General features: G+C 40.9%; 129 protein-coding genes, 1 tRNA gene, 1 rRNA gene, 4 pseudogenes and 1 riboswitch (1 of these 136 running past the window's edge). Of the genes and pseudogenes, 97 read left to right on the top strand and 38 right to left on the bottom strand.

Features of this window, described 5'->3' with window-relative positions; all coding sequences use genetic code 11:
* From essC to ES896_RS00635, 5 genes are all read left to right on the top strand, one after another.
* Positions 1-1,861, top strand: partial view of a type VII secretion protein EssC gene (gene essC, locus ES896_RS00655; protein ID WP_135226220.1) — the 3' end only. Its footprint begins 2,615 nt before the window's first position; only the last 1,861 of its 4,476 coding nucleotides appear in the window; its start codon lies off the left edge, out of view; the stop codon is at positions 1,859-1,861.
* On the top strand, positions 1,858-4,755 hold the full coding sequence (gene esaA, locus ES896_RS00650; RefSeq protein WP_135226219.1) for a type VII secretion protein EsaA: 2,898 nt from the start codon (positions 1,858-1,860) through the stop codon (positions 4,753-4,755). Before essC ends, esaA begins: the two co-directional genes overlap by 4 nt.
* Positions 4,736-5,233, top strand: coding sequence for a type VII secretion protein EssA (essA, locus tag ES896_RS00645; protein ID WP_017367967.1), 498 nt, complete (start codon positions 4,736-4,738; stop codon positions 5,231-5,233). The genes esaA and essA overlap by 20 nt, the downstream gene beginning before the upstream one ends.
* Positions 5,234-5,330: 97 nt before the next feature.
* Positions 5,331-6,074, top strand: a complete 744-nt coding sequence (locus ES896_RS00640) for a (S)-benzoin forming benzil reductase (RefSeq protein ID WP_026050140.1) — start codon at positions 5,331-5,333, stop codon at positions 6,072-6,074.
* Positions 6,075-6,218: 144 nt separating this feature from the next.
* Entirely contained in the window at positions 6,219-6,752 is a 534-nt protein-coding gene (locus ES896_RS00635; RefSeq protein ID WP_007500462.1) for an HD domain-containing protein, read from the top strand.
* Here ES896_RS00635 and ES896_RS00630 read toward each other — a convergent pair.
* Positions 6,749-8,233 carry an esterase/lipase family protein gene (locus ES896_RS00630; RefSeq protein WP_017367965.1) on the bottom strand — a complete coding sequence of 495 codons (1,485 nt, stop codon included), beginning with the start codon at positions 8,231-8,233 and terminating at the stop codon, positions 6,749-6,751. The two genes, ES896_RS00635 and ES896_RS00630, sit on opposite strands and share 4 nt — an antisense overlap.
* Positions 8,234-8,413: 180 nt before the next feature.
* On the opposite strand from ES896_RS00630, the gene ES896_RS00625 reads away from it, so the two are divergent.
* The 9 genes from ES896_RS00625 to ES896_RS00585 all read left to right on the top strand — a co-directional run bounded on the left by ES896_RS00625 (position 8,414) and on the right by ES896_RS00585 (position 14,797).
* Positions 8,414-8,650 carry a YuzF family protein gene (locus ES896_RS00625; RefSeq protein ID WP_135226218.1) on the top strand — a complete coding sequence of 79 codons (237 nt, stop codon included), beginning with the start codon at positions 8,414-8,416 and terminating at the stop codon, positions 8,648-8,650.
* 184 nt (positions 8,651-8,834) lie between these two features.
* Complete coding sequence (locus ES896_RS00620) at positions 8,835-9,938, top strand: AI-2E family transporter (RefSeq protein WP_008345881.1); 1,104 nt, start codon at positions 8,835-8,837, stop codon at positions 9,936-9,938.
* Between the two features lie 68 nt (positions 9,939-10,006).
* Complete coding sequence (locus ES896_RS00615) at positions 10,007-10,228, top strand: spore germination protein (protein ID WP_008345880.1); 222 nt, start codon at positions 10,007-10,009, stop codon at positions 10,226-10,228.
* 101 nt (positions 10,229-10,329) lie between these two features.
* Entirely contained in the window at positions 10,330-10,551 is a 222-nt protein-coding gene (locus ES896_RS00610; RefSeq protein ID WP_008345878.1) for a spore germination protein, read from the top strand.
* 96 nt (positions 10,552-10,647) lie between these two features.
* Positions 10,648-10,896 (top strand): YueH family protein, encoded by a 249-nt coding sequence (locus tag ES896_RS00605; protein WP_008345876.1) that lies wholly within the window; start codon positions 10,648-10,650, stop codon positions 10,894-10,896.
* Positions 10,897-10,923: 27 nt separating this feature from the next.
* Entirely contained in the window at positions 10,924-11,331 is a 408-nt protein-coding gene (locus ES896_RS00600) for a YueI family protein (protein ID WP_007500468.1), read from the top strand.
* A gap of 60 nt (positions 11,332-11,391) precedes the next feature.
* Complete coding sequence (locus ES896_RS00595; protein WP_008345872.1) at positions 11,392-11,943, top strand: cysteine hydrolase family protein; 552 nt, start codon at positions 11,392-11,394, stop codon at positions 11,941-11,943.
* Between the two features lie 17 nt (positions 11,944-11,960).
* A complete protein-coding gene (locus tag ES896_RS00590; protein WP_017358937.1) occupies positions 11,961-13,430 on the top strand; it encodes a nicotinate phosphoribosyltransferase in 1,470 nt (489 codons plus the stop codon).
* A gap of 140 nt (positions 13,431-13,570) precedes the next feature.
* On the top strand, positions 13,571-14,797 hold the full coding sequence (locus ES896_RS00585; RefSeq protein ID WP_135226532.1) for an EAL and HDOD domain-containing protein: 1,227 nt from the start codon (positions 13,571-13,573) through the stop codon (positions 14,795-14,797).
* 36 nt (positions 14,798-14,833) lie between these two features.
* Here ES896_RS00585 and ES896_RS00580 read toward each other — a convergent pair whose 3' ends face one another.
* Positions 14,834-15,187 carry a YuzC family spore coat inner layer protein gene (locus tag ES896_RS00580; protein WP_019744042.1) on the bottom strand — a complete coding sequence of 118 codons (354 nt, stop codon included), beginning with the start codon at positions 15,185-15,187 and terminating at the stop codon, positions 14,834-14,836.
* Positions 15,188-15,692: 505 nt separating this feature from the next.
* Here ES896_RS00580 and degQ point away from each other — a divergent pair.
* The 6 genes from degQ to ES896_RS00550 all read left to right on the top strand — a co-directional run bounded on the left by degQ (position 15,693) and on the right by ES896_RS00550 (position 20,554).
* Entirely contained in the window at positions 15,693-15,833 is a 141-nt protein-coding gene (degQ, locus tag ES896_RS00575) for a degradation enzyme regulation protein DegQ (RefSeq protein ID WP_003213123.1), read from the top strand.
* A 151-nt stretch (positions 15,834-15,984) separates the two neighbouring features.
* Positions 15,985-16,899: a polyprenyl synthetase family protein gene (locus tag ES896_RS00570; RefSeq protein ID WP_065460972.1), complete on the top strand. Its 915-nt coding sequence runs from the start codon at positions 15,985-15,987 to the stop codon at positions 16,897-16,899.
* Positions 16,896-17,066 (top strand): competence pheromone ComX, encoded by a 171-nt coding sequence (gene comX / locus ES896_RS00565; RefSeq protein ID WP_074041927.1) that lies wholly within the window; start codon positions 16,896-16,898, stop codon positions 17,064-17,066. The genes ES896_RS00570 and comX overlap by 4 nt, the downstream gene beginning before the upstream one ends.
* 40 nt (positions 17,067-17,106) lie before the next feature.
* Positions 17,107-19,419, top strand: a complete 2,313-nt coding sequence (locus ES896_RS00560) for an ATP-binding protein (RefSeq protein ID WP_035701206.1) — start codon at positions 17,107-17,109, stop codon at positions 19,417-19,419.
* A gap of 80 nt (positions 19,420-19,499) precedes the next feature.
* Positions 19,500-20,141: a two-component system response regulator ComA gene (gene comA / locus ES896_RS00555; RefSeq protein ID WP_007500477.1), complete on the top strand. Its 642-nt coding sequence runs from the start codon at positions 19,500-19,502 to the stop codon at positions 20,139-20,141.
* Between the two features lie 23 nt (positions 20,142-20,164).
* Complete coding sequence (locus ES896_RS00550) at positions 20,165-20,554, top strand: hotdog fold thioesterase (protein WP_008345855.1); 390 nt, start codon at positions 20,165-20,167, stop codon at positions 20,552-20,554.
* 90 nt (positions 20,555-20,644) lie between these two features.
* Here ES896_RS00550 and mnhG read toward each other — a convergent pair whose 3' ends face one another.
* The 7 genes from mnhG to ES896_RS00515 are packed head-to-tail and all read right to left on the bottom strand — an operon-like array spanning position 20,645 to position 26,421.
* The gene (gene mnhG / locus ES896_RS00545) at positions 20,645-21,019 is read right to left on the bottom strand and encodes a monovalent cation/H(+) antiporter subunit G (protein WP_003213369.1); all 375 of its coding nucleotides are present in this window, start codon (positions 21,017-21,019) and stop codon (positions 20,645-20,647) included.
* Positions 21,003-21,284 (bottom strand): Na(+)/H(+) antiporter subunit F1, encoded by a 282-nt coding sequence (locus tag ES896_RS00540; RefSeq protein WP_008345849.1) that lies wholly within the window; start codon positions 21,282-21,284, stop codon positions 21,003-21,005. The genes mnhG and ES896_RS00540 overlap by 17 nt, the downstream gene beginning before the upstream one ends.
* Complete coding sequence (locus ES896_RS00535; RefSeq protein ID WP_008345848.1) at positions 21,284-21,763, bottom strand: Na+/H+ antiporter subunit E; 480 nt, start codon at positions 21,761-21,763, stop codon at positions 21,284-21,286. Before ES896_RS00535 ends, ES896_RS00540 begins: the two co-directional genes overlap by 1 nt.
* Before the next feature lie 6 nt (positions 21,764-21,769).
* Positions 21,770-23,248: a Na+/H+ antiporter subunit D gene (locus ES896_RS00530; RefSeq protein ID WP_135226217.1), complete on the bottom strand. Its 1,479-nt coding sequence runs from the start codon at positions 23,246-23,248 to the stop codon at positions 21,770-21,772.
* Complete coding sequence (locus ES896_RS00525) at positions 23,241-23,582, bottom strand: Na(+)/H(+) antiporter subunit C (protein WP_003213576.1); 342 nt, start codon at positions 23,580-23,582, stop codon at positions 23,241-23,243. Before ES896_RS00525 ends, ES896_RS00530 begins: the two co-directional genes overlap by 8 nt.
* A complete protein-coding gene (locus tag ES896_RS00520) occupies positions 23,582-24,013 on the bottom strand; it encodes a Na(+)/H(+) antiporter subunit B (RefSeq protein ID WP_008345843.1) in 432 nt (143 codons plus the stop codon). The genes ES896_RS00525 and ES896_RS00520 overlap by 1 nt, the downstream gene beginning before the upstream one ends.
* Entirely contained in the window at positions 24,010-26,421 is a 2,412-nt protein-coding gene (locus ES896_RS00515) for a Na+/H+ antiporter subunit A (protein ID WP_058336866.1), read from the bottom strand. The genes ES896_RS00520 and ES896_RS00515 overlap by 4 nt, the downstream gene beginning before the upstream one ends.
* Positions 26,422-26,640: 219 nt before the next feature.
* Between ES896_RS00515 and ES896_RS00510 the strand changes: the two genes are divergently transcribed.
* Positions 26,641-26,850 carry a hypothetical protein gene (locus ES896_RS00510; protein ID WP_035389253.1) on the top strand — a complete coding sequence of 70 codons (210 nt, stop codon included), beginning with the start codon at positions 26,641-26,643 and terminating at the stop codon, positions 26,848-26,850.
* Positions 26,851-26,921: 71 nt separating this feature from the next.
* On the opposite strand, the gene ES896_RS00505 is transcribed toward ES896_RS00510, so the two are convergent.
* From ES896_RS00505 to malK, 7 genes are all read right to left on the bottom strand, one after another.
* Positions 26,922-28,259, bottom strand: coding sequence for a 2-hydroxycarboxylate transporter family protein (locus ES896_RS00505; RefSeq protein ID WP_008345838.1), 1,338 nt, complete (start codon positions 28,257-28,259; stop codon positions 26,922-26,924).
* A 179-nt stretch (positions 28,260-28,438) separates the two neighbouring features.
* Positions 28,439-29,398 (bottom strand): ABC transporter permease, encoded by a 960-nt coding sequence (locus ES896_RS00500; protein ID WP_008345835.1) that lies wholly within the window; start codon positions 29,396-29,398, stop codon positions 28,439-28,441.
* Entirely contained in the window at positions 29,399-30,445 is a 1,047-nt protein-coding gene (locus ES896_RS00495; RefSeq protein WP_017367955.1) for an ABC transporter permease, read from the bottom strand.
* Positions 30,438-31,973, bottom strand: coding sequence for an ABC transporter ATP-binding protein (locus ES896_RS00490; protein WP_050826563.1), 1,536 nt, complete (start codon positions 31,971-31,973; stop codon positions 30,438-30,440). Before ES896_RS00490 ends, ES896_RS00495 begins: the two co-directional genes overlap by 8 nt.
* 159 nt (positions 31,974-32,132) lie before the next feature.
* Positions 32,133-33,215, bottom strand: a complete 1,083-nt coding sequence (locus tag ES896_RS00485; RefSeq protein ID WP_035389251.1) for a BMP family lipoprotein — start codon at positions 33,213-33,215, stop codon at positions 32,133-32,135.
* 395 nt (positions 33,216-33,610) lie between these two features.
* Positions 33,611-34,318 carry a response regulator gene (locus tag ES896_RS00480; protein WP_008345826.1) on the bottom strand — a complete coding sequence of 236 codons (708 nt, stop codon included), beginning with the start codon at positions 34,316-34,318 and terminating at the stop codon, positions 33,611-33,613.
* Positions 34,311-35,912, bottom strand: coding sequence for a malate sensor histidine kinase MalK (gene malK, locus ES896_RS00475; protein WP_017367953.1), 1,602 nt, complete (start codon positions 35,910-35,912; stop codon positions 34,311-34,313). Before malK ends, ES896_RS00480 begins: the two co-directional genes overlap by 8 nt.
* 185 nt (positions 35,913-36,097) lie before the next feature.
* On the opposite strand from malK, the gene ES896_RS00470 reads away from it, so the two are divergent.
* Entirely contained in the window at positions 36,098-36,655 is a 558-nt protein-coding gene (locus tag ES896_RS00470) for a YufK family protein (protein WP_017367952.1), read from the top strand.
* 43 nt (positions 36,656-36,698) lie between these two features.
* Here ES896_RS00470 and ES896_RS00465 read toward each other — a convergent pair whose 3' ends face one another.
* The 3 genes from ES896_RS00465 to ES896_RS00455 all read right to left on the bottom strand — a co-directional run bounded on the left by ES896_RS00465 (position 36,699) and on the right by ES896_RS00455 (position 40,316).
* Positions 36,699-37,109 (bottom strand): thiol-disulfide oxidoreductase DCC family protein, encoded by a 411-nt coding sequence (locus ES896_RS00465; protein WP_017358953.1) that lies wholly within the window; start codon positions 37,107-37,109, stop codon positions 36,699-36,701.
* Between the two features lie 18 nt (positions 37,110-37,127).
* Positions 37,128-39,029: a transglycosylase domain-containing protein gene (locus tag ES896_RS00460; protein WP_135226216.1), complete on the bottom strand. Its 1,902-nt coding sequence runs from the start codon at positions 39,027-39,029 to the stop codon at positions 37,128-37,130.
* 108 nt (positions 39,030-39,137) lie between these two features.
* Positions 39,138-40,316 (bottom strand): MFS transporter, encoded by a 1,179-nt coding sequence (locus tag ES896_RS00455; protein WP_241698631.1) that lies wholly within the window; start codon positions 40,314-40,316, stop codon positions 39,138-39,140.
* Positions 40,317-40,534: 218 nt separating this feature from the next.
* On the opposite strand from ES896_RS00455, the gene kapD reads away from it, so the two are divergent.
* On the top strand, positions 40,535-41,152 hold the full coding sequence (gene kapD / locus ES896_RS00450; protein WP_008345814.1) for a 3'-5' exonuclease KapD: 618 nt from the start codon (positions 40,535-40,537) through the stop codon (positions 41,150-41,152).
* On the opposite strand, the gene kapB is transcribed toward kapD, so the two are convergent.
* Positions 41,149-41,541 (bottom strand): kinase-associated lipoprotein KapB, encoded by a 393-nt coding sequence (kapB, locus tag ES896_RS00445; protein WP_017358956.1) that lies wholly within the window; start codon positions 41,539-41,541, stop codon positions 41,149-41,151. The two genes, kapD and kapB, sit on opposite strands and share 4 nt — an antisense overlap.
* Before the next feature lie 93 nt (positions 41,542-41,634).
* Here kapB and ES896_RS19980 point away from each other — a divergent pair, with 93 nt between their 5' ends.
* Positions 41,635-41,811: a hypothetical protein gene (locus ES896_RS19980; protein ID WP_008345810.1), complete on the top strand. Its 177-nt coding sequence runs from the start codon at positions 41,635-41,637 to the stop codon at positions 41,809-41,811.
* Here the strand turns inward: ES896_RS19980 and ES896_RS00440 are convergent, their stop codons facing one another.
* Together ES896_RS00440 and ES896_RS00435 are read right to left on the bottom strand one after the other, a co-directional pair.
* On the bottom strand, positions 41,812-43,104 hold the full coding sequence (locus tag ES896_RS00440) for a sensor histidine kinase (protein WP_017367947.1): 1,293 nt from the start codon (positions 43,102-43,104) through the stop codon (positions 41,812-41,814).
* A gap of 133 nt (positions 43,105-43,237) precedes the next feature.
* Positions 43,238-44,413, bottom strand: a complete 1,176-nt coding sequence (locus tag ES896_RS00435; RefSeq protein WP_135226215.1) for a MalY/PatB family protein — start codon at positions 44,411-44,413, stop codon at positions 43,238-43,240.
* Positions 44,414-44,496: 83 nt separating this feature from the next.
* Between ES896_RS00435 and ES896_RS00430 the strand changes: the two genes are divergently transcribed.
* Complete coding sequence (locus ES896_RS00430; RefSeq protein WP_019744047.1) at positions 44,497-44,757, top strand: YugE family protein; 261 nt, start codon at positions 44,497-44,499, stop codon at positions 44,755-44,757.
* Here ES896_RS00430 and ES896_RS00425 read toward each other — a convergent pair.
* Positions 44,754-45,578 (bottom strand): alpha/beta fold hydrolase, encoded by an 825-nt coding sequence (locus tag ES896_RS00425; protein ID WP_017367944.1) that lies wholly within the window; start codon positions 45,576-45,578, stop codon positions 44,754-44,756. The genes ES896_RS00430 and ES896_RS00425 overlap by 4 nt on opposite strands.
* Positions 45,579-45,756: 178 nt before the next feature.
* Between ES896_RS00425 and ES896_RS00420 the strand changes: the two genes are divergently transcribed.
* The 3 genes from ES896_RS00420 (at position 45,757) to yugI (ending at position 48,042) form a co-directional block, all read left to right on the top strand.
* A complete protein-coding gene (locus ES896_RS00420) occupies positions 45,757-46,257 on the top strand; it encodes an Lrp/AsnC family transcriptional regulator (protein ID WP_007500517.1) in 501 nt (166 codons plus the stop codon).
* Positions 46,258-47,451 carry an aminotransferase gene (locus ES896_RS00415; protein WP_017358961.1) on the top strand — a complete coding sequence of 398 codons (1,194 nt, stop codon included), beginning with the start codon at positions 46,258-46,260 and terminating at the stop codon, positions 47,449-47,451.
* A gap of 198 nt (positions 47,452-47,649) precedes the next feature.
* Positions 47,650-48,042 (top strand): S1 domain-containing post-transcriptional regulator GSP13, encoded by a 393-nt coding sequence (yugI, locus tag ES896_RS00410; protein ID WP_008345795.1) that lies wholly within the window; start codon positions 47,650-47,652, stop codon positions 48,040-48,042.
* A gap of 66 nt (positions 48,043-48,108) precedes the next feature.
* On the opposite strand, the gene ES896_RS00405 is transcribed toward yugI, so the two are convergent.
* Entirely contained in the window at positions 48,109-48,345 is a 237-nt protein-coding gene (locus ES896_RS00405) for a DUF378 domain-containing protein (RefSeq protein WP_008345792.1), read from the bottom strand.
* 144 nt (positions 48,346-48,489) lie between these two features.
* Between ES896_RS00405 and ES896_RS00400 the strand changes: the two genes are divergently transcribed.
* From ES896_RS00400 to ES896_RS00380, 5 genes are all read left to right on the top strand, one after another.
* Positions 48,490-49,653 (top strand): iron-containing alcohol dehydrogenase, encoded by a 1,164-nt coding sequence (locus ES896_RS00400; RefSeq protein ID WP_017358962.1) that lies wholly within the window; start codon positions 48,490-48,492, stop codon positions 49,651-49,653.
* A 119-nt stretch (positions 49,654-49,772) separates the two neighbouring features.
* On the top strand, positions 49,773-50,945 hold the full coding sequence (locus ES896_RS00395) for an iron-containing alcohol dehydrogenase (protein WP_058213663.1): 1,173 nt from the start codon (positions 49,773-49,775) through the stop codon (positions 50,943-50,945).
* 126 nt (positions 50,946-51,071) lie between these two features.
* Positions 51,072-52,427, top strand: coding sequence for a glucose-6-phosphate isomerase (locus tag ES896_RS00390; RefSeq protein WP_135226214.1), 1,356 nt, complete (start codon positions 51,072-51,074; stop codon positions 52,425-52,427).
* A 115-nt stretch (positions 52,428-52,542) separates the two neighbouring features.
* Positions 52,543-52,761 (top strand): spore germination protein, encoded by a 219-nt coding sequence (locus ES896_RS00385; RefSeq protein ID WP_008345782.1) that lies wholly within the window; start codon positions 52,543-52,545, stop codon positions 52,759-52,761.
* Positions 52,762-52,790: 29 nt separating this feature from the next.
* Positions 52,791-53,192, top strand: coding sequence for a YugN-like family protein (locus tag ES896_RS00380; protein WP_008345780.1), 402 nt, complete (start codon positions 52,791-52,793; stop codon positions 53,190-53,192).
* On the opposite strand, the gene ES896_RS00375 is transcribed toward ES896_RS00380, so the two are convergent.
* Positions 53,189-54,175, bottom strand: a complete 987-nt coding sequence (locus ES896_RS00375; protein ID WP_017358964.1) for a potassium channel family protein — start codon at positions 54,173-54,175, stop codon at positions 53,189-53,191. The genes ES896_RS00380 and ES896_RS00375 overlap by 4 nt on opposite strands.
* Before the next feature lie 126 nt (positions 54,176-54,301).
* Between ES896_RS00375 and ES896_RS00370 the strand changes: the two genes are divergently transcribed.
* The 6 genes from ES896_RS00370 to ES896_RS00345 all read left to right on the top strand — a co-directional run bounded on the left by ES896_RS00370 (position 54,302) and on the right by ES896_RS00345 (position 58,479).
* Positions 54,302-54,526 carry a YuzI family membrane protein gene (locus tag ES896_RS00370; protein WP_008345775.1) on the top strand — a complete coding sequence of 75 codons (225 nt, stop codon included), beginning with the start codon at positions 54,302-54,304 and terminating at the stop codon, positions 54,524-54,526.
* Positions 54,527-54,607: 81 nt separating this feature from the next.
* A complete protein-coding gene (locus ES896_RS00365) occupies positions 54,608-55,282 on the top strand; it encodes a zinc metallopeptidase (RefSeq protein WP_024719711.1) in 675 nt (224 codons plus the stop codon).
* 48 nt (positions 55,283-55,330) lie between these two features.
* A complete protein-coding gene (locus ES896_RS00360; RefSeq protein ID WP_007500537.1) occupies positions 55,331-56,623 on the top strand; it encodes a hemolysin family protein in 1,293 nt (430 codons plus the stop codon).
* Between the two features lie 135 nt (positions 56,624-56,758).
* Positions 56,759-57,160 carry a secondary thiamine-phosphate synthase enzyme YjbQ gene (locus ES896_RS00355; protein ID WP_007500538.1) on the top strand — a complete coding sequence of 134 codons (402 nt, stop codon included), beginning with the start codon at positions 56,759-56,761 and terminating at the stop codon, positions 57,158-57,160.
* A gap of 14 nt (positions 57,161-57,174) precedes the next feature.
* Positions 57,175-58,206: a nitronate monooxygenase gene (locus ES896_RS00350; protein ID WP_135226213.1), complete on the top strand. Its 1,032-nt coding sequence runs from the start codon at positions 57,175-57,177 to the stop codon at positions 58,204-58,206.
* Between the two features lie 24 nt (positions 58,207-58,230).
* Entirely contained in the window at positions 58,231-58,479 is a 249-nt protein-coding gene (locus ES896_RS00345; RefSeq protein WP_017358966.1) for a hypothetical protein, read from the top strand.
* Between the two features lie 21 nt (positions 58,480-58,500).
* On the opposite strand, the gene ES896_RS00340 is transcribed toward ES896_RS00345, so the two are convergent.
* Positions 58,501-59,241 carry a protein-glutamine gamma-glutamyltransferase gene (locus tag ES896_RS00340; protein WP_008345763.1) on the bottom strand — a complete coding sequence of 247 codons (741 nt, stop codon included), beginning with the start codon at positions 59,239-59,241 and terminating at the stop codon, positions 58,501-58,503.
* A gap of 156 nt (positions 59,242-59,397) precedes the next feature.
* Here ES896_RS00340 and ES896_RS20515 point away from each other — a divergent pair.
* The 9 genes and pseudogenes from ES896_RS20515 to ES896_RS00315 all read left to right on the top strand — a co-directional run.
* Positions 59,398-60,447, top strand: a pseudogene (locus tag ES896_RS20515) (cache domain-containing protein); the annotation flags it as partial.
* Positions 60,439-61,389 carry a methyl-accepting chemotaxis protein gene (locus ES896_RS20510; RefSeq protein ID WP_370529240.1) on the top strand — a complete coding sequence of 317 codons (951 nt, stop codon included), beginning with the start codon at positions 60,439-60,441 and terminating at the stop codon, positions 61,387-61,389. The pseudogene ES896_RS20515 and the gene ES896_RS20510, both read left to right, overlap by 9 nt.
* A 126-nt stretch (positions 61,390-61,515) precedes the next feature.
* A pseudogene (locus ES896_RS20505) lies at positions 61,516-62,559 on the top strand (HAMP domain-containing protein); the annotation flags it as partial.
* Positions 62,554-63,504, top strand: a complete 951-nt coding sequence (locus tag ES896_RS20500; protein ID WP_370529239.1) for a methyl-accepting chemotaxis protein — start codon at positions 62,554-62,556, stop codon at positions 63,502-63,504. The pseudogene ES896_RS20505 and the gene ES896_RS20500, both read left to right, overlap by 6 nt.
* Positions 63,505-63,680: 176 nt before the next feature.
* Positions 63,681-64,718, top strand: a pseudogene (locus ES896_RS20495) (HAMP domain-containing protein); the annotation flags it as partial.
* Positions 64,710-65,657 carry a methyl-accepting chemotaxis protein gene (locus ES896_RS20490; RefSeq protein WP_370539194.1) on the top strand — a complete coding sequence of 316 codons (948 nt, stop codon included), beginning with the start codon at positions 64,710-64,712 and terminating at the stop codon, positions 65,655-65,657. The pseudogene ES896_RS20495 and the gene ES896_RS20490, both read left to right, overlap by 9 nt.
* Before the next feature lie 369 nt (positions 65,658-66,026).
* Positions 66,027-67,070: pseudogene (locus tag ES896_RS20485) on the top strand (HAMP domain-containing protein); the annotation flags it as partial.
* Entirely contained in the window at positions 67,062-68,015 is a 954-nt protein-coding gene (locus ES896_RS20480) for a methyl-accepting chemotaxis protein (RefSeq protein WP_375803961.1), read from the top strand. The pseudogene ES896_RS20485 and the gene ES896_RS20480, both read left to right, overlap by 9 nt.
* Positions 68,016-68,105: 90 nt before the next feature.
* On the top strand, positions 68,106-68,630 hold the full coding sequence (locus ES896_RS00315; RefSeq protein WP_008344162.1) for a type 1 glutamine amidotransferase domain-containing protein: 525 nt from the start codon (positions 68,106-68,108) through the stop codon (positions 68,628-68,630).
* A 55-nt stretch (positions 68,631-68,685) separates the two neighbouring features.
* On the opposite strand, the gene ES896_RS00310 is transcribed toward ES896_RS00315, so the two are convergent.
* Positions 68,686-69,675, bottom strand: a complete 990-nt coding sequence (locus ES896_RS00310; RefSeq protein ID WP_041091811.1) for a Gfo/Idh/MocA family protein — start codon at positions 69,673-69,675, stop codon at positions 68,686-68,688.
* A 200-nt stretch (positions 69,676-69,875) separates the two neighbouring features.
* Here ES896_RS00310 and ES896_RS00305 point away from each other — a divergent pair, with 200 nt between their 5' ends.
* From ES896_RS00305 to ES896_RS00290, 4 genes are all read left to right on the top strand, one after another.
* Positions 69,876-70,283 (top strand): DoxX family protein, encoded by a 408-nt coding sequence (locus ES896_RS00305; protein ID WP_135226211.1) that lies wholly within the window; start codon positions 69,876-69,878, stop codon positions 70,281-70,283.
* 51 nt (positions 70,284-70,334) lie between these two features.
* Positions 70,335-71,477, top strand: coding sequence for an AI-2E family transporter (locus ES896_RS00300; RefSeq protein ID WP_007500555.1), 1,143 nt, complete (start codon positions 70,335-70,337; stop codon positions 71,475-71,477).
* A 127-nt stretch (positions 71,478-71,604) separates the two neighbouring features.
* A complete protein-coding gene (locus ES896_RS00295) occupies positions 71,605-72,438 on the top strand; it encodes an undecaprenyl-diphosphate phosphatase (RefSeq protein ID WP_024719699.1) in 834 nt (277 codons plus the stop codon).
* A gap of 171 nt (positions 72,439-72,609) precedes the next feature.
* Positions 72,610-73,083: a hypothetical protein gene (locus ES896_RS00290; RefSeq protein WP_008344156.1), complete on the top strand. Its 474-nt coding sequence runs from the start codon at positions 72,610-72,612 to the stop codon at positions 73,081-73,083.
* Between the two features lie 41 nt (positions 73,084-73,124).
* Here the strand turns inward: ES896_RS00290 and bioB are convergent, their stop codons facing one another.
* From bioB to ES896_RS00270, 3 genes are all read right to left on the bottom strand, one after another.
* A complete protein-coding gene (bioB, locus tag ES896_RS00285) occupies positions 73,125-74,120 on the bottom strand; it encodes a biotin synthase BioB (protein WP_135226210.1) in 996 nt (331 codons plus the stop codon).
* A 218-nt stretch (positions 74,121-74,338) separates the two neighbouring features.
* Positions 74,339-74,689, bottom strand: a complete 351-nt coding sequence (locus tag ES896_RS00275) for a hypothetical protein (protein WP_003213146.1) — start codon at positions 74,687-74,689, stop codon at positions 74,339-74,341.
* A gap of 242 nt (positions 74,690-74,931) precedes the next feature.
* Positions 74,932-75,309 (bottom strand): helix-turn-helix domain-containing protein, encoded by a 378-nt coding sequence (locus ES896_RS00270; protein ID WP_007500560.1) that lies wholly within the window; start codon positions 75,307-75,309, stop codon positions 74,932-74,934.
* Between the two features lie 159 nt (positions 75,310-75,468).
* Here ES896_RS00270 and ES896_RS00265 point away from each other — a divergent pair, with 159 nt between their 5' ends.
* The 18 genes from ES896_RS00265 (at position 75,469) to ES896_RS00185 (ending at position 86,737) form a co-directional block, all read left to right on the top strand.
* Positions 75,469-75,708, top strand: coding sequence for a helix-turn-helix transcriptional regulator (locus ES896_RS00265; RefSeq protein WP_017358976.1), 240 nt, complete (start codon positions 75,469-75,471; stop codon positions 75,706-75,708).
* A gap of 18 nt (positions 75,709-75,726) precedes the next feature.
* Positions 75,727-75,879 carry a hypothetical protein gene (locus tag ES896_RS19975; RefSeq protein ID WP_017358977.1) on the top strand — a complete coding sequence of 51 codons (153 nt, stop codon included), beginning with the start codon at positions 75,727-75,729 and terminating at the stop codon, positions 75,877-75,879.
* A complete protein-coding gene (locus ES896_RS00260) occupies positions 75,857-76,051 on the top strand; it encodes a hypothetical protein (RefSeq protein WP_226650593.1) in 195 nt (64 codons plus the stop codon). Before ES896_RS19975 ends, ES896_RS00260 begins: the two co-directional genes overlap by 23 nt.
* 102 nt (positions 76,052-76,153) lie before the next feature.
* Positions 76,154-76,558: a RusA family crossover junction endodeoxyribonuclease gene (locus ES896_RS00255; protein ID WP_017358980.1), complete on the top strand. Its 405-nt coding sequence runs from the start codon at positions 76,154-76,156 to the stop codon at positions 76,556-76,558.
* A 17-nt stretch (positions 76,559-76,575) separates the two neighbouring features.
* Positions 76,576-76,761, top strand: coding sequence for an XtrA/YqaO family protein (locus ES896_RS00250; protein WP_370648332.1), 186 nt, complete (start codon positions 76,576-76,578; stop codon positions 76,759-76,761).
* Between the two features lie 124 nt (positions 76,762-76,885).
* On the top strand, positions 76,886-77,404 hold the full coding sequence (locus ES896_RS00245; protein ID WP_017358981.1) for a sigma-70 family RNA polymerase sigma factor: 519 nt from the start codon (positions 76,886-76,888) through the stop codon (positions 77,402-77,404).
* A gap of 151 nt (positions 77,405-77,555) precedes the next feature.
* Positions 77,556-78,203, top strand: a complete 648-nt coding sequence (gene terS, locus ES896_RS00240) for a phage terminase small subunit (protein ID WP_008344125.1) — start codon at positions 77,556-77,558, stop codon at positions 78,201-78,203.
* Between the two features lie 8 nt (positions 78,204-78,211).
* On the top strand, positions 78,212-79,513 hold the full coding sequence (locus ES896_RS00235) for a PBSX family phage terminase large subunit (RefSeq protein ID WP_160758062.1): 1,302 nt from the start codon (positions 78,212-78,214) through the stop codon (positions 79,511-79,513).
* Positions 79,510-80,967, top strand: a complete 1,458-nt coding sequence (locus ES896_RS00230) for a phage portal protein (RefSeq protein WP_041507681.1) — start codon at positions 79,510-79,512, stop codon at positions 80,965-80,967. The genes ES896_RS00235 and ES896_RS00230 overlap by 4 nt, the downstream gene beginning before the upstream one ends.
* A gap of 34 nt (positions 80,968-81,001) precedes the next feature.
* A complete protein-coding gene (locus ES896_RS00225) occupies positions 81,002-82,093 on the top strand; it encodes an XkdF-like putative serine protease domain-containing protein (RefSeq protein ID WP_135226208.1) in 1,092 nt (363 codons plus the stop codon).
* A 22-nt stretch (positions 82,094-82,115) separates the two neighbouring features.
* Positions 82,116-83,039: a phage major capsid protein gene (locus ES896_RS00220; protein WP_035389210.1), complete on the top strand. Its 924-nt coding sequence runs from the start codon at positions 82,116-82,118 to the stop codon at positions 83,037-83,039.
* A 13-nt stretch (positions 83,040-83,052) separates the two neighbouring features.
* Positions 83,053-83,436, top strand: coding sequence for a protein YqbG (gene yqbG, locus ES896_RS00215; RefSeq protein WP_007500574.1), 384 nt, complete (start codon positions 83,053-83,055; stop codon positions 83,434-83,436).
* Positions 83,433-83,789 (top strand): YqbH/XkdH family protein, encoded by a 357-nt coding sequence (locus tag ES896_RS00210; RefSeq protein ID WP_017358987.1) that lies wholly within the window; start codon positions 83,433-83,435, stop codon positions 83,787-83,789. The genes yqbG and ES896_RS00210 overlap by 4 nt, the downstream gene beginning before the upstream one ends.
* A complete protein-coding gene (locus ES896_RS00205; RefSeq protein WP_017358988.1) occupies positions 83,786-84,283 on the top strand; it encodes an HK97 gp10 family phage protein in 498 nt (165 codons plus the stop codon). Before ES896_RS00210 ends, ES896_RS00205 begins: the two co-directional genes overlap by 4 nt.
* A gap of 4 nt (positions 84,284-84,287) precedes the next feature.
* Positions 84,288-84,743 (top strand): phage tail terminator family protein, encoded by a 456-nt coding sequence (locus tag ES896_RS00200; protein ID WP_017367937.1) that lies wholly within the window; start codon positions 84,288-84,290, stop codon positions 84,741-84,743.
* The gene (locus ES896_RS00195) at positions 84,730-84,942 is read left to right on the top strand and encodes a YqzN/YkzM domain-containing protein (protein WP_008344108.1); all 213 of its coding nucleotides are present in this window, start codon (positions 84,730-84,732) and stop codon (positions 84,940-84,942) included. The genes ES896_RS00200 and ES896_RS00195 overlap by 14 nt, the downstream gene beginning before the upstream one ends.
* Positions 84,943-84,945: 3 nt before the next feature.
* Entirely contained in the window at positions 84,946-86,292 is a 1,347-nt protein-coding gene (locus ES896_RS00190) for a phage tail sheath family protein (protein WP_017367936.1), read from the top strand.
* A gap of 1 nt (position 86,293) precedes the next feature.
* Complete coding sequence (locus tag ES896_RS00185; RefSeq protein ID WP_003213309.1) at positions 86,294-86,737, top strand: phage tail tube protein; 444 nt, start codon at positions 86,294-86,296, stop codon at positions 86,735-86,737.
* Positions 86,738-87,013: 276 nt separating this feature from the next.
* On the opposite strand, the gene ES896_RS20240 is transcribed toward ES896_RS00185, so the two are convergent.
* Positions 87,014-87,070, bottom strand: a complete 57-nt coding sequence (locus tag ES896_RS20240) for a putative holin-like toxin (protein WP_229200408.1) — start codon at positions 87,068-87,070, stop codon at positions 87,014-87,016.
* Between the two features lie 183 nt (positions 87,071-87,253).
* Here ES896_RS20240 and ES896_RS00175 point away from each other — a divergent pair, with 183 nt between their 5' ends.
* The 21 genes from ES896_RS00175 to ES896_RS00075 all read left to right on the top strand — a co-directional run bounded on the left by ES896_RS00175 (position 87,254) and on the right by ES896_RS00075 (position 103,622).
* Entirely contained in the window at positions 87,254-87,694 is a 441-nt protein-coding gene (locus ES896_RS00175) for a phage tail assembly chaperone (RefSeq protein WP_008344099.1), read from the top strand.
* A 41-nt stretch (positions 87,695-87,735) separates the two neighbouring features.
* Positions 87,736-87,873 carry a hypothetical protein gene (locus ES896_RS00170; protein ID WP_008344097.1) on the top strand — a complete coding sequence of 46 codons (138 nt, stop codon included), beginning with the start codon at positions 87,736-87,738 and terminating at the stop codon, positions 87,871-87,873.
* A gap of 1 nt (position 87,874) precedes the next feature.
* Positions 87,875-91,885 (top strand): transglycosylase SLT domain-containing protein, encoded by a 4,011-nt coding sequence (locus tag ES896_RS00165; protein ID WP_420481328.1) that lies wholly within the window; start codon positions 87,875-87,877, stop codon positions 91,883-91,885.
* Positions 91,878-92,546: a LysM peptidoglycan-binding domain-containing protein gene (locus ES896_RS00160; RefSeq protein WP_008344093.1), complete on the top strand. Its 669-nt coding sequence runs from the start codon at positions 91,878-91,880 to the stop codon at positions 92,544-92,546. Before ES896_RS00165 ends, ES896_RS00160 begins: the two co-directional genes overlap by 8 nt.
* Positions 92,547-92,557: 11 nt before the next feature.
* Entirely contained in the window at positions 92,558-93,568 is a 1,011-nt protein-coding gene (locus ES896_RS00155) for an XkdQ/YqbQ family protein (RefSeq protein WP_135226206.1), read from the top strand.
* Entirely contained in the window at positions 93,565-93,831 is a 267-nt protein-coding gene (locus ES896_RS00150) for a DUF2577 family protein (RefSeq protein WP_017358996.1), read from the top strand. The genes ES896_RS00155 and ES896_RS00150 overlap by 4 nt, the downstream gene beginning before the upstream one ends.
* 14 nt (positions 93,832-93,845) lie before the next feature.
* Entirely contained in the window at positions 93,846-94,268 is a 423-nt protein-coding gene (locus ES896_RS00145) for a DUF2634 domain-containing protein (RefSeq protein WP_008344087.1), read from the top strand.
* Entirely contained in the window at positions 94,261-95,307 is a 1,047-nt protein-coding gene (locus tag ES896_RS00140; protein ID WP_057079155.1) for a baseplate J/gp47 family protein, read from the top strand. Before ES896_RS00145 ends, ES896_RS00140 begins: the two co-directional genes overlap by 8 nt.
* The gene (locus ES896_RS00135) at positions 95,294-96,217 is read left to right on the top strand and encodes a YmfQ family protein (protein ID WP_135226205.1); all 924 of its coding nucleotides are present in this window, start codon (positions 95,294-95,296) and stop codon (positions 96,215-96,217) included. The genes ES896_RS00140 and ES896_RS00135 overlap by 14 nt, the downstream gene beginning before the upstream one ends.
* A gap of 11 nt (positions 96,218-96,228) precedes the next feature.
* Positions 96,229-96,612, top strand: coding sequence for a phage tail-collar fiber domain-containing protein (locus ES896_RS00130; protein ID WP_017359000.1), 384 nt, complete (start codon positions 96,229-96,231; stop codon positions 96,610-96,612).
* Between the two features lie 15 nt (positions 96,613-96,627).
* On the top strand, positions 96,628-97,500 hold the full coding sequence (locus ES896_RS00125; protein WP_135226204.1) for a hypothetical protein: 873 nt from the start codon (positions 96,628-96,630) through the stop codon (positions 97,498-97,500).
* A gap of 10 nt (positions 97,501-97,510) precedes the next feature.
* On the top strand, positions 97,511-97,840 hold the full coding sequence (locus ES896_RS00120; protein WP_047946741.1) for an XkdW family protein: 330 nt from the start codon (positions 97,511-97,513) through the stop codon (positions 97,838-97,840).
* The gene (locus ES896_RS00115) at positions 97,837-98,013 is read left to right on the top strand and encodes an XkdX family protein (protein ID WP_135226203.1); all 177 of its coding nucleotides are present in this window, start codon (positions 97,837-97,839) and stop codon (positions 98,011-98,013) included. The genes ES896_RS00120 and ES896_RS00115 overlap by 4 nt, the downstream gene beginning before the upstream one ends.
* A 209-nt stretch (positions 98,014-98,222) precedes the next feature.
* Positions 98,223-99,428 carry a hypothetical protein gene (locus ES896_RS00110; protein ID WP_057079160.1) on the top strand — a complete coding sequence of 402 codons (1,206 nt, stop codon included), beginning with the start codon at positions 98,223-98,225 and terminating at the stop codon, positions 99,426-99,428.
* A gap of 488 nt (positions 99,429-99,916) precedes the next feature.
* The gene (locus tag ES896_RS00105; protein ID WP_234922822.1) at positions 99,917-101,233 is read left to right on the top strand and encodes a hypothetical protein; all 1,317 of its coding nucleotides are present in this window, start codon (positions 99,917-99,919) and stop codon (positions 101,231-101,233) included.
* 13 nt (positions 101,234-101,246) lie between these two features.
* Positions 101,247-101,567 (top strand): heme oxygenase-like domain-containing protein, encoded by a 321-nt coding sequence (locus ES896_RS00100; protein ID WP_046526573.1) that lies wholly within the window; start codon positions 101,247-101,249, stop codon positions 101,565-101,567.
* Positions 101,567-101,707, top strand: coding sequence for an XkdX family protein (locus tag ES896_RS00095; RefSeq protein WP_017367923.1), 141 nt, complete (start codon positions 101,567-101,569; stop codon positions 101,705-101,707). The genes ES896_RS00100 and ES896_RS00095 overlap by 1 nt, the downstream gene beginning before the upstream one ends.
* A gap of 36 nt (positions 101,708-101,743) precedes the next feature.
* Positions 101,744-101,956, top strand: coding sequence for a BhlA/UviB family holin-like peptide (locus ES896_RS00090; RefSeq protein ID WP_017367922.1), 213 nt, complete (start codon positions 101,744-101,746; stop codon positions 101,954-101,956).
* 12 nt (positions 101,957-101,968) lie between these two features.
* A complete protein-coding gene (locus ES896_RS00085; protein ID WP_008361671.1) occupies positions 101,969-102,232 on the top strand; it encodes a phage holin in 264 nt (87 codons plus the stop codon).
* A 19-nt stretch (positions 102,233-102,251) separates the two neighbouring features.
* Positions 102,252-103,073: a peptidoglycan recognition protein family protein gene (locus ES896_RS00080; RefSeq protein WP_135226201.1), complete on the top strand. Its 822-nt coding sequence runs from the start codon at positions 102,252-102,254 to the stop codon at positions 103,071-103,073.
* Between the two features lie 102 nt (positions 103,074-103,175).
* Positions 103,176-103,622: a hypothetical protein gene (locus ES896_RS00075; RefSeq protein ID WP_017359003.1), complete on the top strand. Its 447-nt coding sequence runs from the start codon at positions 103,176-103,178 to the stop codon at positions 103,620-103,622.
* Between the two features lie 59 nt (positions 103,623-103,681).
* Here ES896_RS00075 and ES896_RS00070 read toward each other — a convergent pair.
* Together ES896_RS00070 and cudC are read right to left on the bottom strand one after the other, a co-directional pair.
* A tRNA-Ala gene (locus tag ES896_RS00070) sits at positions 103,682-103,754 on the bottom strand.
* 72 nt (positions 103,755-103,826) lie between these two features.
* Positions 103,827-104,384 carry a choline uptake/conversion transcriptional regulator CudC gene (gene cudC, locus ES896_RS00065; protein WP_060832585.1) on the bottom strand — a complete coding sequence of 186 codons (558 nt, stop codon included), beginning with the start codon at positions 104,382-104,384 and terminating at the stop codon, positions 103,827-103,829.
* Between the two features lie 206 nt (positions 104,385-104,590).
* On the opposite strand from cudC, the gene betB reads away from it, so the two are divergent.
* Both betB and ES896_RS00055 read left to right on the top strand, forming a co-directional pair.
* Complete coding sequence (gene betB, locus ES896_RS00060) at positions 104,591-106,060, top strand: betaine-aldehyde dehydrogenase (RefSeq protein ID WP_008344052.1); 1,470 nt, start codon at positions 104,591-104,593, stop codon at positions 106,058-106,060.
* 27 nt (positions 106,061-106,087) lie between these two features.
* Positions 106,088-107,296, top strand: a complete 1,209-nt coding sequence (locus tag ES896_RS00055; protein WP_008344050.1) for an iron-containing alcohol dehydrogenase — start codon at positions 106,088-106,090, stop codon at positions 107,294-107,296.
* 40 nt (positions 107,297-107,336) lie between these two features.
* On the opposite strand, the gene ES896_RS00050 is transcribed toward ES896_RS00055, so the two are convergent.
* Positions 107,337-107,816 (bottom strand): DinB family protein, encoded by a 480-nt coding sequence (locus ES896_RS00050; RefSeq protein WP_048002154.1) that lies wholly within the window; start codon positions 107,814-107,816, stop codon positions 107,337-107,339.
* A gap of 205 nt (positions 107,817-108,021) precedes the next feature.
* On the opposite strand from ES896_RS00050, the gene ES896_RS00045 reads away from it, so the two are divergent.
* Entirely contained in the window at positions 108,022-108,552 is a 531-nt protein-coding gene (locus ES896_RS00045) for an NfeD family membrane protein (RefSeq protein ID WP_056702380.1), read from the top strand.
* Between the two features lie 11 nt (positions 108,553-108,563).
* Positions 108,564-110,111: a flotillin family protein gene (locus ES896_RS00040; protein WP_007500611.1), complete on the top strand. Its 1,548-nt coding sequence runs from the start codon at positions 108,564-108,566 to the stop codon at positions 110,109-110,111.
* Between the two features lie 31 nt (positions 110,112-110,142).
* Here the strand turns inward: ES896_RS00040 and ftsW are convergent, their stop codons facing one another.
* Genes ftsW through ES896_RS00025 form a run of 3 tightly spaced genes read right to left on the bottom strand, consistent with a single transcriptional unit; the run spans position 110,143 to position 113,089 of the window.
* The gene (ftsW, locus tag ES896_RS00035) at positions 110,143-111,276 is read right to left on the bottom strand and encodes a putative lipid II flippase FtsW (RefSeq protein ID WP_481747305.1); all 1,134 of its coding nucleotides are present in this window, start codon (positions 111,274-111,276) and stop codon (positions 110,143-110,145) included.
* A 5-nt stretch (positions 111,277-111,281) separates the two neighbouring features.
* Positions 111,282-112,436 carry a rod shape-determining protein RodA gene (gene rodA, locus ES896_RS00030; RefSeq protein ID WP_008344041.1) on the bottom strand — a complete coding sequence of 385 codons (1,155 nt, stop codon included), beginning with the start codon at positions 112,434-112,436 and terminating at the stop codon, positions 111,282-111,284.
* A gap of 14 nt (positions 112,437-112,450) precedes the next feature.
* A complete protein-coding gene (locus ES896_RS00025; RefSeq protein WP_025207853.1) occupies positions 112,451-113,089 on the bottom strand; it encodes a DUF1232 domain-containing protein in 639 nt (212 codons plus the stop codon).
* A 169-nt stretch (positions 113,090-113,258) separates the two neighbouring features.
* Between ES896_RS00025 and ES896_RS00020 the strand changes: the two genes are divergently transcribed.
* A complete protein-coding gene (locus ES896_RS00020; protein WP_017367915.1) occupies positions 113,259-113,813 on the top strand; it encodes a GNAT family N-acetyltransferase in 555 nt (184 codons plus the stop codon).
* Between the two features lie 239 nt (positions 113,814-114,052).
* Here ES896_RS00020 and thiT read toward each other — a convergent pair whose 3' ends face one another.
* The gene (thiT, locus tag ES896_RS00010) at positions 114,053-114,628 is read right to left on the bottom strand and encodes an energy-coupled thiamine transporter ThiT (RefSeq protein WP_007500615.1); all 576 of its coding nucleotides are present in this window, start codon (positions 114,626-114,628) and stop codon (positions 114,053-114,055) included.
* A gap of 97 nt (positions 114,629-114,725) precedes the next feature.
* A riboswitch (TPP riboswitch) is annotated at positions 114,726-114,828 on the bottom strand.
* A 435-nt stretch (positions 114,829-115,263) separates the two neighbouring features.
* Between thiT and ES896_RS00005 the strand changes: the two genes are divergently transcribed.
* A 16S ribosomal RNA gene (locus tag ES896_RS00005) occupies positions 115,264-115,343 on the top strand; the annotation flags it as partial.

Here is a 115,343-nt window from a genome sequence, read left to right as displayed (position 1 = left end):
TTTACAAGTGGGGAACAATGAAATCTATGAATTATTCCAATCGGCTTGGAGTGGTGCACCGTATATGGAAGATGGCTACGGATCAGAAGATGACATCGCCATTGTAACGGACACTGGACTGATCCCATTATCAGGGGTAAGTACAGAGCCAGCTGTGAAAAAAGAGACAGTGACGGAAATTTCCGCTGTTGTGGATGAAATTGAACGTATGCAGCAGGAGCTTGGAATTGAAAAGCTTCCGAGTCCATGGCTTCCACCGCTTGAAGAGCGTATTCCAAAAACACGTTATGCATCAAGTGAAGAGCACGTCTTCCATTTCGCTCTTGTCGATGAGCCAGATCAGCAAAGCCAGCATCCACTTTCTTATCAAATGATGGAGGATGGAAATATTGGCATCTTCGGTTCATCCGGCTACGGCAAATCACTTGCTGCAACAACACTGCTCATGAGCTTCGCAGAAAGATATTCACCTGAAGAATGGCATGCATATATTTATGACTTCGGTAACGGCACCTTGCTACCGCTTGCCAAACTTCCGCATACGGCTGATTATTTCTTAATGGATCAAATGAGAAAGATTCAAAAGTCGATGAAGCGTCTTCGTGAAGAGGTTGAATATCGCAAGCGTTTATTTAGACAGCAGGAAATGAGTCATATCAAAATGTACAATGCGCTGAATGAGAAAAAGCTTCCATTCATATTTATCGTGATTGACAACTTTGACATTGTGAAAGACGAAATGCATGAACTCGAATCTGAATTTATTCAGTTAAGCCGTGATGGACAATCGTTAGGCATTTATTTCTTAATCACAGCGACTCGTGTCAACGCAGTCCGTCAATCGCTTATGAACAATTTGAAAACAAAGATTGTCCATTACTTAATGGATCAAGGAGAAGCATACTCCATTATTGGCAGACCGAAATTCAGCTTAGAGCCGATTCCAGGACGAGTCATTATCAACAAAGAAGAGCTTTACTTTGCCCAAATGTTCCTGCCAGTTGAAGGAGAGAACGATCTCGAATTGTTTGAGCATTTAAAACAAGAGATCCAGCTTCTAGATGCTCGCTTTGAATCAGCTGAAAAACCAAAACCTGTGCCGATGCTTCCTGATAAACTGACCATTTGGGAGCTAGAGAGTCGCTTAGAAGAACAAAAACAGCCGTATGACATTCCAGTCGGACTAGATGAGGAATCTGTTGCACCTGTTTACTTTGACTTGAAGAAGAATAAACACTGCCTCATTATCGGACAAACGCAGCGAGGGAAAACAAATGTGACCAAACTGATGCTTGATCAGCTATTAGTAGCAAAACCTGAGAAGCTGGCCGTCTTTGATTCGATTGATCGGGGGCTCTCTCATTATGCAAAAGAAGAGAACATTGATTACCTTGAAACAAAGGATGATATCACAGAATGGGCAGAGGAAATAGATCGTTTATTCAAGGTGCGTGAAGAGATGTACGTCGAAGCTGTGCGCCGGGGAGAGACTGATCAGTTGTCGTTCTCTCAAATTGTGCTTGTGATTGATGGCATTACGCGTTTTCAGCAGACAATCGACCCGCGTCTTCAAGATCAATTGGCTGATTTCATGAAGTCATATGCACACTTAGGCTTCAGCCTGATCGCATCAGGAAATCATACCGAATTCAGTAAAGGCTATGATGCACTCACAAACGAAATCAAACAGGTTCGTCATGCCATGTTACTGATGAAAAAATCAGAGCAAAACATCATACCGCTTCCGTATGCAAGACAAGAACCAGAGATTCAGCCAGGCTTCGGATATTTGGTTGAAAACGGGAAAGAGAAGAAAATCCAGGTTCCTTTATGTGCGGTAGAAAGGAAGAGTGTTCAATGACAGAGCAGCAAAAAAGCTCCATCAAAATCGTGTCGACCATGATACTGATTCTCGTCTTGCCGGTTCTATTTTTCCATCTCATTGGGGATGATCCGGCAAAACAGAAAAAGAATGCCACACGTAACATTGCCGTGGTCAATGAGGATATGGGGGCGAGCGAAAGTGAAAATACCGCTCGTTTCGGACAGGATGTGGTGGCAGCATTATCAGAACGTCCAGATTACACATGGACAGTCGTCAATCGAAGTGCGGCAGAAAATGGCCTGAAAAATAGAAAGTACGATGCAGTTCTCTATATTCCATCTGACTTCTCTAAAAATGTGCTGAGCTATGATAAGGATCATCCTGAGAAGGCATCTATCCAATTCTCGATCCAAGATCAGCTGAATGCAGTAAATAAAGAAAAAGTACAAAGAGAGCTAGAAAATGCTCAAAAGAAAATGAATGAACAAATGTCGACTTTATATTGGAGTTTTGTATCACAGGAAATCGGCAATGTCAGAGAAGAGTTTGAGCATATTGTTGGCAAAGAGGTCGAATTCCAAAACACGATGTACAACTTCTATAAGCCAAATTCAAACAAACTATCTGATGCCGTCCAGCAGCAGAAGAAACAAATAGAAGAACTAAAAAATGCGATGGCCGATTCACAAAAACAGTATAAAGACGGTTTAAGTACAACAGAAGAAGCGAAAAGCCAGCTGAAGGATTTCGTAAAAGTAGTCGATCAATATCAGCAGTATCAAGACAAACAAAAGGATCTCTTGATCAAAGCGCAATCGACAAGCAAAAAACAAATCCAGCAAGGACTCAAACAGCTTGCTGAGATTCAAAACCAAAATGCCCGCAGCTTTAGCGATCAAATGGGCGGACTCAAAACCGATATCAATGGGGTCCAAAGTCAGCTTAAAACAACGGACAGCGCAATTCAATCTGTTCAAAGGGCAAGAGAAGACGTAATTCCTAAGCAATCGTCGGGATTAACGGACCTTGTGAAGGCGTCTCAAGAAGAACTATTGAAGAATTATGAAGGTCAATACTTAGAGGCCTATAAAAGTAAGATCATCGCCTTGCAGAATAAGCTAGAAGCAAAAAGGCAAGAGCTAATCAACGCACCCGAGCAGCCAGCTGATCCTGATGATGACGGGCAATCAGATCAAGATAATGAGAACCCAGAAGAGATTGGCATTAACTTAGATGATGAAACAAATGAACTCTCGCAAATTTCATCAGAAATGAACGATCTAGCTGATCAATTAGAAGATCAGACTGCACCTCCTACTAATGAAGATGATAAAGAGGGTGAAAACGGTCAGGATGCTGTTCAGCCAGATAACAGCGGCACGAATCAATCAAAAGATGACCTAAAAGCACTGTCTAATCGTTTAGAAGAAGTGAAAAAGAAGATTCAAGAAAAAGCGGCCGCTCATAACGACCAATTGAAAGACAAAGTAAGTCAAATGAGTAAGGAGCTTGAAAGCCTCACGAAAAAAGTAGAGAAGCTTGAAAAGATGATTCTAAGGTTACAAGATCGATATAACGTCATTCCGAATGAAATCAAAAATCAGGAATCCTCTATTTTAAACAAAGTGCAAGAGCTGAAACGAGTAAACTCGCCGATTGGCAACACTGTGAATACGAAAATATTTGATCAAGAGTTTAAAACAAATTCAACAAGCACCAAAAAGTTAATGGAATACTCCAATCAACTGTCTCAGCTAGAGATGATGCTTGGGAACCTATATCAACCAACAAACAATTCATCTCTACTAGACACAAAAGGAGATGAAATCCAGTCCATCCTTTCCATCAAAAAAGAAGAAACGGAAAACTGGGATACACTCAAAAATCAAATGCTGACGTCAAATGATGATGTGTCTACCTTTATTGATGAGATGCAAAAATTCTCAGATGGCTACGCAGAATACATTTCGACTCAGCAGGCAAGCATGGAACAGGAGTTAAATGCCATTTCTGAAAGTGCGGACACAGTAGCTGAACAAATGGCTGATCAAGGAGATGCGGTGTATACGGCAGACCTTGCGGGCAGTTCGATTGTTGTGAGTGCACAGGATTCAATTGGTCAGGAAGTGCTTCGTCTTTCTGAAAATATGAGTTCGTTAACCGACCGCCAAAAAGGGGTGGCCGATTATACGAATAACATTGAAGAAAGTGTCACAACCGTTCAAGAAAAAGCAGATACCCTGAACGAAAACTGGAGTAAGAATGTCAATTCTACAAAGCTTGTTCAACAAGATTTAAAGGGTATTTTAGGCAACACTTTAGACGATCAAGGCAACAGCAACTATGTGTATAACCATTTAGCCAATCCGTTGAAAATTAGCGGCGATGTGCCAGAAGAAAAAACGCAGACTGTACCGCCAGTAGTCATTTTGGTTATTGTCATGATCAGCAGTTTGTTGATTGGCTTTTTTAGCTCGTATTATGCGTCAGCGCCAATGCTGGTCAAAGGTGCACTGTTTGGTATTTTAAATCTGCTAGTCGGGCTCATGATCAGCCTGTTTGGACTCAACATTTACAAACTAGCTGATGACCAAGCCATTCAATGGTCCATCTTTACGATTTTGCTGCTAGTGGCATGCTCTGCCTTTATTCGCACAGCTTTCCTTTTCGGTTCAATTGCCGGATGGATGGCAGCAACGGCGCTTATATTCTTCTTTGTTGCACCGTTAATTGATTTGGTCATGCCAAACTTCCATTTTACAAATCCAGTGACAGACGTGTATCTGTCTATCCAATATGGAAATGGAGACAACTTCGGTATGGGCATCACAGGGCTACTGATTTTAACGATATTGTTCATGGTCATTCCACTAGTGAAGAAGCTATGGAAAGACAAAACAGAGGAACGTGATGTCACTCATGAGGCTTAATCTATTCGTCAAAGGGATGGCACTTGGTGTCATATCCCTTTTTCTCCTCAGTCCTGCTGCTTTTGCTGCTACAGGTGAAGATACGGATACGAATGTCAAGCCGAATGAATATCAAGAAAAGAACCTCAATATTAATTCGAGTATATTGAGGGATCAAACGAAATACGAACAAAGCAAAACAACATCTAAAGTCAAAACGGACATTCACTTTGCTGACCCGCCTAAGACCTCTGGTGGTCAACTTTCGCCACAAATTTTTAGTGATCTGAAAGAAAATCCGCCTAAAACGCCAGCTCGTATGATGAAAGAGATGAATATCTCTTTCAGCGATTCGGCTGTATCAACGCCTTCTGGCGATGATCATGAAAAGCAGAGATCGGCGCTTCTGCCAATCATTTTTGGCATCTTGATCGCCTGTGGCATCATTGTCATGATCATTCTGATTCCAAAAGTGAATGTGAAGACGGAAAAGAAATAGCCTGCCTTTTGAAAAGGGCAGGCTTTTCTTTATGCAGATTGCTTGATGTGATACCGATTCACTATTTAAAATAGTGTTATCAAGGGAGGAGATTGTCATTCGAATTTCAATCGTCACAGGCGGATCAAAAGGATTTGGTTTAGCACTTGTCAAACAGCTACTTTCACGTGGGGATAACGTGTATACCGCTGCAAGAAGTGAGTCGCCACTATCCCACCCACACCTCACGCATTCACAGGTTGATCTCACTGATGAGGAATCGGCTGCAAAGTGGCTTCAGGGCATCTTGTCCTCGCAAACTCTCGCAGACGCTGATGACATCTTGCTTGTCAATAATGCAGGAATGGTGACTCCTATCAAACGTGCAGGGCAAGGCGGAGAGGATACGCTTCATCAGCATTATACGCTGAACCTTGTCATCCCTGTTTTGCTCAGCCATGTGTTTGTGAGGGAGACACAATCTCTTGATGGGAAGAAAACCATCGTGCATCTTTCTTCTGGGGCAGCTAAAAACCCGTACAAAGGATGGAGTGCCTATTGCAGTTCAAAAGCAGGGCTTGATATGTTTATGAGGACTTTACATGAGGAACAGCAGGACGAAGCATATCCTGTCACCACGTTTTCCTTTTCACCCGGTACGATTGATACGGATATGCAGGGAGAGATTCGGAAATCTTCCAAACAGGACTTTGAACAAATTGAGCGGTTTCAGCAATTACATGAAACAGGTACGCTAAAGAGCCCAGATGAAGTGGCCGGTATTTTACTAGACCTACTAGCAGATGACCCAGCTAGCGGTTGTGTATACGATGCCCGTGAGTATGAAAAAAAGCAGTCATAACGGCTGCTTTTTTCGTATTGTACAAGCAAAGACAGCTTATCGAGCATAAGCTAATTTTGAGACTCATCGGAAATATGACAGAACATTTGAGTTTCTTTTCAGAATATGTTAGGATGCTAAAAATATAGATAAGGAGGGGTTTCCATGAGAAAGGTTACATTAATGGATGTTTACACCCATCCAGTCGCTCAAAAATATTTAAATCGTTCAGGAAAAGCCCACGCCATTGCTTGTGCTTATCACGCATTCAAACTGGCGATGCAGGCGGGGATTAACCCGGATCTTGCTGTGAAAGCAGCACTCTTGCATGACATCGGCCACTATGAATGGTATACAGCAGGCGGAGAATGGGATTACGAGACATATAGACGAAATGATATTCATGCCATTAAAGGGGCAGAGCGGGCACATAAACTGCTCATACGGCTCGGCGAGGAACCAAAAGCAGCCAAAGAGATTGCCCTTGCGATTTTGCTTCACACAGATTCATATTTGCCAGAGGGCGACCTGCATAAGGACACACTCCAGCAAATTGTGAAGAAAGCAGATGAAATGGACGAAGAGCCTGGTGGACACCATCATTACAGACAAATAGATGAATCACTTGCGCTCAAAAAAATTGCTGATTTGGATGAGAAGGTGCAGCAGGCGCTTCAGCCCATGAAACGCTCTGTTTAATATGGAATATCTCCATGAATCGTTCCGTGCTGATCCACATACAATGTGCGGATCACAGTACGGTTAAATGCCGACGTCCCTGACGCAGTGAGACCTGTGTAATGAACCGTGACGGAATAAGCACCTTCTTTTTTCAATTGAACGGCAGATGAAGAGCTCGTTTTCAGTGGATGATCCAACTCGGCATCTTTAAAATAAGTGGTCTCTACAGTTTTGCTTAATCGTTTAATCAGCTTGCTCGAATGTGTCGATGCATCTCCTGATTTCGCTGCAGCGATTTTGATTTCTTCATTCAATGGTGAATCAAAGGATACAAGTAGCAAATAAGGATCCTTTTTTCCTGAATTTGATCGAATCGTCCATTTTCCTGGAACGGGTTTATTGATTTGCACATGGTGTGAATAGGCGCCTTCATATGGGAATGATGCTTCGGATGTCGTCAAATTGGTTAAGACATCTCCATTTGGCGCAACGATTTCCGGATTGGCTTCCTGTCTTTCATTTAACCACTGAATCGATAGGCCATTCGTTCCTTCCTCTACATAGAACGCTTCTGTTTTATCCTTTTCACTTTCTCCACCTTTCACATAAACGTTTGTATTTAGCTCCGAAGAGACTGGTTCTTGCTCTTGTTCGTCTTCACTTTCAGCGCTTGCGGTACTTGCACGCAGCTGTGCCTGAAATACGGGGAACATGCTTGTGCCGTTTTTGATCGAAAAGTGATCCCATTTTCCTGTTAAAATATTGTTTGCATATGCTAGCTTTGTGCTGCTGACCGTCACAGCGCCATCGTTTGCACCAAAGCTTTTTAAATACATGCCGCCTAAATAAAGCACTCCGCCAAAGGTTCCCCAATCTGAACCAGAATAGGTTACATACTTATGAGGGAACGTCTCCAGCTGGTCGGTTTCACTTCGAAAAGCTGCCATCATCCCGGTTTGCAGAGAATAGAGCGCGTCGCTCTTTTGTCCAAGGATTTGCGCAAGCCAGCTTCCGCCTTTGCTATAGGCTAAATCCGCAAGCGGCGTCCCATAGTGTGGAGAGCCAAGTGTGATGACTTTCTCTACATATGGATGAGCGTTGTAATACACGAGGGCAGCCTGCGTATCCACTCCGCCTTTACTATGACCGATTATGATCAGTTTTCTGCCGAAAAATTCATAGATTTCTTTTAACTTTTCTGCTAATAGTTTCCCATTCTTTTTCATGTCCTGATCTGGATACAAATCTATGAACGCGCTTTCGTATCCGTTCAGAACAGCTTGTTTTGCCATATCGTTTCGATCAGACCATGTGGAGGAAGAACTGTTTATGCCATGAACAAAAACAAGTGGGGGTTTTGACAGGTCTTTTTGTACCGGTTCTTCTCCTTTAAACCACTTCCCTGGTGTACCAGGTGCATCTCCAATTGTGCCTGCGTGCGCATAACTTGCAGAGGATAGTAAGAGCATGACAGCAACGATACAGATTAATTTTTTCAAGATCATTCACCTCTTCAAATAATTTAAGATGTTGGCAGCACCAATCTATTATACTTCTAAAAATTGTAAAAAAATATGAAATGTAAAAATACGGTAATAATGTTGTGGGTTTGCTGAGTGACACTCACATGGGTCATTGCATACGCTGTGGGTAAATACACAAGTAAAGGGGCAGGTAGCATGGCACAACAAGGAAGACCACAGCTTGTTTCATTAGTTGATCCATATGTTTATCAAACATTGCAGAAAGTAGTCGGTATGAGATTGATTGTTCAAACAGTGAAAGATACAGTACGTGGAAAGTTGAAGGAAGTGATGCCGGATCATATTGTGATTGAGGCGGGGGCAAAATCAGTGTTTTATGTGCGGATCCAGCAAATCGTGTCGGTGATGCCTGATCACAGTGAAAGAGTGTAACAAGCAGACGCACAGGTGTCTGCTTTTTTCAATGCTTACAGAATGTATATCTGGAAAAAGTGCATGATATACCAATTGTTCTTTTTTTTTCAAAAAATATGGTTCTAAAACAAGAAGCAGTTGACAGAAGGTGGGTTGAATAGTAGTTTTTTAATAAGGTCAATACGTAACAGGAGGAGCATCTTTGTTAAAATCTAAAGTTCATTTTTGGACATTCCAAATATTACTGGTTTTACTGATTGTGTATGTATCAACAAAAGTTTCATTTTTATTTCAGCCGATCATTTTATTTGCTTCAACGTTGTTTGTTCCTATTTTACTGGCAGGTATTCTCTTTTTCATCTTTAATCCGATTGTTCGATTTTTGTCGAAGAAGATACCTAGGACGCTCGCCATTCTGATTATTTATCTCCTATTCATCGGGCTTATCACGTTTGTTGTCAATGCTGCTGGACCTGTCATTGTCACGCAGGTGGGTGGACTTGTCAAAAGCTTCCCGGGGTATGTCACGGACATGCAGAAATTTATCAACGATTTCTCGCATTCTAAAACATTTACGTGGATGATGAACCAAGATTATGTGTCTGTTTCGAAGTTTGAACAGTCGATCGTTTCGACATTAAAAGATTTACCGGAAAATATTGCTTCCAGTATGTCGGCGGTGTTTGGCGTGATTGCGAATATTGCTCTCGCTGTCATTACCGTTCCATTCATTTTATTTTACATGCTAAAAGACGGGCATAAGTTTCCGGACAAGCTCGTTCAATTTTTGCCAATGCCTTACCGTAAGGAAGGATTGAAGATTTTTAAAGAATTAAACGATACGCTTGCTGCTTACATACAAGGGCAAATCGTTGTTTGTTTATTTGTCGGAGTTGCTTGTTTTATCGGATACTTATTAATTGGTGTGAAATATGCGCTCATTCTCGGCATCATTATTGCGGTGACAAATGTCATTCCATATCTTGGGCCATATCTTGGTGCGGCGCCAGCTGTGCTCATTGCTTTTCTTGATTCGCCTGGAAAAGCGGTTGTGACTGTTATTGTCATTCTTGTTGTTCAGCAGATCGATGGAAACGTCATTTCTCCATTGATCATTGGAAAACGTCTCAACACACATCCGTTAACAATTATCTTGCTATTAATTGGGGCAGGAAGTTTTGGCGGAATCCTTGGCATGATTTTTGCTGTTCCTGTCTATGCGCTGCTGAAAGCCATCACACTCAATATTGTCAGATTGGTTCAGCTGCGTCAGCGCTCTCGAAAAGAACAGCATTTAAACGTTTAGGGCAGATGCACAACTTTTCCCTTTTTGCATAACATAACTCACATAAGCGAATAGGGAGGAGAAGGAAGATGCCTGCGATTGTTGGACCCATCCATATTGAGTCTTTAGGCGGAAACGGCTCGGCTACTTTTGGTGACGTTCTCGCCATTGCCCCTTTGGCTGTAGATCACTCGACCGGTGGAGCGGGCGCTTTTAATTCAGGTGATTATATGTCCCTGACAAGCGATCCGAATGCCACCATGCTTTGGGACTTTACACTGTTTGGCCAGCCTCAATCATTTAATGCATAAAAGACAGCTGATCATAGGACATATCAGCTGTCTTTTTTATGTTGGATAGACACGTATTGTTCCGCTAGGCATATGATGAGGGTAGTAAAGGTGGTGGAAAGATGCCAGCAATTGTTGGACCCATTCATATTGACCGTGTCATAGGAAACGGTTCTGCACATTTCGGCGATGTGTTTGCCATTTCGCCAAAAAGTGTGGATCATTCCGCTGGTGGTTCAGGCACCTATAATGCAGGAGATTTTGTTCAATTTTTCAACAATCCGAACGTCACATTTGTTTGGGATTCAAACCTCATCAGCCAGCAAAAGAGCTTTAACGCATAGCGCCAGCTTTGAAAGGGTCTCCTTTTCAGAAGCTGTCTTTTTTTATGGTACAATGGATAGAAGAAGGAAGAAGAAAAAGGGGGGAAAACACATCAAATGAAAATAAGAAAAGCGCATCTGACAAGCGGGCAACCAACAACCTACAATGTATATTTACATGAAAATAAAAAAGAATATAAAACGCTTGTCGCTGTACCTGATATGGAATGGAGTATTTCTATCGCGTATGAAGACGAAAAAACGCAGCTTGAGCAAGCACTAGAACAATCTTTAAACAAAAGAGTAGAAATAGACGAAGCCCGTGAACTTGCACAAAAAATTGTGCACTGGGTCACAGAAATGTAAATTCAGAAACCAGGAGTGAACACAGCAATGAAAGAAGAATCCGTAGACTTTTATTTGCAGCAAGGGATATTTGGACATGCTGAAACAAAACCAGATGAACGAAGAATGTTTCTCGGCTCATTAAGAGAACGTGCTCTTCTCGCTCTGACAAAAGGGCAAGTATCGAGACATAAATCGTATCAAGAGGTAGAGCAAGTATTGAAGGCAAACCGAGAGGCCACTGTTCTTTTAAATGGTGAATTGTCATATGCTTCTTATTCTCCATATGTCAAAATGGCAAATGCCGCTGGTTGTTCTTTTAAAGTGGTCAACCATCACGAGTCACATTCACCTTTTGGGCTTGTGATAGAGGTGCCGCATGCGATCAATCAAGAGCATATCTATATAGAAGATGAGCTTTTTCAAAAAGCTTTTTCTCGTGAATCTGTTGAATAGGTTTCCCTAGTGAAATGAATAAGCTATAATGATTCAAAAGAGCATATGGGAGAGATGCGGATGGGCAAAGCATTGATTTGTATTGATTATACAGTTGATTTTGTTGCAGACGATGGAAAACTGACGTGCGGAAAGCCTGGACAGGCGATTGAGTCGAAGATCACAGAGATCACTTCTTCATTTATTGATGAAGGACACTTTGTTGTTTTTGCCGTCGATCATCATGAAGAGCAAGATCCATATCATCCAGAGACAAAGTTATTTCCGCCCCATAATATTCGCGGGACAGAAGGAATTGAACTTTACGGAAAACTAAGTTCACTATTTCACACGTCAACACATTTAAATCATGTCTATTATATGGAAAAAACAAGATACTCTGCTTTTGCAGGCACTCAATTAGAAATGAAACTGCGCGAGCGTGGCATCACTGAACTTCACCTAGCCGGAGTGTGTACCGATATTTGTGTACTTCATACAGCTGTTGATGCGTACAATAAAGGCTTTGAACTTGTGATTCATGAGAATGCCGTAGCGAGTTTTAATGAAGCGGGGCACGAGTGGGCACTTTCTCACTTTGAGCATACGCTTGGTGCGAAAGTGGTTAAGTAAGGGAAGGAGAATGGAAGTTGGAGCATCGGTTTATTGACGACAGTTTATCACTACATACAGATCTTTATCAAATTAACATGGCAGAAACGTATTGGAGAGACGGCATTCATGAGAAGAAGGCAGTCTTCGAACTCTTCTTTAGAAAGCTTCCATTTGACAACGGCTTCGCTGTATTTGCTGGTTTAGAGAAAGCGATTGAATATTTATCGGACTTCTCCTTCACCGAGAGCGACCTTGCATATTTAAAAGATGAACTCGGTTATAAAAGCGATTTCATTGAATACTTAAGCGGATTGTCTTTTACAGGGACACTTCATTCAATGAAAGAAGGAGAAATTGTCTTTGCGAATGAACCTATTATGCGCATCGAGGCAACACTTGTTGAAGCGCAGCTAATTGAAACGGCACTGCTCAACATCGTGAACTTCCAGACGCTAATTGCAACAAAGGCGGCTCGTATTAAAGGAATCATTGAAGATGAGACAGCATTAGAATTCGGAACAAGACGTGCGCATGAAATGGATGCAGCCATGTGGGGAGCAAGAGCAGCACTGATCGGCGGATTTCAGGCAACAAGTAATGTCCGTGCAGGGAAACGCTTCAATATTCCCGTATCAGGCACCCATGCCCATGCCCTTGTACAAGCATATCGCGACGAATATACTGCATTTAGAAAATATGCCGAAACACATACAGACTGTGTCTTTTTAGTGGATACATATGATACGGTCAGATCAGGCATTCCAAATGCGATTAAGGTAGCGAAAGAATTCGGAGACAAAATCAACTTTATTGGGGTCAGACTTGATAGCGGAGACCTTGCCTACTTGTCTAAAAAGGCGAGAACGATGCTGGATGAAGCTGGATTCCATGACGCAAAAGTCATTGCATCAAGCGATCTTGATGAACACACCATTATGAACTTAAAAGCACAAGGTGCAAAAATTGATGTATGGGGTGTTGGAACGAAACTGATTACCGCATTCGATCAGCCAGCTCTTGGTGCTGTATATAAGCTTGTATCGATTGAAGAAAACGGTCAGATGAATGACACGATCAAAATTTCTTCTAACCCAGAGAAAGTGACAACACCAGGCCGTAAACGAGTGTATCGCATTATCAATCAATTGAATCATCACTCTGAGGGAGACTACATTGCCCTTGAAGAAGAAGATGTTCAAAGTGAAGATAAGCTGAAAATGTTCCATCCAGTTCATACATTTATCAGCAAATTTGTGACAAATTTTGTGGCAAAGGACCTTCATGTCCCAATTTTTGAACAAGGGAAGCTGGTGTATGATAATCCAGATATCCAAACGATTCAAGCATATGTGCAGGACAGTCTCGGACTCTTCTGGGAGGAATACAAACGAATCAGCAAACCAGAAGAATACCCAGTCGATTTGAGTCAAAAATGCTGGGATAATAAGATGCAGTTTATCCATGATGTGAAAAATAAAATCAAAAAAGAGCTTTATGAAAGCTGATTACCCCGGGAAAGGAGATCATCAAGCCAGATGGTCTCTTTTTTTTCATGTTGGACGATTCAAAATGAACCTTATGGGCAATCATTTGGTATACTGAAGGCACATCTTGTTTGTCATTGCATAAAGGAGGAATGGAGCAGTTGAGGGTGTTTGTTGCAAGGCAGCCTATTTTTAACAGAAAAGAACAAGTCGTATCATACGAGCTGCTTTATAGAGATAGTGAAACCAATACATATAGCGCTGAAGATGGTGATCAAGCGACAACGGACCTCATTATCAATAGTTTTTTAAACATTGGCATCGAAACACTGACAGAAGGAAAACGATGCTACATCAATTTCACCGAAAGCTTGCTTTCGTCTGATCTGCTCACTTATTTTGATCCACATCAGCTTGTGATCGAAATATTAGAAAATGTACCGATTACCCCGGCACTTATTATGAGATGTAAGCAATTAAAAAAGTGGGGATACACGATTGCGCTCGATGATTTCTTTCTGAGCGGAACACATTTTCATGACAAGTTACTCGATGAACTCCTCTATTGCATTGATATTTTAAAAATTGATTTTCTGAAAACAACATGTAAAGAACGAAGAGACATTTTACATACATATAAAAAGTATCGACTTCGATTCCTTGCTGAAAAGGTAGAAACGCGAAAAGAATATGAAGAAGCGTTAGAAGCTGGCTTCCATTTGTTTCAAGGATATTTCTTTAGTGAGCCGCACGTCATTTCGGGACGAGCCTTATCGACTAGCTTCCACGCATACCATCAGCTATTGAATGAGCTGAGCAAGGAGCAGCCGAATATTCAGACCGTGACGCATTTTATAGAAAGTGATCTTTCTCTTTCATATCAATTATTAAAAATGCTGAATTCTGGCGGCATGAGACGTCTTTATCAAATCAAGAGTATTCGTCAGGCGATTATCCTGCTTGGGTTTAATGAAATACGGCGATGGATCTTTATCCTTTCATTTAAAGAACTAAATGTCCAAGCCAACTCAAGCCAAAAGGAAATCATCAAAATGTCGTTCATTCGTGCCAAAACGTGTGAACTCATTGCTAGTCGGACTGAACGAGAGCATCCCGCTTCTTATATGCTAACAGGTATGTTTTCACTCATTGATACGCTTGTCAGGGCGGACATTACTGAACTTGTGAAAGAACTGCCTCTTTCGGATGAAGTAGGTGAGGCACTGCTTGGCTATGAAAATGACTATTTCCTTGTGTTAGACGTTGCCAAACGTATTGAACGAAATGAATGGGATAATGAGATGTTAGGTGGAAGTCTCCCTAAGCAGGAAGCCTACGGCTGTTATATAGAAGCCATTGAATGGTGTCATAAAATGTTTGAATCTTAAGAAAAGCCGCTCCCACTAGAGCGGCCTTTTTCTTTGTTATCCCCACTGTAAAAGTAGAAAAAGCCTACTGGAAGAGAGGGATAAGTAGATACGGATGCCTTCTGGACTAAAGCGGATATCGATATTGCTTTTCACCCCAATCTGCTTCAGCATTCGAATCACACTTGCGGTGTCAGCACGTTCAGCAGCTTCCATGATTCGCTGTCCAAACGAAAGCGAACCGGAAATCTGCTGTGTAATGAGGGATGCATCAGCCACGAGACGGGTTGATTCCTTTGCAGCCTTTTGAAACGCATGAGCATCTACTGGAGGAAAAGTCATAGGTGTTCGCGGGTATGCGTTCCCCATTGCGGGAACCTGCAAAGGCGGATAAGGAACATAGTAAAACACATGGTCACCTCTTCTCTCATTGAAGTGAATTTGGACGGATATCTGTTCTAAATGTATGAAGAAAATCCGAATAAAGAATCAAAATGATCTTTCTACCTTTGCATATTCATCATAAAAATAGGTACTTTTGCGGTCAATTTCGGTGAATGTCGCCAAAAAATTGCGGTGTCTACAGTAGAGCCTGTCGTCTGACCTATAACATGAAAAACCGAGGAAATAGAGGGGATCGTATGTTCTGTATCGTGAGAATTGTGACGAATGATGCCTGTTCATGTCGCAAAAATGACGTATTTCCTTTGAAATTGAGATAAAAGTATCATTTGAAAAGTCTGAAAATGATGAAAAAAGACCTATTGAATTTTGCGGTATCACGCACACATTTTGTGCATACTTTTCGGTGAAAAAATACTCAATAGCATTTACACTGTTAGTAACAGATCAAATACTTATGACCCAATCAACATACACAAATACATTGATCTTCCAAAAAAGGAGAGTGGAATCGATGGAAAAGTATGAAATCGAAGAACTTAAACAACTATTATGGAAACTTGAAAACGAAATTAGAGAAACAACGGCTTCTCTTCATAACATTAACAAAAGCATTGATCAATACGACAAATATGAATATGTGAAAATTTCTTAAAGACTTGATAACCATCAAGTCTTTTTTTTATCCAAATACATACAAAAAAAGGATATATTATTATATAATTGTTAAATAGTGATGTCAGTGGACATTTGCTTATTTCTTTTTAGTAAAATAAGAGGCGAGAGGGTGAGGATCAAGATCGAGTATGCTAAACTATCTAGAGAATACAAAAATCAAGCAGAAAATGTCTGATTTTATTCAACATGCAGTCAGGCAAAATGATTTACAAAAGCTGCTTCTCGAATTTACAGATATAAAGAATGAATTTCCTTTTGGGCAATTGGCTTACCAACATTATGAGGCATTTGGCGGACAAGACAAGCAAGCGATTACAAAACTGGCAGCAGGGATTGAACTTCTCATCTTATCTGCCGATATATTAGATGATATTGAAGATCAGGACAATGATTCGTATCCTTGGATGAACGTCAACCAAGGGGTGGCCATCAATGCTGCTACGTATTTGTATACGGTGAGTATCCAATTCATCACATCAATTTGTGAAAATAATTCTCAACTAATAGAGAAACTGTTCCACTTCATCAAAATGTCTATGGAAGGGCAGCATGAGGATTTGAGTCATTTGTATGGAACAGAAGAAGATTGTGTAGAGGTTTTAAGGAAAAAATCGGGATCTTTAACAGCTCTTTCTAGCGTACTGGGTGTTTATTTAGCGACAAGAAAAATGAATGCCACTGTAGAATCTTATTCGATATATTATGGTGTTGCTGAACAAATCAGTAACGATTTTTTTGCGTTATTTTCAAAAACAAACGGAGATTTTCAAAAAAAACAAACGCTGGCATTTAGTTATTTACAAAGACATTTTAACAATGTCAGTCTAGAGCTTCTTTCCTTCTTTTCTAACCGGCTGGATGAGTCAGAGCAAAAGCCGTTTCAACTGAAGCAAAAGTTACTTGAAGCTGGTTTGACTCAGTACATGGTATCGATGAGAGAGATTATGCTGTTAAAAATGAAGCAAGGAATTGCACAACTTGATTTGCCTAAAACGAAAAAGGAACAATTATATGCATATATGACAAAGGAGGGCAATGATTGAACATTCAAAATGTTATTGCATATTTAGTGAAAAATCCTAGTGTTGTGAATGAATTGGACTTAGGGAATGCAAGTTTAATTCACACAGATGAGGAAACGATGAAAGCAATCATTCAAGGCATAAAAAAAGGGCAAATGTCTGCAGATTATATATGGTACTATAAATGATACTTGATTTAAAAGTTCTCCAGTTAAGGATGTTTTATACATGAAGATAACTTATACGAAACTATCTGCTTTTTTTGTTTTTCTGTCTTTTTTATTTGTGATCTATGTTTCATATATTTATGTATTTGATATTTTTAATGGAGCACGTGTTGAGGAGAACAAGAATGGTCAAGCAGAAGTTGTTAAAGTCGAATATCTTTCTTTAGCCTACACATCAGGATTAGAAGAAGGAGATATTATACTTAAAATCAATGGAGAATCTGCTAACAACAAAGATCATTTGATCAATGGTGAGCTTAGGAATGTGCAAAGAATTGATATTCAAAGAGGCAACCAAATGATCACCCTAAAAAATAAGACATTGATTGGTCAAGAAAGTTTATTTGTCTATATAATTCCTCTCATCCTGTATTCAATATGTTTATTTTGTATCTTCTTTATCATTCGTATTAACAAAGAGATCCAACGAAAATCAGCATTTCTTTTAGTTTTATTTTTATTAACGATTTGTATCGGATATCTTAGTGCAGGTACTTCGGGTATTGGTGATAGATTTAGCCATTATGTCATCACATTTTGTTTATCAAGTGTATTTATCTTTTATATTCATTTCATTTATCAATATTTCAAAGAGTTTGACCTGCATATAACGACTCGAAAAACAATTTATATTTTATATAGTCTTCCTATAACTAATCTAGTAATAGAGCTGTTTGTTCCAATTGATTCGGCGATAGCCAGATACATGCCGAGTTTAAATCTTTTATTCTTTTTTGCTTCTATTATCATGTCATTCAAAGTCATTATTAATGGAATGCAGAAATATAAAGAGACAGAGCAGGGGTCTGTTTTAAAGTTTTTTGTCATGATTAATATCATAGCATTTTGTCCGTTTATATTTTTATTTGCAATTCCATATGTTTTGTTTCGTATTTATGTTGTAGATCCCTTTTTCTTAACTTCTTTTGTATTGCTCATTCCTTTTTCACTCGTGTATCAATTCATGACGAACAAACTTTACAATATGGATTTCTTGATTAGTAGACTTAAATACTATGGATTTATTGCCATTACACCGACCATTTTAGTTGTTGTCACGTTTTATATTCTGCAAAAACCAGAAGATTTAAAGTACACTCTGAAGCTCGCATTCATCACATATACACTCATGTTGGCTGTTTTCTATTTCAAAGAAATTTTAGATTTCCGTTTTCGTTTGAAACGTTTTTCAGAGAAGTATAATTACCAAGACAGCGTGTTTAAATTTACGCAGCTTATTCGTGAGGCGTCATCACTTCATCAAGTACTGTATCATTTGAAATACACCATTTTAGAAGTGCTCGTTGTGAATAAAGCCTTTGTGCTAGAGGTGAAGGCTAATGGAGAAATGATTGAAATTGATGAATCAACAAATGATAGTAAGTTATGGAAAGAATACGTGGATCAATTTCAAGATATTTTAGGTGAAGTTGGGAAAATCATCGAGCTTGATAAAGGGTTTATGATGAAAATTGGAGAGCGGGGCGGTCACTCGTTTATGATTTGCTGCTTATCCAATATACAGACGCCGAAATTGACCCGCGATGAAATCTCATGGCTGAAAACATTGGCATTTTACACAAGTGTCAGTTTAGAAAATGTCGTCAAGATCGAAGAACTGATGGAGCATCTTGAGGATTTGAAACAGCGGGAAGCCAATCCCGCCTGGCTGAAGAAAGTCATGTTCGCCATGGAAGAGAAGCAGCGTTCAGATTTAGCGAGGGATCTTCATGATTCTGTGCTGCAGGATTTGATTTCACTGAAGAGACAGTCCGAGATGTTCTTAACCAATTTCCAAAACAACCAATGCCCAACATCTATTGAAAATTCATTGATCTCATGGAATGAACAAATGTCTAAGGTGATTCAAACCACGAGAGAAACATGTCATGAACTTCGGCCACAGCTCCTCTATGATTTGGGGTTAGTGAAGGCAATTTCGAAGCTGACTTCGCAAATTCAAGAGGAAGCGCCATTTCATATTAGGCTGAATACAACCCGCTTTGATAAAGAACTGGACATTGATATTGACTCACAGCTGAATATTTACCGGATTGTGCAGGAGCTGTTATCCAATGCGTTGAAGCATTCTAAGGCCAGCCAAGTCTTAGTGATGCTCATTTGTATTAAAGATCAAGTTGTTCTCCATTATGAGGACGATGGAGTCGGATTTGATGCAAGCCAGCTTGATCAGCACACGATGAGCATGGGTCTTTCTGGCATAAGGGAACGAGTCAAAGCTCTAAATGGAAAGCTTCAAATTCACACGGCACCTGAAAAAGGGCTCAAGGTGAAAATTGAAATGGAATTGTAACGATTTCTTAAGGAATAAGACTTGGCATCTGCCAAGTCTTTTATATAAAATGGAAGTGAGTGATTTAAAGGGAGGAAGACATGAAGAAGATATTGGTCATTGATGATCATCCGGCTGTCATGGAAGGGACAAAAAGCATATTAGAATCAGATCAGCAGCTATCAGTCGATTGTTTAAGTCCTGATGCAGAAGGCGCCTTTTTAAAGACGCATGACTTTTCCATCTATGATGTGATCTTGATGGATTTAAATCTCGGGGATATCAATGGAATGGACATTGCCAAACAAATTCTAGAAACGAATCAACAAGTGAAAATTATCATTTATACAGGATATGAAGTAGATGATTATTTCGAAGAGGCCATTCGAGCTGGATTGCATGGTGCAATAAGTAAAACAGAGACAAAAGACAAAATTATTGAATACATACACCGCACATTGCAAGGAGAAGTTGTCATTCAACTATCCTATTTAAAGAAATTAATTTCACAGCAGCAAGAGAAGCCAGAACAGGCGCAGCAGACGGATCATGAGCTGTTAACAGAGCGTGAATGTTTAATCTTAAGAGAAGTGGAAAAAGGGTACACAAACCAAGAGATCGCCGATGTGCTTCATTTGAGCAAACGCTCGATTGAATACAGTTTGACCTCCATCTTTAATAAGCTGAATGTTGGATCTCGAACAGAAGCGGTGTTAATTGCAAAATCGGAAAGTGTGCTGTAAACGTGTGAAGGGAGAGGGCCTTGATGGATGTGAGTGGTTCAAATACACTGCTTGAGGCACTGGGGATTGAGATTGTGGAATGCAATACGTCACGATGCGTGGCGACAATGCCAGTCGATCACCGAACAAAACAGCCATTTGGATTACTGCATGGAGGAGCATCAGCTGCTCTAGCAGAAACAGTGGCAAGCATGGGTGCTGCTGCTCATTTAGACTTAACTCAGCAGGTTTGTTCAGGTATTGAAATCAATGCCAATCATTTAAAATCTGTACGTGATGGAGTGGTGACAGCTACAGCTGTTCCTGTACATGTAGGACGGCGTACAATGGTATTCCAAATCGATATAAAAGATGATCGAGACCGTCATATCTGTACGTCAAGATGTACACTCGCTGTCATTGATCGCATATAAAAAAGCTCCCGGTGCAGCGGAAGCTTTTTTTAATACCCTTTTATGAACATGCATGTAAAGTGAACAAGACCTGAATGTCAGGTTCTTCATTTATAAATAAGAGTCTTCTTTTCGTTTAATGACAAAGTTACGGAAACCGCCATAATCATCTTGGACACTTCGTTTGTCCATTTTCACACCAGTGTTGTAAGCGGCTCTTCCGATCAAATGAGCGCCGACTGGTGCGGTCAGAAAGATAAAGACAATTCCAAGCAGGATTTTCGCAGAGATGATCCCTGCAAGAAACCATTCATGAAAGAATACACCAACTAAAATGAGAACAACACCAAGTGTCGATGCTTTTGATGCAGCATGCATACGTGTGTAAACATCCGGCAGGCGAAGGACACCAATGGCTGAAATCAAACAGAGGATAGCGCCAAGCAGAATAAAGAAAATCACAATAGCTTTAGCGATGACGATCATTTTCAATCACTTCCCCTTTCTCAAGGAATTTGGAAAAAGCGACAGTGCCGATAAAGGCAAGAATACCGAGCAGTAAAATAATTTCAAAGAACGTCGTGGTTTTCAGTAAGATAGACACGATGGCTGTCATCCCAATTAAATTGATTCCTATCGCATCAAGCGCACTGACACGATCAGGGATAGAAGGTCCTTTGATGACCCGTATGACAAAAAGCAAAGTAGACAGCGCAAGAATTCCAAGTGACATTTGCAAGATCAGTTCCATTACTTACCGCTCACCTCCTGAATCGCTTTTTCAAATGATACCCGAATATCGTGGATGGCTTTTTCAGCATCTTCAATATCCATCGCATGAATATATAAAATCGAGCGATCATCGGAAATATCGATGACCAGTGTACCAGGTGTTAATGTAATCATATTGGCCAGTATGGTGATTTCCCAATCTGTTTTTAAATCTGTACGAAAGGCGAAAATACCAGGCTTGATTTTAAGCTTTGGAGATAACACCGTCTTGAGTACACTCAAATTAGCAAGAAGTAGCTCTCTGATAAAAATGATGACGAGCTTGAAAATCGCATAAAGGGCATAGCCGTAAAAACGTTGCGGGAAGAATCGCCGCAGCATAAAAATGGCGATCATCCCTAGTGCAAAGCCTGATACAAAGTCTGCAGCTCTGTATGTATCATTCATAAACATCCATGTAAAGGCGAGGAGAGCGTTTAATAATATTTGAAAGGCCATGTTCATCTACTCCTTCAGCACAGCTTGAATATATTTTTCTGGTGTTGAAAGCATTTCCGCAGCTTGATTGATATAAGGTGCAATGAATTCTGTGCCTAATCCAATCGCAAGCGATAAGATAACAAGCAGTACCCCAGGATACACCATTCCTCTAATGGATGGCTTTCTTCTTCGCATATCCTGTTCCTCTCCCCAAAACGCGAGCATGAAAATCCTCATAACAGAATAAAGGACAAGAAGACTGGACAGTAAAACAAGGATAGAGAACGTCATGTACCCAGCAGAAAACCCACCTTCAACAATTTTCAGCTTGCCAACAAATCCACTTAGCGGAGGAATACCCGCAAGTGATAAAGCCGATATGAAGAACATCCAGCCGAGTAGAGGCTGGGATTGAATCAGCCCACCCATTTTTTTCAGATGATTGGTTCCAGCATACACAAACAGTGCCCCTGCGAGCATAAATAGAGCTCCTTTGATCACCATATCGTGAATGAGGTAATAAATGGCGCCTTGAAGTGATGCCGGTGTATTGGCCGCAATCCCAAACAAAATGACACCAACAGCTGTGACAATGTTATAAATCACAATTTTTTGCACATCAGAATAGGCGATAGAGCCAATGACACCGAATATAACCGTTAGAGCGGCTAGCCAGGCCATAATTGTATGTGTAAAACCTGTATCATGTATAAAGATGAGCGTAAAGACCCTGGCAATCGCATATAGCCCGACCTTTGTCAGCAGTGCGCCAAACAAAGCTGAAATCGCTGCCGGCGGTGCATGATAAGACCCTGGCAGCCAGAAATAAAGAGGGAAGACCCCAGCTTTTAAGCCAAATACGATCAGGAACAGAATCGAAATCACGGTGATTAACCCTGTTTGCCCAGATTCAGCTATTTTCACACTTAAATCAGCCATGTTCAGTGTGCCTGTGACTGCATATAAACACGCTACGCCAACAATAAATAATGCCGATGAGATAATATTAAACACAATGTATTTCAGTGATTCACGAAGCTGAGGCTTTGAACCACCCAGAACAATGAGCATATAAGATGCCATCAGCAATAATTCAAAGAAGACAAACAGGTTGAAAATATCTCCTGTTAAAAAGGCACCACTGACGCCAGCTAACAAGAATTGGACACCAGAATAATAGAACAGTCGCTCTCTTTCTTTCCCAATCGTTTGAAAGGAAAAAAGAACTGTGACAAGTCCAACAATGGAAGCGGTCAAAACAAGAAGCGCAGCAAACTGATCGGCCACAAGGGCAATGCCAAACGGTGCTTTCCAGCCGCCCAAATAAAGGGTTTGTATGCCGTTTGTGAAAATCGTTTGGACCAAATAGACATTACAGATAATGGCTAAAAGAGATGCAAACACACTAAAGCCTCTCGACAGCATGGTGTTTTTATTCATAAAAATCAATAATGTAGCAGCTAGTAATGGTATTAATATAGGCAGGATCACGAGATTATTCATGCTGATCATTTCCTCTCATTTGATCCATGTCATCTGTTCTCAGCTCTTGGAAGGCACGGAAGGCCATCACGAGCAAAAAGGATGTTACACCAAAAGCAATGACAATGGCTGTTAAAATTAATGCTTGTGGCAATGGATCTACATAGGATGTGAGCCCCTCTTTCAAAATAGGAGGTGCTCCCTTTTTTAAGCCGCCCATTGTTAATAGAAGCAAATGGACGCCGTGACTTAAAACGGCAGTACCGACGATGACCCGCAGAAGGCTTTTTGAAAGCATTAAATAGGTCGCTGCCATAAAAATGATTCCGACGATAATAGACATTAGAAATTCCATTATTCCTTCTCTCCAATCGTTTGAATAATGGTCATGGTGACACCAACAACAACTAAATACACACCGATATCAAACAGGACTGCTGTCGCCAGTTCTGTTTTCCCTAGAAACGGCAGTTGGAAATAATCAAATGCATGGGATAGGAAAGGTGCTCCGAACAGAAAAGATCCCATACCTGTTAGGATGGCAACGAGCAAACCGACACCAGCCACATAAATAAAGTCAAATGGTAAAATGCGTCTGACTGTTTTAAGGTCGTAGGCTAAAAGCAGAAGGACGACAGCACCAGCACTCATCAAACCGCCAATGAATCCTCCGCCAGGATTGTTATGTCCTGCAAGAAATAGGTGAAGTGAGAAAAGCAAGATGATGAATGCTGTAATTTTAGTTGTGACTTGTAAGAGCATATCATTCGTATCAATCTTTCTCATCGCCGTACGCCTCTCTTCCGTTTTCCTTGTGCTTTTACCTTCAATAATCCATAAATACCGAGTGCCGCAATGGCCAGCACTGTAATCTCAAAGAGTGTATCAAAGCCCCTGAAATCGACAAGAATGACATTGACAATATTGTCTCCGCCAGCCAGTTTGTAGCTGTTTTCAATGAAGTACGTTGAAATTGTGTCAAGAGATTGCTGGCTTGTTGAAGCGAAAGCAAGACAGGTGACAACGACTCCAACACCTAATGAGATGATCAAATTTGTTAATTTAAATCTTCGTGTTTTTTGCTTCAGACTCAGCTTTGGCAAATGATAGAAGCAAAGTAAAAACAGCGCGACAGAAATGGTTTCAATAATGAGCTGTGTCAGCGCAAGGTCAGGTGCTCTGAAAATCACGAAGAACAATGACAGCGTGTAGCCCATAACACCTAGCGCAATAATAGCTGTTAAGCGTGAACGAGCAAATACAGTCGTGACTGTCGCTGCGACCATCACAAGTGAAAGGATGGCTTCGTACGTGCCGATTGATGCAGCGTGCTCAGTTTGAAATGAGAAGGCTTGCTTGTAGAACATCACGCTGCCAAGCACGATAATCATAAAACCAAATACATAGACAAGATAGTCACGAAGGAATCCTGTCATATAGCTGTTTGTTAGGCGGTATGACCCTTTTTCTACACCTATAAGTGAACGATCATACAAAGCGTTAAATGACCATTTTTCCTTAAATATGTTGTACATTGGGCGCCATTTTGACAGCGTTAAATAGCCAATGGTACCGAGCGCAACTACACCAATTGTCATGTAAAGCTCTGGCTGGAATCCATGCCACGCTTCAATTTTTACGGCAAAGCGGCTTCCTGTTTGAATGGCTTCTGGAATGATCGCTTGAATGGCAGGTTCAATGACAGAATAGGCAAGAATATTAGGGAAAAAGAAGAACGTGACCACAAGTGCAGCTAAAATAATTGGCGGGATCAGCATACCAATCGGTGCTTCATGCGGTTTTTTCTCCAATTGATCGACATTCAGACGGCCTCTAAATGTTTTGAAGACGATCATCATACTGTAGATGAACGTAAACACACTAGCGAGCCAAGCGATAGCAGGGAAGACAGCCCCCCATGTTGAAACATCCGTAAAGCTGATGTCAGAAATCCGGATCATACTTGTGAAAAATAGCTCTTTACTTAAAAATCCATTAAATGGCGGGAGTCCAGCCATCGAGAATGTACCAATTAACGTAATTGTAAAGGTAATTGGCATGATGGTCATTAATCCACCTAATTTGCGAATATCACGTGTACCTGTTTCGTGATCGATAATCCCTGCTGCCATAAAGAGACTTCCTTTAAAGGTCGCGTGGTTAATGAGATGAAAAATAGCAGCAAGAACGGCTGCGCCAAAAAAGGCAGGGTTGTTTTCATGAATGGCAGCTGCGCCTACTCCGAGCATGAGCATAATCATACCAAGTTGACTCACTGTCGAGAAGGCCAGAATGGCTTTCAAATCATTTTGCCGAACGGCGTGGAAAGATCCCCAGAATAGTGTGATAAGTCCGACAATCGAAATGGTCCAAAACCACACCTCTGATATAGCAAAAATCGGACTAAAGCGGGCAACCAGATAAATACCGGCTTTGACCATAGTAGCAGAATGCAGATAACTGCTTACAGGGGTTGGTGCTTCCATAGCATCAGGCAGCCAAATATAAAATGGGAACTGCGCTGATTTCGTGAAGGCCCCTAGTAAAATGAGAACCATCGCAGGGATGAAATAAGGTGATGCCATAATGAGCTGAAGCTGATTGACTGCTTCGCGAATACTGAATGAATCAGTGATCAGGTAAATGAGGATGAAGCCACCAAGCATAGCCAATCCGCCAAACACAGTAATAAGCAGTGATTTGGTTGCTCCGTAACGGGAACGCTCACGCTTATACCAATACCCAATTAAGAGGAAGGAAGAGATACTTGTTAGCTCCCAGAACAAATAGAGTACGACCATGTTGTCAGAGAGAACAACACCAAGCATAGCGGTCATAAACATTAATAAATACGTATAGAAAGAGCCAAGCTGTTCTTTTTCCTTTGATAAGTAGAAAATACTGTACAGTACCACAAGTGCACCAATACCTGTGATGAGTAAAGCAAATAACAGGCTGAGACCATCTACATACACAGTGAAATTCATCCCTAGAGAGGGAATCCATTCAGCTTGTGAGAATAACGTTCGTCCATTCGAGGTGATCTGAAGCATTTGGATGAAATAGGTAAATAAAAGAATAGGCAAGATGAGAACAAACCATCCTGTATGTATACGCCTTACGTATTTAAAGAGAAAAGGGACGACAAAGGCAAGTAAAAAAGGTGATAGGATGGCGAAGTGAATAAGCTGCAAGAAAATGAACCTCCTTTGATCAATATAAATTCACGTTCTAAAGAACTGGTAATTAAAATTATAGCGTAAATACAGACATAGTGCATTGGTTTGAACTGATTTACGGCAAATTGAATTTATTTTGAGTTCTTTTGACCACAAAAAATATTTTATCAAAAATGAAACTCGTTGTATATTGTTTTGTATTTCGTACATGCTTTTCTTAAAGGAGCTGATCAAATGAAACGAAAGATCACCATCAGCTTAAGCATATTCTGCACGATTTTAGGAGGAGCATTCTTGATTGAACGAAATGATCAAAAAAGGTGGCAGGCCGGGAGTGAATGGCCGCTATTTTCCGAACAACTCCTCCATATGACCTATCCTCAGGCGAAACAGTATCCTTTTCAGCCTCGGGAATATTTACGAATTGTATTGGCTGATGAATGAGGATGTATGGGAGAAAAGAAATATAAAAAAAGCATGTCCCTTACGAAAAGGACATGCTTTTTGTTTCTTTTTTAAGTAAACATTCTGAGTAAGATTGTTGCGCAAATAACGGTTGCTGCTCCGCCAAGACGTGTAGAGACTTGAGCGAAAGGCATAAGGCCCATTCTTCCAGAAGCTGAAAGAATTGCAACGTCACCAGTACCGCCTAATCCACTGTGACAGCCAGTCACAATGGCAGATTCAACTGGATACATGTTCATGAATTTACCAACAAAGTAACCAGAACCAACCATGCCTAGAACAACAGCAATACATACACATACGAAAGGAATCGAAATAACAGTGGCCACATCATCAAGTGGAATGTATAGAATTCCTAAACCAACCATTAGAGGCCATGTAAAGCTTTTCGATACAAACTTGTAGAACTGCTGTGAGCCGTTTTGCAAATGCTGAGGCATCACGTTTAAGTATTTGATTAATGCAGCAAGAACAATCATTAAGATTGGACCTGGAATATGAACAAAACTTTCTAATAAGCCGCCAAAGATAAAAGTTGTACATGCAACAAGCACACCTGCACCCATTAAGCTGAAGTCAACTTTAGTATCCATTTCAGGCTGTTCAAAGATTTCATTTGCTTCTTTTGATTTAACAAGTCGTCCATTCCCGTTTAGTTCAGGACGTTTTTCACCAAGCTTTTTCATTGCGCCAGCACAAATGATGGCAATGACGTTCCCAATAACAGCAGCCGGAATCAATTGAGAAATTAATGACTCTGCTGATACACCAAGAATTTGTGAATAAGCAATTGATAATGGCAATATTCCTTCACCGACACCACCGGCAATAATCGGTACAATGATAAAGAAGAACGAATGATGCGGTGTGTAACCAACTAGAAGACCCACTAGAATTCCAGCAGCTACAGCTGTAATTGTACCTGCAACAAGAGGAACAAACATACGAATAAGGCCTTGTACTAAAACAGTTCGTTGCATCCCAAGAATACTACCTACTACAAGAGCAGATATATAGAAGTATAGGAAGTTCGACGTTTTCATCAGAGACGTAACCGCTTCCAACGAGTTTGGATTCAGAACATGAAAAAAGACCAGGAACGATGGTACGAATAAAGAAAGAATCGCCGGTCCACCAATATCTTTTAAGATTGGAATACGTTGTCCTACATCTCCTAGGAAAATCCCCAAAATCATAATAACAGCGAAACCACCAAGCATATTTGCTGGAATTTTATTAAAATAAGCGGCAGTTAAAATAATCGCTGCAAGTACTATATACACAGGTAGATCAATAACACCAATTTTCCAAGAAAGAATTTTTCGGAAAACGCTTTTATTATTGTCAGAATCGTTTGTAATCGATTTCAATTGTTGTGTATTAGCCACATAAACACCCCCAAATGCTATTTGTCTCAATTGTAGAAGATTCTGTGACACTCATCTATTTATTAAACTAAATTAAGTGTAATAAAAGTAAAATAAACGGGGGTTTTGTCGTTTTTATCATACAAAAATCCCCTGAAGATAGTTTGTCCTTCAGGGGATTGATCATACATGGTATTTATTTATCGTTTTCCTTTTAAATAAGGAGTACCAAGTGCTTTTGGAGCGTCTGCTCGTCCAATGAAGCCAGTAAGAGCTAGGATCGTCAGCACATATGGTGCAATGAGCATGTACACGTTCGGGATATCTTGAAACAGCGGAAGCAGAGAGCCAATGATGCTTAAGCTTTGTGCAAATCCAAAGAATAAAGCAGCGCCCATAGCGCCAAATGGGTGCCATTTCCCGAAAACAAGGGCGGCTAACGCAATGAAGCCTTGTCCTGTAATGGTGGCGTGTGAGAAATCAAGAGCGATGGTCGATGCATACACAGCTCCGCCAAGACCGCCAAATAGACCACTAATGAAGACGCCAATATAGCGCATTCGGTATACCTTGATTCCCATTGTATCAGCTGCCATTGGATGCTCTCCGACTGCACGAAGTCGCAAGCCAAACGGCATTTTAAATAAAACAAACCAAGCGACAACCGCAAGAACCAATGCGAGAATGGACGTATAATACACATCTTTAAAGAAAATATCACCAATGATCGGAATGTCACTTAAAAGGGGAATATCTCCTTTATAGAAAGGTTCTGTAATTTTATCCGTTTGTGCTTTTCCATAAATCAGTTTGACAACAAACAGCGTAGCACCAAGGGCAAGCATGTTAATCGCAACACCACTGACCGTTTGATCTGCTCTGAACGTAATAGTGGCAACAGCGTGAATGAGTGAGAACACGCCGCCAATGGCCATACCAACAAGTAGACCGAGCCACGGGGTCAAGGCACCAAACGTATCAGCAAACATTAAGTTAAAAATAATACTAGAAAATGCTCCGACGACCATCAAACCTTCAAGACCGATATTGACGACACCTGATCTTTCTGAAAAGACGCCTCCAAGAGCGGTTAAAATAAGTGGTGCAGCATAAACGAGTGTAGCTGGGACGATGATTTCAAGAATTTGCAGAAATCCCACTTATTTTCCCCCCTTTTTCTTCAATTGTTGAATGACAAGACGGATGATATAGCTTGAGGCAACGAAAAGAATAATGATCGCAATCACAATATCAACGACCTCAGTCGGTACGCCAGATTCAAGCGGCATGTTTAAAGCACCGACTTTCAATCCACCAAGCAATAATGCCGCTAAGACGACACCAATAGCTGTGTTTCCGCCTAATAAGGCAACAGCGATTCCATCAAAACCAACGCCAGTGAATGATCCTTTAATCGAAGCATATTCAAATGTTCCGAGTCCTTCCATCGCACCTGCAAGACCTGCAAAGGCACCAGAAATGAGCATCGCATAAATGATGTTGCGTCGAACGTTCATCCCAGCATAATGAGAGGCCTGCTGGTTCATCCCAACTGCGCGTAATTCAAACCCTTTAGAGGTTTTCTGGATAATAACCCACATGACAACAGCCGCAATAATGGCAACAAAAATCCCATTATGCATTCTAGAGAAATCAGTGATCTGCTCAAAAAAACCAGATCGAAGGGAAGCTGTTGCATCAATTTTTTCTGTTTTATCTTTATTGTTTGTTAAGACATTTGAGATTAAATAATTTGTGACATGAAGGGCAATGTAGTTCATCATGATGGTGACAATGACTTCATGTACGTAAAAACGAGCTTTTAAAAATCCGGGAATAAAGCCCCATAGTGCACCAGCAGCTGCTGCTGTGATCAGTGCAAGAGGCAAATGGATATACATAGGGGCATGGACAGTTGTGCCGATCCATACAGCAGCAACCCAGCCAATCAGCATTTGACCTTCTACCCCGATATTAAAGAGGCCCGTCCGAAATGCAAAGGCAACAGCAAGTCCTGATAAAATATAAGGCGTGACTTGTCGGATGGTTTCTCCCATATAATACGTTTCACCGAAGACGCCATTCCAAAGGGCGCTATAACCTTCGATGACACTATAACCGCTTGCCAGCATAATGATGGCCCCAACGAAAAGACCAAGTACAATGGCGATAAGCGGAATCAGCAGATTTGTTAAGCGATTAGACATTTGCTTCTTTCCCCACTTCCTGTTGCGTACTTCCAGCCATTAACAGACCAAGTTCTTGCTCTGTTGTTTCTTTTGGATCCACAATGGCAATAATGCTGCCTTCGAAAATCACAGCAATCTTATCACTGACATTGATAATTTCATCAAGCTCAAAGGATATGAGCAGAACAGCTTTGCCTGAATCCCTTTGTTCAATCAGACGTTTATGAACAAACTCAATGGCTCCGACATCAAGTCCACGTGTCGGCTGTGCAGCAATTAATAAATCAGGATTTCGGTCCACTTCACGGCCAATAATGGCTTTTTGCTGGTTACCACCTGATAGCGCACGTGCTTCTGTATATTCACTAGGTGTCCGTACGTCGTATTCAGCAATGATTTGTTTTGCTTTTTGATAAATATTTTTCATATTCATCAAGCCAAACTTCGAATATGGACGCTGATAATACGTTTGTAAGGAAATATTTTCTCCAATTGAAAAATCAAGGACAAGTCCGTGCTTATGACGGTCTTGAGGAATATGTCCGATACCAGATTCTGTGACCTTACGAGGCGGGAGATTTTGAATGGCTTTCCCGTTTAGCATGATCGTCCCAGATTCGGATTTTTTCAGACCTGTAATGGCTTCAATTAATTCAGATTGACCATTTCCGTCTACACCCGCAATTCCGACAATCTCACCGGCTTTCACTGATAAATTGAGTTGTTTCACGGCTTCAATTCCTCGCGTATCTTTAACAGTGAGATCTTGAATTTGCAAGACTTCTTCAGCAGGGGAGGCTGCTTTTTTGTCTGTTTTAAATGAGACTTCGCGGCCGACCATTAAACTGGCAAGCTCGTCTTTGTTTGTGTGTTCCACATCAAGTGTACGAATACCTTGCCCTTTTCGGATAATGGTCACACGATGACAGGCATCCATAATTTCTTTAAGCTTGTGGGTAATTAAAATAATGGATTTGCCTTCATTGATTAAGTTTTTCATAATTTGTATGAGTTCTTTTATTTCTTGAGGTGTTAAGACGGCTGTTGGTTCGTCGAAGATCAAGATGTCAGCGCCGCGGTATAGTGTTTTTAAGATTTCTGCTCGCTGCTGCATACCGACTGAGATGTCAGATACTTTAGCCGCAGGGTCTATTTTTAGTCCATAACGGTCAGAAAGTTCCTGCACTTGCTGAATGGCTTGTTCTTTGTCAATCTTTCCAAATTTCTTTGGCTCTTTTCCTAAAATGATGTTTTCAGCCACAGTAAATGTATCAACTAGCATAAAATGCTGATGGACCATTCCAATGCCTAAATCACTAGCATCATTTGGACTTGAGATTGTAACCGGTTTTCCGTGTACCTTGATTTCACCTTTTTCAGGCTGATACAGTCCGAAAAGCACGTTCATAAGCGTTGATTTTCCAGCGCCGTTTTCACCAAGCAGCGCATGAATTTCGCCCTTTTTTAGCTGCAGCGTAATGTTATCATTTGCTACAATGCCAGGGAATTCTTTGCGTATATTCAACATTTCAATGACATAATCCACAGGTTTAACCGCTCCTTTTTTAGGGTGCTGATGAAGATAAAAACTAGCAAAAGAAAAGCTGCAAAACAAGGCTGCAGCTTTTCTTTTACCACCTTTTACGAATAAAGAGGAGGTAAAGGAGAGGCAAGGGGATAAGGCGCGCTTATCCCGATGCACAAATTAAGCTTTAAAATCTTTTAGTTCATCACGTGTTGCAGGGATTTTTACTTCACCCTTGATGATTTTTTGTTTCCATTCTTCGATTTTCTTCAATACATCTTTATCAAGATTCTCTTGAGATGGAGAGATGTCAACGCCGCCTTCTTTCAGACCGTACGTGATGACTTCGCCACCAGGGAATTTACCTTCTTTTGCTTTTGTTGTTAAGTCTTGTACCGCTGTGTCTACTTTCTTAATCATAGAAGTAAGAGTGACACTTTGTTTTGTTCCAGGTACTTTACCTTCGTCATACTGGTCTTTATCAACACCAATGACCCACACTTTGCGGTCAGGATCAGCTTTTTTCAGGTTTTTCGCTTCTGTGAAGACACCAGTTCCAGTTCCGCCTGCTGCGTGGTAAATGACGTCAACGCCAGATTTGTACATACTTTCAGCTGTTGCTTTACCGATGTCTGCTTTATCGAATGCACCAGCATATTTCACTTCAACTTTTGCTTTTGGATTAGCTGCTTCAACGCCTGCACGGAAACCAACTTCGAATTTTCTGATTAATTCAGAATCAACGCCGCCAACAAAACCAATTTTGTTTGATTTTGTAGAAAGAGCCGCTGCCACACCTACAAGGAATGAACCTTCGTTTTCGTTAAATGTAATGCTTGCTACGTTGTCTTTTTTTACAACTGCATCAACGATGGCAAAGTGGTTTTTCTTACGTTGATTCGCAATTTCAGTAATAGAATCTTGCATTAAGAAACCAATTCCGTAAATCAAATCAAATTTCTCACGAGCAAGTGTGTTTAAGTTTGTTGTATAGTCAGCGTCTGATTTAGATTGTAAGTAATCAAAGCCGTTTTTACCTTTTGTTAAATTGTTGTCTTTCCCAAATGCTTGTAAACCTTCCCAAGCAGATTGGTTAAACGATTTGTCATCGACACCACCGACATCAGTTACCATTGCAACAGTGAATTGATCTTTATCTTTTTTGTTTTCACCGCTGTTTGAGCCAGAGTTGCCGCATGCTCCAAGGATGGTTCCTGCTGCTACGACTAAGGACAATGCAAGTCCAATTTTGCGCTTCTTCAAAACATAACCCCCTATAAAATTTAAAAGTTTCAGAAAAGTCTCGCGAAAAAAGACCGACTCTTGCCTTCTCCTATCCTTCTGAAAAGGGTATTTTATCCTGCATTCTTTTAAAATTGATGGAAACAGGAGAGAAGATGTAAGACATCAGACTTATATCTCGTTGAACTAATCAATCATAATTTATCATTTCCCATCGAATAAATAAATAGAAATTTGTTTTATTTTTAAAAAAATGTTAAAAGGCTAAATTCGATGTCTTTTTATGTGCTGAAATATGATATAATGCCGCTTTTATGATGTGCTCTACTACAGTGAAACCGCTGATATCAAGGGGTTTGTGACATCGTATGCCATAAAAAAACATCTGGCCTTTGTGAAAGGTCAGATGTGTCAAATTAAAGATATTGCTGTATCAAATTCATGTTGCTTGTATTCAGTTTATATTGGAAAACAGGGCGGCCGATTGTCCCGTATGCCATCTCCACATCAACCACTTCGATATCCTCAAGAAATTTCAAGTATTTTCTAATCGAAACTTGGGAGATTTCTGTATGATTGGCTAGGTCTTCGGTCGTGAATGCCTGCTGACCGAATGATTGAATGCTTGTCCAGATGAGTTTGAGTGTGCTCTTCGTTAAGCCTTTTGGCAGCAGGACTTTTTCCGCCTCTGCTTTTTTATGAAAAAGCTTCGCGTCTAAATCATTTTGAGAGATGCTGTTCATCGTTTGGTATAGGGCATGTTTTCTTTTATATTCTGCCAGTGCTGATTGGAAGCGTTCGAACTCAAAAGGTTTGATTAAATAGTCGACAGCTCCGTTTCGCATCGTTTGCTGTACGACATCCACTTCATTTGCAGCTGAAATGACGATGACGTCAACGGAATGATTTTGCTCACGAATTTCTGATAATAGGGCGAGCCCATTTTGTCCAGGCATATAAATATCAAGCAATACAAGGTGAATGATTTCTGATTTTAAGATGTCTAGTGCCTTCTGAAATGAGGTGGCAATCCCTTTTAATTCAAAACCTTCTATTTGGGTCAAGTAGCGTTTATTCAGCTCCCCGACCATTGGGTCATCTTCTACGATCAACACATTAATCATGTGAATCCTCCTTTTGTTTATATGGAATACGGAGACTAAAGGTCGTTCCTTCTCCTTTTTCGCTTGTGACGATCATATGTCCGTTCAGTTTTTTGATGCTTTGGTCAACAAAGTAAAGGCCAAATCCTCTGTCTTCTCCTTTTGTTGAAAAGCCCTGATCAAACATGATGTCCTGTTCTTCTTTTGTCAGACCGACACCTGTGTCTGTAATTTCAATATGAAGCTGCTCTTGGACATATCTGAATGAGATGGAGATATTTTTGTTCTCTGTATGGGAAACGGCATCGAGTGCGTTATTTAACAGATTACCGATGACCGTAATAAGGTCATGTGTGACTGCTGGGTCCTCCGAGTTTGGTACCTGTGTACTGCAATTGACTTCTAAAGCTGCGCCTTGTTCTCTGATATAGCTTTGTTTTCCTAGTAAAAACCCGGCTAAGACTGAGTTTTTCACATGGTTGATGATTTCATTTGTTTCTGTCTGCTGATAAATTGCAATATCTTTAATATAGGTGCCAAGGTCATCATAGTTCTTTAGCTGGACCAATCCTAAAATGACATGGAGCTTGTTCATAAATTCGTGTGACTGGGCACGAAGTGCATTGGCATACATCTTCACCCCGCTCAGCTGCTCAGCCAGGTGTTTGACTTCTGTTTTGTCACGGAAGGTTGCGATCGCTCCGACAATTTCCCCTTTTACCGTAATCGGCACCTCATTAAAGACCAGCTCCAGTCCGTTCATTCTGACATCGCGATCAAGCAGCGGTTTCCGTGTTTCGATTACTTGCTTTAAGCCGCTTGAAGGAAGAAGGGCCTGTACATCTTGTTCTCTAGGGTCAACCATAATGCCCATATTATGAAAAAGACGTTTAGCTTCTGCATTTGCCAGCTTGATTTTACCGTGCTGATCGACGGCAAGAATGCCTTCTTTTGTTGATTCTAGCATAGCGCTTCGTTCTTTTAATAATGTGGCAATTTCATCTGGCTCTAGTCCAAACATAATCTTCTTTACTTTACGTGCCACAATGAGTGCACCGATAATGCCAGATAAAAGGCTTAGCGATGTGACAAAGTAGAGCGGGAGCAGGCTTTGATGAATAATTAAATCAATTTCCTTTAATGTAATCCCAACTGCCACAGCCCCGAGCTGCTTGCCATCTTGGTTATAAACAGGAACAAAGGCACGCATGGACTTGCCAAGTGTTCCAGATGCGGTACTAATATGTTCTTTACCCTGTAATGCCGGTTTTTCATCACCGCCAGCAAACCGCTTCCCAATCTTTTGCGGATTCGGATGTGTTTTGCGGATACCGTTCATATCCATGACGACAACGAATTCGGTTTTGGTAATACGCTGAACACTTGTTGTATATTTTCGCAGTGCTGTATATGATTGATCTTTTTCCAATGATTTTGCTGTGATCGGAGCCTCTGCGACCATTTTGGCAGTGGAGAGGGCGATATCACGTTCCTGCTGATGAATATTTTTGGCTGTTTCTGACCAGATCGTAAAGAATGTGATACAGAGGGAGATCAGGACAACAATACAGACAAAGATCGTCAGCCGTGTTTGCAGTCTTAAAGTTTTTTTCACGAGTATACCCCTAACGCGCAATTTTTTCGTAATAGTAATACTTTAACGGGAAAATGTAAGTTTGTGAAGGAATGTACGTGCAAAATCACAAATTTGATTTAGATTCCAGTTTACTTGGAAAGCATCTTGTCAATCCGTTTTAAGTGAGCCATAATAAAAATGAGCTTATGAGAAAGGATCTATTTATGAAAAATACATATTTGACTGGATATTTTCCGCTGATTTCAATTTTGCTATTCAGCTCTGCCTTTTCTATTTTTACAGTAGGTATCACGACTGACTTCTTGACCCAAGCAGGGATTTTAAAAGGAATGCTGGAATTTTTCTCTGAACAGGGCATTCGTCTTGCTTTATTTGCCGCATTTGCACTTGTTTATTTTATGATTTTATCTGCTTTAAAACTCATTGCAGATACGGTGTTAGAGTTGGCGCTGCTCTTTTTTGCAAAGGACCCTGAAGGGGAGAACTTAAAGAAAATTCGGATTGCATCGGTTGTCTATTTGTTTGCCAGCTTACTTGCATTTCTATTGACGCAGCAGCTCATTTTGCTTGTTGGGCTTTTTGTTTTAGCAAGTCTCGTCTATTTTATCTGGGTTGTGGTACGCATTTATCAATCACTTTCCATGCTGAATTTAATTGGGTTTATGATGTTTAATCTGCTGTTTTGGGCCACGTTTTTGATCGGCATTTTGTACTTATTTATTAAGCTTTATAACAGTGTGATGGCGAGTCTGCCAGCTTAATCAGACGAAAGAAAGCATCCTCCGATGATGGAGGATGCTTTTTTTATGGAAGAAACCGCTTCTGAATATCAGGTGTAGGCATCATACAGGATGTTTTTTGACCAAACCATTTGTAGCGATTCTTTGCAATGAGTTGATAAAACCAGTCACGGATTGGTCGAGGGATCGCGAGGAGTAAATAGCTCCATCTGTATATCCCTTTTAAATGGCGCGCCGCTTTTAAGATGCCTGTTGACTTCATATAAAGGGTCCCATTTTCAATATAAATGAATGAATTGAACTCATCTAAAGGCAAGCCGTTTTCTTTTAAAATACGCTGCCCTGTATCTGATTGTAAAGAAGCAAACATCATCCGCTCATTCGGGTCGCGCTTGATGATAAACTGAACAGCACCACTGCACACGTTGCAGACACCGTCAAATAAAATGAAGTGAGAGGGTTGTGTTGAATGCATCGCAATCAAACCTCCTGTTTATCTAGCGTATTGCATAGTTTGTTTCCAAATACGTAAGTGCGGACTTGAACTATAAATAGATTCAACGGTTCCTCTATCTCTTCCTACCCATACACCCATTGTGTATTGATCTGTCAGGCCAACAAACCAAATGTCTTTGTAGTCATTGGATGTGCCTGTTTTTCCCCCAATGTAAGGAGAATTGAAATTCGCCTTTTTCCCTGTTCCACTTTTCACAACAGAGGCAAGTAGCTTGCGCATTGTTTCATTTGTACGCTGAGAATAGATTTGCTTCGGCGACTCTTTCCACTTGTAAAGGGTTTTGCCGTTTAAGTCTGTGACCTTTGTAATGGAGTGATTTCGCGTATAGGCACCTTGATTGCCAAACACGGTATATGCATCGGTTATTTCTAGCGGCGAGAAGCCTTTTGTAAATCCTCCAAGTGCAGAAGGGAGGCGGTAATCATCTGCGACAATATGTTCGAATGAGAACTTTTCTAAATAGCTGAAGCCTTTTTTGACACCGACTGTATCAAGCATACGAATCGCTGGTGTATTGTAAGAGTTCTTAAAGGCTGTTTCAAGTGTTACAGTTCCATACGTTTTATGATTATAGTTTTGCGGGCAATATCCGCTACTGCAAAACTTGCCGGCACTGATTTTACTTGATGCCGTGGCACCGGTTTGATCAATATAAGGGCCATAATCTAACAGCGGCTTAATTGCGGAACCTGGTTGTCTTTGCGCTTGATAGGCGTAGTTGAAATCAAACTTTTTATAATTCTTCCCGCCAGCAAGTGCGACGATTTGATGGGTTTGGTGGTTAATGACTGCTGAACCGCCTTCCACACCTTGATAAGGCAATTGTGCATTGAGCTGATAAACCGCTCTTTGTTGTAAGGAAGGGTCTAGTGCTGTATAAATCTTCACACCATCTTGAAGCAATGCACTGACCTTTTCTGATAATTCTTTTTGAATTGCCTTTTTTGCGCCAGCTGTTTTGGCTTTTTTCAATCGTTTTGTAAAGCCTTCCTGATCAGACACCAGATCGGTAAATTCTTCATTGGCGTAGGTCACATAGTCAGGGTAAAGATTTTTCTTTTCACTTAAGGACAAGCTGATTTTTTCTTTCACTGCTTTTTTGTATTGCTTCTTAGTAATGACACCATCTTTTTCTAAAATACCAAGCAGCCGTTCCTGGCGTTTCTTTGTATGTTTGAATTTTTTCAATGGGTCATACAGCGTAGGGTTGTTAGGAATCGCAGAAATAAATGCCATCTGTGCAAGTGTCAAAGAACTAAGCGGCTTATCAAAATAGTAATTAGCCGCAGAACCGACACCGTAAACCCCGTTACTGAAATAAATCGTATTTAAATAGCTTTCGAGTATTTCCTCTTTTGTGAATTTTCGCTCGAGCTCATAGGAATAGAGCAGTTCTGTAAACTTTCGGCTGAATGAACGTTCATGACTTAAATATAAATTACGGGATAACTGTTGTGTGATGGTGCTAGCGCCTTGGCTAATGCCATGGTTTTTCACATTTGCGGCAAGGGCACGAATCACGCCCATAAAGTCAATGCCTTTATGGTCATAAAAGTTGCGGTCCTCTGATCGGAGGAACAGCTCCTTGACGGAATCAGGAATTTTATCGTACTTCACGAAAACACGGTTCTCATCGTTTGATACGATCTCAGAGATAAGAGAACCATCTCGATCATACATATAACTGTTTTGGGAAAAGTCTACCTTTTCCAGCTTGATTTTTTGATCAAGCACTTCGTTAACAGGTTTTACACTTGCGGCTTCTTCCTTTGATAGATAAAAAGTCAGAACAAATAATGGAATGAGGGCAGCAAGTAATAACCATCCAATGATTGCACGAAACATGAGGTCACTCACTTTCTTCGGATTTCTAGCCATATCGTACCATTCTTTTGCGATTACGAGAAGGTTATTTTTAGAAAAGAATAGACGTGAAGTCTAGTAAACAAGGCATTTAGACAGAAGAAAAGAGTATCTGATGATGGATCAGACACTCCTCTCTTTTGACTTTGATTGTGAGCGGACCGCCCATAAAAATAATGCCCCGAAAAGGAAAATGCCTGCGGTGACATAAAAGACAGCTGGAATTCCGTAATGACTCGCCACAATGCCGCCTATAACGGGTCCGACGACATTTCCAAGAAAGCGGAAGCTGACATTGTAACCAAGCACTTCCCCTTGCATAGAGGCAGGCGCTTTGATGCGAATATAGGCAGTCGTACAAGGAATGATGCCGCCTAGTGCCATCCCGTATAAGAAACGGAAGATGACTAACATCCCGTAGGAATCTGCCATCGCTTGCGGGATAAATAAAATGGAGGAGAGGATGAGAAGGGCGAGCAGCACCTTATCGTGACCAATACGATCTCCAAGGTCTCCCCATTTCCGTGTAAACAGCAAATTGCCAAGCCCCGTTGCAGAAAACGCCAGCCCTGCATAAAAGGCAAGATTGACTGGGCCGTGTAAATCATGAATGTACAATGCTAAAAGCGGCTGAATACTAAAGTTCCCGACTTGCGTAATAAATGTGAGAAGCATGGTGACGACAAGTAAAGGCTGTTTGAAAATATGGACAAGGACGTCCTTCCGTGAGTAAGAAACCCGTTTTGCTTCTTTTGAACGGATCGGCTGTTCTTTCACACCGAAGATAATGACAATCGCTGACACATATATGACAGCAGCTGTTAAGAAAAATGTATAAATGAATCCGACACTGTCTGCCATAAATCCACCCATTAATGGACCGAATAACCCTCCGGCGACATTACTCATCTGCATCGTACCGAGGGTCTTACCGGCTGTTGCCTTTTCGGTCTGTGCAGAAATCAGTGCCATCGAAGTCGAAATAAAGCCTGTCACAAGCCCCATGAAAAGCCTTAACGCAAATAGTTGATAAACGGTTTGAACAAGCCCCATTAATAAAATGCTTGTTGCAATCCCAATACCGTTAATGAGCAAAATCTTTTTATAGCCATGCCGGTCACCAATCCGTCCCCAAATTGGAGAAATGAGAAAGGCTGTTAAAAACGTAACCCCAAAGACATAGCCGCTCCATCTTTGAACAAATTCATTCGAATAACTGCTATCAAGAGACTCTATGTAAAGTGATAAAAAAGGGACGATCATTGTAATGCTGGCAGATACAAAAAAGTTCACAAACCACATGATGTACAAGTTTTTCTTCCTGTTTGTGATAAAGACCACCTTCTTTATTTATTTCGTGTTCCTTAATAATTATAAAGGAAAATAAACGATCTTTCATCTGATGAATAGGTTGGGCATAGTGAATCTGCATTATTTTCACGAAAATGAAGTGATTTCAAAGTCCGTCTTAATATAATAGTAGCAGGATGGAAAACAGACGAGAAAGTGGGGTGAGACTGATGGAACAGAAGACGCTGCTTGTGGTCGATTTTGAATTTACGATGCCTGATGGGAAATATCATCCGCAAAATTTTTTCCCGGAAATCATTGAAGCCGGTGTCGTCAAAGCATCAAATGAAACGATCATAGACACATTCTCAAGCTATGTCAAACCGAAAAAGTTCCCGAAGCTGACAAAGCGCTGTAAATCGTTCCTTGGCATTACGCAGCAGGATGTAGAAAGCGGGATTTCTTTTGAGGCGTTTATCGAGAAGCTCGTGTCACTCGATGGGGGAGAAGACTGTGAGATTATCACATGGGGAAATATGGACATGAAGGTACTGAAGCAAAACTGTATGCTCAATCATATTGGTTTTCCTTTTAAGGGGAATCAAAGGGATCTGGCTTTTGAATATAAAACCTTTTTTGGGGATAGAACACTCACAGGACTTCGGAAAGCAGCTAAGGAGTACGGCAGTGAAGGAGCTGGTAAGCATCATAAAGCACTCGATGATGCCATGACCACTTATCAGCTGTTCACCCTTTTTGAAAAAGATCGATCCTATGTGGAAAATCCGCAAACAACCAAAATTGGTGAACTCATTGACTTCTCTCACTTTTTTGATTCGGCAGATTAGCGGGCGTCTTCTGGAAAATAATCTTTTTCAAGAGAAGAGAGGCACGCTCTTGATTTTTCAGCCCACTTGGAATCATCCGCACTGAGCCCTTTTTTCAATTTGTCTACGGCGTCTTTCAGCGATACTTGATAATCAGGTATGTCGCCATCATAAGGCTTGACCATATGATGAGGGATATTCGTCTGTTCCCTAAAGGCCAAAGCCCGTCTTTCCTGAAAAAAAGGTACGTCCGCTTCTTTTGGATGATGCAGGTCACCTTGAGTGGGGTGTGTTAAAACCGCTTTTACTTGAACGAGATAAGTAGATGGTTTAACGGCTGTCACTTCCCCAATGTAAACACCTGTTTTGTAAAAACCTTTCACGATTTGTCCAATCTGAATGTCTGTCATATGAAATTCCTCCATTTCCTTCGCATAAGAAGGTATTTCCTTTCTTTTAGCCAATATAGTGAAGTAAACGAGCAAAAGGGGGAAGAGCGAATCATGTCGTTCATCATATTCTTTCTACTGTATTTTCCTGAAGATAAAAGGGAGTATATCCCTGCGGCAATCACGACGGTGCTTTTCTTTGCTGCTGCATTTATTTGCTTTCGTCTGATCGTTCGTGCTTCTAAGAAGCAGGAGCAGATCGATGAAAAAAGGACAAAAAAAATGGATTGATCATTTTCTTCTTGTATCTTCAGGAAACTTCACGGTGACTGTTGTACCAGACTGCAATGAGCTTTTGAAACGAATCGTTCCATGATGATTTTCAATGATGGAAAATGTCACTGTCAACCCAAGCCCTGTTCCTTTATTTTTCAATGTGTAATAGGGTTCACCAAGCTTTTTCATTTGGCTTTCTGACATGCCTACACCGTTATCAACGAAATAAAGGCAGATTCGATGATTTTCTTTTGAAGCAAACAGTTCGATTTTACCTTCGTGTTCGGGCGCTGCTTCGATTGCATTTTTGATTAAATTAATCATGACTTGTTTGATTTTCGTTTCATCACCTTGGATGTATAAGTCTGGTTCAATCGATTGATGAATCGTGACCGACTTAAAATTCGCATAGGATGTCATCAGCGATGCACATTCTTCAAGTAATTTAGATAAATTGAGAGACTCAATTTGATAATAATTTTGTTTCGCAATATCAAGATAGCTCGTAATAATATCCTGCGCACGGTCAAGTTCAGATAAAACGAGATTTTTATAATCTTTATTGGTTGACGGCTCTTTCGAATTGTCACTTGAAAAGAGCAGTTGGATAAATCCTCTCACCACCGTCAGTGGATTGCGGACTTCATGGGCGACACTTGCTGCCAGTTCACTCACAATCGTCAGTTTCTCTGATTGGACAAGCTGTGTTCTCATTTGCGCATTCTCTTTCACAAACTCAATGGAATAAATACTCAGCACAAGAAAGAATATGTAGTAAAGAGTTGAGAAAAATAATTCGAGCAGCTTTTGCTGCATAATGAATGCAGGGCTGTACTCTATTAAGCTGACCACAAGCAGTCCAATGTAAATAAACATCCCTTTTGATAACGCAATCAGGACTCCGTATAACAGCTTTCTCTGCTTAGAATATTGGCGCCATTTCCGGTAAAGCAGGAAAGGGATGAAAAAGTAAATCGGTACAACAATCAATCCAACCCATAAAAAAGAGCCATACATCACGAACTTTACGGTTGAACTAACCAAGATAGCGACGATTCCGGCGGTATATCCCCCGTATAAAATAGCCAGTACAAGGGGAATCGATTGAAGCCCAGTCTGCAAATCTAAAATCGAACCAACTGGATACATAATACATAGTGCTGATGAAATGGATGCAAATATTGTGATGAGCAGTTTATTCGTTTTAGGGAAATGAGCAGGGGTCCGGCTTAGCCATAGTGCATGATATAAAAAGATTGGAAATAGAATAAAAGATACATGGAGCAGAAAATCCTTGAACATTTCCATTTAAATGCTCTCCTCGTAAATAATTGTAATTCCTCTCATTATATCATTTCATGTACAAAGTAGATATGATAATAGGAGGGTTTTTTTCTTTAAAAAGAACACCCGCTAGGATGTTCTTTTTAAAGAAATGGTTTTATTCGGATGATAGAGTGAATGCTTGATGAAGGCGCTTCAGACCTTCTTTCACTGTTCCGGCAGGACAGCCTAGATTCATTCGAATAAAGCCGTCTCCTTCGTGCCCATATACGTTTCCGAGCTCTAGTATGACCTTGCCCTTTTTCAGTAGATTACGTTTTAATTCTGCTTGAGTGAGCTCATAATCACGAATATCCAGCCACAATAGATAAGAAGCATCTGGTTTCATATAACGCATGCTCGGCAGATATTCATCAATATAATCCATTGCGATCTTCATATTATTTTCGAGATAAAGAACAAGTGAATCAAGCCACTCATCTCCGTGGCGATAGGCCGCCTCCATGGCAGGAATCGCAAAGGCATTCAGTTTAGACAATCCATTTCTTTGCAATTCATTGGTGAAAAGAGTTCTTTTTTCTTCATCAGAAATGATAATGGCAGATGCCTGAAGCCCAGCTAAATTAAATGTTTTACTCGGTGCAATACACGTTACCGTGATGTTAGCTATGTCATCAGAAAGGCTGGCAAAAGGCACATGCGGCTGCCCGTAAAGCATCAGATCCGAATGAATTTCATCTGACACGACGGTGACACCGTACTGTACACACAGATCTCCTACACGCTTTAATTCTTCTTTTGACCAAGCTCTCCCTGAAGGATTATGCGGATGACAAAGAAACATCAGCTTTGCTTCTGGTCTGCTTAATTTCTTCTCTAAATCATCAAAATCCATCATGTAGCGGTTGTTTTCTATTTTTAAAGGATTGGTTGAGACGATACGTCCGTTTCTTTCAATCATTTGATAGAAGGGCGTATACACCGGTGACTGAATGACCACTTCATCATTCGGAGCTGTAAAGGCTTGTACCGCAAAACTAAGTGCTGTCACGATACCTGGTGTGAAGGTGACGGCCTCTGTTTGTATCGTCCAACCGTGTCTTCTTTTGAGCCAGTCAGCTACTGCTTGCTGCGTATCCTGATCCTGAAATGCATAGCCGAATACGCCGTGATCTAATCGTTCTTTTAAAGCATCAAGCACGACTTGGGGCGCTTTAAAATCCATATCTGCTACCCACATTGGCAGCGCATCTGTTGTCAGGAACAAAGACTCTGCTTGATCCCATTTGACTGATTTTGAACCTTTACGTATGATCTGTTCGTCGAAATTCATGAAACCCACCTCTAGCCGTTTTTCAACCATTCTTGGTTGTGCTAAAATAAACATCACAAAATTTATTATAAGCGGTGATACCCATGAAAGATAGTCAAGCTGTAGAAGAGATGATTCAAGTCATTAAGGCATGGGACCCTTTTCAATATGGAGAGGACTTTTACGAAACGGAGCCTGCTGACGTCATCAGTGCCTTATACGACGCAGAAGACCCGTTATCTTTCGCGAAAGACATTCAAGCCATTTACCATCACTCGTTTGATCAGCTTCTTCCGATGGAAAGCTGCCAGCATATCGCAAATCAGCTTTTTGTCATAAGAGAAGGTAACTCCTGCTCGCTTTAAGACAGGCTGAAATGACCAATTTGATCAGACACAAAGACCGGATTTTCCTCAGGGATGAGGTGCCCGGTTTTTTTTAATGCATGCAAGGTTGAATGCGGTAGATCCTTGTGCAGTCTTTCGCCAATTTGAATAGGAACGATCCGGTCTTCCTCCCCCCAAATCAGCAGGACAGGTGTCTCCATTTTCTTCAAGACATCTGACGCTAAATCGCCTTCCCTGTGCCGAATCAAACGAAAAATACCTCTGAAAATTTGGTCATCTGAAAAAGGCTTTAAATATCCGTCCACCATCTCTTGATCAATAATCGAATGATCATGCACAACAGCGGTTAAATTCTTCATAATACCTTGCTTGAACAACTTTCTTTTTAAATAAAGATAAAAATAAGGAATATATGTGCTGTAAACAAGCGACTTTTTGGACTTATTCATATACCCTGAGCTGCACAAAAGAACAGCTTTTTCAAATAGGTCGGGACGCTCAGATGCAGCATATAAAGCAATTTGTCCCCCCATGGAATGCCCCACGAGGATCGCATGCTGAATCTGCAAATAACCAGCTAGTTCAATAATGATTTTTGCCATGTTGCGATAGCTGTAAATGAACGTATTCGATTTTTCGGACTGCCCGAATGGAGGCAGATCAATTGCAATTAAATTGAAGTCTTGTTTCAGAAGCGGGATGAGCTTTCGATAGCTGAAGGTAGATGAGAAGAGGCCGTGAATCAAAATCAATGTCTTCTTACCTTCATTTGGATAGTGTTCGTAATAGATATCTAAACCGAATTTACTTTTCATATAGGATGGCTGTACAATGTCCACACTCATCAACTCCGATATTTGATACTCACTCTCTGTTAGGTGACTGTATTGTACCCTAAAAAGTGGATTTTAAGCTACGATTAGAATCTTTTCCCTGCTTAGCATAATGGGAAAAACGTGCTATAATGTTCAGAAGATTTTTTAAAACTAGCTTTTTACAATTAGAGGTGTGAAATCAATGAAACTAACCGAAAAAGAAACTGAAATATTAGAGATTTTAGATGAAAACAGCCGCGCCGATTTAAATACAATTGCAAAAATGGCAGGTGTGACATCAGAAGAAGCAGAAGCCATTATTCAAAAGCTCGAAGATCAAAAAGTCATTATTGATTATTCGACCATGATTGACTGGCGAAAAGTAGACGGACACGAAGGCGTTACAGCGATGATTGATGTGAAAGTGACCCCAAAAAGAGGCGTCGGTTTTGATGAAATTGCTGAACGCATTTACAGGTTCCAAGAAGTGGAGTCCGTGTATTTAATGTCAGGCGTGTATGATTTATCTGTTGTGATCAGAGGAAGATCCATGTCTGATATCGCCCGCTTCGTATCTGAAAAATTATCGACACTTGATTCTGTTGTTTCAACCACTACTCATTTTATTTTGAAAAGATATAAGCATGATGGGAAAGTCTTTGAAACAGGGGACGATGACAAAAGAATCGTGGTGTCTCCTTAAATGAAAAAGTCTTATTTATCTGAAACGGTACAAAGCATTCAGCCGTCAGGTATTCGGAAATTCTTTGATTTGGCAGCCACAATGGAAGGGGTTATCTCCCTCGGGGTCGGCGAACCGGATTTCGTGACAGCTTGGAATGTGAGAGAAGCCAGTATTATGTCTTTAGAACAAGGGCTGACCTCTTATACAGCAAATGCTGGACTGCTCTCTTTGCGAAAAGAATTGAGCCATTATCTATATAAGCGGTTTCACATTGAGTACAGTCCTGAAGAAGAACTCATTATTACCGTTGGTGGTAGCCAGGCGCTTGATTTGGCCTTTCGCGCCATTTTAAACAGCGGGGACGAAGTGATCATCCCAGAGCCTTGTTTCGTCGCATATGGGGCTCTTACGACACTTGCGGGCGGTGTACCGGTTTATTTAAGTACATCGGCTGAAAAAGATTTTAAAGCCGATTCTGCTGATCTTCGTACGAAGCTGACGCCGAAAACAAAAGCCATCTTGCTATGCTCTCCATCAAACCCAACAGGGTCTGTTTACTCGAAAGAAGAGCTTGAAGATATTGCTCAGTTTGCAAAGGAGCATGATCTTTTAATCATCACAGATGAGATTTATGCAGAGCTGACGTACGATGAAGCTTTTACGAGCGTAGCGGCGATTCAAGATATGAAGGAAAGAACGATTTTGATTTCAGGCTTTTCCAAAGGGTTCGCTATGACGGGTTGGCGCTTAGGCTATGTGGCAGCACCCCCAGTCCTCCGTGATGCCATGCTGAAAATACATCAATATTCTATGATGTGTGCACCGGCTATGGCACAATATGCCGCAGAAGAAGCATTAAAAAATGGACTTGAAGATGTGGAGAAAATGAAGAAAAGCTACAGAAGGCGCCGTAATTTGTTTGTCGGCTCTCTCAATGAACTTGGACTCACTTGCCACCAGCCAAACGGAGCGTTTTACGCTTTCCCGTCCATTAAAAGCACAGGCATGACTTCAGAACAATTTGCCGAGGAGCTGCTGCTTAGCGAGAAAGTAGCGGTTGTCCCTGGAAATGTATTCGGTCCAAGTGGTGAAGGACATATTCGCTGTTCATATGCATCATCACTCGATCACTTGCAGGAATCACTTTCAAGAATCCAGCGTTTTTTGCAGAATAGACAAGTGAAAGAAGAGGCACCTGCTATCTTAAAATAAAAAAAGGCATCAATCCATCTGGATTCATGCCTCTCAAATTAGGGGGGAATACTAGAAAGCATTCTTGTTTTCAGGTATTCCCCCTTTTGAACTGATCTAAACCCAATTAAAAAATATTTTGCGTAAAAGACCGTTCTGTGATATAGTTTTTAATTGCGTATAAACGAATATTAAAACATTTATTTAGGAGTTGTTATCATGGCGACAAAGTTTGAAGTAGGCAGTGTTTACACTGGTAAAGTAACAGGATTACAAGCGTATGGTGCGTTTGTTGCATTAGATGAAGAAACTCAAGGACTTGTGCACATTTCTGAAGTGACACACGGTTTTGTAAAAGACATCAACGAGCACCTTTCAATTGGTGACGAAGTACAAGTGAAAGTTCTTTCTGTTGATGAAAATGCTGGTAAAATCAGCCTTTCTATCCGTGCAACGCAAGAAGCACCTGAAAGAAAAGAAAGCAAACCAAAGAAACAAAGACCACAGCAAGTGAAAGAAGAAGCTGCAGCACCACAAGGTTTCAATACACTGAAAGATAAACTTGAAGAGTGGATTGAGCAATCAAACCGTAAAGACCTTATCAAGAAATAAAAAAAGCACCGCTTCAAACGGTGCCTTAGGCTGCCTCATAGGCAGTCTTTTTTTATGTCTTTTTCATTAGCGGACCTCTGGATTTGGCTCGTCACGGCGGACAGCTTCTTCACTAGGTTTGAACAACAGACCAAGATTGACAAGGCCTGCAATTCCAACAAGACCATAAATAATACGTGATAATGCAGCACCTTGACCGCCAAAGATCGCTGCTACTAAGTCAAATTGAAAAAAGCCGATTAGTCCCCAGTTAATAGCACCGATAATCGTGAGCACGAGGGCAATACGCTGAATAGCACTCATCGTGATTCCTCCTTTCGCTACAGTATCAATACATTTATATTTTGCAGATTTTTAGCCAAACTATGCGTAAGAAAATGGATGAAAGCAAATTACTTTACTTTTGGAAAGAAAGAGGCGCATAATGTAGCGCGAGGAGGAGATCACATGGATCGATTTACTTATTGGAACCCAACGAAATTAATTTTTGGAAAGGGAGAAGTATCAGCCCTTTCAGATGAACTAAAACACTACGGAAAAAACGTATTGCTTGTATATGGTGGAGGCAGCATTAAACGAAATGGCCTTTATGACCAAGTTGTCAGCATTTTAAAAGAATCAGGAGCTGCAATCACTGAGCTTGCTGGTGTTGAGCCAAACCCGCGCTTAACAACAGTTAGAAAAGGGGTTGAGCTTTGCAAAGAGAACCAAATTGATTTTATTTTGGCAGTCGGCGGCGGTAGTGTCATTGACGCAACCAAAGCGATTGCAGCTGGTGCGAAATACGATGGAGATGCTTGGGATATCGTCACTCGTAAGCATGTCCCAATGGAAGCCATCCCATTTGGTACAGTATTAACACTTGCCGCGACAGGTTCTGAAATGAACTCTGGCTCAGTCATCACAAACTGGGAAACAAATGAGAAATACGGATGGGGCAGTCCAGCTGTCTTCCCTAAATTCTCTATTCTTGACCCAGTCAATACATTTACTGTGCCAAAAAACCATACGATTTATGGCATGGTCGACATGATGTCTCACGTGTTTGAACAATATTTCCATCACACGGAGAATACACCTTACCAAGATCGTATGTGTGAAGGACTTCTTCGTACGGTCATTGAAACAGCACCAAAGCTGATCAATGATTTGGAAAACTATGAGCTTCGTGAAACGATTTTATTCACAGGCACCATTGCACTGAATGGAATGCTTTCAATGGGCGCACGCGGAGACTGGGCATCTCACAATATTGAGCATGCGGTATCCGCGGTGTATGACATCCCTCATGCAGGCGGACTTGCGATCTTGTTCCCGAACTGGATGAAACATGTCATTCAAGAAAACCCAGGTCGCTTCAAACAATTAGCAGTGCGTGTATTCGATGTAGACCCTGCGGGCAAAACAGACGAAGAAGTTGGCTTAGAAGGAATCGAAAAACTTTCTGCTTTCTGGACAAGTTTAGGAGCACCAAACCGTTTAGCTGACTATGACATCAACGATGAGAAAATTGATCTGATTGCAGACCGTGCAATGGCACGTGGTGAATTTGGCCAATTTAAAAAGCTGAACAAGGAAGATGTTCTAGCTATTCTAAACGCTTCTTTATAATCGAACATGGAAAAGATAGCTGCTTTTAAGCAGTTATCTTTTTTGAGTTCTGCATGTACATATGTTACAGTAGTCTTTCATGTTTTTGGATATATATGTTTTAAGGAGATGTAGAACAGATGGAGAACTTTATTTACTATAATCCAACGAAATTAATGTTTGGAAAAGGACAACTAGACGGACTAAAAAGCGAACTCGCTCGTTATGGAAAGCGAGTGCTTCTTGTATATGGTGGAGGCAGTATTAAGAAAAATGGTCTTTATGATAAGGTCATCAGCACTTTAAATGAAGCAGAGGCTGACGTATTTGAACTGTCAGGAGTTGAACCGAACCCTCGCCTCACTACAGTGCAAAAAGGGATCGACATTTGCCAAAATGAGAACATTGATTTCTTATTAGCAGTTGGTGGGGGAAGTGTCATCGACTGTACAAAAGCCATTGCAGCTGGAGCTGAATATGACGGGAATGTTTGGGATATTATTTCAAAGAAAACGACCGCTCAAAAAGCACTGCCATTTGGCACAGTATTGACACTTGCAGCGACAGGCTCAGAAATGAACCCGGATTCTGTGATCACGAACTGGGAAACAAATGAAAAGTACGTGTGGGGCAGTTCAGTCACGCACCCTGCTTTTTCAATTTTAGATCCTGAGCACACATATTCTGTGCCAGAGAATCAAACGGTGTATGGCATGGTTGATATGATGAGCCATGTATTTGAACAATATTTCCATAATGTCAAAAACACGCCTTTACAAGATCGGATGTGTTTTGCTGTTCTTCAAACAGTCATCGAGACAGCGCCAAAGCTACTTGAAGACTTACAAAACTATGAGCACCGTGAAACCATCCTTTATGCAGGAACGATTGCTTTAAATGGCACGCTGCAAATGGGCTATTTTGGCGACTGGGCATCACATACGATTGAGCATGCAGTATCAGCTGTTTATGACATTCCGCATGCGGGTGGACTTGCGATCCTCTTCCCAAACTGGATGCGTCATACACTTGATCATAATGTCGAACGTTTTAAAAACCTCATGTTGAACATGTTTGACATTGAGACAGAAGGAAAATCGGATCGTGACATCGCATTAGAAGGAATCGACAAGCTGTCAGCCTTCTGGACAAGCCTCGGTGCACCGAGCCGTTTAGCGGATTATGATATTGGTGAAGATCAACTGGACAAAATTGCTGACATCGCAGCAAAAGAAATGGAATATGGTGGTTTTGGTAACTTTATGAAACTTGGCCGTGATGACATTTTAGCGATTTTGAAAGCTTCTCTATAATTTGGATGGCCGCTTCTCTTCATGAGGAGCGGCTTTTTGCTGCATCAATGACGATCACTTGATTTCAATAGCTAGTTCCGCTAAAGTGAAAGGGACAGAACTAACGTAATGGAGGGCTTACAAGCGATGACACATATTCAATTTGACTACTCGAAAGCGTTACCTTTCTTTCAAGAACATGAGCTTACATATTTAAAAGATTTTGTGAAGGTGGCCCATCATAATATTCATGAACAAACGGGTGCTGGCAGTGATTATTTAGGCTGGGTTGACTTACCGAAGCAATATGATCGCGAAGAATTTGCCCGCATTCAAAAAAGTGCTGAAAAGATTAAATCTGATTCTGATGTATTACTCGTTGTTGGAATTGGTGGATCTTATCTTGGGGCACGTGCGGCCATTGAGTTTTTAAACCATTCTTTCTATAATACTTTGCCAAAAGGCAAACGCAAAACACCGCAAATCATCTTTATTGGAAACAACATCAGTTCTTCTTATTTAACAGATGTAATCGATCTGCTAGAAGATGCCGATTTCTCCATTAACGTGATTTCAAAATCTGGTACAACAACAGAGCCAGCCATTGCGTTCCGTATCTTTAAAAAGCTCCTTATCGAAAAATATGGTGCTGAAGAAGCGAAAAAACGCATCTATGCGACAACTGACAAGGCACGCGGGGCACTCAAAACATTAGCAACTGAAGAAGGCTATGAATCATTTATCATCCCTGATGACGTCGGCGGACGCTATTCCGTCTTAACAGCAGTTGGTCTATTGCCAATCGCTGTAAGCGGTGCAGACATTGATCAAATGATGGAAGGTGCTGCGAAAGCAAGTGAAGACTTCGCTTCATCTGAGCTCTCAGAAAATGCGGCTTATCAATATGCGGTTGTTCGTAATGTTCTTTACAATAAAGGACGGACAATTGAAATGCTGATTAACTATGAGCCAGGATTACAATACTTTGCAGAATGGTGGAAGCAGTTATTCGGTGAAAGTGAGGGGAAAGATGAAAAAGGAATCTATCCTTCATCTGCCAACTTCTCAACGGATCTTCATTCACTTGGTCAATATGTACAAGAAGGAAGAAGAGACTTGTTTGAAACCATTGTGAATGTAGACAAGCCACGACATGAACTTGTCATCGAAGCAGAAGAACAAGACCTTGATGGGTTAAACTATCTTGCAGGAAAAACGGTTGATTTCGTCAATAAAAAAGCATTTGAAGGCACAATGCTTGCTCATACTGATGGGAAAGTACCGAACCTGATTGTGACGATTCCTGAAATGGATGCTTATACATTCGGATATCTCGTGTACTTCTTCGAAAAAGCATGTGCGATGTCTGGGTATTTACTAGGCGTCAATCCATTCGACCAACCTGGAGTAGAAGCGTATAAAGTGAACATGTTTGCTTTATTAGGAAAACCGGGCTTCGAAGAGAAAAAGGCAGAACTTGAGAGCCGTCTCAACCAATCATAAGAATAAAAGGCACATCTTTTCATAAGGTGTGCCTTTTTTTATGTTCTCATGGTGTCAGTGCAAGCCTCCCTAAGCTCTGTACATAGAATAATCAATGGAGGAGGTTGATGAAGCGATGAGAACAAATCATATTTATATCCATGACATTTCCGGGCAGGCCATCGTTAATTTTGGGAATGTTGGGCGGATTTGTCCAATGAGTGCTACGAAAGAAACATCAGGAGCGGGCAGTGCGAACGAGACAAATGCATCATCCAGCCAGGCCTTATTTGATGCCGCATTTACAAACAATGTGCAAATCACGAAAGGCAAATGTATGAATTCCTCTCTTTAACGAACCCTATACAAAAAGGAGGGTTCTGTATGATTCATGTACCATCTAGGCTAACTGGTGAAAGCTTTTCACTGTACCATTTAGAAGAAAACATGAAGCCGCTCGGATATGTCATTAATGGGAATTGGGATTATGATCATGGATATTTTGATTATAAAATTGACAACCGTGACGGCTATACCTTTCTCAGAGTTCCGTTTACAGCCGAGAAAGGACAGCTGGATCAGCCAGGCGTTGTGGTGAAAATGGGACATCCATTTCTCTTAAAGCATGTCTATCAAGATAAATTAGATGACCATGCGATGGTTGGAAATGTAGGGGCATCTTTTAACCAATTCCAAGAACCGAAAGAGAAAGACGGAGATGTGTCAAAGGCTTATGCCGAAATTGGCTTTTCACTCGTCAAAGAATTAGAAGATGCACTGCTTTAAAAGCTGATCAGCTCATCCTCTGGATGAAGCTCATATCCAAAAGGAGGATTCATCATGGGTCCTTCTTTTTTTTGTACGCCTACAATGATGACATGGTGCTCTAGAAAGTGATGAAGTGCCGTTAAGAATGTCTCTCCAGCTAATGAAGCCGGTACTGGAATGATGGTGATCTGTTTATGGAGGGTCATGTTTCTTTTGATTTTTAACGCCATGAGCTGTTCTTTTAAAAGAAAATGCTCCACCATTAAATGATTCACGGCATCAGAAGTATGGATGACTTGATTGGCTCCAGCCCGCTCAGCATTTTTCACATAGCGATCGGTTAAAATTTCAATTAAACAATATAACGAAGGATTTAATCCTTTTGCCGCAAGCAAGGTTAAGACACTCTGCATATCAGCCGTCACTTCATTTTCATGCTGGTCGGCGGTAATCATCAATGTATCAGCACTCATAATATTTGCTCTGCGAAGTGTGGCATCCTCTGTACCATGGCCTTTAATAAAATGGACATTCTCTAAAAGAGGTCCTTCCTTTAAGGAATCATCAATGAGTACAATCGGCATGGCGGGATCAATGGTTTGAAACGATTGAAGCAGTTTGTTCGTTTTCTCATTCCAGCCGACAATGATGAGATGTCCCTTCCCCTTGAAAGCCACCTTCCCCTCTACATAATGGTGCTGTTTGCTAAATACAGCGGCAGCAAGCGTGGCAAAATAAGCCGTTACAAAGCTTGCCCCGATCAGAATCAGCGCCATACCTGCGATTTGTCCGGGTATGGTTTGCGGCACAAAATCACCATAGCCTACCGTCGCGACTGTAATGAGAGCCCACCAGATCCCATCAAAGATCGTATGATACTGCTTTGGTTCAAGTATGACGATTAATTGTCCAAAAAAGAGAAGCAAGAAACAGATGATGATCGCAATGCGAACATAAAGAGGCCATCTTAGCCAGGCAATGAAGATACGGTTTGATTTCATCGAACTCGTCCTTTCAGGGAGACTGCTAATGTCAGTATGCCCGATTAGGAAACAATTTTTCATCATCGTCATGTATTGAAATAGAACCCATATCTTAAAATAAGAGAGAAGAAGGAGGGAATGCGAATGTCGTTTGTTCAAAAGACCGTACTTCTTTTTATCGGCGCCCACTTTTTATCATCTGCGGTGATTTTACTCGTGTTTGATTTAAATGCGGTGAACCATTTCATGAATGATTTCTCGTGGCTTCGTTTTTTTCAAGACCTATATGGAACGGTGACATTTTATACAGCATGCATCGGAATGTTCTTCTTTTTCATTGGTGTAGTGATTCCCCTTAAAAAGACCTAGTGCTTTTTGCTGTACACGTTACATAAAAGTCATTAAAATTGTAAATAAATATATAAAATAAAAAGGAAGCTGATGAGCATGCTGTTTTTTTATTTTTTAACATTTGCCGCATTGGGATTGTCTTTTTGGGCACAATTTAAAGTAAAGAATAATTTTGAAAAGTATTCAAAGGTTGAAGCTGCCAGTATGAAAACAGGTGCTGAAACCGCTCGATATATTTTAGATCGCAACGGGTTATACGACGTACCCGTTGAACCGGTAAGAGGAACTTTGACTGATCATTACGACCCGACGCAGCGTGTGGTTCGTTTATCTGAACCAGTGTATTATGGCCATTCCATTTCGGCCATTTCAGTCGCATCACACGAGGTTGGACATGCCTTGCAGCATCAGGAATCCTATGGTGCGCTTGTCTTGAGACATAAGATTTTCCCTGTCGTGAACTTTGCATCTGGTGTTGCCCCGCTTCTTTTCCTAGGTGGATTATTGCTCGGCAGCCTTAACTTAATCGGGCTTGGGATCGTTTTGTTCTCAGCTGCTGTGTTCTTTCAGCTAGTGACATTGCCTGTTGAGTTTAACGCAAGTTCTCGTGCAAAGAATATCATTGTTTCAGAAGGAATCATTAGAAGCAGTGAAGAAAGAGGCGTGAACAAGGTGTTAAATGCCGCAGCTCTTACGTACGTAGCAGCGGCCCTTGTCTCCCTGTTTGAATTGCTCCGTTTTGTAATGATCTTCCTAAATGGCCGTAATGATTAATTGACGCCAGAGGAGGTGAGCCCTTACCCGTGTTAGGTAAGGGTTTTTTTGTATATTTTAAACGTATTTTTAGTCCTATTACTCATTGCTGCGACAGCATTTTTTGTTGTCACTGAATTTGCGATTGTGAAAATTAGAGGCTCAAAAATCAATCAGCTGATTGAAAGCGGTGATAAGAGAGCCATTCATGTTCAGAAACTGACAACCAACCTTGATGAATATTTATCTGCCTGTCAGCTTGGTATTACCATCACGGCATTAGGCTTAGGGTGGTTAGGGGAGCCGACAGTGGAACATTTCCTGCATCCGCTTTTTGAAAAGGCAGGGCTTCATTCCGCTTTGACAGACATCATATCGTTTATCATTGCCTTTGTGATCATTACGTTTTTGCATGTTGTCGTTGGGGAACTTGCTCCCAAAACGATTGCCATTCAAAAGGCAGAAGCCGTCAGTCTTGTGACGGCAAAACCTCTTATTTTTTTCTATAAAGTCATGTATCCGTTTATTAAAGCATTAAATGGGGCTGCACGAGGCATTGTGAAATTATTTGGTTTTCATTCTGTCAAAGAACATGAAGTGGCGATCAGTGAGGAAGAATTGCGTCTCATCCTGTCTGAAAGCTACGAAAAGGGCGAGATCAACCAATCTGAATACAAATATGTCAATAAAATATTTGAATTTGATAACCGAGTGGCGAGAGAGATCATGATCCCGCGCACAGAAATCTCTGCCATTGAAATTGAACAGAGCCTGGAAGACGTGACGCATTATATGCTGAACGAAAGGTATACACGTTATCCTGTCATTAAAGAAGATAAAGATCATGTCATTGGTGTGATCAATAGCAAAGACGTATTTAAAGCAAGTTTTCTTAATCAAGAGGTGTCCATTGAAGACTTAATGCGCCCTGTCATTCGTGTCATTGAAAGTACACCAGTTCAAGAACTGCTGATTTTGATGCAAAAGGAACGGATTCATATGTCGGTGCTTGTAGATGAATACGGCGGAACAGCTGGTCTCGTCACAGTTGAAGACATATTAGAAGAAATTGTGGGGGAGATTCGGGACGAATATGATCAAGATGAAACCCCTCATATTGTGAAAAAAGGTGACTTTCATTATGTGATGGATGGGAAAGCTTTGATCGATGAAGTAAATGATTTATTGGATTTAGCGATTGAAAATGATGATGTTGATACAATTGCCGGTTGGATGATGACGCATAAAATTGACTTTGACATTGGAGATATCATTGAAGCAGAAGGCTGTGAATTTAAAATCGTCGATGCAGAAGATCATCATATTCGAACCATAGAAGTAAAAAAGGTTCACTTTTCCTAAAAACCTCGGAGCTATTGACGAGGTTTTTTTGCTTGGTAAACTTTAGGTAAGAAGATTTGTTTCTGCCAACCGGCAGTGATTGGTTTCACATAAAAAGGGTATGGTTTTATAGAGATGATCAAAAGGAGCAGAGAAATGAAAAAAATCAATGTACAAACAGACAAACACGATGACATGATAGACATTACCCATGAAGTTCAGCAATATGTCCGGGAAACTGGGATTCAAAACGGAACGGTTATGGTCTATTGTCCACATACGACGGCTGGAATCACCATTAATGAAAATGCCGACCCAGACGTCAAACGAGATATGCTGCGCCGGCTTGACGAAGTCTTTCCGTGGGAACATCCAAAAGATCGTCATATGGAAGGCAACACAGCAGCGCATATGAAAGCTAGTTATATGGGAGCATCTCAGCATGTTCTTGTCCATCATGGTGATCTTGTGCTTGGAACGTGGCAGGGAATCTATTTTTGTGAGTTTGACGGACCGAGACATCGTCACTTTTATGTACAGGTGTCATCTAACGAGTAAGGGCGGGGGAGAAGATGGGAGAATTCACAGCGTTACTTCAAATTGAACATGGCATCATTCAAGCACCAATGGCAGGAGGAGCGGTGACGCCGCAGCTTGTCGCTGCTGTTTCACAATATGGCGGTCTCGGCAGTTTAGCAAGTGGTTATGTACAGCCTGAAAAGATGAGGCAACAAATCAGACAGGTCAAACAGCTGACATCTCGTCCATTTCAAGTGAATGTGTTTGTCCCTGAACCCATTTCAGAAACGAAAACAGAAGATGTATCATTTTGGACAGATCGGCTACCTGTCATTCCAGAAGCACAGATGATCCCTAGCGAGGAAGAATTATGGAAGGACTATGAACAAAAAATCAACATTCTTCAAGAAGAAGAAGTCCCAGCTGTGTCGTTTACATTTGCCTGTCCAAACGAACAAACAATTCATCACCTGAAACAAAAGGGGATCTTTCTCATTGGAACAGCTACAACAAAAGAAGAAGCACTACTTTTAGAAGAAAAAGGAATGGATGCCATTGTTCTTCAAGGAAGCGAAGCAGGAGGGCACCGAGGTACCTTCTTACCTTCAAAGGGAGATGCTCTGCAAGGGCTTTTCTGCCTGATCAGTGATGTCAGATCCGTCTGTCATATCCCATTGATCGCCGCTGGAGGGATCACAGACAGGGCCACTATGAGCGCAGCACTAGCACTTGGAGCAGATGCGGTTCAAATAGGGACACGATTTTTAGCGAGTCAAGAAAGTGCTGCGGCAGATGTGTACAAAAAGGCGCTGTTACAGGCAGAAGGCAGTGAAACAGCGATGACACGGCTTTTCTCTGGAAAAAAAGCCAGAGGTATTGTCAATCAGTGGATGGAGGAAGAAAGACGAAATGAAGACCGGGTTCTCCCCTATCCCATACAGCATGTATGGACAACACCGATGCGAAAAGCGGCAGCTGCTGCAGGAAACCGAGAACAAATGGCTCTTTGGGCAGGTCAGGGGGTTGGCCGCATTCTCTCGATTTTAACCGTTGAAGAGATCATGCATGAACTCACGCAGAAATAATTTGATAATGGGTGGTGTGACAGGATGGAAATCTTAAAACATTCATATCGGAAAAAAGGACAAATTGAATTTCTATTTGATGATTTTCCGCACTCCCCTGCCGTCCTTACCCCCATTCGTCATTACTATTTCGTTCGTTATGTCAAATGGAATCAGCACGACCCTCCAGTCACAAGAAACGATCTAGAAGAAATGGAAATCCTAGCAAACACAATGCTTGGCACGCTCCATGATTACCGCAAACGCAAGGCATACAAAGGCCCCTTGTCATAACCTATAGACAAGAGGCCCTTTTTAGCTACCAAACATTTGCCTGAGATAAATAACATCCATCCTAGTAGTCTGCGGCAGTAAATAAGCGGACTGAACAGCCCCTGGCCGTCTTCTGGCATTTAATTTATCGATAATCTCTGCAGCTGTTAAGATCCCAAGCCCATGCCCATAATATTGATCTTCCCCTAAGTAAATCACATTTTCTCCGCGCCATTGAGACTGTTGATAGCTAAACTCTGGATTCTCGAAATATAGGCAATCCCCATAAATAAAATCATTTCCGCGCTCTGTATAAATGGATAATGTATCATAGTGCCAGTCATACAGCGTTAAACTTCTAAGTCTTCGATTGAACTTCTCGTCTCCTACCGTTTGCAGGACTCCCATATAAAACACAATGACAATCGCTGTGGCACATTCAAAGGCATATTTTGAGCCATTTTCAAAGATGTCTTTAATCCCCGTAGATGGCTCGACTTGATAGCGCAGTTCTAACGCTCCGGCCTCTGATACACGCCAATAGGCGTCATTCGCACGGGACCTTTGAAAGATAGCAAATGAGGCACCGCTCTTGTTCAAATCTCTTGCCGCATTCATGATATTCGATCGTAAAGTCACCTCAAATAACAAATCAGATGCCTGCCTATAACGGAACGTATCATTTGAGGCTTGTAATTGCATCAAAATGATCCGCTTTTGTCCTTCTAGCTGAAACGATGCCAGCTGCTCATTTGTCACTGGCTGTCCTGAAAGGATAATCATATGAAAAGCGCCCCCTTTTGTATTAGCGTATGCGGGATGCTTGGGCAAGGAATCAATTTGTGAAAATAAACAAAAAGGCATCCTTTTTATTTGAAAAACATGAAAATAATATGAAGCTGTCCGATATAAAACATAACGTTTAAAAGGAGGAAAAACATGAAAAGTATCATAAAATGGTTGAAAAAACCATCGATTTCTAAAAGGCTGATTATTTCATTCACACTTGTTCTCGTCTTGCCTATCATTACACTCAGTACGATTTCATATCAGATTGCCAAAGAAGAATTAGATCATGAAATCATGTACGGAGCCAACGCAAGAGTCAATGAGCTGAATGACATGATCGAGCAAAAGCTCTTGAATAAGGAGAACGCAGTCAAACTGTTTACCGAAACATCCAGTGCTGCAGACTTTAAAAAGAAAAACCAGGACGAACTGTATGAGCATTTTGAGATATACAGTAAAATCAATGAAGATGATGTAGTTGGATTTTATGCAGCAAGTAAAAATCGTGATTTTATTCAGTTCCCTAAAGTGGACATGCCAAAAGGCTATGATCCAACAACTCGTGATTGGTATAAAGCGGCGATGCAGGACGAAAAAGGCGAACCTGTGGTCACCAATCCATACATCTCTGCCACAACAAACGGCATGGTTGTCACAATCGCTCAGCGTCTGAAGGACGGGTCGGGAGCCATTGGGATTGATATTGATGTTCAAGATATCGTCGATAAAATCAAAGATATTAAAATTGGACGAGAAGGATATCCAATTATTGCAAATAAAAACAAACAGATTGTAGCTCACCCAGAAGAAAAATCAGGCTCTGCAGTGACTGAAAATATTTCATCAATCCTTTACAGCGGCAAAGAAGGAACATCAACTTATGAGAATAAAGGAGAGCAAAAACGCCTCGTTTTTGTGACAAATGATTTAACAGGTTGGAAAATTGCTGGAACGATGTTTGTATCAGAAACAGAAGAAGCAGCACAGCCAGTTTGGAATTCTGCCATTATTCTTTTAATTTCTTCTTTTATCCTTGGCGGTATTGCGATCTTCTTTATCGTTCGCTCCATCACAATTGGACTTAGAAGGCTTGTTGATTTCTCAGAAAAGGTGAGTGAAGGGGATCTAACGGAAACCCTCGAAACCAAATCGAAGGATGAAATAGGAGACCTCACAAGAAGCTTTAGTAAGATGAGTGAATCTTTGCGTGAAGTTATTCGAGCGGTCCAGCAATCTGTCGACAATGTGGCTTCAGCTTCAGAAGAGCTGACTGCTAGTGCCAGCCAAACAAGTCAGGCGACAGAGCATATCACCATGTCGATTGAACAATTCTCAAATGGGAATGAAGCACAAAATGAGAAAGTCGAATCTAGCACGAATCAGCTTGTCGCAATGAATGAAGGATTACAAGGTATGTCACAAACTTCATCAGAAGTGACTGCTGTCTCCATTCAATCGACAGAAGCGGCTGGACAAGGCGGACGTATCGTTGAAAGCACAGCGAATCAAATGAAACATATCGACACATCTGTACAAGAAGCAGAACAAGTCATGAAAGAATTAGAATACAAGTCTAAAGATATTACGAGCATTTTAAATGTCATTAATGGCATCGCAGATCAAACGAATTTACTTGCACTCAATGCAGCCATTGAAGCAGCAAGAGCAGGTGAATCAGGGCGCGGCTTCTCTGTCGTAGCAGAGGAAGTCAGAAAACTAGCGGTCCAATCCGCAGATTCAGCGAAAGAAATTGAAAAGCTGATCCAAGAAATTGTGTTGGAAATTTCCAAATCTCAAGAGATGTTCAAAGCTGTTAACCGAGAAGTAAATGCAGGACTTGGGATGACAGAAGAAGCAAAAGAAAGCTTCCAAAACATCTATGAGGCGGCAGAAGGTATGTCGAAAAAGCTCACTCAATTAAATGATACAGCGGTTGACCTATCAAGCGGATCAAAACTTGTGTCACAAGCCATGCAGGAAATGCGTCAAGTTTCAAGAGAAAGTGCGGCGAACATTCAAGATATTGCGGCATCTGCTGAAGAACAATTGGCATCTATGGAAGAAATTTCGTCCTCTTCTGTCACACTTGCCAATATGGCTGAGGAGCTAAAAGAGCTGACAAGTCAATTTAAAATTGATTAAAAAACGATGAAAAAATATCCAGAATTGTCTGGGTATTTTTTTTATTTTTAAACGTCATTTCCAGCCCTCTAAAAATAAACCTTTCATCCGATAATAACTTTAGAGAAGTAAAGGGGGAAAGAGAAAATGGGAAAAATGATCCAATGGTTCAAAAAACCATCCATTTCTAAAAAATTAGTTATTGCCTTTTTGGTAGTCCTCATACTGCCAACCGTCGCACTCACAATCAGTGCATTTTTTACATCAAAAACAGAGTTAGACAAACAGATTATGGGCAGTGCGATGAGTCAGGTCAATGCATTTGATACCTTAATCGATGAGAATATTGGGAACAAGGCAGAGGCTGTGACTCTGTTTACAGATGATCTCAAAGCGGTTAATCTTCAAGAAAAAAATAGAAAAGCTACCATTAAAGAATTGCAGCAATACGGAAAAATTAATGAAAAAGATGTCTCAGCCATTTATGCAGGTTCAGAAAAGGGCTTGTTCATGCAATACCCAGTTCAAAAAATGCCTGAAGGCTATGATCCAAGAGAGCGTCCATGGTATCAAGAGGCCATGAGTGCTGATGGTAAACAAGTCATAACGAAGCCATATATCGCAGCATCTACAGGTAAAATGGTCATCACCATTGCCCAAAAAACGAAAGATGGCTCAGGGGTAATTGGTCTTGATATGGAAATTGACAGCCTCATTCAAAAGCTAAAAGAAATTAAAATAGGTCAAAAAGGATATGCTTTCATCATGGAGAAGGATAAAACCGTGCTAGCAGATCCAACCCAAAAGCCAGGAAGCAAAGTCAATGAGAATTTGGCGAACATTATTTTTAAAAACAAACAAGGAAACGGCAGCTATACACTCAATGGAACAGATAAAAAGGTGGCGTATGTCACCAATGAACTAACCGGCTGGAAAATCGGCGGCACGATGCTCGTATCAGAAGTAGAGGATGCAGCTAAACCCGTTTTCAATACTGCCATTATTGTGTTCAGTGTGACACTGATCGTAGCAGGAACCCTCATCTTCTTTATTGTCCGCTCTATTTCAAGTAGATTATCCAATCTTGCCCGTTTCTCGAAAAAGGTCAGCGATGGTGATTTACGTGATAAACTTCAGATTCAATCAGATGATGAAATAGGACAAGTTGGTAAAGGCTTTAATACGATGATTGACTCATTAAGATCCCTCATTGGCGCCGTCCAAACCTCTGTTGAAAATGTCGCTTCTTCATCAGAAGAACTGACCGCAAGCGCAGGACAAACAAGTAAAGCAACAGAGCATATTACATTAGCCATTGAACAATTCTCTACTGGTAACGAAAGCCAGAATGATAAAGTGGAATCAAGCTCAGAAGAGTTAGAAGAAATGAACAGAGGCCTTCAGCACATGAATGAGTCGGCTGAATCGATTACCGCTTCATCCATCAAATCAACAGAGATTGCAGGAGAAGGCGGACAGCTAGTGGAAAAAACCGCTTCTCAAATGAACGTGATTGATCAATCAGTGAAAAAAGCAGAGAATGTCATCAGTGCGCTGGAAAGCAAATCAAAAGATATCACCCAGATTCTTGGTGTCATTAATGGCATCGCAGATCAAACGAATTTACTTGCGCTGAATGCAGCGATTGAGGCAGCAAGAGCTGGCGAATCTGGTCGAGGCTTCTCCGTTGTAGCAGAAGAAGTAAGAAAACTTGCTGTTCAATCTGCCAACTCAGCGAAAGAAATTGAAAACTTAATCAAAGAAATCGTTCAAGATATTGATGTATCACAAGAAGTATTCACAGCAGTAAATCAAGAAGTTCAATCAGGCTTAAGCTTTACTGAACAAACGAAAGTCAGCTTCCACAATATTTTCGACATGACCAAAGAAATCTCAGATCAGCTCCAAACAATGAATCGAACAGTTGTCCAGCTGTCAAAAGGATCTGCACATGTTTCTGAGGCTGTCCGTGAAATTGCAGACGTATCACGTGAAAGCTCCGCCAATATTCAAGACATTGCCGCTTCAGCTGAAGAACAGCTGGCATCAATGGAAGAGATCAGCTCATCCTCTGCCACCCTTTCTTCAATGGCAGAAGAATTACGTGATTTGATTAGCAAATTTAAAGTCGAATAAACAAAATGAAAAGAACCTCCAGCTAGGGGGTTCTTTTTTGAACTGAATATAACGAAAGAAATAGGTAAATGTGCTTATTTTGGTGAGTTTTCGAGCATTACACCTTGAAAAATAATCCGTATTACCTAAAAATAGAGGGGGATGATCCCAAATCATAAACCAAAAGGAGTAGAGTCATGAAAAAAATCAACTTTTTTAAGCACTTTACGATGTCAAAGAAATTAATTACTGCATTCTTAGCGATTCTCCTAGTGCCCATTCTTGTGTTGGCCGCATTTTCCTATGAAGTGGCGTCTAAGTCTCTCAATGATGAGATTATGTCTAGCGCTGCAAATGGTGTGAATCAATTAAATGAATTGATCAATAAAGATGTACAGCCTAAAATTGATATTGTTTCATATTTATCTAAATCGGTGAAAAAAAAGGAACTGGCCTCTAAAAATAAGGATTTACTTAAGGTGAAATTAGAGCAACTATCGGAAACAGACGACGATGTCGTAGAAGTATTTGTTGCAGATCAGAATGGTAAACTAACTGAATATTCCGAGATTCATAAAGGCAGTGCCAAAAGCGCAAAAAATGAACCATGGTTTCAACAATCAATGGGAGATGACAAACTCATCATTTCAGATCCTTTTACAGACAAGTCATCAGATGACCTGCTCATCACAATATCAGAACAGTTAGCAGATGGTTCTGGTGTCATTGGTATAAATGTACGATTGAACACGATTGTGAAAGATACAAACAGCATCAAAATTGGTCAAGAAGGTTATGCGTTTGTCGCTACCTCAGACCAACGTTACATTGCTCATAAAACGGAAAAGGCCGGGACGAAACTGACAGGCGATTTCATCGAAAAGATGTATCACAATAAAAAAGGAAGTTTCGAATATGAATTTAACGGACAGCCGAAGCAAATGTTTTATGACACAAATGAAGCGACAGGCTGGAAGCTTGCGGGAACAATGTATGTCAACGAAGTGAAGGAAGCCGCACAGCCAGTGCTTGACTTAACCATGATCATCCTAGCTGCTGCGATTGTCATCGGTGGAATCGCGATTTATTTTATTATTAAATCGATTCGAAAACCACTCATAGAGCTCTCTGAATCGGCTGAGAAAATCAGTCAGGGGGATCTCACCCAGCATATCGAGGTGCGCACACACGATGAAATCGGCAAGCTTGCACAGAGCTTTAACGATATGTCGGCAAAGCTGAAACAAGTCATTCAAGCCGTCCAGAATTCAATTGAAAATGTTGCTGCCTCATCTGAAGAATTAACAGCTAGTGCAGGACAGACAGCCCAAGCAACTGAGCATATTACCTCATCTATTGAACAGTTTTCAAACAGCAATGAACATCAAAATGAGATGATCGAAAAAAGCTCTGTCCAGTTAAACGACATGGATCGAAGCTTATCACATATGGTCAACACGACTTCTCATATGATGGAATCATCTATCGAGTCTAGCAAAACCGCTCAGGCTGGTGGAGAGCTCGTTCAAAAAACAGCAGGTCAAATGCAAACGATTGAACAAGCAGTGAAAGAAGCGGAGCTTGTGATTGCAGGGCTAGAACAGAAATCTAAGGACATTACAAGCATTCTTGGAGTTATCAACGGCATTGCAGATCAGACGAACCTCCTTGCTTTAAATGCAGCGATAGAAGCCGCACGTGCAGGTGAGGCAGGAAGAGGCTTCTCTGTGGTCGCTGAAGAAGTTCGCAAGCTTGCAGAGCAATCAGGTAGCTCTTCAAAAGAAATTGAAAGTCTGACGAACGAAATCGTAGATGAAATTGAAAAGTCGCAGAAGATGTTTAGACAAGTAGCAGGTGAAGTTCAATCTGGATTAAACATTACAGATGAAACGAAAGTGAGTTTTGAGAAAATCACCCATAAGACATCAGAAATGACAGAACAAATGAAACAAATGAATGGATCAGCCCAAGAACTTTCTCATGGCTCAAACGATATTTCACAAGCAGTCAATCAAATCAAAGAGCTTTCACGTGAAAGTTCCGCAGGTTTCCAAGATATTGCGGCTTCAGCAGAAGAACAGCTGGCATCAATGGAAGAGATCAGCTCATCTTCCGCCACTTTATCCCAAATGGCAGAAGAACTGAGAGAGCTCATCAAACAATTTAAAATATAAGAGTCATAGTGGAACACCTGACGTTTTGGCGTCAGGTGTTTCAGCGTGTAGACAAACCCTCGCATTCGGTGTCAGTCCTGCGTGCTGGTGCTCACGAATTCAAATTCGCTCCGCGCCAGTACTCGTCCTTCCTAGGGCTGGAAAGGTTTTCTATCACTCTGAAAAGAAGAAAAGGGCTAAAATCAAATTCATTTTAGCCCTTTGTCAATAATTTGGAACACCTGACGTTTTGACGTCAGGTGTTTTTCCGTTTTTTGCACATAATTTGGGTATTTTGGACTTATCTAGACTTTAATAAATTAAAAAAGTAAAGAACCTAGTAGTACTTCCGATATATATACTATCTTACTAAAAGGAGTTTTCTTTTTTATGAATTTCATACAGTATTTCAAAAAACCATCTATATCAAAAAAGCTCGTTTTCTCTTTCTTATTTATTCTTTTATGCCCAATTATCGTATTGGCATTCTCTTCATATCATACGGCGAGCACCTCTTTAAATGATCAAATCATGCAAAGTGCAAAGGAAAATGTAGAACAGCTGGACAAAAACATTACGAAGGTTGTGAAAGTAAAAACAGACGCAGCCGATTTCTTTAGCAAATGGATTACGAAGAAAAAGCTGGGGCAAAAAGGAACGACTGATATTCAAGGGCGCTTTGAGCAATTCATGAGCATGAATGATGACACAGAAGGCATCTTTGTTGCTTCAAGTGATGGAAAAGTGTTCTCAAGATATCCAAATCAAAAAATGCCTGCTGATTATGTCGCAACTGAGCGGGATTGGTACAAAGATGGCTGGGCGAAAAACGGTGAGCTGTCTGTTTCCGCTCCATACCCAACCGCATCAACTGGTACACTTGTTGTGACGATTTCTAAAAAACTAGAGGACGGTTCTGGTGTTATTGCCATGAACCTGGACATTGCGAATCTAGTAAAAGAGTCTAATAGTATCAATATTGGTAAAGAAGGTCATGCTTTTATCGGAAGCCCAGATCGAACATACGTGGCACATCCAACGAAAAAAGCAGGAACAAAATTAACAGGTGATTGGGTAGACAAGCTTTATACACAAGACAAAGGTTCAATGAGTTATATGTTTGAAGGGAAAGAAAAGCAAATGGAGTTCACAACAAACAAAGCGACTGGTTGGAAAATTGCCGGTACAATGTTTGTCAGTGAAGTAGAAGAAGCGGCGCAGCCAGTCTTCAACATGGCGGCCATTATATTAGCTGGTGCGCTCATCATTGGCGGTATTCTCATCTTCTTTATCATCCGTTCTATTACAAAACCACTTTCCATGCTTGTCTCCTCTTCTAAGAAGATTAGCGAAGGAGATTTAACAGAGAAAATTGATGTCCGGTCAAAGGATGAGATTGGTCAGCTCGGTACAAGTTTTAATGAAATGAGTGAGTCACTCAGAGATGTGATCCAAGCTGTACAGACATCTGTTGAAAACGTGGCGTCATCGTCGGAAGAACTGACGGCAAGTGCAGGTCAAACGACAAAAGCAACCGAACATATTACATCATCCATTGAAACATTCTCGAACGGAAACGAAAATCAAAGTGAAATGGTGGAACAAAGTGCAGCCCACTTGAAACAAATGAACGAAGGGCTAAATGAAGTTGCACAAACATCTGATGTCATTACAGAATCATCGGTTCAATCAAAAAAAGTCGCAGAAACAGGCGGACAGCTTGTTGAACAGACAGTTGGCCAAATGAAAACGATTGATCATTCAGTGAAAGAAGCTGAAAGTGTGATCAACGGATTAGAGCATAAATCAAAAGATATCACCAACATTTTAGGTGTCATTAACGGTATAGCAGATCAAACGAATTTACTGGCTCTGAATGCAGCCATTGAAGCAGCACGTGCGGGCGAGTCAGGCAGAGGCTTCTCGGTTGTAGCAGAAGAAGTCCGTAAGCTGGCGGTTCAATCATCAGATTCTGCAAAAGAGATTGAAAAACTCGTCAAAGAAATTGTCTCTGAAATTGAAACGTCTCAAAATATGTTCAAATCTGTGAATGAAGAAGTAAAAAATGGTCTATCAATTACAGACCAAACAAAAGAAAGCTTCTCACAAATCAATCAGCAAACGGCAGAAATTGCGACAAGAATCAATGAAATGAATACGACAGTTCGTGAGCTTTCAAAAGGATCTGAGCAAATTTCTAAAGCAGTGAATGAAATTGCAGATGTATCGAGAGAGAGTTCAGCAAGTATTCAAGATATCGCGGCATCAGCAGAAGAACAGCTGGCATCAATGGAAGAGATTAGTTCTTCTTCGACGACGCTTTCCCAAATGGCGGAAGAATTGCGTGACTTAATTAAAAAATTCAAGATCAGTGAATAATAGAAAGTGGTTCTCCTCAAGGGGAACCGCTTTTCTTTTTAAGAGATGATCTCGTACAATAGAGGAAATCCGAAGAAAAGGAGAGATGTTATGCGTTTATCAAATAAGAAGGTCATTGCGTTAGTCAGTGATGATTTTGAAGATTTAGAGCTATGGTATCCCGTTTTGCGATTAAGAGAAGAGGGGGCAACTGTCCATCTCGTAGGCGAAAAAGCAGATCATGAATATATCGGGAAGTACGGAGTGCCGGCTGTATCAGATGCAGACTTCTATTCCATTCAAGCAGATGATTATGATGCGGTTCTCGTTCCTGGGGGATGGGCGCCCGATAAACTGCGCCGATATCCAGAAGTATTAGACATCGTTCGTACGTTTGATGCAAAGGGCAAACCGATCGGACAAATCTGTCATGCCGGCTGGGTGCTCATTTCAGCTGGTATCCTGAAAGGTAAAAAAGTAACGAGTACACCTGGTATTAAAGATGATATGACGAATGCTGGAGCAGAATGGTTTGATGAAGCGGTTGTGACAGATGGTCATATTGTATCTAGCAGACGCCCGCCGGACCTTCCGCCATATGTGAAAGCATTTGCCGATGTATTAGCGGCAAACTAGATTCACATGAACAAACAAAGGGCTGTAAAACGCCCTTTGTTCATTCAATGCCTCATTACATTTGTCTGTCGGCTGGATAGATAATGCCCATTTGTCTTCTCGCCTCGTCCATGACGGACATGGTTTGAACGGATAAGGCAAATGTATTGATTGGAGACTGTCCCTTTTTTTGCTTGATGCATTGAATGAAGTGATCGATTTCATAATACATAGCAGGTTGATCATCTTTGAGAGAAATATCGGTTTGCTGTCCATTCCGATCATGGATGATGATACGAGAAGGGCGATGGAATTGATCAATCACCATCGTGGCATCCTCCCCTTGAATTTCAGCAGATACATGAGATGTTGAGATTTTTGAATGGAAAAGAAGTGCTTGATGTCCTTCATATTGTAAAAGTAATGAACCGCTCCCATCTACTCCAGAAGAAAGTGTATAGCCTCTCGCGGTGATTTGATGTGGCAGCCCGAATAAATAAATGATGGGAAAGACAAGATACACGCCGATGTCCATTAAGGAGCCATTGGATAATTCCGGCTTAAAAGCATTTGGAATCTCACCGTTTCGGTAGGCATCGTATCTTGAGGAATATTTACAGTAATGAGCGATCACTTGCCGAATGGGGCCTAGTTGATCAAGATGCTGTTTGATTTGAAGAAAATTCGGCAGAAATGTGGTCTTCATCGCTTCCATTAAGCACACCTGATATTTTTTCGCAGCAGCAATCATTTCTTCAGCCTCTTTCCGGTGAGAGGCCAATGGTTTTTCACATAATACATGTTTTTGATGCGCCATCATCAGCATCGCTTGCTCTTTGTGAAGGGCGTTTGGACTTGCGATATACACAGCATCAAACGCATCACTTGCCGCCATTTGTTGTAAATTAGTAAAGACGGTATCAATGCCATACTTGTCTGCAAATGCCTGTCCTTTTTCAGCAGACCGAGAATAGACGGCCGTACATGTAAAATCCGCCACTCCTTCACCAGCCTGTAAGAATCGATCTGTAATCCAATTCGTTCCGATGACAGCAAATCGAATCATCACATTCCCTCCTTCTGCTTTTCTCTGATTATACATGCTTTGAAAGCGTTTGTATGAAAGAATCTTCTTTTTTATTGAAAAGCGGATGAAACCTTTACCTTAGCTGATGCGTCTTACATAAAGAATATAAATGTACGAAAAGTGGATAGTTTCCTCCTTCATTCGGGTAATACTTGAGAAGGAGGGAGGAGGAAACGAACATGAAGCGCATCCTACATATAGGAAGTACATACGCATTCGCGCTTTTATTTATAGCAGCCGGTGTTTTTCATGTGATAGAGCCAAGCGGCTTTGCCCGCATGATGTCTGGATGGCCATTTCCCTATGGCATCATTTATGCCACCGCATGCTTGGAATGGCTGCTGGCCGTATTACTGCTTCTTCCAAACGTAAGGATTGTGGCAGCAAAAATGATCGCTGTCTATCTGGTGCTCATTTTCCCTGCGAACCTATTTGCTGCGAGAGAAGGGATTCCATTTCCAGGGCAAGAGAGCACAGAACAAGCCTTGTTATGGATGAGATTAATCGGACAACCGATTTTGATTGGATGGGCCATGTCCATTGCGAAACATGAAAAAAAAGCTAAAACAATGATCACAAAAAGATGATCAAGTAGTGTACAATTTACTAATAAAATAGCCCGTGTTTGGAGGAAAGATATGAATTCTATGCAAATGTGGAGCAGTCGATTTAGAAAATTTTTTCTTGATAACAAGTTTGTTCTCTTTTTACTCATCCTGCTATTAATAGGGTTGAATATCCTTGTTTTCATGAAAGCATCTTTTATTTTCACACCGCTCATTGTACTCATCAAAACCATTGCCTTACCGATTATTTTAACGGGGGTTGTGTATTATTTATTAAATCCAATTGTGAATTTATTAGAGAGATTTAAGGTCAAACGGATCTTTTCGATTTTGCTTTTATATATCGTCATTATTGGGATCATTACAGTGACCATTGTATCTATTATTCCTTTTTTACAAGCACAAACGATGAGTCTGTTTCATAATCTGCCAAAATACGTTGATACGGTAGAAGAACAGATTAGACAATTAACTGGAAGCAACTTTATTAGTCAAGTGCAGAAAACGATGAACTTTAACGTCTCTGAATTGGTGAGTAAAGCGTCAAGTCAAGCGACGAAGATTTTGGAAAGTACTTTTACCGGAGTCGGCACTTTCTTAGGGGCGCTTACTGAAATTATCATCTCGATCGTGACGGTTCCGTTCATTCTGTTTTATCTATTAAAAGACGGCAAAAAACTGCCTGACTATTTCTTGAAATTTATCCCGAATAAGTTTAGAGACCATACTCATATCGTGCTTCACGAAATGAACCATCGTCTAAGTTCTTATATACGCGGGCAGATCATTGTCAGCTTCTGTATCGGTATTCTTCTTTTAATTGGCTATATGATTATTGGACTTGACTATGCGCTGCTGCTGGCAATTATTGCGGCATGTACAAGTGTAGTGCCATACCTTGGTCCAACCATTGCGATTACACCAGCGATTGTGATTGCGCTTGTGACATCACCAGTGATGCTTTTAAAACTCATCATTGTCTGGACAGTGGTTCAACTTATTGAAGGGAAATTCATTTCTCCTCAGGTCATGGGGAAAAACCTTCATATCCATCCGATTACGATTATTTTTGTTCTATTAACAGCAGGTAAATTGTTCAGCGTAGTCGGCATCATTGTCGCGATTCCGACGTATGCCGTTCTGAAAGTGATCACGACCCACCTGTTTGATTGGTTCAAAATGCGATCCAATTTGTATAAAGAAGAAAAGGTTTGATGTCATAATCTTTTTTAGAAAAAAATATAGTATCATAAAGACGAGCTTTCGAAAAAGAAAGCTTGTCTTTATGTGGACATAGATGTTTGGCCAGTTCAAAAGATCAGAATTGAAAGGAAAGAAAATCATGAATCTATGGGATTTATTCGTGGCACTGGTTTTAGGAATTGTCGAAGGATTAACAGAGTATGCACCTGTCTCGTCTACAGGGCATATGATCATTGTTGATGATCTTTGGCTAAAATCAAAAGACATCATTACGCCAGAGGCTGCAAACACATTTAAAGTCGTGATTCAGTTAGGTTCTATTTTAGCTGTCATGATCGTGTTCAAAGATCGTATTTTGAACTTGTTAGGCTTAAAGAAAAATATCACAGAAGAACAAAAGCGCAGCGGACATAAGCTGACCATTGCTCAAATTGCTGTTGGACTCGTCCCAGCCGTCATTTTAGGATTCTTATTTGAAGATTATATTGATAAATATTTGTTTGATGTGAGAACGGTCGCTGTCGGTTTGATTTTGGGGGCTGTGCTGATGCTTGTCGCTGATTGGATCAATAAACGTAAAACAGAAACAAGCTCTGTGGATAATATGACGTACAGACAAGCGCTGTATATCGGGCTATTTCAATGTTTAGCACTATGGCCAGGCTTCTCGCGTTCAGGTTCTACAATAGCAGGTGGTGTTATTCTTGGACTGAATCACCGAGCGGCGGCTGACTTTACGTTTATTATGGCCATGCCGATTATGGCGGGAGCAAGCCTCTTGACACTTGTTAAAAATGCCGAATATTTAACAACAGACATGCTTCCATTCTTTATTGTGGGCTTTGTGAGTGCGTTTATTGTGGCTCTCTTTGTTGTTCGATTCTTCCTAAAACTGATTAATAAAATCAAACTTGTGCCTTTTGCGATCTACCGAATCATCCTAGGTCTGATTTTATTTATCCTGTTTATGTAATGATGGAAAACTACTCTTTTAAAAGAGTAGTTTTTTTGTTATTTTGCCCTTTTAAACAGTAAAAACAGCCTCTTAATTGGTAGAAAAAGAAGTTTTTTCTTAAATTAGTGTTTAAGTGACAAAGAAAAGGGTAGTACATAAACATACCAATTAAAGGAGGAGTTAGAAATAATGAGGAAAACAAGTAAATTTTTTGTTAGCTCTGTGATTGCTACGTCAATGGTTGCTGTCCCTTTATCTCTTACGACTTTTGGTCAAAAGGCTGAAGCTGCTACGACAACAGGTGTCGATGGAAGTGTCTCGATTGATCCAGTAGCCATTGCTGATAAAATTGAACAAGCAGTAAAATCATCTCAAAATCGTGATGGATTTGTAAAAAATGCGGCATACAGTGCATTTTATGAAGCAGGTCAAAATTACAACGTAGTTGTTCAAAACTTAAGCCAAGATCATGACTTTAGCGGACTGAACAATGTTGTCTATTATGATAGTGTTGAATATGACGGCATTACGTTTGGTATTTGGGTATTTGAAGATGGTACGTTTGTCAACAATGGTGACGGCGGCTATATTAACTGGACTTTTGTTGGCAGCTTTGACCGCGAAGAAGGAAGCGGTACTGTCGATTTCCATAAAAGATTCTAATCTCAACGTCAAAAGTCTGCCGATTCATCGGCAGACTTTTTTTAAAGCGCACATTCTTCTATTTCAAAACCTAAATCTTCAATGATGTGATGATCGGTTTGAACTTGCTGTCCTTTTGTCGTTAAATAATCGCCTACAAAAATAGAGTTCGCTACATATAATGCGAGAGGCTGAAGCGTTCGTAAATTAAACTCTCTTCCCCCAGATACTCGAATTTCCTTAGCCGGGTTGATAAATCGCATCAGTGCCAAAACCTTCAACGCTTTGATTGGATGTGTACGTTCTTGATGTTCAAGAGGCGTTCCTTCAATTGCATGGAGAAAGTTGACGGGAATCGAATCCGCATCAAGGGCTCTAAGCGCAAAAGCCATTTCGACAATTTGTTGATTGGTTTCGCCCATTCCAATAATAACCCCTGAACATGGTGACATCCCTGACTGTTTGACCTTCTCAATGGTCGATACGCGGTCATCATACGTATGGGTCGTTGTAATTTGAGCATGATGATCTTGATGTGTATTGAGATTATGATTATACCGATGAACACCCGCTTCCTTCAGCCGTTTCGCTTTTTCTTCATTTAATAACCCAAGGCATGCACACACCTTCAAAGGCATCGTCTCAGTAATTTCCTTTACTGCTGCGGTGACTTCATCTAATTCACGGTGCGAAGGTGCTCTCCCGCTTGCTACAATACAATAAGTCCCCGCTTTTCTTTTTAACGCCTCACGCGCACCGGCCACAATGGTTTTTTGGTCAAGCATTGTATATCTCTCAAGCAGAGCTGTTGAAATCACCGATTGTGAACAATACCCGCAGTTTTCAGGACAATATCCGCTTTTGGCGTTAAAGATCATATTTAATTTCACCTTTTTTTGAAAAAAATGAAATCTCACCTGATAAGCAGCATGCATAATAGGCAGCAACTCTGCGTCGTCTGCTTCAAGAATTTTTAGACCTTCTTCCATCGTAATTGGTTCATCATTGATGGCTTTCTTCACGATCGTTTCCCAAGACAAAGACGTTATTTTTCCCATCATAAGCCCCTCTCAATATGTAAACTTATTTTTATTAAAAGTTAACATAATAGATAGAGATTGGCAAGCACTGGTAAGCATCCTAAGTAAAAACACAAAAAACACAAAAAACACAAAAAACACAAAAAACACAAAAAACACAAAAAACACAAAAAACACAAAAAACACAAAAAGGCGATGAACATATAGTCATCGCCTTTTCATATGAAAAAAATCGCTTAACGAACAGTAATATAGTTAATAACAAGCTCCCCTAGTGAATTATAGTAAGACACTGTAACAGAACCGCGTTGTACAGCACGGATCCATGTGAAGTTTGGAGCAGTTTGGTCTAATTGAATGGCATACGTTGCGCCTGAGACAGAAATTTGACTTGCTGGAAGTGAAACAGCGATTGAAGAACCTACAGTAAGTGTGCGGTTCACCGTAATCACTTTATTCATAATAGGAGCTTTTGCTATAACTGGTTCTTTAGGCTGTGCAGCTGCATGAGCACCTTCTGTTTGGAAGAACGTAAGAGCACCTAAAGCAGCTAAAGACAATGTACAAGCTTTCATTAATTTTTTCATCGGTAACACTCCTTTTTTTGGTATATACATATATTAATAATAATAGAATTATATGTCAATCAAAATAAGTGGAAAAATGAGTATTTTTGGTGAAAATTGTCACATATTATGTAGGGGAAGACGATTTTATCCCAAAAAACATGATTTTTTATTCATATGTCATTCTTTTTTAGGGGGAAAAAGAGACATAAAAAAAGCTGGGTATCTACCCAGCTATGTGATGCTTTATGAAAAGAGATCTTTTATTTGTCGTCTGTCTGTTTTGGCTGACGGCCTTTTTGTTTTTCTTTCTCTCTAATGTAGTTAATAAAGTCGATGGTTTGTCTTCGTGCTTCTTCAGAAAAATCGGAGGCAGCTTTAAACGCAATTTGCAAATCAGGATCATCTGCAAGATCGTCATCAGAGGCGTTTTTGTCTTTACCTGTGAGAAGATAATCTGTTGAGACCCCGTATAACTCGGCGATTTTCACAATCATTTCACCATCTGGCTTTCTCAATCCATACTCCCAGTTAGCATAGGTCGACATCGCCTTTAATCCGAGTTTTTTGGCAACGGTAGACTTACTCCATCCATGTTTCTCTCTTAATTCAGTTAGAATCTTTCCAGTCAAATTATCCATCGGAAACACCTTTTTTCATATTATGTGTAAATTTTATCATGAATTACACGGAAAAGATAAATAAATACACAAAAAGAATAAAAATATGATTGACTTACTCGTTTTGTGTATATTATCATAATGAATATAACTTACACATAATGAGTAAGAGGTGGAAACATGAAACTTGAAAATTTACGAGAAGAACGAATATTACAAGGAAAAACACAAACGTATATGGCGAAAAAACTTGGATATAAGTACACGAGTGGCTATGCAAATATAGAAATGGGCCGAACAAAGCCCAGCTTAGAAATAGCCAAGCATATTGCAGATTTGCTAAATATCGGTGTTCAAGAGCTTTTTTTTGGTCAAAAGTTACACAAAAAGAGTAATAGTCTTGAGGAAGACCGTTCTTAAAAAGGGGAGACAAACAGAATGAGTATCGAACATCCGATGGTGACACAAATGAATGATTTCGGCTATCCAAAACGTTACTGGCCATATGAAATGTCCCGAAATGGTTATCGATTAGAGGACGAGGACCGTGAGAAAGGATTTGATGATGATGAGACATCAGATGACATTTGATGCCCGAAAAGAAGCCCAGCATTGCCTAGTACAAGCTGGCGGCTGGATCACTTTTCATCAAAAAGAGCCGATTTTTGCTTTCCCCACGGCAGAAGAAAAACGCACATACATGACCCTCATGGCAGAAAAAGCCGTTGATGACAAGAAGAAGGAAAGGATGAATGCGACATGAATCGATTGAAGCAAATCATGACATTCCTGAAATGTTTGCTCAATGCGGGTCAAAACGAACAAGACATTCGGCAGTGGGCGAAGGATGACGGGAGATCGTAGCATGGTCCTTCATTTTATCATTGAAAAAGAACATTTATGTACAAAAGAGACATTGATAAACAGAATTCAAACAGCCGCTAAAGCGCAATGCACAAGCAAAATAAAAGGCGCATTATCACTCGACATTCGCTCATTTTACAATATGCCCATTGATCTAGCGAACAGCCAAGACACGCGTACATCTGCAGAAAAAGGCTTGATACGCCCGGTACACATCTGCATTCTTCAACCAAATTTGCAGTATATACAAGAAGCACTTCATGCCGTTACCGATGACGCCTCTTTACAGATTGTAGAATTAAGAGTTTCACAGTTTTATAGCATGCGTCCTCGAATGGAAATCATTTTAAATACGATGGGTGATGATATGAGATCCTCACCACCAAATAAGGAGACAAGCATATGAACGAGCCAAAACAACTCATGATTCAAGAAAACCAGACATTTGTCGGTGAAATGGAAAAAGGAAAGATTCAAGTCATTGTGTTAGATGGAAACGTAGGAACGGCTTATATGATGGATGTACCTGAGCATGGAAAAACGATTATTCAAACAGCAAAAGGACATTTTGCAAGAGTCGATCATGAGATTGGTTTTAAAATCAGCTAGTCTGATGAACAAGAACAACTGAATAAGTCCAAGACGGAAAGCCTGCGGACACTGATCAAGACCCTATAAAAAGGGGCTGATTGGTGTCCGTTTTTTATTTTCTTAAAAAAGGGAGAGAGCATAGATGCAAGATTTACTGATCGAATATAAAAGAAGTTTAAAAGATGCCAGAAAACGATATGAACAATTGAAAGACAAAGAAGAGAAACAGATGTCAGATCAGGACAAACATGATCAAAAAATGATCGCCAGTATGGTCAGCGATCTAGAATACGTGGTGGAATGGCTTCAAATCGGCAGAGAGCCAGGCGCACGCAGAGGATTAGATAGAAGGTCTGTGTACCAGCGCACCATTCTTGCTAATCAAGAGGTATTAGAGGCTTTATCACATGAATACACCCTCATTCAAGAGAAAGAAAGAGAGGTAAGTGAGCGTGACAAAAGGCGAATCGATGAAGCTTTGTCTGTTTTAACAGATCGAGAGAAAGACGTATTTTTTATGCACACAACGCAGGGTCTGTCATTTAGCGAGATTGCGATTATGCTAGATGTAAAAAAAGGAACAGTCCAAAAACATATGGAAAGAGCTCGGACCAAAATGTCCAAAAAAGTACAAGAACGCCTATTCAAAGCTGCTGAATAGGTGTTTTTTCTTTCATCACTCAATCTTCAAAAGCTTGTCTTACAGTTGCCACCTATAGTTAGAAAGACCAAACGAATGTTTGCTAGCCCGGCACAAATGATTCCTCTTCAGGGAATCATTCGAACTAAAAGGAGGCGGCAGGTGAATGTAAATGAAAGATAAACGGATAGAGGCTAAGCAGGATTATATGAAAGGGATGACGTACCAGCAGCTAGCCGATCATTACAACGTCTCCATCCATACCGTCAAATCATGGAAAAGACGATACGGCTGGCAAAGACAAAAAACACCGTCAAAGCAGGCGCACTCGATTTTTCATCAATTTCTTTCAGATGAAACGATTGAAATCATGGAAAAAATGGATGGGCGCACATCTCTTGATATCATCTGGGATCAAATTCAAATTCAATACGCAGCCATTATTCGAGCGCAGCGCATCATGCATGTAGCAGATCAAGATGACATGATCAAAGAACTGAAAAAGGCGACGTACTTGCCTTCTTCATTAGAGGAAGAAACAGGTGAAGGCATTCATCCAGAGCCAGAGATCACGGCAGAGGAATTTTCGTTTCAATTTTCATGGGATCGGCATGCTACTTTTTTAAATGCCCAATCTCGTGCAATGGGAGAGCTAAGACGGCTGATTAAACAGTTTGAAGAGCTCGCTCATGCGAAAGATGAACGAAGATTAAGGCTGAAGCAAATTGAGCTAACAATCGAAAAAACAAAAAAAGCAGTTCGTGAGGAAAAAGAAGAAGATCTTCATATCATGATCAAAAGAAAAGAGGACGATTCATGACGCCGTTGATTGAAAAAGAAGTCAATCCTCACTTTGAACACTTTTTGTTCGATTGGAATCAAAAGTTTCAGTTTTTAGTAGGCGGCTATGGCTCATCCAAAAGCTATCACATTGCTTTAAAGCTGATCTTAAAGCTGCTTGAGGAAAAACGGACAGCACTTGTCATTCGAGAAGTGTATGATACGCACCGGGAGTCGACCTATTCTCTTTTACAAGAAATCGTCAGCGATCTTGGCATCGATCATCTAGTAAAGTGCCGCAGTTCACCGCTTGCTCTCACTTTTCGCAATGGGAGCAGCATTTTATTTAAAGGACTGGACAAGCCTGAGAAATTGAAGTCGATCAACAACATCTCAATTATTTGGATTGAGGAGTGTTCCGAGGTTTCTTATGAAGGGTTTAAAGAACTGCTTGGAAGGCTGAGACATCCGGTTTTACCTCTTTATATGATGTTATCGACGAATCCCGTTGGTCAGGATAATTGGACGTACAGACATTTCTTTCGAGATGAGCAGCTGAAACGTTTTGTCCTTGATGACGAAACCTTATACAAACAGCGAACCATCGTGATAAAAGATACGTACTATCACCACTCAACAGCAGAAGACAATCTATTTCTTCCTAAAAGCTATGTCAAGCAGCTGGATGAGCTGAAAGAATACGATCCAGATCTTTATCGAATTGCAAGGAAGGGATACTTCGGTATCAATGGCACAAAAGTGTTTCCGCAATTTGAGGTCAGACAGCATGCTGACGTATTAGAAGCGATCGGGCAGATTGAAAGACCGCTGAAACGGGCGGGGATGGATTTTGGATTTGTCGAATCCTACAATGCGCTCATTCGGTTAGCTGTCGATCATGAAAAAAAGTACTTATATATTTATTGGGAATATTACGACCGCGGGAAAACGGATGATGAAACAGCTGTTGATCTGAAAGAATTTGTTGAATCAAAGGAACTCATTAAGGCAGACGCAGCAGAACCTAAAACGATTCACTATTTTCGGCAGCGCGGATTTCAAATGGTCGCTGCACATAAGTTCCAAGGCTCACGTTTGCAATATACAAAGAAAATCAAACGATTTAAGAAAATCATTTGTTCTGATGCTTGCCCTTATACCATCTATGAACTTCAATCACTAACCTATAAGGCAGATAAGAACGGCCGCTTAGAGGAAGATGAATTTCAAATCGATCCACACACATTATCCGCCATTTGGTATGCGCTAGATGATTATGAGGTGACCGATTTGAAACAGACTGCTTCAGAGCGTGTCCGTCCAAACCGAGAGAGGAGGTCCATACAATGAAACAATTAAAAGCAACGATTATGAAGGCCAACATGTCTGATCATACAAAACAAATGTATGAGGATGAATTTTCATACGAAAAAGATGACATTGTCCCCCCGCCCTACCATATCAATGAATTAAAAAGCATGGCAGAATACTCAACGATTCTTCAGCAATGTATAGATGCGTATCGAACAAACATTTTAGGCTTTGGCTTTGGGGTGGAATACGCCTTTGATTTTAATGCGGAAGATGTGAAACCGGTCAAAAAGAAGACAGCCGAGAAGGAATGGACAAGACTCGAAGAGTTTACGAAATACATGAACTATGATGAGTCTGCTGACGTAATTCTTGGTTATGTCCTAGAAGACCGGGAGAAAACAGGAAATGGCTTTTTAGAGGTGCTGCGGGATGGACAAGGAAAGCCGGCAGGAATCGAGTATTTGGATGCACTCCATATCCGCATTTGCAAGCTAAGTGAGCCAGTCGACGTCGAATTCCGCTACACAGAAAACGGCGAATTAAAGACGATGAATCGCAAGAAACGATTCCGAAAATATGTACAGGTCATCAATGAGAAGAAAGTCTTTTTCAAGGAGTATGGTGATCCGCGCATATTAAATTGTGAAACAGGCAAGTACGATGATGCTACACCAGAACCGCTTCAAGCAACAGAAGTCATTCATTTTAAAATTGGCAGTGGGACGTATGGGATTCCCCGCTGGATTGGCAACATCGTCAATATGTATGGCGCACGAAAAGCAGAAGAGCTGAATTATCTTTATTTTAAGCAAGGACGGCATGTACCTGGTGCCATCATTGTCGAAAACGGCATGCTGTCAGAGACTTCTTATCAGCAGCTACAAGATTATATGGATGATATTGAAGGGTCTGATCATGCGCATAAGTTTTTATTGCTTGAAGTAGAAGGGCTTCCGACAGAAAAAGGATTAACAGGTGAAGAAGATGTATCAAATGTCAAAGTGAACTTTAAATCCTTGGCGGAAATCCTGCAAGAGGATGCGCTCTTTTTAGAATACGATGAAAAGACGAGAAACAAAATCCGCTCCGCTTTTCGTCTGCCGCCTATTTACACAGGAGAGTCACAAGATTATAACAAGGCCACGGCAGATACCGCGCGAAAAACAACGGAGGAGCAAGTGTTTCAGCCAGAGCGGCATCTTATTACAGGGAAGCTCAATACTCTTTTTCTCCCGGATTTAGATATATGGCATGTCCGCTTTCTATTAAATGGTCCTGACTTTAGAGATCCATTAGAGATAGCGAAGGTTCTGACACCATTTATTCAGGCTGGGGCAGTATCGCCAAATGATTTACGAGATCTTGCGGGGCGTATTCTTGGTAAGACGTTAGAGGAATGGCCGGAAGAATTCTACCACCGACCTTTAGAAAGCCGCATAAAAACAGCTGATGGGCTGTCTCCATCAGAGTCAAACCAGCTGGAGAAATAAAAGGACGTGAGCTTTTTTGAAAGGGGGTGAACATATGCCAAGGGAATTAAAAAACGCAAAAATTACACATGTTTCCTATGTGGACAAGGCCGCCAACCAAAAGAAATTTTTCTTGATGAAAGCAAAGAAAAAGCAGCCTGACTTTCAAAAAGAAGTCAGTGTCCTGACGAAGGCAGATGATGCGCATCGCCTCGTATATGGCGTCGTGTATGAACCGAATACACCTGATGCACATCAAGACTTTATGTCGGCCAAAGAAATTGAAAGAGCAGCACACGGTTTTATGAAAGATGCCCGTCACATTGATAAACAGCATGATTTTCAAGATGGTGTTGGCGAAGTCGTCGAATCATACATTGCCCCAGCGGATTTTGAAGTAGGCGGGGAGCTGATTCAAAAAGGATCTTGGGTACTTGTGACAAAGGCATCACAAGATATTTGGGACCAAATTCAGCAAGGCCATATTACAGGCTACTCAATGGCTGGAACAGCAGACATCATCGCAATAGAGGAACACGATCAGCTCCTATCTCAAGAAACGAACGAGAGAGGGCTTTTTTCTTTGCTGAAAAATTTCTTTTTGAAAGAGGAAGGTGCAAATATGCCACAACAATTTTGGAGCGTTTTAGATCATCTGCTGGAAACGTTGCAGTCAAGTGATGGTGATGAGTCTAGCGTAAGAGCGGCACTTGAACAATTGATTCCAATTGTGCAGGATGTGTTGAAAACAAATGATGTCCTCCAAACGATTGGCGAAAGACCAGCATCCGTTCAAAAGCAAGATGCCGGATTAACGACTGATCAAGTACGCGAACTAGAAAAAGCAAAAATGGCCATCGACAACGTTTTACAACAAGCGGATAAACAAGGGACAGATCAAACAGGTGAAGAAGAACCTGTACAAAAAGTGCTGGAGCAAGTGGTTGCGCCAATTCGCCATCAGCTCTCTTCCTTAGAGAAATCAGCAGGCAGAGAAAAAGCAGCGATTCAGGATGTGCTTCAGCAACAGCTACTGCCTATTTCAGAGCGGATACACATGCTTGAAAAAGCGCGGGGCATTTCTAAACAAACAAATCACGATACACAAAATGATATGACAAAGCCCATATGGGATGGCTTACTATAAGCCTAAATAAGGAGGAAAAAGTGTGAGAAATCAAGAGTTGATTCGCAAGGCTGAAATGACACTTGCCAGCTTAAAAACAGGCGGTCTCATGAACGCAGCCCAATCCAACACATTCATTAGAATGATGCAAAATACACCAACCGTTTTAAATGATGCACGTATCATTCCAATGGAAAGTGATTCACAAAAAATCGAAAAAATCGGCTTCGGTCAGCGCATTTTACGCCCAGCAGAAGAAGGCAAAGCGCTTGATGCAAAAGACCGTGTTGTCCCAGCGACAAGCACTGTTCAGCTCAATGCAAAAGAAGTCATTGCTGAGATTCATATGACGTACGACAGCATTGAAAACAACATTGAAAAAGACGGGATTCAGCAAACCATTATGCAAATGCTGGCGGAACGAGCGGCAGTCGATATTGAAGAACTGATCGTCAACGGTGATACAACATCACAAGATCCATTTTTAGCTCAAATGGATGGCGTACGAAAACAGGCAGTTTCTCATATTGTCGATGCGAATGGAGCGGAAATTAGCCGTCAAATGTTCAAACAAGGCTATAAAGCGATGCCGTCAAAATATTTACGTGTACCTCAGGATTTCCGTTTTTATACATCCCCAAGTTTAGAGGTCGAGTGGAAAGACCAAGTAGCAAACCGTCAGACAGGTCTCGGAGATGCGGCGATTCAAGGCGGCCTTTCTTCTGCATTCGGTGTTCCGGTCAAAGGTCTTGCCAATATGCAGCCATATGATGAAGCAGGAACAGATGTATCAGATATTTTACTGACACATCCGAAAAACATTATCGTAGGGTTTTCTCGCAATATTCGCATTGAAGTAGAAAAAGATATTCGCAGCCGTAAGTTTATCATTGTTCTGACAGCGAAGCTCGACAGCAAATTTGAGGAAGAGGATGCTGTAGCCAAAGTCATGAAAGTGAAAGAGTAGGTGACAGCAGGCTATGATCATTTCTGCTGAGGAACTACAAGCCTATTCTGTATTTGATCGCGTGAAAAATCGTTCTGTAGAGAGACTAGCGGCAGATATTATTGAAGCAGAAGCAGCGGTATTTCAAATGGTCGGGCACGATTTTACGCATGAAAAATATCAGCCCATTCCTGAAAAAGCAAGGATCGCCTTATTAAAAATGGCCCAGTATTTTGCCATGCTGAATGATGATGAATCCATGATGAAAGGCTTGACTTCAGAAAAAATGGGTGATTATTCATATGCAAAGGCAGCGGACAAAGTGAAAGGCAGACCTTATGTGTATGCCCTTCTTGTTGATTATATTGAACCGTCATTAACTGGCGGCAGCGCCAATTTAAAGGTGAGATCATTATGAGCTATGATTCTCTATTAACGGATCGCTGTGATCTTTTTCACTTAGAGAATGAGGGGGCAGTCCGTGGCAAATTTGGTATACCAGCAGGGGATCTGCAAACGGACCTCACTTATCCTGATACACCAAGTATGAGAGATGTGGCTTGCTATGTTGTAGAAAAAAGCCAGTCACTCGTGCAAGAAGAACCGAATACAGTTATCTATCAGTCCTATCTCGTCCATTTCCCTTTAGCAAGCGACATTCGCTTGCATGACAAAATGGTGTGGAACGGCATCTCACTCAAGTTGCAGCAGCCAAAAAGAGTGAAAAATCATCACATGGAAGTGATGGCCGTCAGAAAGGAAAACTTATGAAAATTGATGGACTTGACCGGCTGCTATCCCAGCTCCAACAGGCAAATAGTATCGGCTTAACGGCGCAATATCAAGAGTGGTTACAGGAAATGGGCTTACAGTTTTTAGACATCATTCAAGATGAAATCATCAAAGAAAAGGCTGTTGATACAGGCCGTCTCCTCAATTCCTTTCAAAAAGGTGACAAGGAGAATTACTTTCTCACTTCCCGAGGCGGGCTCACGCTAGAAGTGGGGACACAGCTTGATTATGCCTCTTACGTGAACGATGGACATGCCATTTCTTCAAATGGAGAACGAAGATGGGTGCCTGGCAGATGGAACGGCAGCCGCTTTGAATATGATCCGAACGCCAGTACTGGCATGATGCTTTCATCTCAATGGATTGAAGGAAATGGGTACTGGGATCATGCCGTCATGCTCTATGAACAAATGTTTGAACACTCGCTGGATCGAAAGCTTCAAAGCTGGATCGATCGACATTTTGGGAGGTGATGGAATGAATCAAGAAGTCGGGGCAATCATGCATTATATATACACACGCTTTCCTGTGAAAATGTATGATCGTCTTCTGCCAGAGCGTTTCCAAGTGCCATCTGTTTATGTGCCGCCAGTGACTGTCATTAGTGGTCCAGATACAGTGTCTACTTTTATGAAATCTTATTCGCTGCAAGTGAAAGTGTTTCATATGGATACAGAAAAAGCGCATGATGCGGCGGAAACAGTCGTCGATGCATTGCTTGCTGATCGTCAAATCATTCAGATGATCAGTGAAGATGGAGAGGTGCTTGATGATTATGTCCGCATAAAAAGAGTGGAAACAAGAATCATAGATCAAGGTGTAGCAGCGATTGTCCTGACGTGGGATAGCAGCTATTGGTACAACCGAGATAAACAGCCAAGCCTAGAAGGTATCAATTTTTCAGATGGGGTGATCAAACGTGAGCAAGACTAAAAAAACACAGCTCGATCAAACAGCGGGCGAAGAAAAAGAATTTGGCTTTTCATTTGAAGCCTTAAAAGAGCACAGCAAGGATCTTTTTGGGGTAAAACCAGAAATCCTTGAAGGTGCTCTTTTTTATATCAAACATCAACCAATTACAAAAACAGAAGCAAAGAAGCACATCGATGCTTTTTTGTCCAAGGAGGTTTAAAGGATGAACGGAGGCACTTTTACACCAGGTACAGAGAAAAAGCGTCCTGGCATTTACTTTAATTTTAAAACAACAGCAGAGCAGCGAATTACTTTAGGCGAGCGAGGAACAGTTGCACTTCCTCTTGTCATGAGCTGGGGAGAACCAAAAACCTTTATTTCCGTTTCCGATATGGAAGACTTAAATAAAAAGGTCGGGCTCAACATTGATGATAAGTCACTTCTTCTTTTCCGTGAAGCGAAGAAAAAAGCGCAAACGGTCTTGCTTTACCGTCTAAACGAAGGAGAGCCAGCCAAAGCGGAAATCGCAGAAAACTTTGTGGTCACAGCCAATTATGGTGGTCAAAAAGGAAATGAGATTACCATTCAAGTGGCAGAAAATGTACTCGACAGCACAAAGCGTGACGTCATCACCTATCTTGGAACAGATATTGTCGATAAACAGGTGGTCAAAGATGTCAAAGATCTTGTGAAAAACAAATACGTTCAATTTTCTGGTGAAGGCGAAGCGGTCATTACTGCAGGAGCGGCTTTAAGCGGCGGGAAAAACGGTGTGGCAAGTGTCGCAGATTATACAGCTTTCCTAGAAGCAGCTGAAACGGAATACTTTGATGTCATTGCACTCCCAGTCGATAATAGTGAGCAATTAAAAGCAACATTCGCGTCATTTATTGAGCGTTTACGTGATAAGCAAGGACGTAAGGTGCAAGGCGTTGTGGCTAACTATGCAGCTGATCAAGAAGGAATCATCAATGTCACAAGCGGTGTTGTTTTAGAAGACGGAACAGAACTGACGCCTGCTCAAACAACAGCTTGGGTCGCAGGAGCAAGTGCAGGAGCGAATTTTAATCAGTCACTGACCTTTGTTGAATACGAAGGCGCAGTCGATACATTAGAGCGTCTTGATAATGATCAAGTAGAATACCGTTTATCACAAGGAGAGTTTCTTTTCACTTTCGATGCAAGAGACCGCACGGTGAGCGTTGAAAAAGATATTAACTCTTTGACAAGCTTCACGGTTGAAAAGAACCAGCAAATGGCGAAAAACAAAATCATCCGTGTGCTAGATGCAATCAACAATGATTTAACATTTGAACTGAAAAATTTGATTAAATTACGCAAAGCCAATGGCAATGACATTCCAGCATCAGACGACGGTGTGCAGCTTGTGAAAACACTGATTACACAGTATCTCACACAACTTCAAGATGGAAGCGGCATTACAGGCTTTAACTCAGAAACAGATATCGTCATTGGCCTCAATGAAGATCGTGATGGATTTATCATCGATTTAGCAGTACAGCCAGTAGACGCAGCAGAAAAATTCTATTTCAATGTGGAGGTGAAGTAAGATGGCTTTTAAAGCGCAAAATACAATCTCAGGTAAAGAAGGTCGTCTTTTCTTAGAAGGTGAGGAGCTTGCCTTTATCAAAACGTTTGAAGCAAACGTGGAGAAAAATAAATCAGAAGTGAATGTGATGGGCCGCCGAATGACTGGTCATAAAACAACAGGGGCAAACGGAACAGGAACGGCAACATTCTATAAAGTTACGTCACGTTTCGTTCAACTTATGCTCAACTATGTGAAAAAAGGGGAAGATCCTTATTTCACTCTTCAAGCGGTAATTGATGATAAATCATCAGGCCGAGGCACAGAGCGTGTGACATTATTCGATGTCAACTTTGATTCAGCTAAAATTGCTGGACTAGATGTTGATTCAGAGGCACTTGAAGAAGAAGTTCCATTTACATTTGAAGACTTTGATCTGCCTGAAAAGCTGAAGAATTCTTTCTAAGAAATGCGGAGGAAATTAGCTAATTAATTAGCTAAATAAAAACCAAATATGCTATAATGCAAATGTAATGAAAAATGAATGCATTTGTAATGCACATTGCATTCAATGACACACAAAATGATGTTTACATGCAAAGCGATTTGCATACAATAAAAAGAAGCCAGGATGCGCTAACATCCCGGCAATGTACAATGAGGCCCTTCAAGGGGCTGGCTTATCAATTAGATAGTTTTAAGGATAGACTTTCCCTTTCACCTACCAAAGCTCAAGGGGAGTCTATTTTTTGTTTATATACGTCAACAAAGCAAGGATAAACATCCCGAATAAAAGCATTAGGGAAATCGCTTGGAACGTTGACATGAGCATCACCCCCTTCCTATCGGGGATGAGCCAGACACCCTTGAGCAAGCCGTTCAATTGTACGAGTTATATTATACATGAAAAGATTGGAAAGCACATTCAAAAATGGATGTGCTTTTTTGTATTCAAAAAACAAACAAAAGGGAGTTTTTAAACATGAGCGAAAAACAAACATTTGATCTTTCATTTTTTATGCCAGGACAAACAGTAGAAGCGGAAGAGGTCAAAGTGCCAATTTCTAAGCGTTTTGTTGATAAAAAAGGGAATGTCATTCCTTTTGTCTTCAAAGCGATTACCACGGAACGTATTGATGAACTGGAAAAAGAAAACACCACGTTCAAAAATGTCAAAGGCAGAGGCCGTGTGAAAGACTTAGACAGCCAGCGCTTCTACGCACGGATTGCCATTGAATCGACGATTTATCCAGATTTCCGCTCAAAGGAATTAAGAGAAGCCTACAGCACACAAGATCCAGTTGAAGTTGCAAAACGTGTTTTATCTGTCGGTGGTGAATACGCAAACTGGTTAAACAAAGCCATTGAAATCAACGGATTTGAAGACGAAATTGAAGATTTAGAAGACGCAGCAAAAAACTAATAAAAGATGGGGATAAGGAAGCAGTGTTTTTATATTACGCCATGCATGAGCTTCACTATTCCCCATCAGAACTTCTCGATTTATACGAAGCACCAAGACAATTTAAGGCATTCTTATTCGGACTCATCAGCTACAAGCTCGATATGCTAGAAAAAGAAGCAAAGAAAGGAGGGAAATAAACTGGCGAAGCTCACTGCACGATTTGAATTAGAAGACAAAGTATCAAAGAAGCTGTTGCGCATTCAAAAACGATTTCAAACGTTTGAGAAGCAGCTCAAACCATTTAGAAAACCGATGAAAATAAGCCTGGAAATGGATGAAAAGAAGCTAAGGAAATTCAATTTATCGATGAGAAGGTTTTCTGTATTGTCCATGAAGCTAGATCAGGGGATCTATCGTGATCTCAGATCATTAGCAAACCAGCTGAACATGATACCGAAACAGATGGTCATATCGATTCAAGCAAAAGGACTAGATGTCATTAAATCCAGTATAGATCGATTGAAACAATCCGGAACAAGTCCAATCCTGTTGACGTTCAAACTGAATGATCAGTTGTCAGGAAAAATGTCATCAATCAAAAAATCAATCCTTCAGCTCATGAACAGAACGTACTATATGAGATTAAACATGGTTGACCAAGCCACCACTGCCATTCAACGAATCAAAAAGACACTCAAAAGCTTGACAATGGCTAAACACGAAATCAGAGTATCTGTTCAAGACAATGCAAAGAGTAAGTTGAAAAAACGAGATCAGGCAGAGTCAGTTGTGAAAGAACAAAACATAAAAAAAGAACCTGAGGCTGTTAGTCCGCCAGTTAAAACGGATGAACCTAAACAGGATTGGCTCCAGAGCCTTGCTAATAAAGGGTTAAATGAAATTCAAAAATATGCAGGTGATGTTGCAGACAAGGTGAAAGAAAAATTAAGTCCTAGAAAGTTTTGGGACGAAAAGGCACTTCCTTGGGTTGAAAATAAAATGGAAGAGTACAAGCAAGATGTGATCGGAAGAATAAAAGAGAAGATTAAATTTAATCCTGAAAAAAAACTAGATGAATTGGTGACCAATGTATTAGATCGTCTCTTTGGTGCAGGTGATCAATCGAATGGAAGTAGCACTCCAGCGCCAACAACAGCGCCAACAACAGCGCCAACAACGGCACCAACAACAGCGCCAACATCCACACCATCAAATTCAGCTCCCAATAAGAAATCTAAGCCGCGAGGTGGTAAAGGTTTGTTTCGCAATAGTTGTTGTCCCTGTTGTGCAAGAGGTTTAAGCAGGGGAGGATCTACTAAAACTAAAAATAGAAATGGTCAATCACCAAGACAACCTAGAAATCCAAATGCCACAACAAGAACCGAAATGAATAGAAGACCTCCAAGTAAATTAGGGGATGCGTTGAAAAATATCGGTAAAGGGAGCGGTAAATTATTAAAGAAAGTACCTATTCTAGGCAGTGTACTTAGTGCAACAAATCTAATTGGTATGAAAAAAGAGAATGCTGGTGAAAAGATCGGTGCGACTGGAGGAGGAATCGCCGGTGGAATGGCAGGTGCTGCAGCAGGTGCTGCTATTGGCAGTGTAGTTCCAGGGGTAGGTACAGCCATCGGCGGCCTAGTAGGCGGCATCGCTGGAAGTATGGGTGGAGAATCTATCGGTGAAACAATTGGAAAATGGTTTGATGGCGGTGGATTTGAGAAGATTGGCCAAAAAGCCATTGAAATCAAAGATCAAATTGTTGAAGTGTGGTCTACAGTTGCGGACTGGTTTATCGAAAATGTGTGGACACCATTAAGCAGCACGGTTGGCACAGTAGCAACCACAATCTGGTCAAGTCTAGTCAATGCATGGACATGGATACAAGAAACATTCAGTGCAGTTGCGGGCTGGTTTATCGAAAATGTGTGGACACCGTTAAGCGATACAGTTATTACGGTAGCAACCACGATCTGGTCAAATCTAGTCAATGCCTGGACATGGATACAAGAAACATTCAGTGCAGTTGCGGGCTGGTTTATTGAAAACGTTTGGACACCGCTAAGCGACACAGTCGTTACGGTAGCAACCACGATCTGGTCAAGTCTAGTCAATGCCTGGACGTGGATACAAGAAACATTCAGTGCAGTAGCAGGCTGGTTTATTGAGAATGTGTGGACACCGCTAAGTAGCACAGTTGTCACAGTCGCTACGGGGATTTGGACAGCATTATCAAATGCGTGGAAAACCATTCAATCAATTTTTGGAGCAGTATCCTCTTGGTTTATGAACAATGTATGGAATCCGCTTGTAGAAACGGTTGGAACCATCAAAGATAGCATTGGGAAGAAGTTTGAAGAAGCGTATAAAGTGGTGACAGATATATGGGATGGATTATCTAAATGGTTTAAAGATAATATTCAGACACCGATCGTAAAAGTGGCAGGTGCCATAAGTGATGGTTTTTCTAAAGCATTTAACTGGGTTAAAAAGATTTTTGACAAAGCGGGCGATGGCATTAATTTTGTAGTAAAACATTTATTTGGAGATCCTGATAAAAAAGCCACAGGCGGCTATATCACCCAGCCTACCTTATCATGGATTGGTGAAGCGGGTAACGAATTTGTCATTCCAACTCAAAATAACCGGGGCCGTGGGAAGATGTTGCTTGCACAAGCTGCTTCTCATCTTGGAATGTCTGTTGTGCCAAGCAGCAGCGGAGCAGCAAGTCCAGTTTCTAGCTCTCCAGCTCCAATTACGCCAAATGCTCCAGCAGCTCCAACTGCTTCTGCCGGTTCAATTGGTGGAACGGTTTCAATGAATGGAAACATCCAATCTGCCAGCATAGGTGAGCAATTTAATCATGATTTTGAACAAGGGCTGAATCAAAAGGTGGTTTCAATTGATCAATGGAAGCAAAAAAACATTCAGCAGCCATTTAATCAAATGACATCAGATTCAGGAAAGTACGGACAACAAACGGTATCGGCATTTGCTACTGGCCAGCAAATGACACCAACAGGAACTGATAGCTTTTTGCAAAGTCGTGTAAAAGCACAATACCAACAAGTGATGACAGCATCACCAACTTGGGGTTCTGGAACTGTTAGTGGCTTTGCAACAGGTCAAAATGCCACATCAATTGGCACAAGCCAATACGTAGACCAACACGTCAAACAACCATTCCTGCAAGCCAAACAAGAATCACCAGGATGGGGTTCAGGAATGATCGATGCCTTCAATAGCGGCATGCGTTCAAAAGCAAGTGAAGTCACACAAGCTGCCAAAGAAATGGCGAAGAAAGTGGAACAGGCGTTTAGAGAAGAACTAGACATTCATTCTCCTTCGCGTGTCATGATGAGTCTAGGGAAATTCGCATCGATTGGTGTCGTCAAAGGGCTCGATTCAGTTGATGTGAAAAAGTTTGCTGAAAATCAAGCGGGTTCATTAATCGGAGCGTTCAGCGGTATGGGTGCTTCAGGTCTTAGTGTTCAGCAATGGCTCATGGCAGCTCTGATGGCGACTGGCACATCGATGAGCTGGCTTCCAGGTCTTATGACAATCGCTCAGCACGAATCAAATGGTAACCCGAAAGCCATCAACTTGTGGGATTCCAACGCCAAGAAGGGAACGCCTTCTAAAGGGTTAATGCAAACCATTGGGCCGACCTTTCATTCTAATAAAGGCAAGGGCATGAATGATATTTGGAACCCAATTCATAATGCCGTAGCAGCTATTAACTACATTAAGGGCAGATATGGAACAGTCTTCAATACACCTGGATTACGGAGTATGAGAAGAGGCGGTCCTTATAAAGGCTACGCCAATGGCGGATTGATTACTCAGGAGCAGGTAGCTAGAGTCGGTGAAGGAAACAAACGCGAGTGGATTATTCCAGAAGAAAGAGGCATTCGCGGGAGATATTTATTGACGCAGGCAGCAAAGGCACTTGGGATGCAAGTCTATGATCCATCAAATGCATCTGCTCCTTTACCAGAATCACAGATGCAGCAAGTCACCTCAGCACAGCCAGCTGGGAATGCAACAACGTCAGGCAATAAACAAATCACCATCCAGTTCAATGGTGATCAGCATTTCCATAATGGACAGGATCAGCAATCGCTTGTCGAAAAAATTAGACAAATGCTTGTAGACGAATTGGAAGTAGAGCTTCAGACAGGAACGAAAGGGGTCGTGATCGATGGGTAAATCAGTGTATCAATTGTGGATTTCCCAAGGCAAGGAGAAGTTGCGATTTCCTGTGCTTCCATCCGAACTTGAGATCACAAATAATGTACAAAATGAAACAGTGAAGGTCTCCTCCTTTGGGGAACTGACTTTTATTGATGTACCATCGGCTAAACAAGTATCATTCACCTCATTATTTCCTAAGAAATATTCGCCAATTGCTGAATATAAAAGCATTCCATCACCAGAGAATGCAATAGCGAAAATTGAACGAATGATGCGTTCAAAGAAGTCTGTGCGACTGATTGTGACAGGGACTAAAATCAATATGACGTGCAGCATTGAGAGCTTCACACACAAGGAAGGGTCTTATGACATAGGGGATCGTGAATTTACGATCGAGTTAAAGGAATATAAAACCGCATCGCCTAGGAAAATCAAACGAAAGAAAAAAGCAAAACAAACCAAAAAGAAAAGACCCTCAAAAACACCACCAAAATTGTACACTGTCAAAAAGGGAGATACTCTGTGGGCCATTTCAGGCCGTTTTTATGGCGATAGTACAAAATGGCGGCGTATTTGGAATGCCAATAAAGCAGCGATGATCAAACGAAGTAAACTCAATATTAAACAGCCGGGATATTGGATTTTTCCAGGGCAAAAATTGAAAATACCACAATAGGGGGGCTGACATTGATTGAGCTTTTTGCCATCAGAAGCGGCACGATGTATGAGCTTGTCACAGAGAGTGTGACACTTCAGGGGCAAAGGTATCAGGCCCCTCGCTCTATTCAGGCGAATATTATCACAAAGCAAGGCAGTCAAACATATTACCGTGTCTCAGAAGGAGACACGGTTCTTTTTAAATGGAAAGGAAAAGAGCTGTTCAGAGGCATCGTGTTTTCTAGGACGCCTGTTGAAGGAAAGCTGACCTTTACCGCATACGATATGCTCCAATATTTAGTGAAAAACCAAGATGTATATGTTTTTTCAAATCAACGGGCAGATCAAATTTTGAGGCGGATCGGGGCAGACTTTCAAATTCCTATGACATCCATCGCAAATACAGGACATATCATGAAGTCTCTCGTTTTTAAAAATGACACGAGTTTATATGACATCATTTTAAAAGCATTGAAGGAAACGAAGCGGCAAACCGGTAGAAATTATCAAATTTATTCTGCTAAAGGCAAGATGGGGCTGAGAGCTTGGCCCGATCCAGAGGACGTGTGGGTCATTGAATCAGGCGTCAACCTCATCGGTTATCAGTACAGCACCTCCATTGAAGAGACAGCAACACGTGTGAAGATGCGCACGTCTGTAGACGAACAGGGGAAGAATAAGAAAAAAGGTAGCAAATCAGATATTGTGGTGATCGAACAGGATAAAGCGGGTCAGAGTCAGTACGGCATTTTACAGCATGTGGAGACGGTCACAGGTCAAATCAACCAGCCGCAGCTTCAAAAAAGAGCGAAAGTACGCCTAGCTGAGAAAAAAGGCGTCAAACAAGAAGTGAAAAGCATACAAGCACTCGGAATCCCTGAACTGCAAAGCGGTCTGCCAATCTATTTGAAAATCCCTGAAATCAACATCAAAAAAACCTACTGGATCGATCAAGACAAGCATGAATTCAATGGAGTGAAGCACACCATGACAATTGACGTCGTTGAGAAAAATTCCATGCCAAAGGGTGATCAAGCATGAGATTAAGTGAAGCAATTAAACGACTCGCTGTCAATGCAGTAGATGCAGCTTCTCCAATTGATCTGGTGATTGGAGAGGTCACAATGGCTTCGCCTCTTCACATCCGATTAAATGAAAACAGTAAGCTGATCATTCCGGAAGAACTGCTTATTTGGCCTAAACGCTTAAATAAGGGTGAGGATGATGAGTTGAAAAGGGGAGACAGCATTATGGTACTTGCAATGGCAGGAGGGCAGTCCTTTTACATCATCGACAAATTGTAAGGGAGGTGATGAACGTGGCACTTTCACCAGAGGAAGAAATCGAGGAAACAGAGGAAGATGAAGAGGTAGAAACCTCGACGACGTATCGCATAGATTTTGAAAATGGCAGGCTGACAAATGAAGCCATTACAGGCATTGAATCGATCCGTCAATTTATTTATATGACATTGCGAACAGAGCGCTATGCACATCCCATTTACAGTCACGATATTGGCACTGAAATTCAGGAGCTATTGACTGATACTGAAGCAACTGATGAATACAAAGAAATGGAGATTCCAAGATTGCTTGAAGAAGCATTGGTCGTTGATGAGCGGATTGATCATATTGAAGAGATAGAGGTCACGAAGCAAAATGATGCCTTTCAAGTCAAACTAACCATTGTCACAGATGAAGGCACATTAGAAATAGAGGAGGTGATGGAGGGAGATGTTTGAGGAGCAAACGTATGAGGCGTTGATGGAAAGAATGCTGGACAGGCTACCAGATGATATAGACAAAAGAGAAAATAGCGTCATTTGGAATGCCTTGGCACCTGCTGCTGCTGAACTCGCTCAGTCGTATATTTGGCTTGATCAAGTATTTGAGCTTGTCTTTGCTGATACAGCACAGGGGGAATTTTTAGATCGACGAGCAGCAGAAGTGGGGATTGAGCGAAAGCCAGCCACCACAGCGGTGTGGTCCGTAACCATTCAACCAGAGAACGTAAACATTCCAGCAGGATCAAGATTCTTTATTGAAGATGTTTATTTTCAATTTTCAAAGGACGGTACACTAGAATGCGAGACAACAGGTACAGCCGGCAATGGGCAATTAACAGGTCAGCCGCTGCTATCGCTTGATACCATTCCAGGTCTAGAGTCGATGATCATGAAGGAATTGGTGATACCAGGGCAAGAGGAAGAAGATGATGCGTCATTATACGATCGGTATTTAATACGCGCAAGGCGAGAGGCTGTCAGTGCCAACAGAGCACATTACAAAAAGTGGGCCGAGGAAGTGGTTGGTGTCGGCAGAGCGAAAGTGTTCCCGCTATGGAATGGAGAGGGAACGGTCAAAATTGTCATCACAGATGGCAATCTAGATGTAGCATCTGAGCTTCTTGTCAAAAGGGTCCAGGAGTATATCGATCCTGTACCGGGAGAAGGAGAAGGGCAAGCTCCTATTGGCTCAAAAGCAACTGTGGAAAGCGCCAAGTGGCTGGATATTGACGTAGAAGTGTCCGTCGAACTTCAGATGGACTGGACACTTGAGGGTGCGCAAAAAGAAATAGAAGAAAAGGTCAAAGCACTGTTAAAATCAATCGCATTTGAAAAAAGTACGATTCGAATGTCCGCTTTAAATGATATTTTGTACCATTCAGAGAGTGTGTCCGATTATGCAAATGTCTTATTGAATGGGGAGTCAAAAAACTTAGTATTACAGGACATTGAGATACCACGTCTGAGGCAGGTGAAGGTTATTGAGCAAACTTGATGAAATGAAAAACTACTTGCCGCCTTATTTCACAGAGATTTATGATGTGGATCATTTACTAAAAACGGAGGCGCCAGAGTTTGAACAATTGGATGAATCCATTTTTGATGTAACGGATCAGTTCTTCCCTTTAACAGCGACGTGGGGATTGAATTGGTGGGAGAGAATGCTCAAGGTGCAGCGAGAGTCAGATGATTCGATTGAGCTGCGCAGGGCACGATTACTCAATATGATGTCGAACATTCCACCAATTACGTATCTTTCATTAGAGAAATCTGTGAATCGATTTCTTAAAAATCCAAGTGCGATCATCCGTCTTACAGTCAACCGTTATCATTTTGCATTGCGTGTCAACCTAGATGACCTGCAAAACACAAGATATATCGTCGAAATACTCGAAACGTTAAAGCCAGCACATTTGGCGTATACGTTCACCGCCATTCATCATACAGATGTTCATGAAACAAATGATCATCACCAGCGGCTCACACTGCGAAGCAGAGTGGGCTTTTTCGATCATATTCCAATTTTACTCAATGGTGAATTCGTATTAAATGGAACGTTCTATCTTAGCGGGATACGAGGTACTACGGAGGTCCCAGCTCGTTTTCGGCATTCATTAAAGATGAAAATGCCGCTTCAACAAGAGAAAGAAACAGCATATCGTCTGAATTATGTCATGACTGGAGCATCGTATGAAACGAAGCAAGCAGCTACGCTGACTTTGCGCGCAAAGAACCAGCTTTCACATCACGCGAAAAAGAGGATGACGTTCCGCTTACCAGTACATGTTCAAAATGAACAAGGCGGCAGTTTACTGATCAAGGAGCATTACTGGATTCTCGATGGATCCGTTCCACTTGATGGATCAAAAATGCTGGCAGCAACTTCTAAAAAAATAGATCTATAAGGAGGATCACAATGGCTGATCAATTAACCGTAACCACACTATATGCACGTCAACAAATGGCAAAGGCACGAGCAGAAGGAACAAAACTCACAAAAGTCGTCAAAATGGCGTTCGGAAATGGAGGAACAAAGGATGGAAAACCGATCTCTCTTGACGGAACCGAACAAGCACTCAAAAAAGAACTGATTCAAAAAAATATTGACTCGTTTACCTTCATGGAACCGGCAAAAATCCGCTACACCTGCACCATCGCTGAAGGAGAACTAGCAGGCGAAGTCATCAATGAACTAGCCCTTGTCGACGAAGCCGGCAAATTCACCGCCATCCGCACCATGACAGACAAACAAAAAGACGGCGACATCGAATTTGTTTTTGAGATTGATGATATTTATTAATGGAGGGGAAAAGAAGTGGACATAAAATCACCTTTACCGTTTGAAACCTCTGACAAAGCCCATGCCAACTTATTTAACCGGATGGTCGATACACTTGTGGAGAATGACAATGCGCTCAGTAGACAAATAGAAGGAATCACAAATGAAAGCTTGTTCATTTTAAAAGGCGATCAAGCCATTCAAGATGCATCAGTCAGCGGTGAGCAATATCCAAATGGGATTACGTTGATGGCTATAGCGAATGATACCGGATATCCTACAAAATTAGGTTTTGTGAAGAACGAAAAAATGAATGAGTATCGTTTTATACAATATTATTATGGCAACGGTAATGAAACAACTAGTTATTTTACTAGTACTGGTATTTGGTTTAGACAATGGTATATAGCCTCAGGGTGGACAGAGTGGCACAAAATCTCTGGTTTTCTTCATACGAACATTGGTACAACTGGTAAGCAGTTGCTTAATAATGCTGAGCGACAAAAAATCCTTTTTAATCGAAAAATCAAAGATAGTCACAATAATTTTGATATAAAAAATAGTCGTTTTATTTGTCCGGAAAACGGAATGTATCTAGTAAACGCTGGAGTCTATATTGAGACGGTTCAAATGTATGCAAATTTTGAGCTGTCTATTTTTTTAAATGGTAAAAATTATAAAAATATATCTCATTATAGACATCTCCCTGCCACACCCTCTGAAACGGCAAAACTTGATATAGGTTTATATGGGGCTGCGAATGTTCCAGCTAATAAAGGAGATTACGTTGAAATTTACATGTATATAGGCTATGCGGGAAATTCTGATCGTTATATATCTGATAATTCAGGTTGGTACAACTATTTCGATATTACGGAATTAGGCGGCCGCAATTTCCCGAGAGTGTAGGAGGATTCAGATGATTTTATATGAAGCCATTAAGTATAAATACCCCGATGCGGACCCGCAAAAAGATTTTGAACTAAGAAATGATGGCGATGGTTCGTATTTAAACGAGTGGCATCTAGATGTGCCAAAGCCAACGGTAGAAGAGTTGAAAAAATGGTGGGAGGAATCCCAAGCCAACCCGAGGTATGAACCACCTCTTCCACTAGATTATCTAGCACAAGAAGTAGCCAAAGAAAAGCTAGTGAGAAAACAGCTTGAACACCAATGTGATCTTCTAACAAATGAACTAAAGGTGCTAAAAAATGAGATCCTTTTCATTAAAGGAGAGAGTGAAACATGAATTATTGGGTTATGGCATTATATTTCCAATGGGTGACACCTGAATTAGTTAAAGAAGCAGTTGAATTAGGTGATTGTTCGATGGAAGATCTAAATGCAGGATATGAGCAAAGGATGCTCACTTTAGAGCAGTTGCAAGAAATAAAACAAGCATTAAGAGTGAAAACTGAATAGAAATAAAAGGACCATACCTGATTTTTCAATGACATGTTCAAAGCACTACTTGAGAACGATATTAGAGCAGTTCTTAAAACATACAAATGATGCGAGAATACAGCAGCTAATACAAAAAAGCAGAAATGTGATGATTCACAGAGTGATTAGATAACATTATATAGTGGAAGGAAGCGTATAGTGATAATAGATTTGAAAGGAGAATGATCATGGAGATTAAGACACCACGCACTTTTAAAACAACTGATAAAGCCCATGCTGATCTATTTAATGACATGGTTGAGGCTTTTCTTGACAATGATGTGGGTCTATTAGAGTCAATCAATCAACATATGATAGATATAAATCCACATGCATCTGAAGCAGAAAAGAAAAAATGGAACGATTCTCAGGGCTATAAAATTACAGCGGATAATGGAAGTCATTTAATTAATGTGCGAGCTGATGCTAGGATTTTTGATATGATAAAAGGAAAAGGAACGTGTACTTTTTATGCAGCTTCTGGAGTCGAAGATTCCCCATCAAATCTTTCATTGAGAGGATTACAGACAGTAGGCCAAGATAACATTGGTACTGGCTTTGCTGTAGATATTGCTGGTAATGCTTATAGTTTTTACTATAATGCTGCAGATACTACTATTAACTGGACAAAGCTCCCGTCAAATGCTGAAAGAAATAAATGGAATGATGGGCAATTGTCTAAGATTACTTCAGATAATGGAGGGGTGATTCTATCTGTTTCAGATGGTGAAGATTTACTTGAAAAGGTTGTTTCTTTAGGCCCGAAGCATGGTACATTTTATGCCACAGGTAAAGCATTAAACAGCCCAACTACAAGATCATGTCGTGGTATGTATCATTTTACTTCTCAAGATAGTAATGGAAAAGGTACATTTGGATGGGTCATAGCAATAGATTATAACAATTACATGTATACAAATTATCTTGATTTAAATTTGGGGTGGCAAGGCTGGAAACGTGTTTTAACAAAGGAGGATATGGATAATACTTCTTTTGTTGATACGTATGATCTCGATAATTCTTCTGTATCAGCCGTTGAAAATGTTCCAACAAAACTGAATTTTGGTGATACAAGATCAGACGATTTAGGAGAGTATAATCGTTCGCGAGCTGAAATTACACTGAAAAATAATGGTCTGTATTTAATTAGGCTTTATCTTAATAGCAATAACATTCCTGTTGGATCAGATAGCATTTTGTCATGTTATGTGAATGGTACAGAATTTCAACGATTAGGTAATTGGAATCCTGTTATCTCATCAAGTATATGTGTATTGTACCTTCAACAAAAGTTTAAAGCGGGGGATAAGTTAACATTTTATATTACACCCAAAAACACTGGAAGAACTATTACAGTAAATAGGGCTTATGTTACTTTGTCACAGCTAAGGTAGGATTATTTGAAAAATAAAGTGTGTGTGCAAATCGGTGGAAGCTGTCGTTCAAAACTTAATGACGTTCACTTTTACTAGATTCTATTTTATGTGTTCAATACAACAAAGGAACGAGAACAGAAACTCAATGCACAATACATGTTGTTAAAATTATTGGGTCAAATTGCAGGAATAAAGGAAGGGAATAGACCCATGCAATCGATCCACTTTATTGGAGTGGCGTTAATCATAGGTAAGGGCAGACGTGACAAATTAATATTATAAAAATCAGGATATTTAAAAAATATGTACTTAATATTGTTCTAATGACTTGAATCCTAATGAATTCATCACGTTTGGTTCCAAATCTAAGAACGAAGTGAAATAACTGATTTTTATCATAACATCACCTAATTCGTAATGTTTTTTGGAAGGAGAATAAGATCATAAAAACACCTCAACCTTTTAAGACGAGCGATAAAGCTCATGCAGATCTCTTTAACGATTTAGTGAAAATTTTAATTGAAAATGATCAGGAACTACTAGAACAATTCAACCTTCATACGAGAGATCCAATTCCTCACGTATCTGGTTCAGAAAAGAAAAAATGGAACGAATCTCAGCTATATAAACTGACAAATGATAACGGGTCCCAATTGATCAATATTCCTGCTGGTGGCAGTATCTATGAGGGAATTAAAGCGCTAGGGGCTTGCTCATTTTATGCGCCAGGTGGTTCTGGAGTAGTCGATTCCCCAGCTATAGGCAATGCTGCACTAAGAGGCTTTCAGTTTGTAGGTCAAAATAATATTGGCGTAGGAATTGCAATTGATACATCAGGCAACTCATTTTGTTTTTCCTATCATGTGAATGACATCGGAATCAACTGGATGCAAATGCCGACTCAAAATGAAAAAAACAAATGGAATGCAGGACAATTGTCTAAAATTACTGCTGACGATGGAAAAGCTTTTGAAAGAATTAATGCAGATGATCCTAGTATTTTAGATAAGCTGATAAAATTGCCGGGAGTTCATTCATGGTACATTCATGAAGCACATCCAGATCTTCCGACAAGAAGTTCAATGAGGGCTTTGTCTGTTTTTAGTGAAAATACCTATGGATGGGTCATCGGTGCAAACAATACAGGAGATGTCTATATTAACCGTTCAACAACTGATGTAACGGGTACACAACAAGAGTGGAGCGGTTGGAAACGTCTTAATGACCATAACCTATTAAATTCAAAGGGATTAAGACTTTCCATGTCAATAGGAACTGATATTTTAACGCTGCCATCCGGCTTTTACTTTGCAGTAGGATCTAATGTTGTAAATATGCCTGTCGATAATGATTCTTCTTGGTTTAATATAGATATCTTAGAAACGGTAAATGGTAGAAAGACTATTCATGTCATTAGAAGTTATGACAACACTCATTGGTTTGGTACTGTTCATACAGACGGTGTATTTAAAGGTTGGAAAAAATTAGTGACTGATGCTGATTTTGAAAGTGTCAAGTGGCTAGATGTCACACTAGTCAATGGTTCCTCTATTGGAGACAGAGCGGTCCAATATGTTAAATGGGGAAACTTATTATTGTTGAGGGGTCACCTAATAGCAAATAGAGAAGTGATCTGTGGAAGTATTCCAAATACAGGATTACCCGATAAAGGCATAGTAGTATCAGTTCCCGTATCAGGTACAACGGGTCATAGTAAATTATATATCTATAATACAGGAGAGCTAAAACTAACTGGTTTACATGCAGTGAATAACAGTGCAGTAACTGGCTACTATTTAGACATGGTTGTTCCATTAAATTAAGGAAGTGATACAAATGATAGAAGCCTATGAATACAATCAGCAAAATGAATTGATCAGACCTATCGAAGTGTTCGAAAGGGATGATGAAGGAAATTATATTATTCCAGAGCAATGCACAACAATTGCACCACCCAATAATCCTTCTTTTTATAAGGCTGCATTTGATGTGAAAAAACAACAATGGTATGAATCAGCGACCCAAGAGTATATAGACAGCTTAAAACCGGCCCTTCTCCCGCCAAGTGATATAGAACTTTTAAAGAAACAAAATGCTTTGTTATCAAAACAATTAACGCAGCTATTAGCTATGCAAAAAGTAGGTGCTTCAGATTGATGTTTCCAACTGTAGCGGATATCAAACAATTCTGGGACTGGCAGTGTTACGGCCCAGAGGACATTGCATTTTATGTAAGCATTGGCTGGATCTCGGCAGAAGACTATCAAAATATAACTGGAGAAATATACGAAGCCTAATGGCTTTATTTTTTTGCCGGAAAGAAGGTGATTCAAATGGAAGTAGATGTCGTTCAAAACTTAATGACACAAGGCCCATTCGCCGTTCTCTTTTGCTGGATTCTGTTTTATGTTCTCAACACAACAAAAGAACGAGAAAACAAACTCAATGAGCAAATCGAGGCACAAAATGATGTGTTAGCAAAGTTTAGTGAGAAGTATGACGTCGTGATCGACAAGCTCGATAAAATTGAACGGAATTTAAAATAGGAGGAAAACATCATGAAAACATTCGACAAAGGCACTGTGATTCGCACAGTGCTTCTTTTTATTGCGCTTATCAACCAAACGCTTGTCATGTTTGGACAAACGGTGCTGCCGATTAGCGAGGAGCAAGTGCAAACCGTAGGAGAGGCACTATATGTGGCAGGTTCCACAATTTTCACTATGGTCACTGCCGTGATCGCTTGGTTTAAAAATAATTATGTGACCTATAAAGGTCAATTGCAAAAAGATGCCCTGAAACAAAGAGGGTTAACAAAATAATTTTTGAAGGAGAAACAATATGGTGAAGATCATTCAAGCACTCATCCCAAAACAAAATCGCAACAGGCCAGGAAACAGTATGAAGCCGCTCTATATTACGGTGCATAATACATCGAACACTGGACGGGGGGCTGATGCGGCAAATCATGCAGCATTTGTTGCTCGGGCAAGTACCGGGGTTAGCTGGCACTACACGGTCGATGATCAGGTCATTTATCAGCATTTGCCACTAAACGAAAATGGCTGGCACGCAGGAGATGGCAGGGGAACCGGCAATATGAAATCAATTGGAATTGAAATTTGTGAAAATGCAGGCGCTAACTTTGAACAGGCTGTTAAAAACGCCCAATGGCTTATTCGAAAACTGATGGGGGATTTAGGAATTCCTTTATCTAACGTGGTGCCACATAAGCATTGGAGCGGGAAGGAGTGTCCGCGTAAGCTGTTAAATCGGTGGGATGGCTTCAAAGCTGGTATTGCATCAGCATCTACCAGTCAAATGACAACAGCTAAACCTGTGAAAGAAACATCTATCAAAACCATATCAACGAGATCAACATCTAAAACCAACAAGGTCAAAAAAACATACAGTTTGCCTGCAGGTATTTTAAAAGTGACGAAGCCTCTTACAAAAGGGTCAGCTGTAAAAGCTGTACAACAAGCCTTAGCATCGATTTATTTTTATCCTGATAAGGGAGCGATCAATAATGGAATCGATGGGTACTACGGACCCAAGACTGCGAATGCAGTGTCTCGATTTCAAATGATGCATGGGTTAACCCCAGATGGCATTTATGGTCCAAAGACCAAAAAAACATTAAGTAAGGTCATAGAAAGTTAACACATATGGAATGAATCAACCCTTATCTATTATAATAAAGTAAAATAAAACCATTTTTGGCGTTATTTGTTGTATAATGGTAAAAATGAATGGAGGGGTTGTATGAAGCGGATATGTGTAATGATGTCTCTTTGTTTCATTGTCATGTTCCATTTTAATATGGAAAAGGTTGCAGCTAAGACCATTTATCGAGAAGTAGAAGTTGATTTCATCATGACGGAACAGGAAAAAGATCTGTGGGTACCAGGAGGTCAAAATAATCCTGAACAATATCCATCTACTTATGGCTACCAATTTTCTATACTAAATGCAGAGGGTTGTACTTTAGAGGTGACACTCTACAGAACATCCTTATCAGGAACGGATTTTCCGTCATCAGTCAAAGAGTATACAGGTAACCAATATGATCTAAGTGCAACAGACCGAATTTTATCAAGTGGGCGCTACATTTATAGACCCCATGGTATTAAACTGACCAAAAAAGAAGGCTGTGGGGATGTTGAGATAAAAGGAGTCTTTGGTTATCAAATTCAAGAACCAGACAAATAAGCTTTTATGAGTAAAATCAAATGAAAAAGCCTATCCATCATTGGATAGGCTTTTGATAATGGAGCATAGCGGGATCGAACCGCTGACCTCTACGCTGCCAGCGTAGCGCTCTCCCAGCTGAGCTAATGCCCCGATGTGTTACGACATAACTTATTATAATCAATCCTCCTGTAAAATTCAAGCTGTAAAACACAAACACCCCGGCTATTTTTCTTTCTGATCAATCGGAATATAGTCAAAGATGTCTCCCGAATGAACCGAGTGGGCTAATCGTCTAAGCCAGTCGTAGTAGGCTTTTGAGCTTTCAAGCTGTTCAATGAGCTGTTTCGCTTCCTCTCTTTCATGTTCCTCCGCCTGATCATCACGAGCTACACCTTGAAGGCGTTCTTGCGCTTCTTCAATCGCTGCTAGATTAACCTCGACCTCTCGTTCCCATTTTTGCGGGAAGAAGTTCATGAAAAACTTAAAAAAGTCTTTCTCAGCAACAAAGCTGTGTTTTCTTCGGCCACGGTGAAAGGTCTTTTTGACAATATTCATGTCTTGCAGTTTTTTCACACCCGTACTCATACTAGGCTTACTCATTTGCAGCTCTTCACGCATTTCATCCAGCGTCATTTCCTCATTTAAATACATCGTCCCATATAGAATACCCGCACTTCTAGTAATGCCATAGAGATCCATTGTTTCAGCGATGGAATCAATGACGAGATCTTTAGCAGCTAAAATGCGTTCTTCTGCTTGTGGCTGTTCCTGCTTTTTCATCTTGTCCCTGCTTTCTATTAAGTGAATTCAATACGTTCAAAAAAATCTTTATGGACTATATGTTAACGAAAGAATGCAAAATGTCAAAATAAAAGAAGCATATCCCCCTTTGACAGAAAAATTTGAACATGTTAAGTTAATTATGTTCAGAACGTTAAATTTTTATTTAACAAACTTACCAAAGAGAATCAGAGGAGGTTCCTTCTATGAGTCAAACACTATTTATCGATGGACAATGGGTTGGCGCTAAGAGTGGCGACACAAGAGATATCATCAATCCATTTAATCAAGAAGTGATCGCGACAGTCAGTGAAGGATCAAGAAATGACGCGCAGTTAGCCATTAAGGCAGCGAGAAAAACCTTCGATCAAGGTGATTGGGCAAACATGCCTGGACTTGAAAGAGGAAATATTGTGTTTAAAATTGCTGAATTGATTAGGCGAGACCTAGATGAATTAGCCAAATTAGAATCACTTGATACCGGCAAAACATTAGAAGAAAGCAAAGCGGATATGGACGATATTGCGAACGTGTTCCAATATTATGCGGGGCTTGCTGATAAGGATGGCGGGGAAATCATTGCATCGCCTATTCCAAACTCAAAAAGTGAATTAGTCCGAGAACCTGTCGGTGTATGCGGTCAAATCACTCCTTGGAACTATCCATTGCTTCAAGCGAGCTGGAAAATCGCTCCTGCACTTGCAGCTGGAAATACAATCGTACTAAAGCCAAGTGAAATTACACCATTAACCACGATCAAAGTTTTCAAACTTATGGAAGAAGCGGGTGTTCCAGCAGGCGTTGCCAACTTAGTACTTGGACCTGGAGCAACTGTTGGAGATGAGCTGGCTGTCAATGACCAAGTCGATTTAATTTCATTCACAGGCGGTATTGAAACAGGTAAGAAAATCATGCAGGGAGCCAGCGGGAATGTGAAGAAAATCGCCCTTGAGCTCGGCGGGAAAAACCCGAATATCGTCTTTCAAGATGCTGATTTAGACGTAGCGGTTGACCAGGCAATGAATGCTGTGTTTTTCCATGCAGGGCAAGTGTGTTCAGCAGGTTCACGCTTGTTAGTGGAAGAATCTATTCATGATGAATTTTTAGAAGAACTGGTGAAGCGTACGAAAAAAATCAAGCTAGGCAACGGCTTTGATGAAGGAACCCAGAGCGGACCGCTCATCTCAGCTGAGCATCGAGAAAAAGTAGAAAAATACGTCAGCATCGGTTTAGACGAAGGCGCAACATTAGAAACAGGTGGGAAACGACCTGAAGCAGAGGAGCTTCAAAAAGGGTTCTTCTACTTGCCGACGATTTTCTCAGGCTGTACATCAGACATGCGAATTGTACAGGAAGAAGTGTTTGGACCAGTCCTCACTGTCGAATCCTTCCGATCAGAGGAAGAAGTCATCGAGCTGGCAAATGACACGATTTATGGTTTAGCAGGAGCGGTGTGGTCTTCTGATATCGGCAAAGCCGAACGAGTGGCTCGTCAATTAAGATTAGGCACGGTATGGATCAACGACTTCCATCCTTATTTTGCCCAAGCACCGTGGGGCGGGTATAAACAATCAGGTCTTGGACGTGAATTAGGACGTACGGGCCTTGAAGAATATACGGAACTAAAACATTTATATCGAAATACAAAACCAGAAGCGGTTCATTGGTTTAAATAAATATCACTTATCTGGAGGAGATTCTATATGACTTTAAATATGAAAATTGAAAGCATGCAAAAATTCCATACGTTTGAAATTCCGACTGTCATCAAGCATGGCATTGGGGCAGTGAAACATGTTGGGGAAGAAGTGAAAGCATACGGCGTTTCAAAGGTATTGCTTGTCACAGATCCTGGTATTTATCAAGCAGGTGTTGTAGATCCAGTGATTGCTTCATTAAAAGAAGCGCAAGTTGATGTGGTTCTATTTAATAAAGTAGAACCAAACCCGCCAGTCCGTTTAGTGAATGAAGGATCTGCGTTATATGAAAAAGAAGGCTGTAATGGTTTAGTCGCAGTAGGCGGCGGAAGCTCAATGGATACAGCGAAGGCTATTGGTGTGGAAGCGACTCATGAAGGATCAGTTCTTGATTACGAAGCGGCTGAGGGGAAAAAACCGCTTGAAAATAGAATCCCTCCGTTAACCACAATTCCGACAACGGCTGGTACAGGTTCAGAGGTCACGCAGTGGGCAGTGATTACTGACGAAGAAAGGGAATTCAAATTCAACACAGGTGGCCCACTCATTGCAGCTCACCTAACAGTGATTGACCCTGAGCTTCATGTATCTATGCCGCCGCATGTGACGGCTATGACGGGTATCGATGCGCTTGCGCACGCGATCGAATGCTATACGATGAAGTTTGCTCAGCCAATTACAGATGCGGTAGCGCTCATGGCCATTGAATATGCTGCTCATTATATTCGCCGTGCCTTTGCTGATGGAGAGGATTTAGAAGCAAGATATGGAATGGCACAAGCTGCGATGCTTGCAGGACTTTCCTATGGAAGTGAATCAGCTGGTGCAGCCCATGCGATGAGTCAAACGCTTGGGGGTATTATTCCTGTCGCACATGGCCAATGTGTAGCGGCAATGATGGGACCTGTCATGGAATATAACTGGAAAGGGTACCCAGAGAAGTTCGCTCGAATTGCGCAAGCATTCGGAATTGATACAAGCAGAATGACAACAGAGGAAGCTGCAAAAGCAGCAGTGAATTGGATGTATGATTTAGTGGAAGACCTAGAAGTTCCTTCATTAGAAGAACAAGGTGTACCAAAAGATATGATCGACCGTTTATCTAAAGAAGCAATGAAAGATCCGCAAACAGTTGGAAACCCAAGAGACCTCAACGAAAAAGCATACAACTGGATTTACGCTCGCTGCTTTGATTTAACACCTAAAACAGTGTAACAATGAAAAAAGGCTCCCAAAAGGGAGTCTTTTTTACATCTTATAGCTGTTCTTTAATTTCTTTAATTTGATGAATATGGCGCTTTTCATGTGCGCCGATAAAATCAAGGTATTGCTTTAATGAAAGTTCTTCAAACACAGGATGTGCAATCACGCGTTTGAAATCTTCCTCTGTAAACGTTGATAAAATTTGATTTAATTTCTCACGAGCTGTATCAAGCTCATCTTTTAAATGTGTAGGTGTCACATGCTTGCGCTCTGGCTCAACAATACTAGGCGCAGTGGCTTTTTTTGAACGATCCTCTGCCATTTCCACCGGCTTTGGCTCATATTCTTTAATCGGTGCTTTTTTCCCCTCGGCAGCTAGATGTTTTGCTGAAATTAGGTCCATTTTCTTTAAATGATCTGCCACCTCTTGAATACTCCAAGTATCATCAGATAATTTTTGATTCAATTGTTCTTCGTTCAAACCTTGCAGCTCTTGCCACAATTCTTGTCTTGCATCATGTAATAAACTCATTTTCATCACCTCAAGATCAAATTTTAACATACTGGTACATGACAATCATTCTTGAGCTATCGTTGAATTCCTTTGAAGAATTGTGAGGAAATTTGAAACCTTTACAAAAGTGGTTCGTATTACCTGTTAGAAGGAATACACTTGGATGTGAGCATGGTCTAAATGAATGAAAGGCTGCTCATTTCATAAAGAAAGGGTGAGGAAGATGGATGTGTTTGGGCTGCCTCTTCAGACGCTGTACTTATACATATTGATGGTATCAGGAATCCTGACGCTTGTTTTCGTCTTTTTTGGCGATGTATTTGATGGATTGTTTGAAGCGATTCCTGTCCCGTTCCTTCAACCAACATTGATCCTCGCATTTCTTACCTTTTTCTCGGCTGGAGGATTTATCTCTGAAAAAACAGCAATTGTAGGAAGTGGACTTGGCGCAGTATTATCTACCATTCTCGCAGTGGTTCTCGTTACTTGTTTAAATGTATTTGTCTTAGTCCCGCTTTCCTCTGCTGAAGAATCTCTTTCATATACGGAGGCCGACCTAAAAGGAAGAACTGGGGAGATCATTGTATCTGTACCAAAAGATGGGTTTGGAGAAGTGCTGTTAATTAGTAACAGCGGGAAAATCTCAAAGCCTGCCGTCAGTTTCGACGAAGAGGAGATTCCATATGGAACCCGGGTGCTGGTCGTCGAAGTGAACAAAGGCGTGTTATCTGTTATACCAAATGAAGAAATCTAGGAGGGAATGCTATGCCAGGAACAACCATATTAATTATTATTGGAATTGTGCTTGTGATTCTCATTGCACTTATTGGTGTATTTGTTTCGAAATACCGGACAGCTGGTCCAGATGAAGCATTAATCGTCACAGGAAGTTACCTCGGAAGTAAAAATGTCCACGTGGATGAAGGTGGAAACAAGATTAAGATTGTAAGAGGTGGAGGTACCTTTGTACTCCCTGTTTTTCAACAAGCAGAGCCGCTCAGCTTACTATCTAGCAAGCTAGATGTTTCAACGCCTGAAGTCTATACTGAACAAGGTGTACCAGTCATGGCCGATGGAACGGCGATCATTAAAATTGGCGGATCAATTGAAGAAATCGCCACTGCGGCAGAGCAGTTTTTAGGGAAAACAAAAGAAGATCGTGAAAATGAAGCAAGAGAAGTACTAGAAGGACACCTTCGCTCCATTTTAGGGTCAATGACAGTTGAAGAGATTTATAAAAACAGAGAGAAATTTTCTCAAGAAGTACAGCGTGTCGCTTCTCAAGATCTAGCGAAAATGGGTCTTGTCATTGTATCGTTTACAATCAAAGATGTCCGTGATAAAAATGGCTATTTAGAATCACTAGGTAAACCTAGAATTGCTCAAGTGAAACGCGATGCAGATATTGCGACAGCAGAAGCAGATAAAGAAACACGTATCAAACGTGCAGAAGCAGATAAAGATGCGAAAAAATCTGAGCTTGAGCGTGCCACTGAAATCGCTGAAGCAGAAAAAATCAATGAGCTGAAAAGAGCAGAATTCAGACGTGAACAAGATACAGCAAAAGCAAGCGCTGACCAAGCGTACGATCTTGAAACAGCTCGTAATCGTCAGCACGTAACTGAACAAGAAATGCAAGTCAAAATCATTGAACGTCAGAAGCAAATTGAATTAGAAGAAAAAGAGATCCAGCGTCGTGAGCGTCAATACGATTCTGAAGTGAAAAAGAAAGCAGATGCGGACCGTTATGCTGTTGAGCAGTCGGCTGCGGCGGAAAAAGCGAAGCGTCTTGCAGAAGCAGATGCGAAGAAATACAGCATTGAAGCAATGGCAAAAGCAGAAGCAGAGAAAGTTCGGATTGACGGGCTTGCCAAAGCGGAAGCCGATCGTGCAAAAGGGGAAACAGAAGCAGAAGTCATTAGGTTGAAAGGACTTGCGGAAGCAGAAGCGAAAGAGAAAATTGCAGAAGCATTCGAACAGTATGGTCAAGCGGCGATTCTTGATATGATTGTGAAAATGCTACCTGAATATGCGAAACAAGTATCTGCTCCACTTTCTAACATTGATAAAATTACAGTTGTTGATACAGGTGGTAACGGGGAAGGCAGCGGCGCCAACAAAGTGACCAGCTATGCGACAAACCTTATGTCCAGTCTTCAAGAAAGTCTGAAAGCTTCCTCTGGAATTGATGTTAAAGAAATTATTGAGAATTTCTCTGGCAAAGGCAATGTGAAACAAAGCATCCAAGAACTGACGAATGAAATCAAACAGCCAAGAAAAAAAGAAATCGCTGATCGTCAAATAGAAGAATAAAAATCAAAAGACACCTTCTGATAGAGGGTGTCTATTTTACTTGGGGCACATGCCGGTGTCTTTTGATAGATGAAGAGAGATTCACAAGAATGCCTGCAGATATCATCATGAACACCAATGAAGATCCGCCGTAGCTAATAAAGGGAAGAGGAATGCCTGTAATGGGGAGAAGCCCAAAGACAGCTCCGAGATTAAAGGCTGCTTGAATCATAATTTGAAAAGTAAGCCCGATCGTTAATAGTTTTCCAAATGGATCTTGTAAACCTTGAACGATTCGAACGGCGCGATATATGATGAGTAGGTAGGCACCCATCACAAACAACAGCCCCATGATTCCCAGCTCTTCACTAATGATGGCCATAATAAAATCTGTATGGGCTTCAGGAAGAAACCCTAGTTTTTGAATGCTTCCGCCTAAACCATTCCCGGTCAGTCCTCCTGAATCCATGGCGAGATAAGAATGGATCAGCTGATAACCATCTCCATCTTCATACATGAAAGGATCACGAAAAGAAGTGATCCGTTTCAAACGATAAGGAGCGGTCACAGCAAAAAAAGTGATCCCTGCCGCAGCCGTCGAACCTAGTAGAATGAGGTGGCGTGTTTTAAGTCCAGCACATAATAAGACGATACCGCAGCTCAATAAAATAGAAACTGCTGTACCTAAATCTGGCTGTTTTAAAATCAATAAAAAAGCTAGACTCAAAAGAAGAAGTGGAGGCAGTACTCCTTTTTTAAAGGATGTAATGTACGCTTGTTTCCTTGCATATACATAGGCAAAATAGATGATCATCACTAATTTCACAGCCTCAGAGGGCTGGATGATCAGAGAGCCCAATTGAATCCATCGTTGTGAATTGTTTTTGACAACACCGATTCCTGGAAGCAGGACAAGGATAAGACATAACAGTGACAGCATCACAAGCCACCGAATCCATTTACGGTAAACTTGATATGGAACCAGGGCCGCAGCGATGAAAAAGAAGAATCCAATCAAAAGCCATTGCCACTGTTTCATGAAGAAGTAGCTGCCCTGTCCATATTTTATTTCGCCTAAAGGATAACTCGCACTGTACACCATCAGCAATCCAAAGAAACAAAGACAAACAATCGTCCCAGCAAGAATGTGGTCGATTTTTTTTAGGTGAGAAAGAATCAATGACATCACCTTCAATCCCAGTTACGTCCAAACATGTAGGATGAGGACCTCAGATTGACACTAAACACAAGGCCAATGGCGATCATATTGGTTAAAAGCGCACTGCCCCCATAGCTGATAAAAGGAAGGGCAAGACCAGTCACAGGCATTAGCCCTACTGTCATCCCAACGTTTTGGAAGACTTGAAAGACGATCAGCCCAACCACCCCAGCACATATATAAAGCCCATAAAGGGTATTCGCATGCATAGCCACATGAATCATTCGATAGACCATCATAAGATATAAACAGATCAATAGGGAGGCGCCGATAAAACCAAACTCCTCGCCAATGACTGCAAATATAAAATCTGTATGGGCTTCAGGGATATTTCCCCCTTGTACTTGATTTCCTTTTGTATACCCGCTTCCTGATAATTGTCCTGACCCAATGCCAAGCATTGCTTGTTTCAGTTGATACCCATATGTCGAATCAAATTCATCAGGAGAGAGCCATCCATAAATGCGATCAAGCTGATGAGGTTTAATCACTTTTGTAAAGTGCTCAAAATGTTCATTGTGCAAGTAGGTCAAAAATGCAAGAAGCGCGAGAAAAGAAGCGATTAATGCAGCGATCATCTTACTTGAAATGCCTGACACAAGCATCAGTGTAAAAGCAATAGACAAGATCACAAGTGCCGTCCCCAAATCTGGCTGAATTAAAATCAGGAAAAAAGGAACAGCGGTCCAGCATATGATGTTCATTGTAGGAATCATGCTTTCTTTAAACGAAAAGCGCTGATGTTTGTATCGATTTAAAATAGCCGCTAACAGAAGAATGACAAAAATTTTCATAAATTCTGATGGTTGCACTTTCATGGGCCCCAAGCTGATCCACCTTTGGGATCCATTTTGATTCGTGCCAAAAAAATGAACGAGAATGATGAGGAAGAGACCACCTGCAAATAATCGAAAAGATAACCGCTCAAGCAGTTCATAATCAAAGTAAGCAACTGCCGCCATAAGGCCAAAGCCGACGATATACCAGAAAACTTGTCTTTTGACGAAATAAAACATATCTTGCGTTTCATACTGTCCCGATCCGCTATACACAGCCAGCAGGCTGATCACAAAGAAACAAATGACAGTGAATAATAATGCGAAGTCAATGCTGTTCTGTTTTTTCATGTCTCTGTCACCTGCTATGACCTATTTGTCAGCTGGTTTAATACGACCTGCACCGCTGCAGCGTCATCAATATAGCCGATCGGAAAAATATAATCTGGTATTAAATCAACGGGCATAATGAAGTAAAGTAATGCGCCTCCCATCAACATCAATTCTCGAGAAGTACCCCGTCCGCTCATGAACGAGCAGTACATGCTTTTCAATTGATCAAGAAATGGCCCAACACCACTTATCGTATCTATCTTTTTTTCAAACTTTGCTGAGATTGTTTCTTTTCCCTCATCTGATTGACTATAGGTCTCATATTCATTTAGCTTCTGTTTCAATTCATTCTCGCTGAACGTCCCGTCATAGACATCATGATCTTTCAGCGTTCGCTCAATCTCTTCTACGGCTTGAATGAACGTATTACCGTGAACTCTTTCGTTTTTAATTGAAAATCCAGCCGTGGCCAATAGATGATCTAAAGAAATGTGTAGAGCATCTGAAAGCCGCTGTAAATGGTTCAAAGTCGGTTTTCTTTTTCCGTTCATGATTCTAGACAGTGTCGCTTTATCAATTTCTGTTTGTGTACTGAGTTCTCTTAATGAAAGAGAACGTATTTGCAGTTGTTCTTTTAAAAACTGCCGAAGCTCAGTTGTTTTAAATTCCATCTCTTCTTTCCCCTTTTCATAAAGTTCAACTCTTCAATAGAAGAAGTCGTACCCAATATATAGGGGTGTTGACAAAATGTCAACGAATATCCATTAGGGATTGAATTTTATAAAATAGAAACTTATCATATGAAACATAGAGTAAGAAATGGCTAAAAGGGGTGTGCAGATGAAGGTTAGACATGCAGTACATAATGATATTCCTAAAATTGCCGAAATTCATGTGAAGAGCTGGCAAACGACTTATCACGGCATTATTTCACAAGAGTATTTAGATGCTTTGAATGTAGGGGAGCGGGAAGAGAGCTGGAGAAGCAGGTCGCTTGAAGGCACGTTTGTCGCAGAGGATGCTGACGGAGTATTTGGTTTTGCTTCCTTCGGAAAACAGCGTGATGAGAGATATTCAATATATGATGGTGAGCTTTATGCCATCTATTTGTTGCAGAGAAAACAGAAATCAGGAGCGGGTATGGCTTTGATTGCAAAAGGTGTGGATTATTTAATAGAGAAAGGCTATCAGAATATGCTGCTCTGGGTATTTGAGCAAAATTCAGCTAAGCAATTTTATCAAAAACTTCAACCTAGTTTTGCCGTCACCAGCCAGTTCGAGCTGGCTGGTGAGAACCATGAAGAAATAGGGTATGGATGGGAACTATCTGTACTAAGTGCTCATGTTCAACAGATTATATCGTCAGCTTCCAGTAATAATGAGAGAAAAAAGTAAAAAGGGTGGCGAGTAAAATATAAGATATAAAAGGAGAAGCCTCTACTTTTCCTTTCACACCTGCTATTTTTAATGCCTCATAGAAACTGGCCAAAAAGTAGGCGAGACTGAGGATGTAACAGCACAGCATAATGGAGTAAGGATTCATTGTCGTACCTCCAGCATGAAATCTTCTACTATTAATAGATTCAATAGAGCAGCAAATTATGCATAAAAAATAACCCGCTGAAACAGCTGGGTTATTTTTGTCGAGGAAAAACCAAACGAGACGCACTAGGGATGAGTAAACAAAGAACAATACTACAAATGATAAATGAAGGAATCATATATGTGCTGTTATAAACTAATGAATACACCCAACCTGGTGTTCCTTTTGGTGCATAATGAGAAAAGAAGACTACACCTGAAATAAAGAACGTCAGCAGTCTGAAGAAACTGGCGACAAATACAGCTAGGATAATATAGAAGAATTGTTTCTTTCGCTTTTTATCCTGAATGGCTTTTTTAATTGATCCTGAGAATAGCCCGCTTAAACAAATCACAACAGATGCGACAAAGTAATCGAGAAATCCTTGTACAGGTGTAGCAATAATAGGATTGTTCATCAGCTGCAGTCCTGCGATTAACACACCGATGATAAATCCAGCAGACACGCCCCATCTAATGGACATGAGAATGACAGGAATCATGATCAGTGCAATTGACCCGCCGTTTGGCATTCTTAAAAAGAGACCTGATAAATAATCTAAAACAAGTGCAAGAGAAGTCATGATGGCGATCTCCATCAGTCGTACTAATTGATTTGATTGCTGCATAAAAAAATCCCCTTTTCACGAATTGTGCAAGGAGAGACCATGTCAGGATGAGTATGTGATTCATAGAAAAACATATCGGCTTGAATACAATGCATGTATGCAAGTGATTCCACATTCCTACTTCAGTATTAACTGACAGGTTCAAAGGGTCAGAACAACGAATTGTTCACTCTCAGCACGAGGCTCCCCCTGCGGTTATTAAATTTCAATCTATTATAAATATACTAAAGACCTACAGGATCAACAATAGTGAATTATGGAGTTAAGCCCTTTTTGTACGAATATATAGGAAGAGATCAGGAAAAATAAATTATTTAGAAAAAATACTTGTTTCTTCTTTTAAAAGGTGTTATATTTGTATTCGCCGCTGAAACAGCGCGGTTGAGAAATAACATTCGAGAAAAAAGTTGTTGACTTCATCTTGATAGAATGTTATATTAATAAAGTCGCTTCTGAGCGATAACGAAAATGATCTTTGAAAACTAAACAAGACAAAACGTACCTGTTAATTCGAGTTTTTATAAAAAATCCTATGATACATCATAGGTAGTCAGTCAGACTGGCGAGGCAGGAAATGATCACATGCTAAGTTCGCTACATCGTGTAGCAACGCATGTGTGATATGCATCCTGCATACCTCGGAGAGTTTGATCCTGGCTCAGGACGAACGCTGGCGGCGTGCCTAATACATGCAAGTCGAGCGGACAGAAGGGAG

The organism is Bacillus sp. 005/A4HT-01/001 (assembly GCF_004634445.1).
GTDB lineage: Bacteria > Bacillota > Bacilli > Bacillales > Bacillaceae > Bacillus > Bacillus altitudinis.
The sequence above is the reverse complement of the archived record's forward strand: the minus strand, read 5'-3'. Positions and strand labels throughout refer to the sequence as shown.

Bases quoted from the DNA above. Each gene is read 5' to 3' on its own strand.
- esaA (WP_135226219.1), top strand. From the start codon at position 1,858: ATGACAGAGCAGCAAAAAAGCTCCATCAAAATCGTGTCGACCATGATA.
- essA (WP_017367967.1), top strand. From the start codon at position 4,736: ATGTCACTCATGAGGCTTAATCTATTCGTCAAAGGGATGGCACTTGGT.
- ES896_RS00635 (WP_007500462.1), top strand. From the start codon at position 6,219: ATGAGAAAGGTTACATTAATGGATGTTTACACCCATCCAGTCGCTCAA.
- ES896_RS00625 (WP_135226218.1), top strand. From the start codon at position 8,414: ATGGCACAACAAGGAAGACCACAGCTTGTTTCATTAGTTGATCCATAT.
- ES896_RS00615 (WP_008345880.1), top strand. From the start codon at position 10,007: ATGCCTGCGATTGTTGGACCCATCCATATTGAGTCTTTAGGCGGAAAC.
- ES896_RS00610 (WP_008345878.1), top strand. From the start codon at position 10,330: ATGCCAGCAATTGTTGGACCCATTCATATTGACCGTGTCATAGGAAAC.
- ES896_RS00605 (WP_008345876.1), top strand. From the start codon at position 10,648: ATGAAAATAAGAAAAGCGCATCTGACAAGCGGGCAACCAACAACCTAC.
- ES896_RS00600 (WP_007500468.1), top strand. From the start codon at position 10,924: ATGAAAGAAGAATCCGTAGACTTTTATTTGCAGCAAGGGATATTTGGA.
- ES896_RS00595 (WP_008345872.1), top strand. From the start codon at position 11,392: ATGGGCAAAGCATTGATTTGTATTGATTATACAGTTGATTTTGTTGCA.
- degQ (WP_003213123.1), top strand. From the start codon at position 15,693: ATGGAAAAGTATGAAATCGAAGAACTTAAACAACTATTATGGAAACTT.
- ES896_RS00570 (WP_065460972.1), top strand. From the start codon at position 15,985: ATGCTAAACTATCTAGAGAATACAAAAATCAAGCAGAAAATGTCTGAT.
- ES896_RS00560 (WP_035701206.1), top strand. From the start codon at position 17,107: ATGAAGATAACTTATACGAAACTATCTGCTTTTTTTGTTTTTCTGTCT.
- comA (WP_007500477.1), top strand. From the start codon at position 19,500: ATGAAGAAGATATTGGTCATTGATGATCATCCGGCTGTCATGGAAGGG.
- ES896_RS00550 (WP_008345855.1), top strand. From the start codon at position 20,165: ATGGATGTGAGTGGTTCAAATACACTGCTTGAGGCACTGGGGATTGAG.
- mnhG (WP_003213369.1), bottom strand. From the start codon at position 21,019: ATGATCGTCATCGCTAAAGCTATTGTGATTTTCTTTATTCTGCTTGGC.
- ES896_RS00540 (WP_008345849.1), bottom strand. From the start codon at position 21,284: ATGGAACTGATCTTGCAAATGTCACTTGGAATTCTTGCGCTGTCTACT.
- ES896_RS00535 (WP_008345848.1), bottom strand. From the start codon at position 21,763: ATGGCCTTTCAAATATTATTAAACGCTCTCCTCGCCTTTACATGGATG.
- ES896_RS00530 (WP_135226217.1), bottom strand. From the start codon at position 23,248: ATGAATAATCTCGTGATCCTGCCTATATTAATACCATTACTAGCTGCT.
- ES896_RS00525 (WP_003213576.1), bottom strand. From the start codon at position 23,582: ATGGAATTTCTAATGTCTATTATCGTCGGAATCATTTTTATGGCAGCG.
- ES896_RS00520 (WP_008345843.1), bottom strand. From the start codon at position 24,013: ATGAGAAAGATTGATACGAATGATATGCTCTTACAAGTCACAACTAAA.
- ES896_RS00510 (WP_035389253.1), top strand. From the start codon at position 26,641: ATGAAACGAAAGATCACCATCAGCTTAAGCATATTCTGCACGATTTTA.
- ES896_RS00495 (WP_017367955.1), bottom strand. From the start codon at position 30,445: ATGTCTAATCGCTTAACAAATCTGCTGATTCCGCTTATCGCCATTGTA.
- ES896_RS00480 (WP_008345826.1), bottom strand. From the start codon at position 34,318: ATGATTAATGTGTTGATCGTAGAAGATGACCCAATGGTCGGGGAGCTG.
- ES896_RS00470 (WP_017367952.1), top strand. From the start codon at position 36,098: ATGAAAAATACATATTTGACTGGATATTTTCCGCTGATTTCAATTTTG.
- ES896_RS00465 (WP_017358953.1), bottom strand. From the start codon at position 37,109: ATGCATTCAACACAACCCTCTCACTTCATTTTATTTGACGGTGTCTGC.
- ES896_RS00460 (WP_135226216.1), bottom strand. From the start codon at position 39,029: ATGGCTAGAAATCCGAAGAAAGTGAGTGACCTCATGTTTCGTGCAATC.
- ES896_RS00455 (WP_241698631.1), bottom strand. From the start codon at position 40,316: ATGTGGTTTGTGAACTTTTTTGTATCTGCCAGCATTACAATGATCGTC.
- kapD (WP_008345814.1), top strand. From the start codon at position 40,535: ATGGAACAGAAGACGCTGCTTGTGGTCGATTTTGAATTTACGATGCCT.
- kapB (WP_017358956.1), bottom strand. From the start codon at position 41,541: ATGACAGACATTCAGATTGGACAAATCGTGAAAGGTTTTTACAAAACA.
- ES896_RS19980 (WP_008345810.1), top strand. From the start codon at position 41,635: ATGTCGTTCATCATATTCTTTCTACTGTATTTTCCTGAAGATAAAAGG.
- ES896_RS00440 (WP_017367947.1), bottom strand. From the start codon at position 43,104: ATGGAAATGTTCAAGGATTTTCTGCTCCATGTATCTTTTATTCTATTT.
- ES896_RS00435 (WP_135226215.1), bottom strand. From the start codon at position 44,413: ATGAATTTCGACGAACAGATCATACGTAAAGGTTCAAAATCAGTCAAA.
- ES896_RS00430 (WP_019744047.1), top strand. From the start codon at position 44,497: ATGAAAGATAGTCAAGCTGTAGAAGAGATGATTCAAGTCATTAAGGCA.
- ES896_RS00420 (WP_007500517.1), top strand. From the start codon at position 45,757: ATGAAACTAACCGAAAAAGAAACTGAAATATTAGAGATTTTAGATGAA.
- ES896_RS00415 (WP_017358961.1), top strand. From the start codon at position 46,258: ATGAAAAAGTCTTATTTATCTGAAACGGTACAAAGCATTCAGCCGTCA.
- yugI (WP_008345795.1), top strand. From the start codon at position 47,650: ATGGCGACAAAGTTTGAAGTAGGCAGTGTTTACACTGGTAAAGTAACA.
- ES896_RS00405 (WP_008345792.1), bottom strand. From the start codon at position 48,345: ATGAGTGCTATTCAGCGTATTGCCCTCGTGCTCACGATTATCGGTGCT.
- ES896_RS00400 (WP_017358962.1), top strand. From the start codon at position 48,490: ATGGATCGATTTACTTATTGGAACCCAACGAAATTAATTTTTGGAAAG.
- ES896_RS00395 (WP_058213663.1), top strand. From the start codon at position 49,773: ATGGAGAACTTTATTTACTATAATCCAACGAAATTAATGTTTGGAAAA.
- ES896_RS00390 (WP_135226214.1), top strand. From the start codon at position 51,072: ATGACACATATTCAATTTGACTACTCGAAAGCGTTACCTTTCTTTCAA.
- ES896_RS00385 (WP_008345782.1), top strand. From the start codon at position 52,543: ATGAGAACAAATCATATTTATATCCATGACATTTCCGGGCAGGCCATC.
- ES896_RS00380 (WP_008345780.1), top strand. From the start codon at position 52,791: ATGATTCATGTACCATCTAGGCTAACTGGTGAAAGCTTTTCACTGTAC.
- ES896_RS00375 (WP_017358964.1), bottom strand. From the start codon at position 54,175: ATGAAATCAAACCGTATCTTCATTGCCTGGCTAAGATGGCCTCTTTAT.
- ES896_RS00370 (WP_008345775.1), top strand. From the start codon at position 54,302: ATGTCGTTTGTTCAAAAGACCGTACTTCTTTTTATCGGCGCCCACTTT.
- ES896_RS00355 (WP_007500538.1), top strand. From the start codon at position 56,759: ATGAAAAAAATCAATGTACAAACAGACAAACACGATGACATGATAGAC.
- ES896_RS00350 (WP_135226213.1), top strand. From the start codon at position 57,175: ATGGGAGAATTCACAGCGTTACTTCAAATTGAACATGGCATCATTCAA.
- ES896_RS00345 (WP_017358966.1), top strand. From the start codon at position 58,231: ATGGAAATCTTAAAACATTCATATCGGAAAAAAGGACAAATTGAATTT.
- ES896_RS00340 (WP_008345763.1), bottom strand. From the start codon at position 59,241: ATGATTATCCTTTCAGGACAGCCAGTGACAAATGAGCAGCTGGCATCG.
- ES896_RS20510 (WP_370529240.1), top strand. From the start codon at position 60,439: ATGAGTGAATCTTTGCGTGAAGTTATTCGAGCGGTCCAGCAATCTGTC.
- ES896_RS20500 (WP_370529239.1), top strand. From the start codon at position 62,554: ATGATTGACTCATTAAGATCCCTCATTGGCGCCGTCCAAACCTCTGTT.
- ES896_RS20490 (WP_370539194.1), top strand. From the start codon at position 64,710: ATGTCGGCAAAGCTGAAACAAGTCATTCAAGCCGTCCAGAATTCAATT.
- ES896_RS20480 (WP_375803961.1), top strand. From the start codon at position 67,062: ATGAGTGAGTCACTCAGAGATGTGATCCAAGCTGTACAGACATCTGTT.
- ES896_RS00315 (WP_008344162.1), top strand. From the start codon at position 68,106: ATGCGTTTATCAAATAAGAAGGTCATTGCGTTAGTCAGTGATGATTTT.
- ES896_RS00310 (WP_041091811.1), bottom strand. From the start codon at position 69,675: ATGATTCGATTTGCTGTCATCGGAACGAATTGGATTACAGATCGATTC.
- ES896_RS00305 (WP_135226211.1), top strand. From the start codon at position 69,876: ATGAAGCGCATCCTACATATAGGAAGTACATACGCATTCGCGCTTTTA.
- ES896_RS00300 (WP_007500555.1), top strand. From the start codon at position 70,335: ATGAATTCTATGCAAATGTGGAGCAGTCGATTTAGAAAATTTTTTCTT.
- ES896_RS00295 (WP_024719699.1), top strand. From the start codon at position 71,605: ATGAATCTATGGGATTTATTCGTGGCACTGGTTTTAGGAATTGTCGAA.
- ES896_RS00290 (WP_008344156.1), top strand. From the start codon at position 72,610: ATGAGGAAAACAAGTAAATTTTTTGTTAGCTCTGTGATTGCTACGTCA.
- bioB (WP_135226210.1), bottom strand. From the start codon at position 74,120: ATGGGAAAAATAACGTCTTTGTCTTGGGAAACGATCGTGAAGAAAGCC.
- ES896_RS00275 (WP_003213146.1), bottom strand. From the start codon at position 74,689: ATGAAAAAATTAATGAAAGCTTGTACATTGTCTTTAGCTGCTTTAGGT.
- ES896_RS00270 (WP_007500560.1), bottom strand. From the start codon at position 75,309: ATGGATAATTTGACTGGAAAGATTCTAACTGAATTAAGAGAGAAACAT.
- ES896_RS00265 (WP_017358976.1), top strand. From the start codon at position 75,469: ATGAAACTTGAAAATTTACGAGAAGAACGAATATTACAAGGAAAAACA.
- ES896_RS19975 (WP_017358977.1), top strand. From the start codon at position 75,727: ATGAGTATCGAACATCCGATGGTGACACAAATGAATGATTTCGGCTAT.
- ES896_RS00260 (WP_226650593.1), top strand. From the start codon at position 75,857: ATGAGACATCAGATGACATTTGATGCCCGAAAAGAAGCCCAGCATTGC.
- ES896_RS00255 (WP_017358980.1), top strand. From the start codon at position 76,154: ATGGTCCTTCATTTTATCATTGAAAAAGAACATTTATGTACAAAAGAG.
- ES896_RS00250 (WP_370648332.1), top strand. From the start codon at position 76,576: ATGATTCAAGAAAACCAGACATTTGTCGGTGAAATGGAAAAAGGAAAG.
- ES896_RS00245 (WP_017358981.1), top strand. From the start codon at position 76,886: ATGCAAGATTTACTGATCGAATATAAAAGAAGTTTAAAAGATGCCAGA.
- terS (WP_008344125.1), top strand. From the start codon at position 77,556: ATGAAAGATAAACGGATAGAGGCTAAGCAGGATTATATGAAAGGGATG.
- ES896_RS00230 (WP_041507681.1), top strand. From the start codon at position 79,510: ATGAAACAATTAAAAGCAACGATTATGAAGGCCAACATGTCTGATCAT.
- ES896_RS00225 (WP_135226208.1), top strand. From the start codon at position 81,002: ATGCCAAGGGAATTAAAAAACGCAAAAATTACACATGTTTCCTATGTG.
- yqbG (WP_007500574.1), top strand. From the start codon at position 83,053: ATGATCATTTCTGCTGAGGAACTACAAGCCTATTCTGTATTTGATCGC.
- ES896_RS00210 (WP_017358987.1), top strand. From the start codon at position 83,433: ATGAGCTATGATTCTCTATTAACGGATCGCTGTGATCTTTTTCACTTA.
- ES896_RS00205 (WP_017358988.1), top strand. From the start codon at position 83,786: ATGAAAATTGATGGACTTGACCGGCTGCTATCCCAGCTCCAACAGGCA.
- ES896_RS00200 (WP_017367937.1), top strand. From the start codon at position 84,288: ATGAATCAAGAAGTCGGGGCAATCATGCATTATATATACACACGCTTT.
- ES896_RS00190 (WP_017367936.1), top strand. From the start codon at position 84,946: ATGAACGGAGGCACTTTTACACCAGGTACAGAGAAAAAGCGTCCTGGC.
- ES896_RS00185 (WP_003213309.1), top strand. From the start codon at position 86,294: ATGGCTTTTAAAGCGCAAAATACAATCTCAGGTAAAGAAGGTCGTCTT.
- ES896_RS00175 (WP_008344099.1), top strand. From the start codon at position 87,254: ATGAGCGAAAAACAAACATTTGATCTTTCATTTTTTATGCCAGGACAA.
- ES896_RS00170 (WP_008344097.1), top strand. From the start codon at position 87,736: ATGCATGAGCTTCACTATTCCCCATCAGAACTTCTCGATTTATACGAA.
- ES896_RS00160 (WP_008344093.1), top strand. From the start codon at position 91,878: ATGGGTAAATCAGTGTATCAATTGTGGATTTCCCAAGGCAAGGAGAAG.
- ES896_RS00150 (WP_017358996.1), top strand. From the start codon at position 93,565: ATGAGATTAAGTGAAGCAATTAAACGACTCGCTGTCAATGCAGTAGAT.
- ES896_RS00140 (WP_057079155.1), top strand. From the start codon at position 94,261: ATGTTTGAGGAGCAAACGTATGAGGCGTTGATGGAAAGAATGCTGGAC.
- ES896_RS00130 (WP_017359000.1), top strand. From the start codon at position 96,229: ATGGCTGATCAATTAACCGTAACCACACTATATGCACGTCAACAAATG.
- ES896_RS00120 (WP_047946741.1), top strand. From the start codon at position 97,511: ATGATTTTATATGAAGCCATTAAGTATAAATACCCCGATGCGGACCCG.
- ES896_RS00115 (WP_135226203.1), top strand. From the start codon at position 97,837: ATGAATTATTGGGTTATGGCATTATATTTCCAATGGGTGACACCTGAA.
- ES896_RS00110 (WP_057079160.1), top strand. From the start codon at position 98,223: ATGGAGATTAAGACACCACGCACTTTTAAAACAACTGATAAAGCCCAT.
- ES896_RS00100 (WP_046526573.1), top strand. From the start codon at position 101,247: ATGATAGAAGCCTATGAATACAATCAGCAAAATGAATTGATCAGACCT.
- ES896_RS00095 (WP_017367923.1), top strand. From the start codon at position 101,567: ATGTTTCCAACTGTAGCGGATATCAAACAATTCTGGGACTGGCAGTGT.
- ES896_RS00090 (WP_017367922.1), top strand. From the start codon at position 101,744: ATGGAAGTAGATGTCGTTCAAAACTTAATGACACAAGGCCCATTCGCC.
- ES896_RS00085 (WP_008361671.1), top strand. From the start codon at position 101,969: ATGAAAACATTCGACAAAGGCACTGTGATTCGCACAGTGCTTCTTTTT.
- ES896_RS00080 (WP_135226201.1), top strand. From the start codon at position 102,252: ATGGTGAAGATCATTCAAGCACTCATCCCAAAACAAAATCGCAACAGG.
- ES896_RS00075 (WP_017359003.1), top strand. From the start codon at position 103,176: ATGAAGCGGATATGTGTAATGATGTCTCTTTGTTTCATTGTCATGTTC.
- cudC (WP_060832585.1), bottom strand. From the start codon at position 104,384: ATGAAAAAGCAGGAACAGCCACAAGCAGAAGAACGCATTTTAGCTGCT.
- betB (WP_008344052.1), top strand. From the start codon at position 104,591: ATGAGTCAAACACTATTTATCGATGGACAATGGGTTGGCGCTAAGAGT.
- ES896_RS00055 (WP_008344050.1), top strand. From the start codon at position 106,088: ATGACTTTAAATATGAAAATTGAAAGCATGCAAAAATTCCATACGTTT.
- ES896_RS00050 (WP_048002154.1), bottom strand. From the start codon at position 107,816: ATGAGTTTATTACATGATGCAAGACAAGAATTGTGGCAAGAGCTGCAA.
- ES896_RS00045 (WP_056702380.1), top strand. From the start codon at position 108,022: ATGGATGTGTTTGGGCTGCCTCTTCAGACGCTGTACTTATACATATTG.
- ES896_RS00040 (WP_007500611.1), top strand. From the start codon at position 108,564: ATGCCAGGAACAACCATATTAATTATTATTGGAATTGTGCTTGTGATT.
- ftsW (WP_481747305.1), bottom strand. From the start codon at position 111,276: ATGTCATTGATTCTTTCTCACCTAAAAAAAATCGACCACATTCTTGCT.
- rodA (WP_008344041.1), bottom strand. From the start codon at position 112,436: ATGAAAAAACAGAACAGCATTGACTTCGCATTATTATTCACTGTCATT.
- ES896_RS00025 (WP_025207853.1), bottom strand. From the start codon at position 113,089: ATGGAATTTAAAACAACTGAGCTTCGGCAGTTTTTAAAAGAACAACTG.
- ES896_RS00020 (WP_017367915.1), top strand. From the start codon at position 113,259: ATGAAGGTTAGACATGCAGTACATAATGATATTCCTAAAATTGCCGAA.
- thiT (WP_007500615.1), bottom strand. From the start codon at position 114,628: ATGCAGCAATCAAATCAATTAGTACGACTGATGGAGATCGCCATCATG.